A 98524-nucleotide genomic window follows, 5' to 3' on the forward strand; every position below is an offset into this window, starting at 1 on the left:
TTAGTTTATTGTAATTGAGTTGAAAATTTCAGATGAATATGAAATAAAAAATCATAGTAACACTTATTCTTAATAAGAATTTTTAGCATTTTGATTAACTTAAAATAATTTAGTTTTGATAAAGATTGAAAAATTATGGAAATTACTAGTTGTAATACTTTTTTATAGCTGTCAAACAGAAAAAGTTTCCAAAACTTACAATATTGTTTTAAATGAAAAAAATGGACAGGATGCTATAATTTCTAAAGCGTATCCTACAAATAATTATGGAGATCATAAAGTGTTACATTTAATCTCTAGAATTAAAAATGACAGTTTAAAAGATGATAACAGGTTTGTATTGGGCTTTGATATGCCTGAAATTAGTAGAGCGGCTGAAATAGATTCAGCTTTTATTTACTTATATAGGAATGATTTAAAAACGAATGGTGATGTTAATTTTTACGTTCAAAGGATAACTTATCCTTGGGTAGAAAATAGAATTACGTGGGATGGTCAGCCATCAATAAGTAGAGAAAACGAGGTTATTGTTGATTCTTCTAGAGGAAAGCGAGAAAAGTACAAGATAGATATTTCTAATTTTATTAAGGGCTTTGCAAGGAAAGAATATAGAAATTTAGGTTTTATGTTTAGATTAGTAAATGAGAATTCAAAAAATAATATGATAAGTTTTTACTCAAGTAATTCAGATGATTTAGCTAAGAGACCAAAAGTAGAAATTAGGTACAAAGATAAGAAATAAATAACTTACAGTTTTATATAGTACTGACCTAAACCAATATAAATGAGAAAACTTCACCTTATTTCAGCAATGTATTCAACAAAGGGACATGGTTTTGAGTATGTCCGTAATTTTTGTGATAATTTAAAGAGTGAATTCAATATAATTCTACATTTAGCCTCAGATACAGAGATAGACACTCCGCCTAATATAAAAGTTAATTACACTGGAGTAAATTATGTAAAAACAGACGCTAAGAATTTTGTTAAATACGGTAAGTTTGCACCATATTTTAGGGCAATTATGAAGCAATATGTTTCTTATTGTTACTATAAAAAAATAGTAAAGTCTGGTATTATTCAAAAGAATGATTTGGTATACATTATGGATTATGATGTTATTCCATTGTTAACCTTAATTAAAAAGTTAAATAAAAAAGGGGTAATAAAAACTTTTTTATGGATTCATAGTGCAAAGTTTCAGTCTAAGGATATAATTTACTCTTTATACAAAAGTGTTTTTAAATATATTTTTAATAATAAAATCTTAAATAACATTCAAGGTATAGTAGTAAATGGTAAATATATAAAGTCTGAAATTTCTAAATTTTTAAAAATTCAGGATCATAAAATACATATTATTCAATACCCTAGTTCTATCCCATTTAAAAAGGTTTCAAAACCCTTAGCTCGAAAAGAATTAGGGTTAAAACAAAATGATAATGTTATTCTTTTCTTTGGTATGCTGCGTAAAGATAAGAATATTGAGTTTACAATAGAAAATGTTTCTAAGTCTAATAAGGAACCAAAATTAATTATTGCTGGATCTGAAGCGTCGGTCACTAAAGAGGATATTGATAAGTGGATTACAAAGCATAATATGAAAAATTATATGCTTGATATAGATTATATTTCAGAAGAAAAAATGGCTTTATATTATAGTTGCAGTGATTTATTAATACTGACTTATGAGTTGGAGTCAGGTTCTCAAAGTGGTCCATTATCATTAGCTAGAGAATTTGAGTTACCGGCTTTAGTAACTAATACAGGAGAAATTGGGAAGTATGTAATAGATAATAATGTTGGGCTTACTGCTGATGTTGTTGGAGAAAATTCATTTGTTAAAAAAATAGATTATTTTTTTAACATGAGTAATGATGAACAAGAGGGCTTAAAGAAAAGTTTGATAACGGCCAAGGATAAATTTTCTTGGAAAGAAGCTAAAAAGAAATACCTTATTTTGTTTGATGTCTAATATAAGTGACTTTTTTAAATCAACAAAGAGTTTAGGGAGAGATGTTTTAATTCTTTCGGTTGGGATTTTGTTAGCTCAAGTCATTCCATTATTACTGCAACCCTTTTTAAAAAGAACATTTTCACCTGAGGATTTTGGAACATACGATGTATTCCTTAAGTCATTTTCTATTTTAGTAGCACTTTCATCCTTAAAATATGAAAATGCCATTCTGCTTCCAAAAAAAGACACTGACTCTAAACATGTACTTTACTTAAGTGTGATTATTAGTACAATTATTTGCTTGTTGTTATTTATCATAATATTAATTTTTAAAAATAGAGTACATTACTACTTTAAGGAATTTTCTTTTTTAGCGATGTGCCTTTTACCAATTAGTGTTTATAGTTATTCAATTTTTAATACATTTAATATGTATTTAATCAGAAAGCAAAGGTTTTTGTTGTCTTCCTCGAGTAAAGTATCTAGACGTTTTTCAGAGGGCTTAATACAGTTTCTTTTTGGATATTTTAAAAATCCTAATGGTTTATTAATTGGTGATACAATAGGTAACACAGTTCAAGGCGCTTTTTCTTTTTGGAAAGTAAGATCAATGACTTCGTTAAAAAACATTAGCCTTATCAGGATTAAGAAAGTAATGTATGAGTATAGAGAGTTGCCAGTATTTACTTTAATTCCTAATATTTTAAATACATTTGTATTAGGGTCGTTAACTTTCTTAATACTAAGTAAGTTTGATATAAAAGAAGTGGGTTATCTGGAGTTTACCCAAAAAATATTAGCTATTCCGTCTGTATTTATATCTATTGCGATATCTCAAGTTGTTTTCCAGCGAGTTAGTCAACTAATTAACAAGAAAGAAAAAATTTTACCACTCTTATTGTCTGTGATTCTTATGTTATTATCATTTTCTACCTTGTTTATATTGTTAATACAATTTTATGGAGAAGAAATATTTGTTTTCATAGGGGGAGAAGGCTGGGAAAATTCTGGGAAATATGCCAAAATATTAGTTTATGGGTCAGCAATAATGCTTATATTTTCACCTTTAGGAAAAGTACTAATTGCTTTGAAAAAATTTAAAATTAATTCACTATGGGAGATAAGTAAGTTTGCTGTAGTATTATTTTTGTTTTATGCAGATGGTCTATCATTAATAATGTATTTAAAGCTCTATACTTGGATTATTCTATTGTTTTATTTAATTTATGGGGTTATTATAATATACATGTCTTACAAATATCAAATTGAGGAAATTAAAGCTAAGTAAAAGATTTTTTATAAATGCGCTTTTCACTATTTTTATTATTTCAGGAATAATAAAGTCAATATTTTTCTATATTGGAGTGCCTAGGTTCATAGATGTTACAGCTATTTCTGCTTTAATGATATTGTGTGATATTGTCTATGTTACAATAAAAAAGAAAGGAAAAATACTGATTAACAATAAGCAACTTGTCTATACATTTTTAATAATTTTTTTTCAATGTGTTGTTTTTATAAGTTTATTTTACACTGCATCTACTGGTTTTGGTTACTATAAAAGTTTATTACTGATATTAAATATTATTGCTTTTATATATCCGATTTTTAGAAAAGAAATTACCATAGAATCCTTTTTTAGTCTCTTATATAATATTATAATTCCGTTTAGCGTATTTATTATTTTTTTGAATTTTGTAAGGTGGACTCCTTATAAAACGCTTATAAATATTGAAAGGGCAGATGAAATAAGAGGTCATTACTTAACAATTGGAATGTTCTTAGGACTTATTGCTTATTATAATATTTGTTTTAGAAATCAGCTTAAGTCTAACTTTGATCTTAAGGTTGTATTACCTATATTTTTATTGGTTATTTCTAGTGCACGGGGACCTCTTATTTTTTTTATTATTACAATGCTCTTATTTTTTCTATTTAAAATAAAAAGTCTAAAATTAAGAATACGCAACACGAATTTGGTTTTTGGAGGAATTATAGCTTTGGTAATTTTTGCCACCCCATTAAGAAACCTTTTTTTTAATCTTTTTCAAAGAACATTTAATAGATTTTACGTAATGTTTAATTCTGATAGTGGAGGAGCTTCAATTAGCGGAAGGTTAGATTTTTTATCATTTTCTTTTGATAGTATTACAGAAGGGCCAATACGTTTATTGTTTGGTTCAGGAATAGGTAGTTTTATGTTTTTGTATACAGGGAATGATGGTAGAGGGTATCCCCATAATATTTTAATAGAAAGTCTTTTTGAATTGGGTGTTTTGGGTTTTCTTATATTGTCAAGTTTTCTATTTTTCATATTTTTCTATAAAACAAAAAAAGTAACTTCTAAATTAATCTTAATATTTCTTATATTATGTTATTCAAAAACTGGAGGTTTAGAAGATATCCGAATTATATATGGAATGTATGCACTATACCTTAGTAGTCTATATTCACCTAAAGTAATAGAATTATAATCTTTATGGCAAAAACAATACTACAACTTTCAAATGATTTTCCTGATCAAAAAATATATGTTAACCTTGTTAATAGATTGTCAAATTTTGGATATAATCAAATAGTTTATGTTCCTGTTAAGTGGGAAGATAAAATAGATGGAAATAGAGATGAAAGTATTAAAAATGTTGAATATCACTATTCATATATTCTTAAAAGATCTCTTTTGTTTAGATTACAGTATCATAAGAAAATCAATATTATATTGCAAGATCTTGAGAGTAAAGTGGATTTAAGAGAGGTGGATTTAATTCATGGACATTTCTTATTTAGTGACGGAGGAGTAGCTTATAAAATTAAAAAAAAGTATAATATTCCTTATGTAGTTAGTGTAAGAGCATCTGATATATTTACTTTTTTTAAATGGATGTTTCATTTAAGAAAATTTGGAAATAAAATAATGAATGAAGCGGAAAGAGTAATTTTCATTAACCCATCATATGTTGAAATTTTTAAAGAAAAATATTTAAGTAAATTTCACTCAGATATTTTAAACAAAATCAGTGTCGTTCCTAACGCTATTGATGACAAGTGGTTTTCTAATTTAGTAGTGCAAAAAAGAATTGTTGAGCCCATACGACTTTTGTATGTTGGTCGTATTGTTAAAAGAAAAAAACTAGATGTTGTTATCAATGCTCTAAAAGAACTTAATAAAAAAAGTAAAAAAAAATATGTTCTGGAAGTTGTAGGAGATGGTAATTTTATACATACTGTTAAAAAGATGGCAGACAATAACGTTATTTTTCATGGGCATATTTATAATTTTTCTAAACTTTTAGAAATATATAAAAGGAGTCAAATATTTGTTATGCCATCTATTAAGGAAACTTTTGGTTTAGTATATGTAGAAGCTCTTAGTCAAGGTTTACCTATAGTATTTTGTAAAGGAGAGGGTGTTGATGGTTTTTTTAAAGAAAACGAGGTAGGAGTATCTGTAAGGAACGATAGTGTGAATGATGTAATACGAGCAGTGGATTATATTGAAAAAGAATATGAGCAGCTTACTCAAAATACGCTGCAGCAATCAGAAAAATTTAATTGGGATGAATGCACAAAATCATTTATTGAGATTTATGAAAGGTCTTTTTATTAAAACTGAAAATAACGTACAAATTAATCTTTTTTGGAATTTTATTCTCCTTGGTTTTGTTACATTACCTTTTGGAATACAGCCATCTAGTTTTTTATTTATTCTGTCAATGTTTTTTGGTGTTTCAAGTATTTTTATGATTAAAAAAACATATAGTTTAGACATTATTAATTGGTCCTTTCCATTACTTTTTTTCCTTATGACTATAAGTCTCTATTATAGTTATGATGTTAAAGAAGGTCTTAAACTTATAGAAAGATCGTTACCTTTAATCATATTTCCTATTATTTTTATGTTTATTAGAGCAAATAAGGAGATTATAGATAAAGTATCTAAGGCATTTATTTTTGGTATATTTATTACATTTATTTTTAATTTAATTAAAGCTTTTTACTCTTCTTTAACAATTAATGAAGAAGGAGTAAACTTCAATTCAGCAATAAAAGCAGGTCTAAATATTGAAGAATCAATTATTGATGGAGGAAATTACTTTTTTGGTGGATACTTCTCTACCTTTATGCATCCAAGCTATGTAGGTTTATATGTTTTAGTGGGTATTATTTACACTTTAAAAAGTTCGTTATCAAGAAAAATAAAACTTTTCTTATTAATAACTCTATCAGTATATATCTTTTTTTTATCTTCCAAATCAGCATTAGTTCTACTCTTGTTAATTGGTGTTATATTTTTAATCTATTACAAAAATTCTAGTCGAATAATTATTTTTAGTACTGTTGCTTTTTTGGGAATATTAGTTTTTATTAATCCAAGAATTAATCAAGGAATTAAAAGACTTAATGATTTTAATTTGAAAGAAAACCACAAGTATACTACATCTTCTCAATCAAGAATTTTATCTTGGAAAGTGGCACTAGATTTGATTGAGAAATCTCCTTTCCTAGGATATGGAGTTGGTGATGCAGATAAAGAATTACTAATTGGGTATTTAAAATCAGATTATATTACAAATGCAGAAAATGAATATAATGCTCATAATCAATTTCTTCAAACAACTCTTCAGGTTGGTGTTCTGGGTTTAATATTATTTTTATTACCATTTGCAGTAATAGGTTATAGAGTTTCAAATATATATAATCTAAGTATGCTTATTGTTTTAATAATATCATTAGTATTTGAATCTATGCTTGTTAGGTACAATGGAATTATTTTCTATTCTATTGTAGTGCCCATATTGTTGAATAAATTAGATGTAACATGCAACAGTAAAAATATTTAATATTGTACTTGAAAATCTTTTTCGAAAGGTTTGCTGTTCCAAGCTTTTTTAGAAGTCCAATCTTCATCTTTTCCAGACCAAAATTTATCTGTTTTGTTTAAACCAAGGGGTAAAAAACTTAGTGTAGTCATATATAAACTACCCCTTGATGTATAATAGTCTGCAAGTTCAGGTTGGTTGCCCCTAAACCCTAACTCTAACCATCCGTCTTTATCAAAAACGTCATCAATAAATAGATTTTTTTTAATGGCTGTTAGAGCACATCTCACTTGCGCGGGTTTAATTTTTGTTGGTAATTTTTTTAATAAAGAAACGTGAGATAAGGTTTGAAATGCTCCCGTTCTGTATGTTATAGATCTTCCTATAACGGGATATGTTCCTTCAGGAGAAATCATTCTTTCTAATTGTACAGCAAATCTAATCATTCTTTTTAAAGATAAATCATACTCTTCCTCTTTTGTTAAGCCTTTCTTTACTAAAACGTTTAGTGTATCTACTAGCATACTATGCATTACAAAGGAATTGTAATAATTAAAAGAAAACTTTACGCCATCCTTATACCAGCCGTCACCTATATACCAATCTTTATAATAATCAAGAGCTTCATCTACATATTTTTTTTCCCAATTTTCATCAATAGATAGTAAAAATATTTCTGTTATCGCTCTACAAAGTAACCAGTTGTTTTTATATGCTTTTCTTGTCCTTAATGCTTTTAACTCCTCTACAAATCTTTTTTTTGTAATTTCATCCAAAGGCTCCCAAAGTTGTTTTGGAGCTCTTAAGAATGCTTGTACAAGGTGTCCTGCATCTACTATTGGTTGTTTTTCTGTCCTGAAATTTAGATAATCCGGACTTGAAGGGTTGACCGCGTTTACCATTCCTTTCAAGAATACACTTCTTAATTTTTTCCTCATTTTACCCTCTTTACTTTCGTCGTCTGGTAAGGAAAGCCAAGGGGCAATTCCAGCAGCTGTTCTTGCAACTGCCTCTAAATAAGTGACATTTTTACGACCATCGTAAGTAGGAGATTTGGTTGCAGGCATATTTTTTGCTAATGTTTCATTTGCCAAATTTGAAAAAACAGGATAAGAAATTTTAAAAAGTAGGTTACACCAATATGCCCTATCTTTGTCTCCACTTTTAGCTTTGTGTTTATGAGATTTAGCAGATATACTTTGAGGTTTTATAAAGGTAATAATTCCAGATAAAGACATAGCTGTTATAAATTTTCTTCTAAGCATAATTTTTTAATTTCTTTGTAAATTATAAAAAAGTCTAAAACATTTTTATCTAATTTAATAAAAATAGCTCTAATTTTTTTAAATGAATAACAAAGTTTCTATAGTGACGCCTGTATATAATTCTGAGAAGTTTGTCTCAGACTGTATACAATCTGTTCAGGATCAAACATATGAAAATTGGGAGCACATCTTGGTAGATGATTGTTCTTCAGATCTAAGTGCTTCTATTATTAAGGAATTTGCTAAGACAGATTCAAGGGTTATCTATGTGAAATTAAAGAAAAATAGTGGTGCTGGTGTTTCTAGAAATAAGGCAATTGAATTAGCAAGCGGGAGTTATATTGCATTTTTAGATAGTGATGATATTTGGCATAAGGATAAATTAGGTAGACAAATTGAATTTATGGTAAAAAATAAACACAATTTTTCCTTTTCTTCCTATGACGTAATTGATGAAAAGGGAAATGTATTGTCAAAGAGTAAAAAGGTGTTAAATCACGTTAATTATAATAGGGCATTATTTAAGAACCCTATTGGGTGTTTGACGGTTATTTATAATTGTGATAGTCTAGGGAAGCATTATATGCCGTCAATTAGAAAGAGACAAGATTATGCATTATGGTTAAAGTTATTGAAGATTACCGATGCGTATGGATTAAATCTAAATTTAGCTTCTTATAGAATAGTGAATAACTCTATTTCCTCCAATAAACTAGATTTATTAAAATATGAATGGAAAATATATAGAGAAGAAGAAAAGCTTTCGTTTATTAAATCTTCTTTTTATTTATTTACAGCGGTTGTTTTAAAATTGAAATCTTATTTTTGTTAGAAATTAGAGTACATAATTAATGGCTAAACCTTCAATTTTAAATTCGGTCGAGAGAAAATTTATTCTTTTAATAGGTGACTTGTTAATTATTTTAGCGTCATTAAATTTACTTATTAATTTTGCTATAGATAAACAATTTGTATCATTAAATCTTAAGGTCTTAATTTTTGCAATAGGGTTGCTTTTTTACTTAATGCTTGCATATATTCTTGACTTTTATAATTTAGAAAAAGTCTCTAAAAAAAAGTATTTACTTTCTCAGTCTCTATATATATCGGGGATATATGTGTTATCAATTTTTGTTTTCACTGTTATATTTTTTGATGTTAGCTTTTGGAGAATTCCTTTATTGTGTTTTTTGCTTTTAACTCCAGTTCAAATTGGATTATGGCGTTTTTTTTACCGTAATGTATTTAATATAATTCCAGTAACAAAAAATGTTTTATACGTTTATGACGAAAAAAACAAAGATGAAATAAAGGATGAAATAGCTAAAATTAACGGAACTGATTTAGAAACCTTTTATAAAGTTAAGCTAACTCTTACTTCTAATCATAAGGAATTTACTAATAAGAAATCTATCTTAGAAGCCACAGATAAAATTGATACTTGGATAATAAATACAGATAGTTACAATAATTTTTCTAAAGAATTAGAAAAAGCTATTATAATGGCAATGTTAAAAGGAAAAGAAGTCATTTCTTTTACTTCTTTTTATGAAAATATGTATGAGGCTCTACCTATTAAATCTCATAACGATAGTTTTTATGAAATACTTCAGTTTAGAAATATTAAAATTAGATATTTATTAAGAATATTTAGTTTTTTGGTAAACTTTATGTTAGCGCTTTTTGTTGGACTATTTTTTGTGTTCACCATACCATTTGTTTTTATACTTAATTTGTTTTTCAACCGAGGTCCTTTGTTTTATTCACAGAAGAGAGTGGGTTTATATGGTAACGAATTTAAAATTTATAAATATAGATCAATGGTTACTGACGCTGAGAAATCTGGAGCAAAAATGGCTGTTAAAAACGATGCAAGAATAACACCTTTTGGAAGAATATTGAGGTTATTTAGAATTGATGAATTGCCTCAAATTATTTCGGTTATTAAAGGAGATATGCAGTTTATTGGTCCTAGGCCTGAACGAAAAGTTTTTGTTAAAGAACTAAATAAAATTGTTCCTTTTTATGATGTTAGACATTTGATTAGGCCTGGTATTACAGGTTGGGCACAGGTAAAATATAAGTATGGTGAAAATTTAGATGATTCTATTAGAAAATTAGAGTATGATATGTATTACATTAAAAATAGGTCTATTACTTTAGATTTAAGAATTATATTTAAAACGGTTACTACAGTTTTATTTTCAAGAGGAGTTTAAAATCATAGTACAAACCGTACTTAACGCTGTTTCTGGAGAAGAAAAGGCATATTAAAAAATAGAATGAAAAAAGTACTTATTACTGGAGCAGCAGGATTTTTAGGATCTCATTTATGCGACAGGTTCATAAAAGAGGGTTTCTACGTAATTGCAATGGACAATTTAATTACGGGAGACTTAAAAAATATTGAGCACCTTTTTCCATTAGAAAATTTTGAGTTTCAACATCATGATGTGTCTAAGTTTATTCATATTCCTGGTAAATTAGACTATATATTACATTTTGCATCACCAGCAAGTCCTATAGATTATTTAAAAATTCCTATCGAGACATTAAAGGTTGGTGCGTTAGGTACACATAATTTGCTTGGAGTAGCAAAAGAAAAAAATGCGACTATTTTGGTAGCTTCTACCTCAGAGGTGTACGGAGATCCATTAGTACACCCGCAAAACGAAGAATATTATGGTAATGTAAGTCCGGTTGGGCCACGTGGAGTTTACGACGAGGCTAAACGTTTTATGGAGTCTATTACTATGGCTTACCATCGTTTTCACGGACTAGATACGCGTATAGTTAGGATTTTTAATACCTACGGGCCTAGAATGCGACTAAACGATGGTCGTGTTGTACCAGCATTTATGGGTCAGGCTTTACGAGGAGAAGATTTAACGGTGTTTGGCGACGGAAAGCAAACAAGGTCTTTCTGTTATATAGATGATCAAGTAGAGGGCATTTATAGGCTTCTAATGAGCAACTATAGCTATCCTGTTAACATTGGTAATCCACACGAAACTACAATAGGCGAATTTGCAGAAGAAATAATAAAACTTACTGGTACAGAGCAAAAGGTAATTTACAAGCCTTTACCAACAGATGACCCAATGCAAAGACAACCAGATATTACTAAAGCAAAGGAACTGTTGGGTTGGGAACCTAGGGTTTCTAGGGAAGAAGGACTAAAAATTGTTTTCGACTACTTTAAGTCGTTATCCCCTGAAGAATTACAAGATAAAGAACATAGAGATTTTTCTAAATAGAGAGACATAGAGACTAGAGTATAGAAAATAGAGAATAGATTAAAATGAGTTGGTCTTGCATCTAGAATCTATCAGCGCAGCGATCTTGTATCTATTTACCTTAACAGTAAGTCTATATTCTTATTTTTAACAGCGAAGCTATCTATACTCTCACTTCTTTTTTTCTTTTTTTTAAAGGATATTAATTTGCCTTACTGTATTTTTGGGCAAACTTTTACATTATGAATATTCTTATCCTTGGATCTGGTGGTAGAGAACATACTATTGCCTGGAAACTAAATCAAAGTAAAAAGCTAAACAAACTATTTGTAGCACCTGGTAATGCTGGTACTGCTTCAATAGCAAAAAATATACCAATTGGTGTTAATGATTTTCAAGCTATAAAAGAAGTTGTTCTTGCAGAACAGATAAATATGGTTGTTGTTGGCCCAGAAGACCCTTTGGTTAATGGTGTACATGATTTCTTTTTAAACGACATCGATTTAAAAAATATTCCAGTAATTGGTCCGCAAAAAGCAGCCGCAACTTTAGAGGGTAGTAAAGATTTTGCTAAAGAATTTATGATGCGTCATAATATTCCTACTGCAGCATATAAAAGTTTTACAGCAGATACGTTGGCAGAAGGACAAGCGTTTTTAGAAACCTTAAAAGCTCCTTATGTTTTAAAAGCAGATGGTTTAGCAGCAGGTAAAGGTGTTTTAATTTTACAAGATTTACAGGAAGCTAAAAAAGAACTTGCTTCTATGTTGGTAGATTCTAAATTTGGAGATGCTAGTACAACAGTTGTAATAGAGGAGTTTTTAGACGGTATAGAGCTTAGTGTTTTTGTGCTTACAGATGGTAAAAACTTTAAAGTATTGCCAACAGCTAAAGATTACAAGCGTATTGGCGAGGGTGATACTGGTTTAAATACAGGCGGTATGGGTGCTATTTCTCCTGTTCCTTTTGCTAGTGATGAGTTTATGAGTAAAATACACAACCAAATTGTAAAACCAACGGTAGAAGGCCTTGCTAAAGATAATTTACCGTACAAAGGTTTTATTTTTATTGGGCTTATTAAAGTTGATAATGAACCAAAGGTTATAGAATACAATGTGCGCTTAGGAGATCCGGAAACTGAAGTTGTTTTACCACGTTTACAAAACGATTTAGTTGAGGTTTTTGAAGCTGTAGGCAACCAAACGTTAGATACCATTGATATTAAAATTGATGAGCGTACGGCAACTACAGTTATGACAGTATCTGGTGGTTACCCTGAAGCTTATGAAAAAGGTAAAGAGATAACAGGCTTAGACTTAGTAGAGGGTTCTATTGTATTTCATGCAGGCACTAAGTTAGATGGTGATAAAGTGGTTACTAGTGGTGGCCGTGTAATGGCAGTAACATCGTTTGGAGCTAATTTTAAAGAGGCTTTAGCACAGTCGTATAAAAACGTAGAAAAGCTACATTTTGATAAAATAAACTATAGAAAAGATCTAGGTTTCGATTTGTAAAACCAAAAAAAAACAATAAAATAAAAACCCAACTAGTAACTACATAAGTAGCTAGTTGGGTTTTCTTAGTGTATGAGTAAATCTAATTTAGCCGGTACAGCTAATAAAAGATATTTTTAGATCTTAATAAATGAGTGTGCGTTAGCGCTCTTGTCTTCCTCGCCATTAGCAGCGTGCTCTTTAAGTTGTAACATCCAATATACCATTGCTATTGCACCAATAATCATAAAAATCCAGTTAAGTGTATTTGCAGCCCACCAGTTTTCTAATTCTAATGCTCTTAATAAATCTAAAGGAGCAAAAAGTACATCAACAAATAAATCCTCTATTGCTTTAAAAAATGTTTTCATCTTATATGTATATTTACCGTGCAAAAATATAAAAACTCTAGATGATTTCAAGCTTTTTTGGAAAAACAAAACCTATAAATTACATAATTGTACTTACTTTATTGTTGGTGTTTTATGGTACGGTACGTTTTTTTGGAGAGAATACCTTGTTTACACTGGGGTTAGTAGCTTCTAATATTGGTATAGTTGCAGCACTATTTTTTACAATTTTCCTTGTAAATTTTATTGTTAAACGTAATAAAATCACAAAGGCAAACTCTTTTGCTGTACTTTTTTATGGTTTATTATGTGTTTTTTTTCCTGCTTCTTTAACAGATACTAACGGTATCTTTTGCAGTTTTTTTATTGTTTTGGCTACCCGAAAAATATTAAGTCTTAAATCATTAAAAGAAATTAAGTATAAAATTTTTGATGCATCTATGTGGATTATAGTAGCCAGCTTGTTTTATGATTGGGCTCTACTTTATCTTGTTTGGGTTTATATTGCTATTTATATTTATGAACCAAAAAATATTAGAAATTGGTTTTTACCATTATCTGCCTTGGTCACAGTTGCCTTAATTACATCTGCTGTTTTTGCAGTGCTTGGTAAGTTCAATTTTGTATTACAACACTATGTTTTTACATTAAATATTAACGCAGATATGTTTAGGGAGTGGAGCAAAAGCTCTGCAACTATAGTGTATTTAATTGTTGTAATTATTGTAGGTGTAGTAAGTAGTGTTAAACTTGGCAAAAGTGGTGTTGGTCGTTTGGCAAGTATGCGTTTAGTTGCTGTATCTTTTACCGTGGGTATTTTTATAACCTTATTTGAGACTTCTCTTGGTTATTTTCCAATAATGATTACTTTTTTTCCGGCAGCAGTCTTTTTAACCAATTACATAGAAATTTTACGTAAACCTCGTTTTAAAGAATTAAATCTTTTTATAGCTATTGTTGTACCAATAACGGTGTTTGTGTTTAAGGTTATACTAAAGTAAAATTGGTATATTTGCCTAAAATTTTACAGTATGTTCAGTGATTTTGCCTTTAAAATATTTAATCAAAGTATAGATAAATACCACGTTTTAGATAATGTATATCAATCTTTTGAAAACCCATATCCAAAAGACGAAATTGCCCATTTGTTGTATCGTAAAAACTGGATAGATACCGTACAATGGCATTATGAGGACATCATAAGAGATCCTAATATAGACCCTGTAGATGCATTAGATTTAAAACGTAAAATTGACGCAAGTAATCAAGATAGGACAGATTTGGTAGAGTATATAGATAGTTATTTTCTAAATAAATACCATACGGTACAAATTAAAGATAATGCTACAATAAATACAGAGAGTCCTGCTTGGGCAGTAGATAGATTGTCTATTTTGGCATTAAAGGTTTACCATATGCAGGAAGAAGCTACAAGAGCAGATGCTACTGAAGACCATAGGCAAAAGTGTAAAGCTAAATTAGATGTATTATTAGAGCAGAAAAAAGACTTATCTACCGCAATAGATCAGCTATTAGCAGATATTGAAGCTGGTAACAAATATATGAAAGTGTACAAGCAAATGAAAATGTACAATGATGACGAGCTAAACCCAGTGCTTCGTGCAAACTAAGCATCAAGAGCACATATTAATAATTCGGTTGTCTGCAATGGGAGACGTTGCAATGACTGTGCCCGTTGTAAAAGGGTTGTTAATCCAAAATCCAGATTTAAAAATTACCATTTTAACAAGACGGTTTTTTACCCCAATGTTTGCACAATTGCCTAACGTACAGGTTTATGAGGCAGACGTTAAGGGCAAACATAAAGGCGTAAACGGACTTTATAAATTGTTTAAAGAGCTAAAAGCGTTAAAAATAACTGCGGTAGCTGATATTCATAACGTTTTACGATCTAACATTCTAAAACAGTTTTTTAAATTATCTGGTATTCCTTTTATACAAATTGATAAAGGCAGAGCCGATAAAAAAGCGTTAACGGCCAGTAAAAATAAAGTTTTTAAGCAGCTGAAAACTACGCAACAACGGTACGTTTCTGTTTTTAGTAAGTTAGGATTTCCCATTAAGTTAGATGAATCTTGTGCTTTGACAAAAGAAAAACTGTCTGATACTGCTATTGCATTGCTGCCAAAAGAACCAAAAAAGTGGATAGGAATTGCACCATTTGCTGCTTTTGAGGGTAAAACGTACCCTTTAGAGCTTATGGAACAAGTAGTAAGCAGTTTAAATACAACCAATGCTTATACTGTTATCCTTTTTGGAGGAGGAGATAAAGAAAAAGAAGTTTTAGATAGCTGGGAACAAACGTATAGCAATTGTGTTTCGGTGGTTAAAAAACTAAGATTTACAGAAGAACTCTCTTTAATCTCAAACCTAGACGTTATGTTAGCTATGGATAGCGGTAACGCACACCTAAGCGCAATGTTTGCGGTGCCAACAATAACACTTTGGGGAGTTACACACCCATTTGCTGGTTTTTACCCATTTGCGCAACAAAGCACAAATGCATTGTTAGCAAACAGAGAAAATTACCCACTTATACCAACATCTGTGTATGGCAATAAATTTCCGCCTGGTTATGAAAAAGCAATGAAAACCATACTGCCAGACGATGTTGTACAAAAGGTTTTGGAGGTTGTTGGGTAATTCGAAATAGCATAAATGTTTTTAAATTTCTATTTTGAAAAACTTAAACATCGTTAAAAACGATAATTTAATCTCTACCGCTTAACAGCAATAGTTTTAAAGTAACTACGCAATTGCTGAATGTATTTGTAACGAAATAATTTTGCATTACCATTTATCATTAACACACGTACACCCATATAAGAAGACATTAAAAAGCTAGCAACAGCTTCACTATCTACGTGGCGGTCTATATAACCGTCAGTTTTTCCTTTTTGTAAATTGGTAATCAAATTTACTTCCCACACCTTAAACATCTCTTTAAGGAGCTTTACAATGGTTTCATTTTTGCCGCTAAACTCGGTCATAAAATTACTTAACACAAAGCCATTGTCTAATTGGTTGTGTTCTGCCGTTTCAAGAGCATTGTCAAAGCACTTGTCTAAAATTACAGCAGGGTTTTCTAGTCCTTCAAAAGGAGCAATTAATTCGCTATATACTTTTGGGAAAATAATATTCTGTAAAATACTTATAAAAAATTCTTCCTTAGATTTAAAATGATAATAGAACGCCCCTTTTGATAAAGACAATACTTTTAGTATATCATCTACACTGGTATCATAATATCCATTTTTATAAAATATTTCTAGACCAACAGACTGCATTCTTTGCATTGTGGCCATACGTTTTAAGTTCTTTTCCATTATAGCTTCTTTTTACAGTAAAAAGACTGGTTAGTTTGCTGCTTACTTTTTGTTTTGTAATCGCAACGTGTGTTTATAGGTGTAAATGGTATGGGGAACGACAAACTACACTATTTTTTAAATAAAAATATAGTTTACCCTAGTGTATAAACTACTTGGTTTGTTTTATTATTGTGCAAAAAAGGAAATAATTAACAAAAAATGTTTATTTAAAAGGAAATTTGTAGTAATTGTCTTATAATTAAAGATTGTTTATTATTTTCTGTATTATTTTTATAAAAGATTTTAAGGTTTTAGTTTTTTAACGACCAAGCAACCACAATGAAACTACACAATAACAAAACGGTTTTATTAGTTTTTTCTCTTTCCGCTAAATTAGAAGCAGAGAGGAAATCTGTATTCGGTGGTCATAAAAAAAGTGTTTCTAAGCAGTTTTTTAACCTCTTAATAAAAAATACGCTAAAGGTTGCAAATAATAGTGGTGTAGATGTTGTTTGGTTAGATGAAACACAACAAGAAGGATACACTTTTGCAGAGCGTTATACCAATGCTTACAAAAGCCTCTATGCTCAAGGTTACAACAATGTAATCTCTATAGGTAATGATACACCAAACCTTACTGCTAAACATATACAACAGGCCGTAGATGCCATGGCTACTAAAAAAGTAGTTTTTGGTCCGTCTAAAGATGGTGGTATTTACCTATTTGGTGTGCATAAAAGTATTTTTAATGAAGATGCTTTTAAAAACCTACCGTGGTTAACATCAAAATTATCTAAAAAAATACACTACTTGGCAATTGCTAATAATGTGTCATTTACAATTTTAGAAACATTACAAGATGTAGATACAACAAATGAAGCAATGCAATTTGCTTATTCAAACCCTAATTTGGTTTTAAGCAACTTTATAATTGCACATTTAAATTTTAAAGTAACACCCAAAGCTAATGCTGCTAGCGGTGTTATTACGTCTTTTTATTCAACTTCATTTTTACGTAGAGGTCCGCCTAATTTGTAAACTTTTTCATTCGGCATTTTTATAAGTAAGAACCAATTAAATTATAATTGGTGGTGACTGCTTATAAAATAATTTATCAACCTTATTACACTTAATTATGAAAATAGCTATAATGGCTGTAATGCAGCTGTTTGCCTTTACCGTATTTGCACAATCAAATACATATTCGTCTAAAATAGTAGACCAAGACAACCAACCTATACCTTTTGCTACGGTAAAAGAAATAGGCAAAGAAAATTACACAACCACAACCATAGATGGCGACTTTACATTGCAAACTAGCTCTACTAGTTTTGTGATACAGGTTTCTTCTATTGGGTTTACAAGCAAAGAAATTACTATTACTAACGGTAATTTTCCGGCAAGTATTACACTAATGTCTTCTGATGAACAGTTAAACGAAATTGTAGTAACTGCTTTGGGTATAGAAAGAGAAAAGCAATCCCTTGTTTCTGCTGTTACTAGGGTGTCATCAGATAAACTAACAGAAGTTACATTAACCAATGTGGTTAATAGTTTAGCAGGCCAAGTTGCAGGTGTGCAAATTACTAATGGATCATCTGGTGTGGGTTCTTCATCTAGAATTGTTATACGTGGAGAAAATTCTTTAAGCGGAAGCAATCAGCCATTGTTTGTGGTAGATGGTGTGCCAATTAGTAATGAACAAATTACGAGCGACTTAGTAAACAACGGAGCTTTGCAAGAAGTAGATTTTGGAAACGGTGGTTCTGAAATTTCTCCAGATGATATTGCATCAATCTCTATATTAAAAGGTGCTGGTTCTGCGGCACTTTATGGGGCAAGAGCGGCAAACGGTGTTGTGGTTATAACTACAAAACGTGGTAAAAATAAGAAAGGATTTGGGGTTACTACCAGCAATTCACTTACGGTAGAAACCTTATTAACGTTGCCAGATTACCAAAATGTGTATGGTGGTGGGTCTAACGGCCAATACTCTTTCCAGAACGGTAAAGGTGCTGGTATAAATGATGGTGGTTTAAGTAGCTACGGCCCAAGATTGGATCAGGGCTTATTGGTAAATCAGTTTGATAGTCCTTCTGTAGACATTAACGGGAACCCTGTGCGTGCTGGTGATGTTATTTCGCGTACAAATTCAGATGGTAGTTTTACACCTATAACTGCTACTCCTTGGGTATCTAACCCTAATAATGTGCGTAATTTTTTTGAAACGGGTATTACCAAACAAAACAACATCGCCATTAACTCTTCTGGTGAAAACGGAAGCAGTAGATTGTCTTATAGTAATTTAAGAAACGAGGGCATTGTACCAAATACCGATTTAGATCGTGATGGTATTTCGCTTAGTTTACATCAAAAATTAACAGAACAATTAAATGTAAACGCTTTTGTTAATTATATAAATACACGTAGTGGTAACAGGCCAAACCTTGGTTACGGTTATGAGAATCCTTTGTATGGTTTTAACTGGACAGGCAGGCAAGCAGATGTTTCTGCTTTAAAAAATTACTGGCAAGCAGGTCAGGAGGGAGTGCAGCATTATGATATTAATTACTTATGGCTTACAAACCCATATTTAACGGTTAATGAAAACACCAATAGTTTTAATAAAAATAGAGTTTTAGGTAATGTTTCTGCAGTTTATGATATTACAGATAAACTAAATGTTGCAGTACGCGCAGGCCTAGATACGTATGCAGACAAGCGCGAGTTTAGAAGAGCGGTGAGTACAAATGCAAATCCGCAAGGTTCTTTTAGAGAAGATAATATAAGTTTTAGAGAGTTAAATACAGATATTTTGGTGTCTTATAAAGATGCTATAAACAACGATTTAAAATATACTGTTTCTGTAGGTGCAAACCGTTTTGATCAAGAAATAGAGTACAGCTACGCTGAAGCTTCACAACTAGCATTACCAGGGATTTACACCTTGGCAAATTCTAGAACTCCGCTTAAAGGAGATAGCAGATTGTTTGAAAAACGAATTAACAGTGTTTACGGTACCGGTAATTTATCTTATAAAGATGCTTTGTATTTAGACCTTACCTATCGTAATGACTGGAGCAGTACATTGCCATCTAATAACAATTCGTTTGGGTATTATTCTGCAGGACTTAGTTTTGTGGCTAGTAGCTTTTTAAAATTACCAGAGCCAATATCTTACTTAAATTTTAGATTTAGTGCTGCAAGTGTTGGTAATGATACTAACCCGTACCAAAACACGCAAAACTTTTTATTTAATCAGAATTACGGATCTAATTTTAGGGTGACTAACGAGACGGTTTTAAAAAATGCAAATCTTAAACCAGAACGTCTTAATGCCTTTGAAGCAGGTATAGAGGCCTGGTTTTTTAATGGTAGATTGCAATTAGATGCTGCAGCGTACCAAAATACAAGTGTAGATCAAATTATATCTAGACCAATATCCGAATCTAGTGGTTTTGGTAGTTTTAACGTAAATGGTGGTAAAGTACAAACCACAGGTTTAGAGCTTTTACTTAGTGGTACCGTAATTAAAAATGCAGATTTTCAGTGGCAGAGTTCGGTAAACTTTTCTACGTTTAGAAGTAAGGTCAAGGAGTTGCCACAGGGTGTAGACCAGTTTGTAACTGGTACTGCCAATATATTTTCTGGCGGTGGCGGATCTAACTCTGTGTTTTATATAGCAAAAAAAGATGGCCGTGTTGGTGATATGTACGGTACAGGTTTTGTTGAGGTAGATGGGCAAATTGTACACGACTCTAACGGGTTTCCTGTTCAAGATCCCAACTTACGTTTACTAGGAAATTATAACCCAGATTTTACAATGGGTTTTAATAACAAGTTTTCATACAAAGGATTAGATTTTACTTTTTTATTTGATTGGCGTAAAGGTGGAACAATAGTTTCTAGAACAAAAGCACTAGGTAGTACGTCTGGCGTGTTAAAAGAAACATTAGAAGGTAGAGAATCTGGTATTATTGGTGCTGGCGTTATAAATACAGGTACAGCAGATAACCCGCAATACGCACCAAATACAACAGTAGTGCCAGCCCAAGCTTACAACAATGCATTTTTTGATCGTGGTAATGAGGCTAGTGCGCTTTACAGTGCTTCTTATGTAAAATTAAGACAAGTAAGTGTATACTATAATTTTCCTGCAAAAATTGTTGATGCCATAGGTTTTAATAAAATAAAAATAGGTTTGGTAGGTAGCAATTTATTGCTGTTTACAGAGAATCCGCATTTTGACCCAGAGTTAAATGCGTTGCAAGAGCAAAGCATTACTTATGGTGTAGAAGATTTTTCATACCCTTCTACCAGAAGCTTTGGAGTTAGTTTAAAAACCGAATTTTAAGAAGTAAAAAAAGATGAAAAAATATATAAAGCTATTTGTAGCAACCGCAGTAGCAAGCACTATTTTTACTGCTTGTACTAACGATTTTGAAGAAAAAAACACCAATCCTAATGCGCCAGAAAGTGTAGATCCGCAGTTTTTGTTAACCAATGTGGTTTCTGTATCATCAGACCTTAGCGCCTATCAACAAGGTTTTAGGCAAGCTAATTATTTGGCGCAATTTGCAGCAAGTATAGAGTTTGAGCGTATAGACCGTTATGAAATGGGATCTAATAGTGAGTACTGGAGTGCTATTTTTAGATTATTATCAGATATTAAATCGATGAAAGCCTCACCAGCGGCAAACGATGCTTACGTGGCTGTTGGTGATATTATGCAGAGTTACCTTTTTTCTCAGTTAACAGACCTTTGGGGTGATGTGCCTTACACAGAAGCAGTAGCAGCTTTAGATGGTACTTTTTCTCCAAAGTATGATACACAGGAAAGTATATATTCAGATGCCGAAACGGGAATATTGGCAGTGCTTAAAAAAGCAGTTAACACGCTTGAAAATACAAACAACGTAATTCAGGGTGATGTTATGTTTCAAGGAGATTTAGAGAAGTGGGTGCGTTTTGCAAACTCGCTTCAAGTACGTTACTTATTACGTATTAGTAAAAGAACAACAGATTTTACAGATTTACAAACTTTGGCAGATTCTGGTAAGTTAATGCAGTCTAATGCAGACAATGCCGTTGTGCCTTATTTGGCATCTGCTCCTAACCAGTTTCCTATGTTTAACGCAGCTTTAGGGTTGTACCAAGAGCATACAATGACAAAAACAGTAGAAACTATATTAACTGCTTGGGATGATCCTCGTATTGCTGTACTTTACAAGCCTACAGCGGCAAGTAAAAACTCTACCACACCAGAATACAAAGGATTGCAAAACGGACAATCTAGTAGCACCATAAATGCAAGTGGTATAGATTTAAACAACATATCTTTATTTGGCAGTATTTTTAGAGATGTTGCAGACGGTGTAGATGCGCAATTTATGCAGTATTCAGAAGTGCAATTTGCACTTGCCGAAGCGGCATCTAGAGGTTATATTACAGGAGATGCAAATACGTATTACCAAAATGCTGTTACAGCTAGTTTTGAGTATTACAATACACCAATCCCTGATGATTATTTTACTAGGCCAGCAATTTCTTTAGATGGCACTGCAAATGATTTAGAAAAAATATTAACTCAAAAGTGGTTAAGTTTAATTAATATTGGCCATGAAGCTTGGTTTAATGTACGTAGAACCGGGATTCCAAATTTAGAGGCTGGTCCCGATAATTTTAATAATGACAAATATCCCGTTCGGTATTTGTATCCAGAGTCAGAGCAAGCTACCAATAGCGCAAATTATAAAGAAGCTGTTGATCGTATTGGTGGGGATAATATAAACAGCAAAGGCTGGTGGGAAAAATAGAATGATAATTATGAAACAAAAAATTAAACTAATTGGTATTTTGCTTGTGTTTATGGTGTTTGCGGCTTGTAAAGAAGAGGCTAAGAACGTTACCGTAGAAGTAAAACAAGAGGCAAAAACAGAAGCTGCTGATGAAGCAAAGCCAAGCGGAATTGTAAACGGAGTAAAACAAGTTTGGATAGACGCAGATTTAGCTGTTGGAAAAAAGAATATAGAAAAACCTGGCTATTCTGATGTAGATGATGGCTATGCGGTTTTGCAATTATTACAGGCCAAAAACGTAAAAATTAACGGTTTAAGTACTGTTTTTGGTAACAACAGCGTAGAAAATGCTTTTGCTATTGGCAACTACATAAGTAAGGAGTTTGCAGCACAAAAAATTAAAGTTTATAAAGGTGCTGGTGCTGCAATTAATTTAGACAGTGTGGTAACTAATGATGCTGTAGAGGCAATGGCTGCAGCATTAAAAAAGCAGCCATTAACTATTTTGGCAATTGGCCCCGCCACTAATGTTGGTTTACTACTATTAAAATATCCAGAGTTACAATCTCAAATAGTTGAGGTTGTTTTAGTAGCTGGTCGTAGAACCCCTTTGGACTATTTTAAAATAGGAAACAAAGGTGTGTTGGCTAAGGATTTAAATTTTGATTTAGACAACACAGCATTTAGAATATTATTAGAAAATAATGTCCCGTTGGTTTTTTGTCCTTATGAAATTTCTAGTAAGGTTTGGATAAAACAAAACGACCTTGAAGCATTAAAATCTACAACACCTGCTATGAAATGGTTGGCAACCGCATCACAGCCTTGGATAGAGCAATGGAAAAATCAGGGAGCAGAAGGTTTTAATCCGTTTGATGTTTTGGCTAGCCATTATATCATTGCCCCAGAAGATATTATAACAGAACCTTTACAGGCCCGTTTGGAGATTAATTTAGATGATACTGTAAAAGAGAATAAGAATAGGGTCTACAAATCTTATTTATTGTGCACAAAAGAAGGTGGTGCAGCAGTAACTTATTGTTACGATGTAGTGCCTAATTACCATCAGAAATTAATGGAAACATTTAAAAAATAGTATCGTGATAAAATTAAACAACAATATAGAGGATTTAACCCTTTACTTAAAAAGTAAAGATTGGTTAACTAATAACGAGTCCATTGTTGCTGTAGAAAAGCCTGGAGATGGTAATATGAATTTTACGCTGCGTATTACTACAGAAACCAGATCTTTTATTATTAAACAAAGTAGAGAATATGTAGAAAAATATCCGCAGGTTGCCGCTCCAGAAGACCGGGTATTAATGGAGGCCAAATTTTATAAAATAATAGAAAAGGTTCCTAACTTAAAAGAAATGATGCCTACATTAATTGGCTTAGATAAAGCTAACAATGTTATGGTTATGAATGATCTTGGTAATGGGTCAGATTTTACATATTTGTATCAATTAGGAAAACAATTTTTAGAAGAGGATTTGTATGCTGTTGTAGATTTTGCAGCTACATTGCATACCAGTATTACAGTCCACACACAAGAGGACAGAATTACCAATACTAAAATGCGAGCTCTTAACCATGAACATATTTTTAATTACCCATATGTATTAAATAATGGTATTAATTTAGATGATATTTTACCAGGGTTGCAAAAAGAAGCAGAACGTTTTAAGACAGATGAACCTTTAAAAAAAGCTGTAAAAGAACTTGGAGATTTGTATTTACAAGATGGTAATACGTTGCTGCACGGAGATTATTTTCCTGGTAGTTGGTTGGCAACTGTACAAGGTTTAAAAGTTATAGATCCTGAGTTTTGTTTTTTTGGTAAGCCCGAATTTGAAATTGGCGTTTTACTAGCACATTTAAAAATGGCAAATCAGGCTAACACATTAATAGAAAAAGCTGTAGATAGATATAAGTCCTTAGCAGATTTAGATACGGTATTATGCTATAAATTTATGGGAATAGAAATACTGCGTAGAATTATTGGTTTAGCACAGTTACCATTAGAAATTAATTTAGAAAAAAGAGTGAAATTACTTAATGAGGCACGCAAAATTTTAGTGAATTAAGTACGTTTTTTAATTAATACACAAAAACATTAAAACCAACTGCGTAGTTGGTTTTTGTTTTTTATAAATGTATTAATCAATAACAAATGTCTATAAGCGTTGGCTTTTTTAGGTTGATTGCATCAAAATTTAATTATAGTGTCAAAAAAATATAAGCAACAAACCAATCAGTTTAAAAAAAGAAGTACTTTTTAATAGCATTTTGTAGTAAATTTGAAGAAAAATAGGCTAAATGAACGCTAAAATTACTACATCAAAATCTATTGGTCTTGTGCTTTCTGGAGGAGGTGTGCGTGGTATGGCGCACATTGGGTTAATAAAGGCAATGAATGAGTTTGAAATAGATGCTAAAGCTGTTTCTGGAAGTAGTGTAGGAGCCTTGGTGGGTGCTTTGTACGCTAATGGAAGTTCTATAGATGATATGCTTAGGTTTTTTAAAGAAACACCGCTTTTTCATTACCATTATTTAACCATTGCAAAAGCAGGTTTTTTAGATACAGAAAAATATGTTGCCTTATTTGCAAAATACTTTCCTGAGAATGCTTTTTCAGCATTAAAAAGAGAGTTGCATATTGTAGCAACCAACCTACAAGAGGGTGACGAAGAATTTTTTTCTGATGGAGAATTAATTAGGCCTATGTTGGCTTCGGCTGCTTTACCTCCTGTTTTTTCACCAATAGAAATTAATGGTAATTTATACGCAGATGGTGGTATAATGAACAATTTTCCGTTAGAGCCATTGCTAAATACATGCGATTATATTATTGGGAGCAATGTATCTATTGTTGCAAGGTTAGATAAAAAAGACCTTAAAAACTCATTACAGCTTACGGGTAGGGTAACCGGTTTAATGATATACGCATCTGCAAAAAAAAAGCTTAGTGCTTGTAATATGCTGTTGGAATCTAAAGAGGTAGACAAAATAGGTTTGTTAGACCGCAAGGGTATAGAAAAAGCATTTGTTATTGGTTATGATGCTGCCTGTAGAGCTTTAGAAGCTCAATTAAAGGAATAAAAAAAGTCGTTCTAGATATAGAACGACTTGGTATTTTTTTAGATGCTGTTTTTAAACATCATCAAAATCTACTTTTAATGTAGGTGTTGTTGCGTGTGCTTGGCACGTTAAAATTAATCCTTCTTCAATTTCACCATCCGTTAAAATCTGGTTTTTAACCATTTCTGCTTTACCATCTGTAACGCGAGCAATACAACTACTGCAAACACCACCTTGGCAAGAGTATGGTGCATCTATATTTTCTTTTAAAACAGCATCTAAAACAATTGTGCTTTTATCCATCTCAAAAGTAAATTCCTCATCATCTACAATAACAGTAACTGCCGTTTTTCCGCCTTCTTTAACAGGCATTTCGTCTTTAATTTCTGTAGTTGTAAAAAGTTCAAAATGTATTTTGTCTTCGCTAACTTCGTTTTCCTTTAAAGTATCAGAAACTGTATTAATCATAGCCTCTGGACCGCAAAGATAAAAATCATCAAAAGCAATATCTTTATGTTTGTTTTTAGTAATGTAGTTAACTGTAGACCTCTCTATTCTTCCAAAAATAGAGTTTTCATCCTGTTCTTGGCTATAAATAAAGTATACAAAAAATCGGTTATTATATTCTAGTTGAAGCTTGGCTAAGTCTGTGTGAAACATTGTTTCTTCAAAAGATTTGTTACCGTATGCTAAAACAAATTTGTTTTCTGGGTTGCTGTCTAATACAGACCTTGCAATACTAATAATAGGTGTTATACCACTACCAGCAGCAAAAGCGGCAACATTTTTAACGGCATCTGTAGGTTTAAAAACAAACCTACCTTCTGGAGGCATAACTTCTAGAACATCACCTTCTTTAAGTTTAGAATGTGCAAAGTCTGAGAAACCGCCATTATCTACTTTTTTAACACCAATGGTAATACAATCTTTTTTAGGAGAAGAACTAATAGAATACGCTCTACGCAATTCTTTGCCTTTAATTTCTTTTTTAATAGTGATGTATTGACCAGATATAAACTTAAAAGTCTGAATTAAGTCTTTAGGAATAGCAAATGTTATTGCTACAGAACTAGGTGTTAAAGCCTTTATATGTTGTACCGTTAACGGATGAAAATGATTCATAAAAAAATATTTTCTACAAAAATACACATTGCCCTTTTGATAAAAAACCTAGTTTGCTAAAATTTAATACATAGAATTCTTATGCATAAGAAAATTATGTATATATTCGTAATAACAATTTTACTGCTAAAAGTTGTTATAGAAATAGGAGATGTTTGTTTTAAAAGCAAAATAAGAGAACAGAAAAATGGGAAATTCTAAATTATACAAGGGTAGTTTAAATACTATTATTTTAAAGTTGCTTGAAGAAAAAGGCAAGATGTATGGGTATGAAATTACACAAAAAGTAAAAGAGTTAACCAAAGGAGAACTTAAAATTACGGAAGGTGCATTATACCCTGCCTTACATAAATTAGAAGCGGAAGGACTTTTAGATGTTGAGGTTGCAAAGGTTGATAATCGTTTGCGTAAATATTACAAGCTAACTGAAGCAGGTGAAAAAGAAACCGTTAACAGGTTAGCAGAGTTAGAGGAGTTTATACGTAGTATGCAAAATTTAGTAAACCCTAAATGGAGTATAGAGTAGAGGTATGAAATTAACTAAGGAAGAGATTCAATTTATAGACACCTATCTTAAAAATTCTGATATTATGTTTACAGATGTCAGAACAGAAATGGTAGACCATGTTGCTACTGCGGTATTAGAAAAAATGGAAGAAGAAAACCATACGTTTTATGACGCTTTTAAGGCGTATATGGTTGTGCATAAAAAAGATTTATTAAAGTACAATAAGCAGTTTAAAAAAACTACAGATAAAATAGTACTTAAATCGCTTTTTAAAAAGTTTACAGCACCATTAAATATCTGTATTATGGTAGCTAGCTCTTTTCTTTTAATACAGTTTTTTCCTTTGGGAGATAAGAAGTTTCTAAAATTTGTACTATTTGGTTTTTTAATAATTGCTATACTAGTATATTTCTTCATAGGGTTAAAACAGCGTGGGCAACGTTTATCTGGAATTGAAAGAACTGGACTTATACTTACTTTAAGTTTCCAACTATATAACGCTTTTCAAAACCCTTTTTTTAATGAAAAATCTGTAATTATAAACGACTACTATTTTACCTTGGTTTTTGTTTTATTACTGGGGCTGTCTACTGCGTTTATTGCGGTGATTCTAGATCTTCATAAAAAATATACCAATCATTATACTATTGTTTAATATGAAACTAACCAAAGAACAAATAGAATTTATAGATGATTATCTTATTAAAAATAAGGTGAAATATTGGGATGTTCGTATGGAGCTTTTAGACCATATTAGTAATGAGGTAGAAGCTCTAATGAAAGTAGGATCTAGTTTTACCAATGCAATGCAAGCAGTTCATATTAAATTTGGTAATGATTTAACTATAAAAAGACTTAACAAGGAAAATACCGGTTGGGATACTTTCCCTAGCTTGTATGCAGATTCGTCTGGTTATAAGGAGTTTATTGAAGAAAAAAGACAGGGGTTAACTAAGGGTTTTGGAAAGCTTCAAAGAAAAGCCTTAAGGCTGTTTTTCACCAATGCTAAGTCACTAATACTATACGCTTGTGTGCTCATAGTATTTTTATATACCAAAGAGTTTTTTACTGTAAAAACAATGCATAAGACTTTATTATTGCTATTAATGGTAATGGCATTAACTCCGTGTTTAGTTTCATTATTTAATCTAAAAAATACATTTAAGTCATTAACTATAAATACTGCTTTATTATCTAGTACTTCTGGAGTTAGTTTTGTTAATGGATTGTTGCTTGCGCCCAAAATATTATTAGAAGAAGGAGAGCAACTATCACCTATTTATATGTTTATAGTATTGGCGTTGTTGTTTCCTTTTTTCTATATATCTATTCAATTGTTTGTTAATCAACTTAAAAAATACAAATCAATTTATAAAAGATTAGTATGAAGCTAACCAAAGAACAAATAGAAGAATTGTACGCATTTACCCGAAAACATTATGTGGTGCATTATGATTTGCAGACCGAGCTAGTAGATCATTTAAGTAATGGTATAGAAGAACAATGGCAACAAAATCCAAATTTATCTTTTGATAATGCTTTAGGAGTTGAGTTTAAAAAATTTGGTGTTTTTGGTTTTATGGATGTTGTAGAAAAACGCCAAAAAGCTATGAACAAACGTTACAGAAAAATACTTTTTAGGTTTGTTAAAGAGTGGTTTCAGTTGCCAAAGCTGTTAACCACTATTGCAATTTTTATGGGCTTTTTTCTGGTGCTTCACTTAAAGCAAGCATCATATGTATTAATGGGTTCAATACTAATTTTAGTAGCTGTAGATTTTTATCATCAATTTAAAAGAAGAAAAAAAGAGAAAAAACAAAAGCAGAAAAAAGAAAAGCTGTTTATGTTAGAAGCTATGATTGGCGATACCAGAAATGGCTTTTCTGTAATAACATTTTCTAATGTTTTTAATATTGTAAATACTATGCGTTTTAATTTTAGTGACTTGCATAGTTACTGGTTGGCACTTATTGCCATAGCTGCTACTTTACTATGTTTAACTTTTTACATTACTTCTTATGTAATGCCTAGTAAAGCTAAAGAATTGTTAGAAGAAACGTACCCAGAATACAATTTAATTTAAAATAGTGTAACAAATTGGCATTTGTTGCCACTAACAAAATATAATTAATCAACCTAAAATTATGTTAAAACACTTTTTAAGCCTGCAATGGAAGTCCTTTTTTAGGTCGGCTTCTTTTAAAACTAACCTGGCACTAAAAATATTTATGGGCTTTTTTGCGCTGTACTTTATTGTGGTGTTCCTTTCAATGGGAGTTGGCTCTTTTTATCTTATAAAAAAGGCAGATATGGGAGATCCACTAGAGGTGGTAAACAAATACCTAATATACCTTTTTGTATTAGATTTGCTAATTAGGTATATGTTACAAAAAATGCCTGTAGCCAACATTAAGCCTTTATTGTATTTACCCTTTGAAAAAGCACAGGTTGTAAATTACTCTTTAGGAAAAACAATTGCTTCCTTTTTTAATTGGGGTTATGCATTTTTCTTTTTGCCATTTTCTATTGTATTGCTAATAGAGGGTTATAATCCGCTTGGTGTGGTAGCTTGGCACTTTGGTATTTTTGCACTTATTTATTGTAGTAATTTTATAAATATATTAGTTAACAATAAGGACAGTGTTTTTTACCCAGTAATAGCTGTTTTTGTAGCACTGGGAGCTTGCCATTACTTTGGTGTTTTTGATATTACTAACTACACTGCGCCATTTTTTAATGGATTATATAACGCTCCTTGGATGGTTATTTTTCCTTGGATAGCGGTTATTGGTTTGTATTACGCTGCATTTAATTACTTTATAAAAAATATGTATTTAGATGCTGGTTTGCAAACAAAGCACGCTATAGCAAAAACAGAAGATTTGTCATTCTTAGATAAATTTGGAAGTACAGGAACCTTTTTAAAGAACGATATTAAACTTATAAAAAGAAATAAAAGACCAAAAACAGCTGGTTTAATGAGTTTTCTATTCTTGTTTTATGGCTTATTATTTGGGTCGGGAGCTGTTGAGGTATATAATGGACCAGTTTGGCAAATATTTGGTGGAATATTTGTTTCGGGTGGTTTCTTATTCACATTTGGACAGTTTGTGCCAAGTTGGGATAGTGCGTATTACCAATTAATGATGAGTCAGAATATAAAGTACAGAGACTACATTACCTCTAAATGGTATTTGGTGGTAATTGCCACTTTAATTAGTACTGTTTTGGCTTCTTTTTATTTATTTTTTGGCATAAACGCATACCTAGCCGTATTGGTTGGTGCAATTTATAATATTGGTGTAAACTCACATTTAGTGTTATTGGGTGGTGCCTTTATAAAAATGCCTATAGATTTAACATCAAATAAAAAAGCCTTTGGAGATAAACAGGCTTTTAATATGAAAACAATGTTATTATCATTGCCTAAACTTTTACTGCCAATGATAATTTTTGCTGCCGGATATTACCTAGTAAACCCAACAACAGGCTATGTACTTGTTGCAGCGGCTGGTATATTAGGACTAGCATTTAGAAATATAGTTTTTAATAAGATTGAGAAAATCTACAAAAAAGAAAAGTATAAAACTATACACGCATACAAACAAAAAGCATAAATAAGTAGCTCTGTTAAGAGTATAACCATAAAAAACAAAAACCATGATAAAAGCACAGAACCTTACAAAAACATACGGCGCAGCTACGGTTTTAAATATAGAAAATTTAGAAATTCCAAAAGGACAATGTTTTGGTCTTGTAGGTAATAACGGAGCAGGAAAAACAACATTTTTTAGTTTGTTGTTAGATCTTATTCAGCCTTCTACAGGGCAAATAATAAATAACAATGTACAAGTAAATACCAGTGAAGATTGGAAACCATTTACTTCTGCATTTATAGATGAATCTTTTTTAATTGGCTACCTAACACCAGAAGAGTATTTTTATTTTATTGGTGAGTTAAGAGGACAAAACAAAGCAGATGTAGATGCACTTGTTAATAGTTTTGAAGATTTTTTTCACGGAGAGATATTAAATCAAAAAAAATATTTAAGAGATTTATCTAAGGGAAACCAAAAGAAAGCTGGTATTGTAGCTTCTTTTATTGGTAGTCCAGAGTTGGTAATTTTAGATGAACCTTTTGCAAATTTAGATCCAACAACGCAAATAAGACTAAAAGGTATAATTAAAAATTTGGCAGCAAATCAAAATACCACAGTTTTGGTTTCTAGCCATGATCTAAGTCATGTTACAGAGGTATGTGAGCGTATTGTAGTGTTGGATAAAGGTGAACTGGTTAAAGATATAAAAACATCTGCAGCAACTTTAAAAGAGTTAGAAATTTTCTTTTCAGGTGCAGAGGCTCCAGATGCAGCAGTTGCTGTTTTTGAAGATGAGGAATAAATAGTTGCTTTAATTAAAACAAGACTTTATAAAATTTAAAGGTCCATCAAATTGTATAAAATTTGATGGGCCTTTTTAGTTGTTGAGCTCATCAAACCAAATAAATAAAAATAAATAGTAAATTTATGCACCTTAAACATAATAATACCGCGGTTTTTTAGTTTTGTTTAGGTAAGAATAGATACAATTTTGAAGCTTCAAACTAAAATTATAGGAACAGTAGCGCTAGCAGCATTAGTCTTTAATGCCTGTTCTACTAAAAAGAACGCCTTTGTTAACAGAGAGTGGCACGCATTAAATACAAAATTTAATGTGCTCTATAACGGTAATATTGCTTTTGAAAAGGGCAGAGAAGAATTAAATGCCAATTACAAAGATAATTATTGGGATTTATTACCAATAGAGCGTTTAGAAGTTACAGATGATGTTAAACTAGATTCAGAAAATAACAATCCAAATTTTGTAATAGCAGAAGAAAAAGCAACAAAAGCCATACAAAAACATAGTATGGTTATTAAAGATAGGGAGCGTAACCCGCAAACAGATGAGGCTTACTTACTTTTAGGAAAAGCACGTTATTTTGATCAGCGTTTTATTCCGGCTCAAGAGGCTTTTAATTATGTGCTTAAAAATTACATACAGAGCGATAAGTTTAACGAGGCTCGTATTTGGAGAGAAAAAACCAATGTGCGTTTAGAGAATGATGAGCTTGCTATTAAAAACTTAAAAAAGCTTTTTAAATATGACGACTTATCTGACCAAGAATATGCAGACGCAAGAGCGGTTATGGCTCAGGCATATATTAATTTAAATGCTCCAGATACTGCAATTCAGCAATTAAAAAGAGCATCGGTCTACACAAAAAAACAAGAAGAAAAAGGAAGGTATTATTTTATAATTGGACAGTTGTACAATCAGCTTAACAAAAAAGATAGTGCCAATTATGCCTTTGATAAAATTATAGATTTAAACAGAAAATCTCCTCGTGTTTATTTTATTAATGCGCACTTGCAAAAAATAATGAACACAGCTGTTACTGCCAGTAACAAAGAGGAAATGTTAGAGTATTTAACAGATTTAGAAGAGAACAGAGAAAATAGGCCGTTTTTAGATAAAATATACAGGCAAAAAGCACAGTTTTTTTTAAATCAAGAACAAGATAGTTTGGCCTTGGTTTATTTTGATAAATCTTTGCGCGCTACCACAAACGATAATAAATTAAACGCACTTAATTATGAGAATTTAGGTGAGTATTATTTTGATAAAAATAACTACAAACAAGCTGGGGCGTATTTTGATAGTACACTTACCAATTTGGTAGAAACCAGTAAAAAGCACCGTTTAATTAAAAAGAAATTAGACAATTTAGAAGATGTTGTAAAGTATGAAGATATTGTGCAGTATACAGACAGTGTTGTAACTATTTACAATTTGCCTAAAGAGAAGCAAATAACTTATTTTCAAAAATTTATTGAAGATAAAAAAGCAAAGGAAGAGGCGGCTGCAAAAAAAGAAAAAGAGCGTCAAAACGCAGGTATAGCAGCTTTTGCTAATACCAAAGCAGGTAAACAAAATAAGGGCAAATTTTATTTTTACAATATTACAAGTTTAGGTTATGGTAAAACCGATTTTAAAACCGCTTGGGGTTCTCGTAAACTAGAGGATAATTGGCGTTGGTCTAACAAAAATGTGGTATTGCAAACTAATGATGATACTGCAGTTGCTGGTAACGCATCTAATGCTATTGTAGAAGAAGGACAAGAGTATAAGGTAGATTATTATATGGATAAATTACCAACTAGTGATGCGGTAATAGATAGCTTAAAAAAGGAGCGCAATTTTGCAAACTACCAATTAGGGTTAATTTATAAAGAAAAATTTAAAGAAAACCTTTTGGCAGCTGGTAAACTAGAGTCGGTTTTAAAGTCTAACCCAGAGGAGCGATTAATACTACCATCTAAGTATAATTTATATAAAATATATGAAGAATCTGGCAGTAATTTAGCCGCTGCAATGAAACAAGATATTATAGCAAACCACCAAGGTTCTAGATATGCAGAGGTGTTGTTAAATCCTAAAGCAATTTTAGAAGGGTCTGCAGACACTCCAAACGCTAGGTACACAAGATTGTATAAAATGTTTCAGAACCAAGAGTACTTAAAAGTTATTACTGGTGCAGAAGAAAACATTAACAGATATACAGGAGATGAAATTGCACCTAAGTTTGAGATGTTAAAAGCAATGGCAACCGGAAGAATAGAAGGTTTTGAAGCCTTTAAGGAGGCATTAAATTATGTAGCGCTTAATTATCCAAATAATCCAGAGGGTAAAAGAGCACAGGAAATGATTAAATATCAAATTCCACAATTAGAGAAATCAGATTTTGTAGATCAATCTACTAATGCAAAGGGTACCTGGAAAGTGGTTTTCCCTTTTAGTAGAAATAATGATGCAGCAGCTAATGAGTTGTACAAACTGCTAAATAAATCTGTAGAAGATTTAAAATATAAAAATAAAGTATCTAAAGATATTTACAATTTAGAGCAACAATTTGTAGTGGTACATGGGTTTGCCTCAGAAGAATTTGCATTGGGATATGCAGAATTATTAAAAAATAATAAAGATTACAAGGTTGGTCATCAGAATTTTGTAATTTTATCCAACAACTACAAAGTTGTGCAAGTACACAAAAAATTAAACGAGTATAAAAAAACACTATTAATCCCAAAACCGTAATAAAAATATGTTTTCAGACAAAAATAAACCTAGAGATGTTGTAGATATGGGCGGCCAGCCTAACAGAATTGGAAAAAACACCAAAATTAAAGGTGATATAGTTTCAGAAGCCGATTTTAGAATTGACGGTAAGTTAGATGGTAACGTAAAAACATCTGGTAAGGTAGTTATTGGCAAAGATGGCTACATTCACGGAAAGGTAGAGTGTGTAAATGCAGACATAGAAGGCGGTTTTAACGGTGAGTTATTAGTATCTGACTTATTATCATTAAAATCTTCAGCAGTAATAGAAGGTACGGTTTCTGTATCTAAGCTTGCTGTAGAGCCTGGTGCTACTTTTAATGCATCATGTGTTATGGGAGGTAAAAACGGAGCCTTATCTGGCGCTAAACAAGCTTCAGCTGGTGGAACTTCCAAAGCTTCCTAATAACAATAAGCCAAACCACTTAAAAAATGCCGCAATGCTATCTGGTATTGCTTTTCAAATGGGAGCTATAATATACTTAGCTCATAAAGTAGGTGTGTGGTTGGATGGCTATTATAACATCAAAAACGAAATTTTTACTATAATTGCTACACTTTCTGGTGTAGCAATTTCTATTTTTGCGGTAGTTACACAATTAAAAAAAATTAAATTCTAATGGCAAACCATAAGTTGCTTATCTATTTTTTTATCACAATTCTTATTTCTTTAGCGGTAGCTTTTGGTGTTCATCTATTGGTACTAGATGATATGCAAAAACCTTTATTTGGTAATAAAATTGTGCTTTCTTATGTTATTAATTTTGTGTTGGTAACTGCAATATTTACAATTATTTACCTGTTAAGAAACCAATTTAAAACACAATTAGGTATATTTTTTATAGTAGGCAGTGCCATAAAATTTCTTTTCTTTTTTATGCTTTTTTACCCATCTTTTAATGCAGATGACAATATTAACTTAACTGAATTTGCTTCTTTTTTTGTCCCGTACAGTATATGTTTGCTGATAGAGACATTTTTTATTGCTAAAGTGCTCAAAAACTTAGATTAACGTTTTAAAATGATGCGGTTTATGGTTGGTGTTAAAATAATCAAAAAAAGGTTTTTTTCTTTTTGACAGAAAAGCGTACATTTGCACCGATTTTTAGAGACCGATATTTTTTGAGCAATATGCGAAATACATTTTTTAGTAAAATTATTTTAGTCACGGCACTTGTGTTTAGTTTGGGTTCTTTTGCGAACGACAACAATGAGCCACAAGAAAATGATTCACAAGTAAATAGTAGCGAAGAGATTCAGGCTTACATTAGCCATCACTTAGCAGATTCACACGACTTCACTTTGTATTCTTATACAAATGATGAAGGGGAGCGTGAGCACTTTGGTTTTCCGTTGCCAGTTATTGTTTGGACAAGTCAAGGTCTTAAGACGTTTATGTCTTCAGAATTTCACCATAATGATGATGGTCATGTTATTGTTGATAAGGATGGTGTTAAGTTAACCAAAATTCACAGTAAAATATATGAGTTAGAAGAAGGGGCTACAGCAGTTTCTTTTGACGAGGAGCACCATGCTACAAATGCACATAAAGTTTGGGATTTTTCAATTACCAAAACAGTTGTAGGTATTTTGTTGGCAGGTTTGTTAATGCTTTGGGGCTTTAGCTCATTAGCTAGAGGGTATAAAAAGAGCCCAATCCCAACAGGTTTTGGTCGTGTTTTAGAGCCGCTAGTATTATACGTAAGAGATGAAATTGCAAGACCAAATATTGGTGAAAAGCACTACCGTAAGTTTATGGGCTTTTTGTTAACGGTATTCTTTTTTATCTGGATATTAAACTTGTTAGGTTTAACTCCAATAGGTTTTAATGTTACAGGACAAATAGCGGTAACAGTTTGTTTGGCTTTATTTACATTTTTTATTGTACAATTTAACGGTAATAAAGATTACTGGAAACATATTTTCTGGATGCCTGGTGTTCCAGTTTTAATGAAAATAGCTTTAATTCCAATAGAGGTGTTGGGTATGTTAACAAAGCCATTTTCTTTATTAATTCGTTTATTTGCTAACATTACTGCTGGTCACGCCGTAGTTATGGGCTTAGTAGCTGTAACATTTACAGCAAGAGAAGCTTTAGGTGTTGGTGGTAGTTTAGGTGTATCATTCTTTTTAACGTTATTCATTTCTTTAATAGAAATTTTAGTAGCGTTTTTACAGGCCTTTATTTTTACAATGTTGTCTTCATTGTTTATTGGTATGGCTGTAGAAGAGCATGATCACCATTAATTTTAGTTATAAATAAGAGTTTGTTTAATTTAATATAAATCAATTACTATGTACAATTTAATTGGAGCAGGATTAATCGTTATCGGAGGTGGTATCGGTTTAGGTCAAATCGGTGGTAAAGCAATGGAAGGTATTGCTCGTCAACCTGAGGCAGCTGGAAAAATCCAAACAGCAATGATTATTATCGGAGCATTATTAGAAGGTTTAGCTTTCGGTGCTTTGATCTTAGGAAAAGCTTAAGGACAAAAACAACAATCGCATTCCTGTAACGGTTGGTTACAGGATGTGTTTGTAATTAAACAAAAAACAAAAAGAATATAATTTATATTTTATAATGGATCAGTTATTAAACGATTTTTCGCCTGGGTTGTTTTTCATGTTACTAATAATTTTATTAGTACTTATCTTCTTAATGGTTAAGTTTGCATGGAAACCAATAATGAACGCTTTAAATGAAAGAGAAGACGGTATTAAAAGCGCTTTAGAAGAGGCAGAAAATGCACGTAAAGAAATGCAAAATCTGCAAGCAGATAACGAAAGGTTATTGCAAGAAGCACGTGCAGAACGTGATGCTATGTTAAAAGAAGCACGCGAAATAAAAGAAAAAATTGTTGCAGATGCAAAAGAGCAGTCTATTATAGAAGGCGATAAAATAATTGCACAAGCACAAGCTACTATAGAAAGCGAAAAGAAAGCAGCAGTAGCAGATATTAAAAACCAAGTAGCTAACTTATCTGTAGAAATTGCAGAAAAAGTTATTAAGGAGCAATTGTCTAATAATGACAAGCAACTTAAGTTGGTAGAAGATATGGTAGGCGATATTAAGCTAAACTAATAAGAAAAAATGAACGAGTCTAGAGCAGCTATTAGATACGCAAAAGCCATTTTAAACCAAGCGGTTGAAGGTAAGGCTACAGATGCAGTTGAAAAAGACATGCATTCTGTTGTGCAAACAATTTCTGACAGCAAGGAACTTCAAGATGTATTGGCTAGCCCAATAATTAAAGGAGATGTAAAAAAGAATGCTTTGCTAGCTGTTTTTACAGGAAGTCATACTATTACAGAAGGACTTATTTCTTTGCTTGTAGATAATAAGAGAGTATCACTTTTAAAAGATGTTGCTCAGCACTATATTGTTTTAAACGAAAAGCTTAAAGGAGAAGAAGCAGCAGTAGTAACAACTGCAGTTGCTTTAACTAAAGATTTAGAAGAAAAAGTTTTGGAGCAATTAACAAAATTAACTGGTAAAAAAGTAGCTATAACAAATGTTATAGATGAAAGTATTATTGGTGGTTTTGTATTAAGAATTGGCGATTTGCAATACAATGCAAGTGTAGCTAATAAATTAAATAGTTTAAAAAGAGAATTTTCAAACAGTCTATAGTCTTTGGTTTACACTACGGACTTTGTAAATATTAATTAAAACAACATGGCAGGAGTAAAAGCCGCTGAAGTATCAGCAATTTTAAAGCAACAGTTATCAGGATTTGACGCTAGCGCATCTTTAGATGAAGTAGGGTCAGTATTACAAGTAGGTGATGGTATTGTACGCGCTTACGGATTAGCTAACGCTCAATACGGAGAGTTAGTAGAATTTGAAGGTGGTTTAGAAGGTATAGTACTTAACTTAGAAGAAGATAACGTTGGTATTGTATTATTAGGTGGTTCTAAAGGAGTTAAAGAAGGCTCTACTGTAAAACGTACAAACCGTATTGCATCTGTAAAAGTAGGTGAAGGTATTGTTGGTCGTGTTGTAGATACTTTAGGTAACCCAATAGATGGTAAAGGACCAATTGCTGGAGAAACTTATGAGATGCCATTAGAGCGTAAAGCTCCGGGTGTTGTATATCGTGAGCCAGTAACTGAGCCATTACAAACAGGTATTAAAGCAATTGATGCTATGATTCCAGTTGGTAGAGGTCAGCGTGAGTTGGTAATTGGAGATAGACAAACGGGTAAAACTACTGTTTGTATTGATGCCATCTTAAATCAAAAAGAATTTTACGATGCAGGTAACCCTGTATATTGTATATATGTTGCTGTAGGTCAAAAGGCTTCTACAGTAGCTTTAATTGCTAAAACATTAGAAGAAAAAGGTGCTTTAGCTTACACAACAATAGTAGCTGCAAACGCATCAGATCCTGCTGCAATGCAAGTTTATGCTCCTTTTACAGGTGCTTCTATTGGAGAGTATTTTAGAGATACCGGTAGACCAGCTTTAATTGTTTTTGATGATTTATCTAAACAAGCTGTTGCTTACCGTGAGGTATCTTTATTATTACGTCGTCCTCCAGGACGTGAGGCATACCCTGGTGATGTATTTTACCTACACTCTAGATTATTAGAGCGTTCTGCAAGAGTTATTAATGATGATAGCATTGCTAAGGATATGAATGATTTACCAGAGTCTTTAAAGCCAATGGTAAAAGGTGGTGGTTCTTTAACTGCTTTACCAATTATTGAAACTCAGGCTGGTGACGTTTCTGCATATATCCCAACAAACGTAATTTCTATTACAGACGGACAAATTTTCTTAGATGGAGATTTATTTAACTCAGGTGTACGTCCGGCAATTAACGTAGGTATATCTGTATCTCGTGTTGGTGGTTCTGCACAAATTAAATCAATGAAAAAAGTATCTGGTACTTTAAAGCTAGATCAGGCTCAGTATCGTGAATTAGAAGCGTTTGCTAAGTTTGGATCAGATTTAGATGCATCTACTTTAAACGTTATTGAAAAAGGTAAGCGTAATGTGGAGATCTTAAAACAAGCTCAAAACGATCCTTACACTGTAGAAGATCAGGTAGCAGTAATTTATGCAGGTTCTAAAAACTTGTTAAGAGATGTGCCTGTAGAAAAAGTAAAAGAATTTGAAGCTGAATACGTAGAATTTTTAAATGCTAAGCATAGAGATGTTTTAGATACGTTAAAAGCAGGTAAATTAACTGACGAGGTTACAGATACTTTGGTAGCTGTGTGTAAAGATCTTTCAGCAAAATATAAAGCATAGTCCTTATCTTTTGTAAAAATACAATAAGAAAAGGGTATTTAAATTAGACTAATCAATCCCTCTCCTTTTGGAGAGGTTAGGAGAGGAAAATATGGCAAACTTAAAAGAAATACGTAACAGAATAGCATCAGTTTCTTCAACTATGCAGATTACCAGCGCAATGAAAATGGTGTCTGCTGCAAAGTTAAAGAAGGCGCAAGATGCAATTACTGCAATGAGGCCTTATTCTGATAAATTAACTGAGCTTTTACAAAGTTTAAGTGCTAATTTAGATGCGGATTCTGGTAGTAAGTTTTCTGAAGAGAGAGAGATTAATAAGGTTTTAATAGTTTCTATTACTTCTAACCGTGGTTTGTGTGGTGCATTTAATTCTAACATACTTAAGCAAAGTGTTTCTTTAGCAGAAAACACATATGCTGGTAAGGAAGTAGAGTTTCTTGCTATAGGAAAAAAATCTAACGATTTTCTTTCTAAAAATTACAATGTAATTGCTAATCATAGTGCTGTTTATGACGATTTAACTTTTGATAATGTTGCTGCAATAGCAGAGAATTTAATGGAGTTATTTGTTAATGGTGCTTATGATAAAATTGAGGTTGTTTATAATAAATTTAAAAACGCCGCAACGCAAATCGTAATTACTGAACAATTTTTGCCTATTGTAGCTGTAGCTTCAAATAAAGAGGTTTCTGCTAATAACACAGATTATATTTACGATCCTTCTGAAAAAGAAATTGTAGAACAATTAATACCAAAGTCTTTAAAAACACAATTATACAAAGGTGTAAGAGATTCTTTTGCTAGTGAGCATGGAGCACGTATGACGGCAATGCACAAAGCAACAGATAACGCAACAGAGCTTAGAGACCAGTTAAAGTTAACGTATAACAAAGCAAGGCAAGCGGCTATTACTAATGAAATATTAGAAATTGTTGGTGGTGCAGAAGCTTTAAATAACTAAAAATTAGTTTACTGTAAGCCATTTGTGATAAACTAAATTTATGGCTTAAGTCTGATTTATTACGTAACTAGACGAATAATATAACTTAAAACCTCACTTTTCGTGAGGTTTTTGTTTTTTTGAAATCTTTTAAAAAGAAATACTTGGCATTAAATTTGTCATTGTATCTTTATAAATATCTAAATACCCCCATTATGAAAAATTCAATTTTTAGTATACTTGTTGTTTTAGGAATGTTAAGTAGCTGTTCTTCACAAAAGAATTTAGTAGATTCTGCTCCGTTTGAAATTGGTAAAGCATATTGCCAAGATTGGTATGGTGGCAAAGAAGAATCTGGCGCAGGGGTAGAGTTAAAAGTTCCGGTTGCAAATCTAGATGGTTACAGGGTTAATTCTATTTACTTTAGAGGTCAACAGTCCTATGTAAAAGTTATAAACGAAGAAGGTCAGAAGTTTGTAGTTGCAACAATGACTGCAAAAACTATGGTTCCTCCTAAAGATATTATTATGCATTCAGACCCAAAACAGGAATTGGGCAACAAGCCAGCTGCCAAAAAACTGCAAAAAGATTTTCCTTTTGAGTTGGCTTACGATGAAGCTATTTTAAGTTATTACAAAGGCGATGTAATAAACTATGTTAAGATTAAGGACATAAAGCACAAGCAGGCTATTATTTATCCTTCTAGATCTAAGGAGTAAGACTTTGTTTGCTAGGGTATAAATAACTACTTTTAAACTCTAATTAAACGCTATTGAATCCTTTTAAAAAACTTTTTAAGCAAACCTTTGTGTATGGCTTGGCAACAGTGTTGCCCAGAATGCTGTCTTTCCTTTTGGTTCGTGTGTACACAGATGTTATGGATCCGGATCTTTATGGCCAGGTTTCCGTTATTTTTGCTTGGTTTGCAATTTTTAATGTGTTTTTAGCATATGGTATGGAAACAGCCTTTTTTAGGTTTTACCATAAGCATAATGATAAAGAAAAGGTGGTCTCTACCTCATTAATTTCTATAGCTGTTTCTACTCTAACTTTTTTTGTTGTAGCATTGGTATTAAAAAATCCTTTAGCAAGTTTTGCAGGTATTAGAGAGGAGTTTATTACCTACGCAATTTTTATACTGTCTTTAGATGCTTTGGTGATTATCCCTTTTGCATGGCTTAGAGCTACAGAAAAGCCAATGAAGTATGCAATTATTAAAATTGTTAATATTTGCATTAACCTTGGATTAAATCTATTCTTTTTACTGTTGTTACCTAAGCTTGTAGCTGGTACTACAAATTCTGTTTTTACATCAATCTATAAAGAAGATTTTCAAATTTCATATATATTTATATCAAACTTAATTGCAAGCGGAGTAACATTAGTTTTAATGTTGGGCTTATATCTTAAGAGTAAATATGTTTTTGATAAAGTATTGTGGCGTGCTATGATGAAATATGCAGGGCCTGTTTTATTGGCAGGTATTGCGTTTACAATTAATGAGGTTTTTGATAAAATTTTGCTAGAATGGCTTTTGCCAAATAACATAGCAGAGGCAGAAGTTGGTAAATATGCGGCTTGTTATAAATTGGCATTATTTATGACGCTGTTTGCCACTGCTTTTAGAATGGGAATAGAACCTTTCTTTTTTAGTCATTCTAACGCTAAAAACCCACAAAAAGCATATGCTCAAATTACCAATTATTTTGTAATACTAGGGAGTGTAATTTTGCTTGCTGTAGTGGTTTTTGCAGATGTTTTAAAACTTTTGTTTGTAGATAATTCTGAGTATTGGGAAGCTATGAAGATAGTTCCGTTAATTGTTTTGGCAAACTTCTTTTTGGGAATTTACCACAACTTATCTGTGTGGTATAAAGTAACTGATAAAACACGTTACGGTGCTTTTATATCTGTTATTGGTGCAGTTGTAACTATTGTAATTAATGTAGCACTTATTTCTACCTTAAGTTATATGGCATCTGCAATTGCAACGGTGTTAGCTTACGGTACAATGATGGTATTATCTTATTGGTTTGGAAAAAAAAATTACCCAATACCATATAACATGCGTAAAATAATATTCTATTTTACGTTATCTGTGGTGTTTTCAATTCTATCTTTTTATATTTTTAATAGAAATTTATGGGTTGGTTGTTCACTATTACTGGTGTTTTTAGGGTTAGTGTACAAAATGGAAAATGAAATATTACGAAAAATAATAAAGAAAAAATGACAATCAAAATAATTAATAGATCTGCACACGCAACTCCTAGTTATGAAACTTTGGCTTCAGCAGGAATGGACTTAAGAGCCAATATTATAGAACCTATTACGTTAAAACCTTTACAAAGGGCAATTATAAAAACCGGGCTTTTTATAGAGTTGCCTGTTGGTTATGAGGCTCAAGTACGACCACGAAGCGGATTAGCAGCTAAAAAAGGTGTTACGGTTTTAAATGCACCTGGTACTGTAGATGCAGATTACAGAGGGGAAATAGGTGTAATTTTAGTTAACCTTTCGGAGGAAGACTTTACTGTAGAAAACGGAGAGCGTATTGCACAACTAGTAATTGCTAAACACGAAAGAGCAGAATGGATAGAGGTTACAGAATTATCTGAAACAGCTAGAGGTGAAGGTGGTTTTGGTAGCACTGGTACAAAATAAATAATATAAACATAAACCATAATTAATATAAGCTTGCGTAAGTATGCTTAGATTTAAAAAAAGAAAAAAATGAAAATTATAGTTCCAATGGCGGGTAGAGGTTCCCGTCTTAGACCACATACATTAACAGTTCCTAAGCCATTAATTCCTATAGCCGGTAAGCCAATTGTGCACCGTTTAGTGAGTGATATAGCTAAAGTTTTAGATGAGCCAATTGAAGAAGTAGCTTTCATATTAGGAGACCCTGCATTTTTTGGAGATGATGTTATAGCTAGTTTAAAAGCTTTAGCAGAGAGTTTAGGTGCAAAAGCATCTATTTATAGGCAAGACCAACCTTTAGGCACAGGACACGCTATAATGTGTGCTAAAGACTCTTTAAGTGGGCCGGCTGTAATTGCTTATGCAGATACCCTTATTAGAGCGGATTTTGACTTAGATAAAACGGCAGATAGTGTTATTTGGGTAAAACAAGTAGAAAAACCTGAAGCTTTTGGGGTTGTTAAACTAAATGATAAAAACGAAATTGTAGAATTAGTAGAGAAACCAGAGGAATTTGTATCTGACCTAGCTGTTATTGGAATATACTACTTTAAAGATGTTGCTGTTTTAAAAAATGAATTGCAGCACGTTTTAGATAATAACATTATTAATGGTGGAGAGTACCAAATTAATGATGGTATTAAACAAATGATGCAAAAGGGTAAAAAGTTTGTTTCTGGTAAGGTTGATGAATGGATGGACTGCGGAAATAAAAATGTTACCGTAGAAACCAATATGCGTATGTTAGGCTTTTTAGAAAAAGATGGTGAGGCATTAGTTTCTAAATCTGTTACATTAGAAAATGCAAATATTATAGAGCCTTGTTACATAGGAGAAAACGTAGTGCTAAAAAACACCACTGTTGGCCCTTATGTATCTGTAGGGGATAATACGGTTATAGAAAACTCAACAATAAAAAATAGCTTAATACAAACCAATAGCAAAATTGAAAATGCAAATTTAGATAATGCAATGGTTGGTAACCACGTAAAATACAATGGCAATTATGAAACAATTAGCATTGGAGATTACTCGGTTTTAGAATAAAAACAAGTTGTAAAATGCATTTTAACCCCATAAAATTACCTTTTATGGGGTTTTTTTGTGTTTTTTACACATCAAAAAAGCTATAATTCACCTACAAAACTCCTGTTTTTCACAACAATACAGGTCTCAAATTGTTACAAATCAGTCATTTGTATGTTAATTTGCATATGAACATCAAATCATAAATGTTTAATTATGCACACTAACCCCCAAATACAACCTACCTATAAGCAAATTATTTGCTTTATTTTATGCTTATCATTTTTGCAAATAAATGCACAAAACTTAGTTAAAAATCCGAGTTTTGAGTATTCTAAAAAATGTAGTAAAAAGCCAGGAAACTTTCAAAAAGATGTGTTGGATTGGCGTACGCCATCTGACGGTAGTACAGATTATTACAGCGATTGTAGCCCAGAAATGAGTACTAACCATAATTTTATTGGTAGGCAACAAGTTTATGAAGGTAAAGCTTTTGCGGGCTTTTATATGCTTGGTCCAGACAATTACAGAGAATATATTACAGGTTCATTAGCTAAAACATTAGAAAAAGGAAAAAAATATAAAGTATCATTTATGGTTAGCCTTGCAGATAAGGCGGGTTTAGCTGTTGATGAATTTCAGATTTTATTTACTGAAAAATCTCCAAAGTGGAGTACTAAAAAAAGTATTGCTATAGATTATGTAAATAATTCTGAAGAAATACGATTGTTAAGAGTGAGATCTGCTAATGGATACACTAATAGCAGAACTTGGACAAATGTATCAATTACATTTATAGCCAATGGAACAGAAAGCTTTGTTACCTTAGGTAATTTTAAAAGAGATAAACGAACTAGGACAAAAGTGGTTAATGACAGGTTGCGTAAAGCTTCTTATTATTATATTGATAATGTTTCTGTTAGCGAGTATGAGGGCATTAATCTAGATGAAATATATGTAATTAAAGATTTAATGTTTACTACGGATAGTTATATCATAAATCCAGAAGCAAAAGGGCAATTAAGAGAGTTGGTTAGGCATTTAAAAAGAAACCCGCATTTAAATGTTACTATATTTGGGCACTCAGATAATGAAGGAGATGCAAAATACAACAAGCTACTGTCTTTAAACAGGGCAAAATCTGTTGGAGAATTTTTATTAGACAATGGTTTAACTTTTGATCGTATTAATTGGAAGGGTTACGGAGATCAAATTCCTTTAGCAAGTAATAACGACGAAAAAGGAAGGCTAATGAACAGGAGAGTGGAGTTTGTGGTATCTGAAAATAAATATGATACCTATGTTAATAATGGCTTTGAAGAAGATAAAGAGTAAAATTTTAAGTTATTCATAAAAAAAACCTCTTCGGTAATGAAGAGGTTTTTACTATTAAAACAAATTTTAATGCTACTTTGCTTGCATTAATTCTTCAATTTCATCTGCCTCTATAGGAATGTTTGCCATTAAGTTGAAGGGTTCCCCTTTTTCTTGTATTACTACATCATCTTCCAATCTTATGCCTAAATTTTCATTAGGAATGTAAATACCAGGCTCTACTGTAAATACCATATTTGCTTTCATTGGGGTTTTTAGTTCTCCATAATCATGGGTGTTTAAACCAATGTGGTGGCTGGTTCCGTGCATAAAATATTTTTTGTATGCAGGCCAGTTTTTATCTTCGTTTTGTACATCTGCTTTGTCTAGTAAGCCAAGTCCTAACAACTCACTGGTCATTAATTTACCTACTTCTTTGTGGTATTCTGCCCAAATAGTTCCTGGAACAAGCATTTTTGTAGCTTCATTTTTAACACGTAAAACTGCGTTGTAAACTTCTTTTTGTCTTTTAGTAAACTTACCACTTACAGGGATACTTCTACTTAAATCACTAGAGTAGTTTGCGTATTCTGCAGCAACATCCATAAGTATTACATCGCCATCCTTGCACTGTTGGTTGTTTTCTATGTAATGTAATACGTTTGCATTAGCACCAGAAGCAATAATTGGGGTGTATGCAAAGCCTTTAGAGCGGTTGCGTACAAACTCGTGTAGCAATTCCGCTTCAATTTCATATTCCCAAACACCTGGCTTTACAAAACTTAATAAACGTTTAAAACCTTTTTCTGTAATGTTACAGGCTTCTTGCATTAATGCTAATTCCTCAGGCTCTTTAACACCTCTAATATTTTGCATTATAGGGAAACTCTTTGCCCATTGGTGAGCAGGGTAATCAGCTTTACATTTTTTTATAAATCGGTCTTCCCTTGTTTCTGTTTCTACAGCTTGCCTGTAGTGTTCATTGGTGTCAAAGTAAACTGTTTCTGCCTCTGTCATTACATCAAAGAAAACTTTGTCAAAATCAGATAACCAATAAACTGTTTCTATTCCAGATACTTCTGTAGCGCGCTCTTTGGTAAGTTTTTCACCTTCCCATACCGCAATATGTTCATTTGTTTCCCGTACAAATAAAATTTCTTTATGTTTGGGGTTAAGTGCATCAGGAAAAAGAATCAAAATAGTTTCTTCTTGGTCGGCACCTGTTAGGTAAAAAATATTTCTATTTTGCTCAAAAGGCATTGTGCTATCTGCACCAATAGGGTATATGTCATTAGAATTAAAAACAGCAACACTCTTAGGCTTCATTTGCGCCATAAACTTTTTGCGGTTTTTCACGAATAATTTAGAATCGATTTGATTGTATTTCATTTCTTAATTTTTCTGTTGTTATATTGAAATTTTAGAGGCAAAATCGCATAAAATTTCAAGATGTATCCAAAAGTAATGAATATCTATTTTTGTGCATAAGAAAACATATCTTTTAGTGTCTTTTTAACGTATTTGGGGCATCAAATAACTAACAGATAAATATGTTTGTACAGGTAGCAAAAAATTATTTTGGCATAACACCCTTTATTTATAACTTCCGTAAATTATTTAATTAGACTAATTAAGAGAACAAAACCTAACGAACAAAACCAAAAAAATGAGAAAAAGTTTATCCTTGTGCATTTTATTTACCAGTGCATTAAGCTTTGCGCAGCCAACGGCAACTCCCCAAAACGTTGTAGAAAATGCGTTAATGCAAAAAAAGCAAATGGAAGAATCTTCTGTTGTAAAAAATATAACATTTACTAATATTGGGCCTACGGTAATGAGTGGCCGTATTGTAGATGTAGCCGTTAACCCTAATAAACCAACTGAGTTTTATGCGGCATATGCGTCTGGTGGTTTATGGTATACCAACAATAATGGCACAACTTTTACTCCGATTATGGACAATGCAAGCACGCAAAATATAGGAGATATTGCCGTAGACTGGCAATCTGGAACTATATGGATTGGTACAGGAGAAAATAATTCGTCTAGATCTTCTTATGCTGGTGTGGGATTATTAAAATCTACAGATAAAGGTAAAACTTGGCAGAATATGGGTTTGGTAGATGCGCACCATATTGGCCGTATTTTAATTAATCCAGAAAATACTAATGAGGTTGTTGTGGGTGCAACAGGGCATTTATACTCTGCTAATGAGGAGCGTGGTATTTATAAAACTACAGATGGTGGTAAAACTTGGAAAAAAACACTTTTTGTAAATGATGTTACTGGTATTATAGACGTTGCTATGGTGCCAACTAACTTTAATGTACAATATGCAGCTGCTTGGGAAAAAGACCGTAAAGCTTGGAATTTTTCTGGTAACGGCTCTAATTCTGCTATTTATAAAAGCACGGATGGTGGTAGTAGCTGGACCAAAATTACAACTAAGGAAAGTGGTTTTCCAACTGGAGAAGGTGTTGGTAGAATTGGTTTAGCCGTTTTTGATGAAAACACTGTTTACGCTGTACATGATAGCCAGTTTAGAAGACCTGCAGAAGAAAAGAAAAAAGATAAAACTACGGATTTGGTTAAGGACGATTTTAAAACAATGTCAACCAAAGAATTTTTGGCTTTGTCTGACTCTAAGCTTAATAATTTTTTAAAAACAAACGGTTTTCATGAAAAGCATAGAGCGCCAAATGTTAAGCAAATGGTACGTGTTGGTACTGTTAAACCAATAGATATTGCTAAGTATTTAGAAGATGCCAACTCTATGTTGTTTGATACGCCTGTTGTTGGAGCAGAAGTATATAGGAGTGATAATGCAGGGAAGACTTGGAAAAAAACAAACCAAGAGCATATAGATAATTTGTTTTATAGTTATGGTTATTACTTTGCACAAATAAGAGTACACCCTAAAAATAAAGATGAAATTTACTTAGCTGGTGTACCGCTAATAAAATCTAATGACGGTGGTAAAACTTTTAATAATATTGATGGTCCAAATGTACACTCGGACCATCACGCACTATGGATTAATCCAGATTTAAAAGGACATTTAATTAATGGTAATGACGGAGGAATAAATATATCTTACGATGATGGTAAGAATTGGATAAAAAATAATTCACCAGCTGTTGGTCAGTTTTATGCAATTAATGTAGATGATGAAAAACCATATAATGTGTATGGTGGTTTGCAAGATAACGGAGTTTGGGTTGGAGCCAATAATGCAAGAGAAAGTGTAAGATGGCACCAAACAGGTAAGTACCCTTGGCAAAGTTTAATGGGTGGTGATGGTATGCAAGTGCAGATAGATAGTAGAAATGCTAATATCGTTTATACAGGTTTTCAGTTTGGAAACTATTTTAGAATAGACAGAGAAAATGATTCTCAAAAATACATTCAGCCTAAACATAATTTAGGAGAGAGTCCTTATCGTTTTAATTGGCAAACACCAATATTATTATCCTCTCACAACCAAGATATTTTATATTTAGGAGGTAATAAATTACACCGTTCTTTTAATAAAGGAGATGATTGGGAAACTATTTCTGACGATTTAACAAATGGAGGTAAAAAAGGAAATGTAGCATATGGTACGTTAACAACAATATCAGAATCTCCTTTTACCTTTGGATTGCTCTACACAGGTAGTGATGACGGAGCCATACAACTTACTAAAAATGGCGGCGCTTCATGGGAAAAAATAAGTGATAACCTTAAAAACGAGGAGCTTTGGGTGTCTAGAGTAGTTGCGTCTGCCCATAAAAAAGAACGTGTTTATGTAACTTTAAATGGTTACAGATGGGATGATTATACACCATACGTATATGTAAGTGATGATTATGGTAAAAGCTGGAAAAATATTGGTGGTAACATACCTGCTTCTCCCGTAAATGTTATTATTGAAGATCCTGAAAATGAAAATTTATTATTTGTAGGTACAGATAACGGTTTGTATGTGTCTTTTAATAAGGGAAATACTTGGGAATTATTTACTAATGGTATGCCTGCTGTAGCCGTACATGATTTGGTAATACAAACTACAGCAAAAGATTTATTGGTTGGTACGCATGGTAGAAGCATTTATAAAACTAATATTGCCAAGCTTCAGGAAATGACACCTAAAATGTTGGCTAAAAAATTACACCTGTTTAAACCAGAAAGCATTAAACATTCTAGCAGATGGGGTAATGCTCAATCAACAAGGTTTAGACCAAATACGCCTGGAGTAGATATTAGTTTTTACGCAAATAAACAAGGCAGTTTTACCGCTCGTATTTTAACTATGAACAATACAGAAGTTAGCTCTGTAACCGTAGATGGTGAAAAAGGGTTTAATGTGTTATCTTATGATGTTGCTTTTTCTAAAACAGGAAAATCTAACTTTCTAAAAAAGAATAAAGTAAAGTTGCAACAAGCTAAAGACGGAAAAACATACTTGCCTAAAGGGGTGTATAAAATAGAGTTGTCTGGTAATGGGTCTAATACAACTACCAATTTTGAAATAAAATAAATATACCTATTGTTACATTTTAAAAGCCAAGATTAATTTCTTGGCTTTTTCTTATGTTAAAAAACCTATAAATACTAAAGTCTAATTTTTTAAAGCCTTAGTTTTGCATCCTTTTTATTTTTATTAATTTTTTATAATACTAAATGCGTATATTTTATATACTGCTCTTTATTTTAAGCGTAGTAGCATCTGCTTACGGACAAGAGAATCTGACTTTAAGTACAGATTCTAAAAAAGGCAAATTATACTTTTATTGGGGTTGGAATACCGCCCAGTACTCTTCATCTGATATTGAATTTAAAGGGGAGGACCATAATTTTGTATTAAAGAATGTAAAATCTCATGACCATGATTTAAGGTGGAAAGTTAGTGAGCATTTAAATCCTGGCCGTTTAACCATACCTCAATTTAATTTTAGAGTGGGTTATTTTTTAAATGATCACTGGGATATTTCTATTGGTACAGACCATATGAAATATGTAGTAAATGATTTGCAAACAGTAAAAATTTCTGGCTATATAAAGGGTACAGGTACTGTTTATGATGGTGTTTATGATAATGATGATATTGTAATTGATCAAGAAAGCTTTTTAGAGTTTGAACATACTGATGGATTAAACTATGTAAATGTTGGTCTTAGAAGAAATGATAAACTAGCTAGCTTAACTAGCTTTGCTGACCTTAATTTGCTGGTTGGTGTAAATGCGGGCGTATTAATACCTAAAACAAATTCAGATTTACTTAATAAAGGTAAAAATGATGAGTTTCATTTAGCAGGTTATGGTGTAGGCGCTACAGGAGGCTTAAACTTAACGCTATTTAAGGTCTTTTTTATTCAGACCGAATTAAAAAGTGGTTATATAAATTTGCCAAGTATTATTACCACACCTGTAGATACAGATAGAGGAAAACAAGATTTTCTGTTCTCTCAATGGAATGTAGTCTTTGGGGGATACATAAATCTGAACAAAAAACATAAAGCCAAAAACAAAAAATAGTTTTTGGCTTTACTTTTTAATTTAAATTGGCTACCGAATTATCGGTTAATGTTTGCATAAAAGCTATAATGTCTTTTTGTTCTTTTTCTGTGAGGTTTAATTCATCAAAAGGTAACGTTTGGTGATCTAAACTAAAGCCTAAACCAGCACCACCTCCTAAATTGTAAAAGTTAACAACCTCTTCTAAGGTGTTGTAAATGCCATTATGCATGTATGGCGCTGTTAAAGCAATGTTTCTAACAGTTGGTGTTTTAAACATTTTGTCGTGTAAGTCTTCTTCAAAAACCCAGTAAAAACCTCTGTCGCTATCTAATACTTTGTTTCTGCTTGTTTTTGGTACTCCAATAACTTCTTTTTCCGTTTCTTTAAAAAATGGAGGCACTGTACCATTAGTTAATGGTATAAAATGGCATGTTGCACAAAGTGCTTTGCCCATAAACAAATTGAAACCATTTTTTTCTTCAGCTGTAAAACTACTTGTTTCACCGCGCATATCTTTGTCAAATTTAGAATTAAAACCAATTAAGGTTGATACATAAACAGATATAGCTCTAACGGTTTCTCTATTACTATTAGGTACAACTCCAAATGTATTTTTAAATAATGTTATGTAACTAGTGTCTTTTAATATGTTCCCAGAAAACCTGTGTACATTAGTGTTAAACTCTTTATCGTTTTTAAAAACAGCGCTTATTTGGTCGTCTATGGTATTAGCCCTACCGTCCCAAAAAAAAGCTTTTTGGTAAATGCTATTAAGTAAAGTAGGAGTGTTTCTTTCTAATAAAGCTTTGCTATTATCTTTGCCTAAAGCTAGTCCGTCTGTATACCCTTTGTTGGGCAAGTGGCAGGTTGCGCAAGACATTGTGCCGTCACTAGAAAGTTTTTTATCAAAAAATAACTTTTTACCTAAGGCAATTTTCTCTTGAGAAGGGTTTCTGTCATTTACATCTAAAAAGTAATTTACGTTAAAACTATCTTCTTCAAAAAAAGTAGGTGCATTAAAATTATACGGATAGGCATTAGTTTTTCCATCCCAAAGTTGAGATGTTTGTCTTATTTCTACCCAGTTTTTTGTAATTGGGTTTAGGTAATCTCTTATAAAAGTATACCTATCAAATTTTATAAAATCAGAATTGTTATTAATAAATGTTACTGCCTTATTTATATTTTTAATAAAATCTTTATCTAACTTATTGTTTTTTTGCTGTATTAAGGGCTGTAATGTTAATTTGTATACTTGCTGTAAGCTTTGTAATGAAACTGTAGTTTCTTTTATGCTTTTACCTGTTACTGGAGTGTCAAAACCTGCCATAGCTAAGCTTGCAATGCGCATTAGTTGTTGGTGCGTGCCAATAAAAAAGCGTTTAGGGGTTAAGTCTCTTTTTTTAATATTTTCTTTTAAGTTGTTTACAAATCCTTTTTGGTAATATAATTCTCTTAAAAAATCCTTTTGGTTGCCATCTTCTGCAAAAAGTGTTTCTTCTATTTTTTGTAAACCAACAGGGGAAACTATTCTTCCACTGTCGTCATTATAAGTGGGTAAAGCTGGCCCGTTTGCTTTGTGTGTTACAGATGGGTTTAAAGCGCCTGCAAAAGGTTCTGCCTTTTTAAATGCAATACGTAACTCAAAAAATAGAGATTTTGCCAAACTGTCATTGTACTTTACAGTGTTTAGCGTGTCTATTAAATTGCCAGCTTTTGTAATGTGTTTTAGGTAATATTCTTGTGCGGCTTTCCATTTAACATCGTTTTCAGTAATAGTTTTTGTATAGCCTTGTTGTTTTTCTTTACATGCAGATAAAGCAAACAGAATAACAATTACTAGTTTATAAATTTTATTAGGCATTTGTAGCGGTATTTATATAGTAAAAAGTCCCTGTATCAGACGATACAGGGATCTTTTTAGTAAATATATGTTTTGTTTTATCTAGGTAAACCTTTAATTATTACAATTTGAGAACCTTCTAGGTAAGGAGAGTCTCCTAGCCAAGGGTGTTGTAAAGATTGTGTACCACCATCTACACCAGCAAAATCATTACTTTTCCAGTAGTGTGGTTGTAATGCCAACATAAAAGTATCTGGCTCTCCAATTTTATCAGATATATCTATTAATGAACCAAATTCTCCGCTTAAACCAGTGGTTTTGTTTATAGCCAAATCATTTCTAACAACTAATTCTAATACTTTTCTAGAGTTGTTGCCCTCTAAATCCGATTGATAAATATAAGCAGCATGACCTCTATTAAAAGAGTTAGGGTCTTCTTGTGTGTAAATGTAGTTTTCTGTTACGCAAATGTTGTCTGGGCTTTGTAGCATTGCTAAATTACCATCCATATTATTTGTGTCTGTGTTACCGCTTATTACTTGTGTTAGTTTACCTTCTAATGGGTTTGTAGCATCTAGTTCTAATTTATAAACAGTTCCCCAGTCGTTATAAGTACCTCTACCTGGTCCACGACCCGTTACTGCAAAGTAAACGTTTCTTGCATTATCGTCTCCTCCTTTTTGGTAATCTACATCTTCTACTCTCATAAATTGAGATGCAAAAACGTCATTACAAGCTGTTTCCATTTCTTCTACAGTTAAACTAGAACCGTTTACAATTTCTACAAACTCTATGTCATATGTTTCTTGAAAGTCTAAGTTGCCTTCGTTGTATTGCGTGTCTGCAGCTGCTGCCATTACCGCACCGGCGCCATCAGATACTTGCTTTAAGCGTAAAACATAAATTTTTCCACCAGTTAAATCAGCGTCACCAGCAGTAGAATGATACATAATAACTTGTCCTTCCGAACCAGATGAATCATCATCCCCACCAATAATTACTGTTTGCCCTGCATAAGTGCCTTGTGGTAAAGGAGTGGCATTTTCCCAAGCAAATTCACCCAATGCATCTAAACCAAAATCTGCAGTTGGCGTAGGAGTTTCTACCAAGGGATCTATTCCTTTTACATCAAAATTAAAAGCTTCAGAAGCAGATAAAAATAAATCTTTATCACCACCATGAATTTCTTTTTCCCACATAGTACCAGAACACTGGCGGGCATAATCTGCCACACTAGAGTTTAGTAAGTAAGTTGCATCAGTTATATTAAATTCTTTGTCTAATGACAATCTTGCTACAGCAAAATGATCTTCAAAATTTACTACATATTCGTAGCCATCTCCATTTTTAATTAATCCGGCACCATCTGCACCGCCACCAATTCTAAAGTCGCTACCGCCAAAGTTTAATACATCGCTAGAGCTTACTAAAGAATAAGCTTCTACAAAGTTAAATTGACCATCTACGGCAACTAAAGGTTTCATATTAGATTTATTTTCAAAAATAGTTGCAGGCGGTGTATAATCTTCACCGTCCTCACCATCTTGACCGTTAATGCCGTCAATACCATCTTTTCCGTTAGTGCCATCTAATCCATCTTCTGGATTACAACTCATAATGCTTGCTCCTATTAAAGAGAATACAAAAGTTTTAACTAATAATTTTTTATACATTTTTTTAGTGTTGTTGGTTATTATTTCTCGCAGAGCAAAAGTATTATTCAACAGCACCAATATTGTTAACTCACTATGGTGTTTGTATTAAGTAAATTTTGTGTTAATGTTACTATTTTAAGTTAAGGTTACTAATTGTAATTATTCTTAATAACAGATGTTAATAAACAAACCAAATAGTTTGTTATTATATTATCTTTTTTTTGATGAGTATCATCTACACACCATTAAATATTATTAAAGTACGATAAAATGCTTACTCGGTTAGATATTGACTGGGTAAATGGTAAGGTGCAAACTAATTGGTTTGTAAATTGAAGTTTAAATTTTTAATGTTTTGTATTTTAATTTGAAAAATTAACTCTTATTTGGCCAATTCTCCAATATGAAAAAGTGCTTCCCCTTGGTTAACTACTGCTTGATGGTTAATGCAAAAAACACAACCATTAAATGGAGCTTTAATTTCTTTATTTCGTTTAGAAAACGCATCTGTAACAATACCAATAACAGCCCCTTTTTTGATATCACTACCATTCTTAATTTTAGGCAAAAACATACCAGCGGTAGGAGCTCTTAACCATTTTCTGTTGGTTAAGTGTACTGTTTCTTCTTTTTCAGCTAATAGTGCCTCAGTTTTATTAATCATTTTAAAATGATGTAAAATGTTTAAAATTCCCTGTACTCCTTGTTCTATTGAATATTCATCAAAACGCATGCTTTCCCCAGCTTCGTACACAATGGTTGGTATGCCCTTGGTAAAAGCAGTTTTTCTAAAAGATTTAGGTATTAGGTCCGATGAAAAAGTAAAGGGAGCATTAAAAATAGTAGCAAGCTCTTCACTGTCTTTGTCTGTTGCTGTATAACGAGTTTGAGGATAATTAGATCTACTTCCGCCACCAGTATGTAAATCCACTCCAAAATCTATTTGAGGAAAAATTTCTTTTGTAAAGTGATATGCTATTCTACTTGCTAATGATCCAGATTTAGAACCAGGAAAGCTTCTATTAACGTCTTTTCCATCTGGTAATTCTCTAGAAAAATGTATAAATCCAAATATATTTAAAATGGGTACTGCTATAATGCATCCTTTTGTAACGTTAAAATACTTTTTGTCTAGCATTCTACGTACAATTTCAATGCCGTTTATTTCATCGCCATGTAAACCCGCTTGCACCAATAATGTTGGCCCAGGGTTTTTTGAGTTAAACACGTATATAGGTATATCTATAATAGTACCAGTAGGTAATCTATCAATTTTTATACTTACCAGTTTTTCTTGTCCTGGTTTTACACTTTCAGTACCAATGGTTATGGTTTTATTTTCGTCTTTTAAAAGCATTTTTTTCTACGTATTCAATAATTTTTTTGGCAACATTAACGCCTGTTGCACTTTCTATGCCTTCTAACCCTGGAGATGCATTAACCTCAATAAGTAAAGGACCGTTTTTAGATCGTATTAAATCTACACCAGCAACACCAAGGTCTAGTTGTTTTACTGCTCTAAGTGCTATTTTACATTCATAAGCAGTAGGTTCTATAGCTTGCACGGTTGCGCCTCTATGTACATTAGATCTAAATTCGCCAGCTTCACTGGTTCTTTTCATACTAGCAACAATTTTGTTGCCAACAATAAAAATTCTTATGTCTTCTCCGTTAGATTCTTTAATAAATTTTTGTATCAAGATACTTGTATCCATTTTGTAAAAAGTATCTATTATAGATTTTGCAGATTTTTCTGTTTCTGCTAGTATTACACCTAAACCTTGTGTGCCTTCTTGCAACTTAATAATTACTGGTGTTCCACCAAGCAGTGCTATTTGAGACTCTATGTTATTTGGGTTTATAGAAAATAAAGTTTCTGGAACAGGTACGCCACATCTTGCCATTATTTGTAATGTTTTTACCTTGTTTCTTGCTTTTAAAATACTTAAAGATTTTACAGTGGTAAAAACACCATTTAGTTCAAACTCCCTAACTACAGCTGCACCGTGCCTGGTTACTTTATTCCCTATTCTAGGAATAATAGCATCAAACTCATTGGTAATGTCTTCTTCGTTTAAATAAATTTTAGGAGTAGTTGCTCCTAACTTTACAGAGCATTTGGTGTGGTCTACGAGCTCTATATAATGCCCGCGCTTTTCTGCTTCTTGTGCAATTCTTCGTGTAGAGTACACGCCCATACTAACAGAAAGTAAGCCAATGTCCATTTTTTACTCTTAAATTTTCTATGAATATCGGTCAAAAATAGTAATTAACAGAATTGTTAATCAAAGTTTCTTTAAAATAATTCTAAATACGTTACATATTTTAAGCAAAGTTTGTTGATAACTTAATTGAGTCGTAAATTTGTAAAACAAAACTAACAACAAATGAGCGGATTTTTTAAATCTTCAATTGGTAGAAAGTATGCGATGGCGCTTTCTGCTTTATTTTTAATGTTTTTTCTACTTCAGCATTTTGCTATTAATGTTTTATCGGTGTTTAGTCCAAACGCGTTTAATGAGGCTTCTCATTTTATGGGTACTTTTTGGGCGGTACAGTATTTATTACAACCGATATTAATTTTTGGAGTAATGTACCATTTTATTATGGGCTTTATTTTAGAATTTAAAAATAGACAAGCAAGGGTTGTAAAGTATGCAAAAAACAATGGAGCGGCTAATTCTAGCTGGATGAGTAGAAACATGATTTATAGCGGTTTAGCTATCCTTGGTTTCTTAGTATTACATTTTATTGATTTCTGGTTACCAGAAATAAACACCAAATACATCCAAGGCGATATGTCTGGATTGTTAGCGGATGGTGAAGGTTTTCGTTATTACGAAGAGCTTACACACAAGTTTGTTAACCCAATAAGAGTTGGCGCTTATGTTTTGGCATTTGTGTTTTTATCTTTACACCTTATGCACGGATTTAGTTCTGCGTTTCAATCTTCTGGAGTTAGCTCTATGAGAAAACAAAAGCTTCAGGCTTTTGGTAAGGCTTATGCTATAATAATTCCTTTAGGATTTATTTTTATAGCCCTTTTTCATCATTTTAATCATTAATAATATAGTATCATATGTCTGTATTAGATTCTAAAGTACCTAAAGGCCCGCTTAAAACAAAGTGGACCGATTATAAAAACCACATAGATTTAGTTAACCCTGCTAACAAACGTAATATAGATGTTATAGTTGTTGGTACTGGTTTGGCTGGTGGTTCTGCTGCTGCTACGTTAGCGGAGTTGGGCTACAACGTTAAAACATTTTGCTACCAAGATTCTCCGCGTAGAGCGCACTCTATTGCTGCACAAGGTGGTATAAATGCAGCAAAAAATTATCAAGGAGATGGAGATTCTACCTACCGTTTATTTTATGATACAATTAAAGGTGGTGATTACCGTTCTCGCGAAGCAAACGTTTATCGTTTGGCTGAGGTATCAGCAAATATAATAGACCAGTGTGTTGCTCAAGGTGTTCCTTTTGCACGTGATTACGGTGGTTTGTTAGATAACCGTTCTTTTGGAGGCGTATTGGTTTCAAGAACTTTTTACGCTAAAGGACAAACAGGACAACAGTTATTATTGGGAGCATATTCTGCAATGAACAGACAAATTGCGCGTGGTAAAATTACTCCGTTCAATCGTCATGAAATGCTAGACGTTGTAAAAGTAGACGGTAAAGCTCGTGGTATTATTGCTCGTAACTTGGTTACTGGTGAAATAGAACGTCATTCTGCTCATGCAGTAGTAATTGCCTCTGGTGGTTATGGTAATGTTTATTTCTTATCTACCAATGCAATGGGTTCTAATGCAACAGCAGCCTGGAAAATACATAAAAAGGGGGCGTTTTTTGCAAACCCTTGCTATACGCAAATTCACCCAACTTGTATTCCTCGTTCAGGAGACTATCAGTCTAAATTAACTTTGATGTCTGAGTCTTTACGTAACGATGGACGTATTTGGGTGCCTAAAAATATTGAAGATGTTAAAGCAATTCGTGAGGGTAAGAAAAAGCCAACCGATTTGTCTGAAGATGAAAGAGATTATTACTTAGAAAGAAGATATCCTGCATTTGGTAACCTGGTACCACGTGATGTTGCATCTAGAGCGGCTAAAGAACGTTGTGATGCTGGTTACGGTGTAAATGCAACGGGTGAAGCTGTTTATTTAGATTTTGCATCAGCTATTGAGCGTTATGGTAAAGAGCAAGCAAAAATTCACAATATTCAAAATCCATCTAAACAAAAAGTTTACGATTTAGGTAAGGCTATAGTTGAGGCTAAATACGGTAACTTGTTCCAGATGTATGAGAAAATTGTAGATCAAGATCCATACAAAACGCCAATGATGATATATCCTGCAGTTCACTACACAATGGGTGGTGTATGGGTAGATTACAATTTAATGACTACTGTAGACGGTTTATACTGTATTGGTGAGGCTAACTTCTCTGATCACGGTGCAAACAGGCTTGGAGCTTCTGCTTTAATGCAAGGTTTAGCAGATGGTTATTTTGTGTTGCCTTACACAATTGGTGATTATTTATCTCACGAGATTAGAACAGGTAAAATACCTACTAACACACCAGAGTTTGATGCTGCTGAAAAAGAGGTTAAAGATAAAATTGATTTCTTTGTAAATAACAATGGTAAGCATTCTGTAGATTATTACCACAAGAAATTAGGTAACATAATGTGGGAGAAATGCGGTATGTCTCGTAACGCAGAAGGCTTAAAAGAAGCTATGGCAGAGATTAAGGCATTACGCGAAGATTTTTATAAAAACGTAAGTGTTCCTGGTAATGCAAATGAATTAAATGCCGAGTTAGAAAAAGCTGGACGTGTTGCAGACTTCTTAGAGCTAGGTGAGTTATTTGCTAAAGATGCACTTGTTAGAGAAGAATCATGTGGAGGACACTTTAGAGAAGAATCTGTAGAGTTAGATGGAGAACAAAAAGGAGAGGCAAAGCGTAATGATAAAGAGTTTGCATTTGTTTCTGCATGGGAATATAAGGGAGAACCTGGCGAGGCTGTACTTCATAAAGAGGAGCTAGAGTTTAATGAAATTGAATTAAAACAACGTTCATACAAATAAGATAGGCATTATGAATTTAACACTTAAAATTTGGCGTCAAAAAGACGCTCAGTCGAAAGGTAAGATGGTCGATTATAAAGTGACTGAGATCTCAGAACATATGTCTTTCTTGGAAATGATGGATGTTTTAAACGAGCAATTAATTAATTCTGGTGAAGAGCCAGTAGCTTTTGATCACGACTGTCGTGAGGGTATTTGTGGAATGTGCTCTATGTTTATAAATGGTGAAGCGCACGGTCCAGATAGAGGAGTTACTACTTGCCAGTTGCATATGCGTATGTTTAAAGATGGTGATACAATTACTATAGAGCCTTTTAGAGCAAAAGCTTTTCCTGTTTTAAAAGATTTAGTTGTAGATAGAGGTGCTTTTGACCGTATACAGCATGCAGGTGGTTATATATCTGTAAACACTTCTGGTAATACGCAAGATGCTAATGCTATTCCTATTTCTAAACACGCTGCAGATGAAGCTATGGATGCTGCAACTTGTATTGGTTGCGGTGCTTGTGTGGCAAGTTGCAAAAACTCTTCAGCTATGTTATTTGTTGGCGCTAAAGTATCTCAATATGCATTATTACCACAAGGACAAGTAGAGGCTGTAGACCGTGTTAAAAATATGGTTGCTCAGATGGATTTAGAAGGTTTTGGTAACTGTACCAATACTGGAGCTTGTGAAGTAGAATGTCCTAAAGGAATTTCTTTAGAAAACATTGCACGTATGAACCGTGAGTTTTTAGCTGCAAATATTAAAGGTTAAGCTATACGCTACTACTATAAAATTAAAAATCCCAAGTTGTTACAACTTGGGATTTTTTTATTCCTCTTAGTTCTATTTTGCGTAATTTGGAATATAAGTGTTTCCTGTTACAATAGCTTCTAAGTCTTTTTCTATGCTTATTATTGGGGATTCTACAATTCGGTTTACTTCCTTACCATTTTTGTACAAAATAAAAGTAGGCACACGTGTAATATTTAACCCTTTTTCTTCTCCTCCGGGACTTTTTTTATAGTTGTTCTTGGCGTTGTCTACCGCAACAATACTAAAATTTTCCATTGGAAAATTTGCGGCTTCTAGTACTTTGTAAAAAGGAGGTGTTTCTCTTTTGCTATCTCCGCACCAAGTGCCCATAAACGCAACAATTTTGTAATGTTTAAGTTCTTTTTCTATACGTTTAATGGTTTCTGTATCTACCTTATAATTATTGTAATTTGGTGTAAACCAATTTGCAAAGGTGTTTTTTGTTAAGTCTGATTTGCTAATTTTTCCTAATAGTCGCTCTTTGTTGTTGTGGTCTTTTGGTACTTGTGCAGATACAACCATTGTAAAAAATAACAATACTAAAATTTGTGTGGTGTGTTTAATGTTTTTCATTCTAATAATATTTAGTACGTAATTTACGTGCCTTTATCGAGCAAATCAAGCGTTTTAAGCCTATTTTAATATAATTTAATGTAAACTTATCTGTTAATTATATATTTTGTATTAAAGGGCTTTAGTTTTGTTTGCTGTTAGAATAAAAAAGGAGCTACATTTATTAAAATGTAGCTCCTTTTAATGTCTTCAGTTTAAACTCATTTATGAGAACATAAATAGTTTTTTCGTTAAGCTAATAACTCCAGAAAAGAAACTTTTCTTGTAAATTACTTTCTCTGATGTTGGGTAAATTTGGGTATTCATAATCTAGGTTGTTAAAAGTTTTAATTTGGGGTTAAACTTATTATACTTTGTAAATATATATTTGATAGTTATAATTTTAAAACAATTGTTGTATAACTAAACTTTTGTGTTGTATAACTACATTTTTTGCCTAAATATCCATCTCAGGAACTTCGCCATTTATAATTAATGTGCCTTTAGTTGCTTGTTTTATTTGGTCTACTGTTACGCCAGGAGCTCTTTCTAAAAGTAAGAATCCATCTTTTGTGACCTCTAAAACTGCTAAGTTTGTTACTATTTTTTTTACGCATCCCACACCAGTTAGGGGTAAGGTGCATTTATCTAGTAATTTAGATTCTCCTGCTCTGTTTGTATGCATCATTGCAACAATAATATTTTCTGCAGATGCAACTAGGTCCATTGCTCCTCCCATACCTTTTACCATCTTTCCAGGTATTTTCCAGTTTGCTATATCGCCATTTTCTGCAACTTCCATAGCACCTAAAATTGTAAGGTCTACATGTTGGCCTCTTATCATACCAAAACTTGTTGCAGAGTCAAAAAATGAAGCGCCTGGCAAAGTTGTTATAGTTTGCTTGCCAGCATTAATGATATCGGCATCTTCTTCGCCTTCAAAAGGAAAGGGCCCCATACCTAAAACTCCATTTTCACTCTGAAACTCAACACTTATATTGTTATTTACAAAATTGGCAACTAAAGTAGGTATGCCAATACCCAGATTTACATAAAATCCGTCTTGTACTTCCTTTGCTATTCGTTTAGCTATTCCGTTTTTATCTAGCATAATAGTTACTATAAAATTGAATATTTTTATTTTGATAAGCTACCTGCGTCTTATCATATATTTGTTAAAGGCGTTTGTAGCACTACTTTCTACAGTCATAAATATTATGGGAATACCTACTGCAACTGTTCCGATAGCGCCAAAAATAGACCATAAGATTATTGCAGTGACAAGGCCAATTACGGCGCCTATTACTATTAGTTTTTTGTCTTGTACTGCGGTAATTTTATTTATATGTACTTTTTCTTTAGAATTACAACTTGAGCAATTAGCATCAAAACTATCACCAATTTTCATATGTAAATCTCCTCTGGTTGCAATTACTGGTGTGTAGTAATTTGTTGCTTTGCAAGAAGGGCATCTATATGCTAATTTCATATGCTATGTTACTATTTGGTTCTTACAGTGCGTTGCTCTATTCTTTTTTGATAATCTTTTCCTTGAAAAATACGTTGTACAAATATTCCTGGAACGTGAATTTCGTTTGGGTCTAAGCTTCCGGCTGGTAGTAATTCTTCAACCTCTGCAACAGTTATTGTAGCTGCGCCACACATTACTGCATTAAAGTTACGTGCTGTTCCTTTAAATATAAGATTACCAGCTTCATCACCCTTCCAGGCTTTTACAAAAGCAAAATCTGCTTTAGCAGCTTCTTCTAAAACATACATTTTACCATTAAACTCCCTTGTTTCTTTACCTTCTGCTACCTCTGTGCCGTAACCTGCTGGTGTATAGAATGCTGGAAAACCAGATTGAGCTGCTCTACATTTTTCTGCTAAGGTACCTTGTGGTGTTAACTCTACTTCTAGTTCGCCACTCAACATTTGTCTCTCAAACTCATCATTTTCCCCTACGTATGAAGACACCATTTTTTTTACTTGTCTTTTTTGTAGTAGTAAACCAAGTCCAAAATCGTCTACACCTGCATTATTAGAGATACAGGTAATGCCTTTAACGTTTAGGTTTACTAGTTCTTGTATTGCATTTTCTGGTATGCCGCATAATCCAAAACCACCAACCATAAAAGTCATATTGTCTTTTACACCTTTTAATGCTTCTTTAACGTTTGTTACTGTTTTTCTAATCATTTTAAATAAGAATTAGTTAAAAATCAAGATCGTCTATATCGTCGTCCACACGTTGGTCTTGTTGCATTTCTTTTCTAACCTTGTCGCAATCTACATTTATAGATAAGTCTTTTGGTTTAGTAAATGCTTTGTCTGATATACCCAAATCTTTATTTGCGTAGTTTGCTTTCATATACATACCCCAAATTGGTAAAGCCATAGCTGCACCTTGGCCATAGGTTATACTTTTAAAATGTGTTGCTCTATCTTCGCCGCCAACCCAAACACCAGTAACTAGGTTTGGTACCATACCCATAAACCAACCATCACTTTGGTTTTGTGTAGTTCCTGTTTTACCAGCAATAGGATTGCTAAGTTCATAAGGGTAGCCAGTCATAACTTCTTTGTAGTCTCTTCTGTTCGCTTGATATTTATGTCTTAGCCTTGTTCCTGAGCCACCTTGGGTAACACCTTCCATTAAATTTACAACGGCATAAGCAACGTCTTTACTCATAACATCTCTTGTTTCTGGGGTGTACTCGTATAACACAGTGCCGTTTTTATCTTCAATTCTTGTAACCATTACAGGTTTTACATATACGCCTTGGTTTGCAAATGCGCCATATGCGCCAACCATTTCATACACACTCATATCTGCCGTACCTAAAGCAATAGAAGGTACTTCTGGTAATTCTTTAGAAATGCCTAATTTTTTTGCCATTTGTACTACTGGCGCAGGTCCAACTTCATCTATTAATTTTGCAGTAACAGAGTTTACGGAATTTGCTAATGCGTGTTTAAGCGTCATCATTTTTCCTGAATACTTGCCATCTGAGTTTTTAGGACACCAAGCGTCTGTATTACCGTGTTTTCCAGCTGCAATACAATGTTGAGTGTCCATAATAGAATCACATGGAGATAAACGCAATTGGTCTATAGCGGCAGCATACACAAACGGTTTAAATGTAGAACCAGCTTGTCTAGATCCGCTATACACATTGTCATACTGAAAATACTTATAGTTTATACCGCCAACCCAAGCTTTAACGTGTCCTGTTTGTGGTTCCATAGACATCATAGCTGTTCTTAAAAAAGATTTGTGATATCTAATAGAGTCCAAAGGAGACATTACGGTGTCTTTGTTTTTTGTTTTGGTTGTCCAGCTAAAAACCTTCATTGGAATTGGCTTTTTAAATGCAGCTCTTATTTCTTTTTCAGATTTTCCGTTTCTCTGCATAGATCTCCAGCGGTCTGAAGTTTTCATACCTCTTTCCAATATTCTATTTACCTCGTCTTTATTTAGGTCTAAAAATGGAGCAGTTTTATTACGTTCTGGTGTGTTTTGAACAAAAAACTCAGCCTGTAGCTTTGTCATGTGCTTTTCTACAGCTACTTCTGCGTTTTTCTGCATTCTAGAGTCAATAGTGGTGTAAATTTTTAAACCGTCTAAAAATAAGTTCCATTTGTCGCGTTCTCCTTTTAATGCAGGCTTAGGGTTTTTCTTTGCCCAATCGCTCATAAACCCTTGTAAGTACATTCTAAAATATGTTGCAAGACCTTCTTTATGGTTTTCTGGAGAAAAGTTAAGACTTAGCGGTGTTTTTTGTAATGAGTCTTTTTCCTTTTGAGTAATGTAGCCGTATTTAGCCATTTGTGCTAACACTACATTTCTACGATTTAAAGTTCCTTTTGGGTTTCTTTTAGGAGTAGGGTTGTACAAAGATGAGTTTTTAAACATACCTACAAGCATAGCAGATTCTTTAACGTCTAAATCTTTTGGCTCTTTACCAAAGTAAATACGAGAGGCAGAACGTATACCGTCTGCATTGTTACCAAAATCATAGATGTTAAAATACATTGCTATAATTTCTTCTTTAGTGTATTGGCGCTCTAAACGTGTTGCAATAACCCATTCTTTAATTTTTTGAGTGTAACGTTGCCATCCTCTTGCTGCTTGGCCAGTAAACAATTGCTTTGCTAACTGCTGAGAAATTGTACTAGCGCCTCCTTTTTTTCCTAAATAGAAAAATGCTCTTAAAGTACCACGAGCATCTATGCCAGAATGCTCAAAATAACGTGCATCTTCGGTGGCAACTAAAGCATCTACTAAATGTTTTGGTAATTGTTCGTATGCAACATCTGTTCTGTTGTCTTCATAATAGTACTTGCCTAATAACTCACCATCTGAGGAGATAATTTGACTAGCTAAATTTGTTTGAGGATTCTCTAAGCGTTCAAAATCTGGTAACTCGCCAAAAGCATTCATAGATGCTAACAAAAATATAAGCACTACAGATATAATACCTACAACAAATAATATCCAAAACCATTTAATAAACTTAAAAAACGGTTTACTTTCTTTTTTCTTTACAGCCTTTGCCATTGCTATTCTTTAATTTTTTCTATTTGATACCCAACATCAGTGATGCCTTCTAAATTTACTATGCCGTTTACATTACCATTTTTACGCATAGCTTGTGATATTTGTAATGTATATACGCCGTTTTCTGGGAAAACGATGTTTTCTTTAAGCCAGAGCTTATTTTCCTTTACGCTTCCATTGCCTTTGCCTAGCCACTCACCATTTGGTTTAGCCATTTGGTATTCTAGGGTGTCTTTTATAACGGTTCCGTTTGGGAAACTTAACTCTGATATTAAAAATAAGTTGCTGTAAGGAAATGTATTATCATTTCTTAGGTTGATAAATACATTATACCTGCTAATGGTATCTGGTGCATTAAATGAAAAACTCATTATTTCATCTTTATTCCAAACGCCATTTTTAGTTGCCTTGTATTTGGTTTCTACAATATTAGAGTTGCAGGCACCTAAGAGTGCAAGTAAAAAAATGATAAAACTATTTCTTAGCATTTTTTGAAGGTCTTTTTTTGTTAGGGTTGCTGTTGCTATTTTGGTTGTTATTTTTTTTGTTAGTAACAGGTCTTTTTTTAGCCGGACTTTTAGCGTTGTTGCTCTTGCTGTTAGGGTTAGGCTTTGGTTTATGTCTTTTGCTATTTGGATTGTTGTTGTTGTTGTTGTTGTTGTTGTTGTTGTTGTTGTTGTTGTTGTTGTTGTTGTTGTTGTTGTTGTTGTTGCGTTTTTTATTATTGTTGCGTCTCTTTTTGTTAGACTTTTTTGGTTTGTCAAAACGAGTTAAACTGTCTTGGCCAACAACATTTTCAAACACCATTGCTTTTTCTTCAACAATGTTTTCTAAGGCATAATCTTCTAAGCTAACAATTTTTTCTTTTTGCTTGTTAAGTGCAACAAGTTCATTTACTTGATCTTTGGTAAGCATATGCCAGTTTGCTGCATCGTCTTTGTAAGAGAACCATAACATCTCTTTAAAAATGTCTGTTTTTTGACAGTATGCAACACCTTTTTCAGTAAATATTTTAGTGTCTTGACTAGGAAAATCCTTTAAGGCATCTAAATACACATCTAACTCATAGTTTAAGCAACATTTTAGTTTGCCACATTGGCCAGCTAACTTTTGAGGATTAAGAGACAATTGTTGGTAGCGTGCTGCAGCGGTACTAACAGATCTAAAGTCTGTTAACCAAGTAGAACAGCATAACTCTCTGCCGCAAGACCCAATACCTCCTAAGCGTTGTGCTTCTTGTCTGTAGCCAATTTGGCGCATTTCTATACGTATAGAAAATGCTTTGGCCATATCTTTTATTAACTGTCTAAAATCTACCCTGTCTTCTGCTGTGTAATAAAATGTAGCTTTAGAGCCATCTCCTTGAAACTCAACATCAGATATTTTCATTTGCAAGTTAAGAGCAATTGCAATTTCCCGGGCTCGTTTTTTAATGGCTTCTTCTCTATCCCTGCAATTTTGCCACGTATCTACATCTTTTTGACTAGCTTTTCGGTATAGTTTTAAAATGTCATCACTGTCTATAGCAACTTTCTTCTTTTTCATTTGTACTCTTACAAGTTCCCCTGTAAGTGTTACCATACCAACGTCATAACCAGATTTTGCTTCGGTTACTACTAAGTCTCCAATTGCTAGAGATAATTTATCTGTGTTTCTAAAAAATTCTTTTCTACTATTTTTAAAGCGTACCTCTACGCAATTAAAAGGCTCTGCCCCGTTTGGCAACGACATGTTAGAGAGCCAATCAAAAACCGTTAATTTATTACAGCCATCTGTTCCGCAAGTACCATTGTTCTTACATCCTTTTGGTTGGCCGTCTTTACCAGTTGAACAACTGCTACAACCCATATTATATATATTGATTTGACTAAAAAAGTAAAGCTACTTCTTGTCAAAAAAGGTTCATATTAATTTACTTAACCGTAAAGATACTATTTTTAAGTTGAAATAAATAAGACAGTAGTTTATTGTAAAATGTTAATTATTTAAACTGAGTAAAATAGTTTTATGTTGGTAGTTATTTTGGTACAAAAAAGCTGCTAAAAACAAGTGTTTTAGCAGCTTTTTATTTTTGGCTTTATGTTTTTTAAAATCTATTTTTTGTACCTTAATACTTCAGATCTTCCTTTTTTGAAAATTTTATTACTTACTGTTTTGCCACGTCTAAGCTCTTTTTGTGTTTCATATGGTAATGCGTGTATGTCTTTACATTCTGTAGAGCAGCAATTGTTCATTTCTGTAGCGCATTTTTCACATTGTATAAACAGCAAATGGCAGGCCTCATTAGCACAGTTTACGTGCGTGTCACAAGGATCTCCGCATTGGTGGCAGTTTGCAATAACATCATCTGTAATGCGCTCACCGCGTCTATGATCAAAAACAAAGTTTTTACCAATAAACTTATTTTCTAGGTTTTTGTTGGTTACTTGTCTTGTATATTCAATAATACCGCCTTCTAGTTGGTAAACGTTTTTAAAGCCTTTATGTTTGTAGTAGGCACTTGCTTTTTCACAACGTATGCCGCCTGTACAATACATTACTAGTTTTTTATCTTCTTTGTGGTCTTTTAAATCATTTTCTATAATATCTAAAGAGTCTCTAAAAGTATCTACATCTGGAGTAATAGCGTTTTTAAAGTGACCAATTTCACTTTCGTAATGGTTACGCATATCTACCAAAACGGTATTTGGATCTTCAATAAGTTCGTTAAATTTTTCGGCATTAACGTGTACCCCTTTGTTTGTTACATCAAAAGCATTGTCGTTTAAACCATCTGCAACTATTTTATTGCGCACTTTTACCTTCAATTTTAAAAAAGACATATTGTCTTGTTCAATAGCAATATTTAAGCGTACATTTTCTAAAAATGTAATACTATCTAAATGTGCTTTAAAGGCATTAAAGTTTTCTGCAGGAACAGATAATTGAGCGTTTATGCCCTCTGTTGCTACATAAATACGACCAAGAACTTCTAATTGGTCCCAAGTTATAAATAGGTGATCTCTAAATAAAGAGGTGTTGCCAATGTGCGCATATTTATAGAAAGAAATGGTTAGGCGTTCCTTACCAGCCTCTTCAATTAGGGCTGCTCTTTCTTTGGCGCTTAATGTATTGTACAGTTGCATGCTATACTAATTTAATTAAGTTAAAGAATAGCGGCAAAGCTATAAAATATTGAGGTTTTGGGCAACAAAAAAGGGTTATAACACAAAGTTAAACCCTTTTTAGATGCTTTTTCCAACTTAACCAACAAAGCGGAAAAATAAACCTGCCTTAAAAATGTATAATTTTAGGGCGCCTTCGTTTTAAGATTGAAGGTGAACACACCTTGTAGATGCAGCTTTGGTAAAAAGGTTGCGTAGGCATTGTATTATGACAAAAGAAATGGTAATTTAGCGGTACAAACACTATTAGAAATGAGCAACGAAAAAGAAGCAAAATTAAAAGCGTTAAAATTAACTTTAGACAAGCTAGATAAGACTTACGGTAAGGGTTCTGTAATGAAAATGGGAGATAAAGTTGTAGAAGATGTAGCTGTTATATCTTCTGGATCTTTAGGGTTAGACATTGCCTTAGGCGTAGGAGGTTATCCTCGTGGTAGAGTTATAGAAATATATGGACCAGAATCTTCTGGTAAAACAACATTAACGTTGCATGCTATTGCAGAGGCTCAAAAAGCTGGTGGTATTGCTGCTTTTATAGATGCAGAGCACGCTTTTGATCGTTTTTATGCAGAAAAACTAGGAGTAGATATAGATAATTTAATTATTTCTCAGCCAGATCATGGTGAGCAGGCTTTAGAAATTGCAGATAATTTAATTAGGTCTGGTGCTATTGATATTGTTATTGTAGATTCTGTTGCTGCTTTAACACCTAAAAGTGAAATTGAAGGTGAAATGGGTGACTCTAAAATGGGCTTACATGCAAGACTAATGTCACAAGCATTGCGTAAACTAACAAGTTCTATTAGTAAAACAAATTGTACGGTAATTTTTATTAACCAGTTAAGAGAAAAAATTGGTGTTATGTTTGGTAACCCTGAGACTACTACTGGTGGTAATGCTTTAAAGTTTTATGCTTCTGTGCGTTTAGATATAAGAAGATCTACACAAATTAAAAATACAGATGGTGACGTGCAAGGTAACAAAACACGTGTAAAAGTTGTTAAAAACAAAGTTGCACCACCGTTTAGAACTACCGAATTTGATATCATGTATGGAGAAGGTGTTTCTAAGGTTGGAGAAATTTTAGACCTGGGTGTGCAATATGAAATTATAAAAAAGAGTGGTTCTTGGTTTAGTTATGGTGATACAAAACTTGGTCAGGGTAGGGATGCTGTTAAAAATATTTTAGCAGATAACCCAGAATTGCTTGAAGAGTTAGAGGTTAAAATTAAAGAAGCAATTAAGGCAGTTACAGCTTAATTTTTTATCTTAAAATATATCTTTATAAACCTTTAAAAAGGTTTAAGTATACAAAATCCCGATTTTTTCGGGATTTTGTCGTTTTTAACGCAACCCTACCAAATAATAATCATCTAGATAACAACAATATAATTAATTACATTATGAAAAAAAGTTTAAGTATTTTAATGCTTTTGGTAATAAGCTTTTCTTTTAACGCTTGTTCTTTAGATGATGATGATGATACTAATTTTAAATATGTAAATTTAAAGGTGCTTAGCGCAGAGGTACCAGAGTCTTTTGATTTTGGAGAGAGATATACCATTTATGTTACCTATGCTAAGCCTAATGCTTGTACTTATTTTGAGGGTTTTGACATTCATAAACATCAACTTACAGAAAGAGAAGTGTATCCTATTGGTACAGAATTAATAGGTAATGATAATTGCCAAGCAAGTACAGAAGAGGTAGAAGTAAATTTTGATTTTGAAGTAATTTACAAAGAAGATTATTTGTTTAAATTTTGGACAGGACAAAATGAAGACGGAGAAGACCAGTATATAGAGTTTACAGTACCAGTAAACCAATAAACTATTTTATAACCAACCATTTTATTTTTTTTGGACTTAAATGAAACTATACATAACTGTGTAAAAGGCAATAGAGCTGCACAAGAGCAACTTTACCGCCATTACGCACCTATGCTTTATGGTGTTTGTTTAAAATATTCAAAAAATAAAGAAGAGGCAGAAGACAATTTACATGATAGTTTTATGGTCATTTTTAATAAAATTGGTCAGTTTAAGTTTAATGGTTCTTTTGATGGATGGATAAAACGAATTACCGTTAATACTGTTTTACAGAAATACAGGAAGGAAACCTACGTAGCTATAAAAGAAGAAGAAAAAATAGAGGAGCCTGTAGTGGTTGAGGTAGAGGAAGACACACCTTCTTTGTCAATGCTATTAAGTTACATACAAGAGTTGCCGTACAAATACAGAACCACGTTTAATTTATATGTGCTAGATGGTTATACACATAAAGAAATAGGAGATTTGTTGGGTACAACGGCAGGCACATCTAAATCTAACTTAGCAAGAGCGCGACAAATTTTAAAGGATAAAATAGAAAAAACAAAGCTAAAAATAGTAGTTGCAATAGTGCTATTTTGTTGGTTGCAATTTTAATAGCAATTGGTATATAAATATTAAAATGAGTAAAGAAAATTTAGATAAGCTATTCCAGGATAAGTTTAAAGACTTTGGAGAAATGCCAGATGATAAAGTTTGGCAGCGGCTAAATGCGTCTTTAGACGATAAGAAAAAAGATAGGTTTGTAATTCCTATCTGGTGGAAACTTGGCGGAATAGCTGCTGTTTTTGCTTTGTTGTTTTTTGCGGTAAAGCCTTTTTTTATGGCTGATGATGCAATAGTGCCTGCAATTACAGATACAGAAAAGGTATTGCCTAATACAAATGCAGAAATTGTAGATAAGAATGCAAAAATAAATGGAGAGGACACTACTAGTAAGAACAATATTAATTTACCTATTAATGAAGGTTCTGTTGTAACTACTACAAATAAAGAACACGTTAATAATGCATCTGTAACCAATAAGAACAAAGCTAATACTTTTACAGCTACACAAAAACATAAAGTAACAAGAGAAAAAGCTACAACTTTATTAACTGTTAAAAACAGAGAGAATAGTGTTATTGCAGCTGCTTTAGTTAAAAATGCGGCAAAGCACAACAAAGAATTAGGTAAGGTAGATAGTGTTGAAACAAAATCAACACCAAACCTAAAAGAAGAAAAAGAACAATTTTTTTCTAAAGAAATAGAAGAAGCAGTTGTAAGTGCAGATACTATTGGTAAAAAATCTATTTATGATGCCATAAATGAGACCGAAGAAAAAGCTGTTGCGTCTGTAAAAAAAGACAAGTGGTCTGTAGGTGCTAATGTGGCGCCAGTATATTTTAATTCTTTAAAAGATGGTTCTCCTGTAGACCCTAGTTTTGTATCAAACTCAAAGTCTGGTAATGTAAATATGAGTTACGGTGTAACTGTAGCTTATACTGTAAATAAGAAATTAAGTATACGCTCTGGTGTACATAAGGTAGACTATGGCTACAATACCAATAATGTTTTTTTTAAGTCTGCTTTTGATCCTAAAAGTAATAGTATGGTTAATACAATAGATTACAGTTCAAATGCAGAAAGTATAGTTATACAAACAGATTCAGATGCACTTTTAGTACCGAGCAGTCCAAAATCAGAGGAATTTAGTTATGCAAATAAAAGTACTAGTAGAGAGGGTAAAATGGTACAGCAATTTGGGTATTTAGAGGTTCCTTTAGAGCTTAATTATGCGCTTACAGAGGGTAAATTTGGTGTAAACCTGATAGGCGGTGTAAGTTCTTTGTTTTTAGTAGATAATTCTATTTCCTTAGAATCTGATGATTTAGTAACTAAAATAGGAGAGTCTAATAATATTAATAGTCTTAATTTTAGTACTAATGTTGGTTTTGGACTTAATTACATGTTTACGCCTAAAATGCAGTTAAGCGTAGAGCCAATGTTTAAATACCAATTAAATACATTTTCTAATAGCTCTGGAGATTTTCAGCCTTTTTCTGTGGGCGTTTATAGTGGTCTTAGTTTTAAGTTTTAAAAAGATATACCAGTTGGTTTTTTGCTTTGTAGCTCTTTAAGTATAACGTTTCGTACGTCTTCTCTTAATGTTGCTTTGTGCTCTTCATCTAACTCCTTGGTTTCAAAAAAGGAATGAATTTTTACGCGCAATAAACCTGGGCTTCCGCTAAAAAAAGTAAATGAAAAACGTTTTTTGCAGTCTAAAAATGTCATAGGCACAATAGGTATTTTATGGGCAATAGCCATTTTAAAAGCACCATCTTTAAACTCATCTAAAATAACATCTTCCTCTGGCACACCACCTTCAGGAAAAATACAAATACTTAGTCCTTGTTTTAATCTTCTTTGTGCACGCATATATACGGCGGTTCTACTTTTGGTATTACTACGGTCTACCATAATACACACACGTTTGTAAAAGAAGCCAAAAAGCGGAATTTTAACCAACTCTTTTTTACCCACAAACACAAAGGGGTTTCTGCTAGCACGGAGCATTAGCATAATGTCTAACATACTGGTGTGGTTTGCAACTAACATGTAGCTTTTCCCTTTTTCTATTTTTTGTTCTCTTTTTATTTGCTGTGGGCAACCCATACCCAGTAATATTGGTCTTGCCCAACAATTACGTGCCATCCAAAAAAAGTAAGGATACCATTTTTCTTTTATACAAAAGATAAATAATAACGGAAAAAATAAGAGTATAGGCAGTGCTACAAGTATATAAAACCAAATTCTGTATAGTAAATGACCTGTGTTTTTTAAAAGAGTGAACATAGCTTCAAAAATAGCAATTAATTAAAACTATGGTTAAAAAAGTTTACTTTTTAAATTGTAGTAAATTCAAAAAAAGCAAAAACCAAAATGTTGGTCTATTCTTCTATTTGCACTACCTTTGATTTTTACAATTATTTTAAATAAAATGGCAAGAGTTTTAACAGGAGTACAGAGCACAGGAGTGCCACATTTGGGGAATATTTTAGGGGCAATTATGCCAGCTATAGAAATGGCAAACGACCCTAAAAACGAATCTTTTCTTTTTATTGCAGATATGCATTCACTAACGCAAATAAAAAACGGAGAAGAATTACGTAACAACACCTATGCTGTAGCTGCTACCTGGCTTGCTTTTGGATTAGATATTGAAAAAACTGTTTTTTATAGACAAAGTGATGTTCCGCAAACCACAGAATTATCATGGTATTTAAGCTGTTTTTTTCCGTACCAAAGATTAACCTTAGCACATTCTTTTAAAGATAAAGCAGATAGGTTGGAAGATGTTAATGCTGGGTTGTTTACCTACCCTATGCTTATGGCGGCAGATATATTGTTGTATGACGCTGAGATTGTGCCTGTGGGTAAAGATCAAATGCAACATTTAGAAATTACTAGGGATGTAGCCTCTAGGTTTCATGCGCAACTAGGAGAAACATTTGTTTTACCACAAGGAAAAGTACAAGAGGAGTCTAAGTTTATTCCGGGTACAGATGGCGATAAAATGAGTAAGAGTAAGGGAAACTTAATTAATTTGTTTCAGACAGATAAAAAGTTGCGAAAACAAATTATGGGCATACAGACAGATAGTACACCAATGGAAGACCCTAAAGAGCCAGAAGGTGATAATGTTTTTGAACTGTATAAAATATTAGCAACACCACAACAGGTTGAAGAAATGCGTGCTAAGTATAAAGGAGGTAATTATGGTTACGGACACGCCAAGCAAGAGTTGTTTGAACTTATTGTAGACAAGTTTGCAGATGCACGTGAAAAGTACAATTACTATATGGATAATTTGGATGAGGTAGATGCTGCTTTAGCAAAAGGAGCAGCAAAAGCATCTGCAGTTGCAAATGAGGTATTAAATAGAGTAAGAGCAAAAGTTGGTTACTAACTTCTGCTCTTAAGCTACTGATGGTTATATTATTTAATAGAAATTAATTCTACATCAAAAATTAAAGCGGCGTAAGGAGGTATTTGGCCTCCTGCTCCTCTCTCACCATACGCTAGTTCTTGAGGAATATAAATTCGATATTTAGAGCCTACAGGCATTAATTGTAGAGCTTCTGTCCATCCTTTTATAACTTGTGATACGCCAAAAACTATAGATTCTTCACGTTGTATAGAACTATCAAAAATAGTTCCGTCTATAAGTTTACCCTCATAATGTACTTCTACTTCATCATCAGCAGTTGGTTTTGCTCCATTTCCTGCAGTTAATATCTCGTATTGTAATCCGCTTTCGGTAGTTTTTACACTTTCTCTTTTAGCGTTTTCTGCTAAAAATAGCTCACCCTCTTTACGCTGTTTTTTAGCTTCCAGTTCTTTTAGCTCAGAAATGTTTTTACGAATTAAATCACTAGCATCTACTTTAGCTATTTTTTCGTTGCCATTTAAAGTTTCTTCAAAAGCAACTGCAAAAACATCATAATTAATAGACTTTATGCCTACCATTTTAAGGTTACTTCCTATTTCAACACCAAATGCGTAACTAAATTTGTGTATACTGTCGTTTAGGTTTACTTCTTTGGCTTTTTTAAGCTCATTTAACTCATTTTTTAGGATAGAAGCTTCAGATTTTAAAGCGGCTACTTCCTTTATTAAGTCTTTCTTTTTTTGAGCATAACTAACGGTGCATATACAAAGAGCTAATGCTGCTACTACTAATTTTTTCATTTTTGTTTTCTAAATTTTCACTCAAAAATAACCAAAATCTGTAGTATTTCTTCAAGTCTAATTTTCTATTTAATAATTTATTAAAACAAACTACTTGGTATGTTGTGTAAAATTTTACAACAATAACCATTATATTTTTTAGGATTATTAGATATATTTATTAGACCAACAACTTTATTTATGTACAGCAAGCTATTGTTTACTTGGGCAGCAAACTAACTAGTTTGTTTATTTTAGATGGGTTAGTGCAGTATTAATGCTTTTTTTATAGTGATTTTATATAGCTTCAAACAATTTTCCGGGTAAGGGTCTAATAGCTCCTTTCATTTCCATATTAAGTAATGTAGACGAGGTTTTAAATACAGGAATATTACAAGCTATAGCAATAGTGTCTAGTAATTGTTTGCCTTCAGTTTGTAAAAAAGAGTGTATTTGTTGTTCTATCTCGGTGAGCTCTACAAACAATTGTTGTTGTGTAATTTTTGGCTCTTGTTTGGGTTGCCAATCTAACAAATAAACAACATCTGCAGCAGAGGTTATCATTTGTGCTTTTTGTTGCTTAATTAAGTTGTTGCATCCTAAGCTATATTTATCTTGCGCTCTGCCAGGAACTGCAAAAACCTCTCTGTTATAACCGTGTGCCATATCTGCTGTTACCAAACTGCCACCTTTTTCTGCAGATTCTATTACCACTGTAGCCTCACTTAGTCCAGCAATAATTCTGTTCCGCTTTAAGAAATTTTCGCGTTCTGGTGTGCTGGTACTCCAGAATTCTGTTAAAAATCCACCATTTTTTTCTATGTCTGCTGTGTATTTGCTATGTACTTTTGGATAAATTTGGTTTAAGCCATGGGCCAAGCAGCCAATGGTTTGCAAACCGTGTTTAATAGCTTCTTTTTGTATGCAAATGTCTACTCCGTATGCAAAACCACTTACAATAACAGGATTTAAAGGCGCTATATCTGCTATAAATTTTTCACAAAATGCTGTGCCATAGCTTGTAATTTTACGCGTACCAACTACACTAATTATTTTTCGGTTTTTTAGGTTGATATTACCTCTTTTAAACAGTAAAATAGGGGCATCTATAGCGTGTTTTAGATAATCTGGATACTCTTCATCTTTAAAATAGAGGGTTTCAATATTGTTTTTCTCAATATATTGAAGTTCTTCTTCTGCAGCATCTAAATGAGCTGTATCAAAAATATTTTTCAGTTTTAGTGTTCCAATGCCATCAATTTTTAAAAGATCTGCTTTTGAACTGCTAAAAATTTGCGAAGCGCTACCACAATGTGCAATTAATTTTTTAGCGGTTACGCTTCCAATATTAGGAATGCTCTGTAGTCTTAAAGTTGCAATTAATTCTGTTGTAGTCATTTAGAGGTGTTCTGTAATTGGCTACAAAATACAACAATTAAAATGTTAATAAAAAGTTATGCCAAATGTTAAAAGAAAGATGAATTTTTACAATATTTGCCACAATGCGAACAGAACAATATATTGAAGAATTATTATATAGGTACAACTGTGTTGTAATACCTGAGTTTGGGGCTTTTTTAACGCAAAAAAAATCTGCTGAACTGGATGAGGCTAGTAATACCTTTACGCCACCTACTAAGATAGTTTCGTTTAACCAACAAGTAAATTCTAATGATGGCTTGTTAATAACATATATTGCAACGGCAGAAAAATCTACTTTTGAAGTAGTTTTACAAGCGTTGACAAAGGAAGTTGAGCATTGGAAGAGAATGTTAAAATTGGGACAAAGAATTAAGTTTGGTTCTGTTGGTGAGTTGTTTTTAAATGAAGACCAGAAAATTCAATTTTTACCAGCTAACCAAGTTAATTACTTAACAACCTCTTTTGGTTTGTCAGCAGTAGTAGCATCACCAATTACTAGAGAAGTGTTAAAAGAAGAAGTGGTTACTTTAGAAGAGGAAGTACCATTTATTATAACACCAGAGAAAAGAAAAACTAAAACATTTAGACCTTATTTAAAATATGCAGCAATTGCGTTATTGGCAATTTCTACTGGTTTAACTGGTTTACGTTACTACAATACAACTGTTGCAATACAAGAAATTGCACAGCAAGATGCACAAGAGCAAATATCTAGAACTATACAAGAGGCAACCTTTTTTGATACTACACCTTTAGAGTTACCCTCTCTATCTTTAGATATTATTGCCAAGCCAGCATCACAAGAGCATTATGTAATTGCTGGTGCATTTAGAGTGCAAACAAATGCAAATCGTAAAATAGAAGAGCTAAAAGAACAAGGTTACAATGCTTTGTATGTTGGCGTAAACAAATATGGTTTGCACCAAGTAGCTTATGCTAGTTTTAGCGATGCTAACGAAGGTTTAAAATTTTTGCAAAAAATTAAATCAAGTGTATCTTCAGATGCTTGGTTACTTTCAGTAAAATAAAATATTTTCTTTTTTAAACTAAAAGCGCAGTATCTTTGCGCAAAATTTAAAAAATAGAGAATGCACACACCTAAAGATAGTAGAACAGTTATGACAGATTTGGTACTCCCTAGTGAGACCAATCCTCTAAACAACTTGTTTGGTGGCGAACTGTTAGCACGTATGGACAGGGCTGCAAGTATAGCTGCACGTAGACATAGCAGACGTATAGTTGTAACTGCATCTGTAAACCACGTAGCTTTTAACAGATCTGTTCCTGTGGGAAGTGTTGTTACGGTAGAAGCAGCTGTATCTAGAGCTTTTAAAACCTCTATGGAGATTTTTATTGATGTTTGGATAGAAGATAGGTTTAGCGGTGAAAAAACCAAAGCAAATGAGGCTATTTACACTTTTGTTGCTGTAGATGATACAGGGAAACCAACTGAAGTACCAGCATTAATTCCTGAAACTGATTTAGAAATTGAGCGTTTTGATGCTGCTTTACGTAGAAAACAATTAAGTTTAGTGCTTGCAGGTAAACTAAAGCCTAAAGATGCAACTGAATTAAAAGCAATATTTATAGATAAATAACAAATGGTATATTTTATGGTAGCTGATTAATAGTGTTTTAGTTGTAAAATTAATACTAATTGGTATTATAAAAATGTTTTTGTTATTTGCTGTATCTGTTTTAAGCCGTCTGGGTCTAACGCAGTCTTCAATTTGGTAAACTCTTCTGCCCATTTTGATGTTCTTTTGCGCAATGGCGGATGTTCATTCTCTGCTATGCTGGCAATAACTGTGGCAACTTCTAAAGGAGTTTGGTATGTATTTTCTGCTTCTTCATTAGCTCTACGTTGATTTCCTTCTAAATATTTAGCAAAAATTGGTTCGTATTCTCCAGTTGCAAATTGTCCGTTTATAGCTGTATTACTTATTGCAGATTTCATAAATTCGGTAGAAATACCACCAGGTTCTACTACGGAGAATTTTATATTAAAAGATGGGCCCACATACGTAGCCAAAGCTTCTATAAAACCCTCTACTGCAAATTTAGCAGCACAGTATAGCTCATTAAACGGCTGACCAATTAAACCGCCCACAGATGATACAGTAATTATACGCCCGGCTTTTTGTTTTCTCATATATGGCAAAACAGCTTTTGTGGCATACACAACACCTAGGTAGTTAACATTGTTAACCCATTCTATTTCTTCAGTAGAAGCCTGTTCTAATGTTTTAGCAAATCCTGCGCCTGCATTATTTATCAGTATATCTATTTTTTTATCTTTAGTAATAATGTATTCTACAGTTTTAGAAATTGTTTCCTGTTTGGTTACATCCAGTTCTAGAATTTCAATATCTAGATTTTCTTCTTTAATTTTTTGTTTTAATGTATTGCTTTTGTCTAGGTTCCGCATAGTTGCATAAACTTTATACCCCTGTTTAGCAAATACTAGAGCGGTTTCTAAACCTACTCCTGTTGATGTTCCTGTAATTAATACGTTTTTTTTCATACTTATTTGTTTTAATTGGATTGAATGTTCATTCCAAATTTTGGTTAAATTTTTTTTACTCTTTTATTGCGTCCCAAACCAAATTAATCTGGTTTTTTAAAGATTTATTGTTATTACCAGGCATATTTATCCACCTTAAATACGATAATATAGAACCTCCTATAAATTGTAGTAGCTCATCATTATCTATGTTTTTAATAATATGTTCTTTTTTTCCTTTTATAAGGAGAGCTATTGCACCTTCAATGGCATTGTAACCTACAGTTTTACTCTCGTTAGTTATTATTGGTGAAGCTTGTAATTGATCCATAAATCCAAAATACAATTTGTTTTTAGTGAAAAATTCTATTACAATAGTATAGTATTTTTCAAACTGAATTTTAACTGGTAAATCATTATTAAACACAGTATCTAAAACTTTTTTTTCTTCTTCTTTAATAGCTACGTAAATAGTATTAATTAGTACTTCTTTACTTTCAAAATAATTGTAAATAGTTCCCATACCTGTATTAGCTTTTTTTGCTATTGCAGAAACAGGTGTAGCGTGTATACCGTTTTCTACTAATAACTCTAAAGCTGCTTGTACTATGGTTTCTTTTTTATTCATAGGGCAAAGGTATAATTTTTGGAATATATATTCCAAATACCTCAATTAAAAATTTTGTTAAAAGTGTAAAAGCCTCTTTTTTTTTAGAAAAATGACAAACTAATTCTTAAACATATCAATTGTTATTTAGCTCATTTGTAGAATGTATGTTAGTGAAAATAAAGAGATAAAAATCCATAGGCAAACAGCTAAAACAATAGGTTTTGGTCCTGTTGCTTTTAAGTCCTTTAGAGAAATGGTTGTTCCCACAATAAACAATGTAAGTACTAATAAACGTTTTGAATATAGTACAATGTTAGTGGTTGCAAAAGTGGGTAGTATATGGTAGCTATTAACTATAATAGCGACAATAAATAGTAAAATAAAATACGGAATTTTTATTTTTTCTCCTTTAGTTTTAAAAATAAACATAGATAAAATAGACAGAGGTATAATCCATAGTGTTCTAGATAATTTTACGGTTGTTGCTATTTTAAGAGCTTGGTCTCCATAATCTAAAGCAGCACCAACTACAGAGCTAGTATCGTGTATAGCAATAGCACACCAGAGCCCAAATTGTGACTGACTGAGCCCAAGCCAATTACCCACAGCAGGGAATAAAAATAGAGCAATTGAGTTAAGTAAAAATACCACACCTAATGCAATGCTTATTATTTTTCCGTTAGCCTTTATAACAGGAGCAATAGCAGCAATAGCGCTGCCGCCACATATAGCTGTTCCTGAGGTAATTAAATGCCCCAGTTTTAAATCCATTTTTAAAAGTCGGGCTAGTATTAACCCCAAACTTACGGTAAGCATTATAGATAAAAAAGTAAGACTTAAACCATCTTTACCTGTTTGTATAGTTTCTTTTATAAACATTCCAAAACCTAAACCAACAACAGATACTTTTAAAAAGTAGTGAATAGCTTTGTGGCTATACGTTTTAAAAGGATTTTTAAAAATTAGTGTAAAAACAAAACCTAATGTTAGTGCGGTTGCACTGTTTATTAATCCGCTTATTGTGGCTATAACTATACTAAAATAGAGAAGTTTTGTAATTAGTGTCTTCATATCAAACTATATTAATCTGATACAAAACTACTAGTAACATATAACTATTTTGCAAACATTTAAGCTATGTGTTATAACTAAAAGTTATAATTAGAGCGAATGTATTTTTCAAAGCTACTCATAGTAGCATTTTGGTAGCCTGTTCTAAATACAAAATAAAACCAGCGTTCCAAACTAAAGTTTTTAATGTCAATAATTTTTAGCTTGTTGTGTAGTAAATCTTCTGTAACTGCATTTATAGATAGTAATGCATAACTGTTAGAATAGTATAGATAGTTTTTAATAGCTTCCGTACTATTTAAGGTAACTACGGTATTTAATTTTTTTATATTGTTTTGGTGCAAAAATTGTTGAATTATTTTTTTGGTGCCAGAACCAATTTCGCGTTCTACAATTGGTAAGTTTTTTAACTCATTTAAATTAATTATTCCTTTTTTGTGGTTACTATTTTTACTGTTGGTTACCAGAACAATTTCATCTTTAATAAACTTAGTAAAATGTAACTTTGGATTTGTGTTTTTGCCTTCTGTAATTCCAAAATCTATTTGTTGATTTAAAATTAATTCTTCTATTTCATCAGAGTTTTCACTGTCAATTTTTACATTGGTGTTAGGAAACTGAGTTTTAAACTTAGCTATTACTTTTGGCAAAATATAATTAGCAATTGTAGTACTTGCACCAAAGCTAATTTCATCTGGGAATGTTTTTTCTTTATGTAAAAATTGCTGATCTATTTCTGCGTAAATATCTAAAATTCTGTTTACGTAAACCAAAAAGGCTTTACCATCTGCAGTAAGTTCTATAGAGTTTCTTTTTCTAATAAAAAATGCACATTTATAGTTGTTTTCTAAGTTACGAATAGCTTTAGATATTGCTGGTTGTGATATAAATAACTGCTCTGCTGCTTTGGTAAAACTAGCGTGCTGTGCAACGCTTTTAAATATGTGAAGTTTATTTTTCATAGATAAAAATTTAGCAACCTAGGATTACAAAATTACTGATAACTTTTTTTAAACTCTAGTGGAGTTAAATTGGTTTTAGATTTAAATACTTTTGAAAAATAGGCATAATCTTTAAAGCCTAAATTTTCAGAGATTGATGACATTGTGTTTTTGGAGTGCACCAATAACCTTTTAGATTCTAAAACTACACGTTCTGTAATTAACTCTGTTGTTGTTTTGTTTATTGTTGCTTTGCAAATACGATTTAAATGTTTTGCGGTAATGTGTAAACGGTCTGCATAAAATTGCGCAGATTTCTCTGTTTTATAATGTGCTTCTATCTCTTTTTCTAAGGCTCGTAATGTTTCTATATATGCAACAGAGTTTGTTTCTGTTGTAATAGTTTCTGTGTTGTATAATCTAGCTAAGTCTATGTATACGGTATGAATTAAACTTGCTATTTTTTGTTTTTTATAGGGCAAGTTATCATAATACTCATTGTTTATAGATTTGTAAATGGGAGCTAATTGTGCAAGCTTATGCCTATTTATATTTAAAGATGGAGTGTTTTTGTGAGAGTAGTAAAAAGGAAATTGTTCTAGTTTACTGGTTGAAAAATGCATCTCATAAAAATCCTGAGTATGAAAAAAAATGTAACCCTCAGGATCACTTGTAAATTTCCAATGGTGTGTTTGTCCTGGTTTTAAGAAGAAAACACTACCAGTATTAACCTCATAACTGTTAAAATCTATTTCATGAACACCTTTACCTTTGGTAAACAGAACGCATAGGTAAAAGTTGTGACTATGTGGTTTATTTACAACAGTGGCATTTTTTTGTAAATGTGTGACTAAATCATTGCTGTAAAAGTCGCTTAAAGGAACCTTGTGTTCAAACTGTTCAATATTTAGTACAGGAATAATTTTCATATAGTGTTTAAAATGTCCTAAAAGTACAAATAATGGAGAAATTTGTACTACCTTTTTTAGTAGGATAGAAATTACCTTTGTAAAAAAAATAAATTATGGCATCATTAGTATCATCGCTTTTAAAAGGAAAATGTCCGCAGTGTAAAAAAAGAAATATTTTTAATGCGGCACAAGGGTTGTTTTTACTATCTATTCCGGAGATGGATGCTGTGTGTAAAAATTGCAATTTTAAGTTTGAGAAAGAACCTGGCTTTTTCTTTGGAGCAATGTTTGTTAGTTATGCGTTGGCTGTGGCAGAATTTATAGCATTTTCTATTCTTTTTTATTTTATTTTGAAAATGCCAATTCTGTATACTTTTTTTGGTGTACTGTTTTTTGCTCTTATTTTAAGTACTTTTAACTACAGGTATTCTAGAATTATTTGGATTTATCTTTTTTATAAAGAAAAGAAAGCCTAATTGCTATTTAGCAGGCTCAATTAAATCCCACTTATTACCGTACAAATCTTTAAAAATTGCAACTGTACCATAGGGTTGTTTTGTGGGTTTTTGTAAAAATTGAACGCCGTTTTTACTAAAAGTTACGTAATCTCTATTACTATCATTTGTCTGCATAAAAAATGCAACACCATCACCAGCTTGTTTGCCTACAGTTGCTTTTTGTAAGTCTGTATTTGCAAGTGTTACTACCAATGCAAAATTAGGTTGGTCTTTTGCTTGTATTGTAACCCACCTTTTACCATCACCAAGTTGTACATCTTCAACCAGAATAAAATTTAGTTTTTGTGTGTAAAACGCAATGGTATCATCATAATTAAGAACTAATAAAGTGGCGTTTTTAATGTGGTTCATCTTATTATTTTGTTTCGTATGTGTGTTTTTCTTTTAAATATTTTGCAAGTTCTTCGTCATTCATTTTAAAAAGTATTTTGCAGTAGGTTGTGTAATTTACAGCATCTTTTCCTTTTAAAAAATTTGTAATACCATATTGCGTAAAAGGGTAGTGTAGGTCTACTGTATTAAATTTGGAAAATCGGTCTTTAGACTTTGGGTGTTTTTTTCTTAGTATTTTGTAAGACTTGTGTAGTGAGTGTGCTAAATACAAGCATAAATCAGACAATATACTTTTTGGTATTTTATCGTCAACTATTGGTTTGTAATGGTTTTCAATAGTTTTATAAAAACTCTTTTTAGATTCAAGTTTATTTGGTTTTTTTTCTAAAGGCATTTAGTGGTCATTAGATGGTAAATAGTATAAACCTGAAAAAAGTATTGCGCTATTATTTTTAGCGCAATACATTAGTTGTTTTTATGGATTGGTAGACCATAATGAAGCGTTTTTAAGCATAGCTCGCCTAGGTAATTTTAAACCAGCAACAATTAGCTCTGCAAAGTCTTCAGGCTGCAGTACACTATCTTTAGAGTCTTTATTTGCAATGCCTAAATCTATAGACATATCTGATGCAATTGTACTTGGTGTAAGGGTGTTTACTCTAATGTTATTTTTGCGTACTTCTTTCATCAATGACTCAGACATACCAATAACAGCAAATTTAGAAGCAGAATAAGCAGATGTGTTTGCATTACCATTTAAACCAGCTGTAGAAGACACATTAATTATATCTCCAGCGTTTTTCTCTATTAAATGCGGTAAAACTTCTTTAGTAACATAATAAACGCCCATGACGTTGGTTTGCATTATTTGTGCCCATTGGTTTACCTCCATATCATTAAAGGAACCAAAAGCAGCAATACCAGCGTTGTTAATTAAAATGTCTATGCTTTTAAAATTATTAAAAACAGACGCAATTCCTTTTTTTACTTCTTCTTGGTTACTAACATCAAAAACAGCATAAGTAGCATCTACCCCTAAAGCCTTAATTTCTGCCACGGTAGCTTCTAATGTTTCTTTATTTCTTCCTGTTATGGCAACAGATACACCCTCTTTTGCAAGTGCTAAAGCCGTAGCCTTACCAAGTCCTCTACTACCACCGGTAATTAGAGCTTTTTGTCCTTTTATTTGTTCCATTTTTTATATGTTTTGCTTTAATAAGTAAAGTGTAGTACTTTATATGGTTGTACAAAAATAAAGAACAATAAAGGTTTTTAATTCGTTATAAGTGTTGGTTTTTTGTTAAGATTTGATTTGTTATTATGTGTTAGGTAGTTACATTTATTATATGTTAAAGAAAGTGATTTGCATTCTAATACTCAATTTTGTTTAATTACATTTGCAAGTACTATAACCTACTTTTTTTAATGAAAATAATTCGTTTTTTTTCTAAAATTAAATACACCACATTAATACTTGTAATGGTTATAGTTACAGTGTTAAGTACTTTGGCTTTAAGCTATTTAATTACAGATGAAATTACTATTGTAAGTGAAGATATTGCCAAACGTAATTTTAGAGAAAAGTACGATGACGTTTACCAAGAGCTTACACGTTTAGAGGATTTTTTAGCAAGATTAGAAACTATTGTTAATGGCTCTAGCTCTGTAGATGAGTTACAGCAAAATTTTAATACATGGGTTTCTTTTCAGCCAAAACAATTAGACTCACTAATTTCATGGCAAAAAGTATCTTTTACGCAATCTACAGATACGCTAGCATCTATAGAAACCTTGCAAGACACTGTTTTATCTTTTAAAAACAAAGATAAATCTTTAGCAGTAGTAAAAAAGCAAAGTGTAATTGTGCCTACTTCTACTGGGTATGTTTGGCGTAATAAGCTTGCTGTAGTTACTGCTGCAAAAGACTCTCTATTTTTAGGGTATGATATTGCATTAAAAGATTTGCAACGTTATTTTGCAAACGTAGACTCTAAATCTATTAATTACGCTTATGTTTTTAATAAAGATGGTTTGGTTTTATTACATCCAGATGAAAATTTATTAGGTAAAAGTGTGTTTACATTTAGTTCTATATCTCCTAAGGATACCATAGAGTTAACAGTTAATAATCAGGTGCCAAGCGTTGTAAAGTCTGAGTATTTACAATTAGATGTTATACGTTACCTACAGCCCTTGCAATTAAAAGAAACCTCTTGGTATATTGCAGTAAGTTCTCCTAAAAATATTAGTGAAGAAAATGTTACTAAAATTAGGCAATACACTTTTCTAATCTATGGTATATCTACCATATTATTACTATTTGTATTTTATTTTTTTAATCAGCGTAATAAAAAACAATACAAAGAAAAGGAGCGTTTACTAAAGGAGAAAAATAATTTAATTGTACAAAAAGAAATTGCCGAAAAAGAGAGTTCTTTTTTGCAATTGCAACAATTAAAAGAGCAAATAAATCCACATTTTTTATTTAACGCTCTTAACTCTTTGTATATGTTAATAGATATAAATAAAGAAAAATCTAAAACCTTTGCTTTAAAGCTATCTAAGCTCTACCGTTATTTTATTACACCGCCAGCTAACAATATTACCCTAGTAAAAAATGAGCTAGAGTTACTTAAAGAGTATATTTACTTGCAGCAAACCCGTTTTGGTAAAAGTTTAGAAGTGATTATTTTGGGTGATGTTAATCTGGCAGAAAACAAATACATTCCTTTTTTAGCATTGCAAACCCTTGTAGAAAATGCTATTAAGCACAATACGGCAACTAAAAGTAATCCGCTCACTATAACAGTAACTATAAATAAAATAGGAGTAGAAGTGAAAAATAATTACCAACCAATAGCAACTCCTCAAAAAAGCAATCACTTTGGAATAGACTATCTAAAAAACATTTACGCTTATTATAATGTAAATAATTTTACAAATTACCAGAAAAATTCTCAGTATATATGTAATTTACCTTACATTATTATTAAATAGTTCATTCACTCCTTAATAATACCCACTCACTCTCCTTTTTTTGTGAGTATTTAGTAAAACACAGATTTTTAGGCAAAATTATAACCTCATTATGCGTAAAAATCAGTCTGCATTTATAGTTAAAATAGTGCTATTTATTCTTTTTTTAGGAAGTACAGTTGGTGTTTCTGCTCAAAAAGACAATAAAAAAGATAATGAACAATCTAAAGATAGCCTAAATAAAGGGTATAAAGATTATGCTAAACTTTTAAAAGATGCAACAGTAACTAAAGGCCTGTTTTCTGTTATAAAAACTGATACCGATTACTACTTTGAAATTTCTGATAGTCTTTTTACAAGGCAATTTTTAATAGTTAATAAAATATCTCAGGTTCCTTTAGCAATAAATGAGCACGGGTTAAATAAAGGAATGAATTATGAAAACAAATTAATTACGTTTCATAAAGATAGTTTGTCTAAAACAATTTGGGTTAAAACAAGTAACCCAATGGTTTCTTCTCCAAAAGATGATGCTATTACCTTGTCTGTAAAAGACAATTTTGCAGAATCTATTATAGAAAAGTTTGATATTGAAAGTTATAATCCTAAAACAAATGCACCATTAATAAAGGTTAATAAGGTTTTTAACGGTAAAGAAAAAAGTTTTAATGATGTGCTTAATAATGTTGGTTTAGGTGGCAGTGTTAAAAGTGACTTATCGTACATTCAAAAAGTTAAATCGTTCCCTAAAAATATTGTGGTAAAATCTTTATTAACTACAACAGTTAATGAAGGCGGACCTACTATGTACGTAACCTTAGGTGTAACTAGCAACATAGTATTGCTACCTAAAGTACCTATGCAAGCAAGGGAACTAGATAAGCGTGTTGGTTTTTTTACAGAAAAACACTGGTCTTTTAATGATAAACAACAGGCTATGAAAAAGCAAGAGTTTATTACTAGGTGGCGTTTAGAGCCTAAACCAGAAGATGTAGGTAAGTACTTAAGTGGTAAATTGGTAGAACCAAAAAAACCAATTGTTTACTATATAGATCCTGCAACACCTAAACAGTGGAGAAGTTATATAAAGCAAGGTGTAGTAGATTGGCAAGTTGCCTTTCAAAAAGCTGGTTTTAAAAATGCAATCATAGCAAAGGAACCAGATGCTAATGATACAGATTTTGATGTTGATGATGTGCGTTATTCTGTAATTACTTATGCAGCATCTCCGCAAGCAAATGCTATGGGACCATCTGTTGTAGATCCACGAAGCGGAGAGATTATAGAGGCAGATATTATTTGGTGGCATAACGTAATGACATCCTTGCAAAGTTGGATGCGTGTACAAACCGGACCTATAGACAGCAAGTCTAGAGCTAATGTATTTAATGATGCGCATATGGGAGAAGCAATTAGGTTTGTGTCTTCTCATGAAGTAGGCCATACTTTTGGATTAAAGCACAATATGGGTGCTTCCCATAGTTTCCCGGTAGATTCCCTTCGCTCTAAAACATTTACAGATAAAATGGGCGGTACTGCGCCTTCAATAATGGATTATGCTCGTTACAATTATGTTGCGCAACCAGAAGATAACGTTACGGCTATTACACCAAAAATAGGCTTGTATGATACTTATGCTATACAATGGGGCTACCAATGGTTTAGATCACGCTTAGAAGAAAAACAACAATTAAAAGCATTGGTAGATAGCCACGCTAATAATCCACTTTATTTTTATGGAGAACAACAACCGCATTTAAACACTGTAGATCCTAGGTCACAATCTGAAGATTTAGGAGATAACGCAATGTTGGCAAGTACATACGGACTAAAAAACTTAAAACGTGTTGCCAATAATTTAGAGGAATGGACATACCAAGAAGGTGATGATTATTACAACACGGGTAAATTATATATGGACATTATTGGGCAATGGAGTATGTATAATGACCATGTTACTAACAACGTTGGTGGTATTTACCTTAACTCTACACAGCATAAAGATGGCAAGTTAACATACCAACCAGTACCTTACCAATTACAAAAAGATGCTGTAGCATACCTAAATAAAAATGTATTAACCATACCAGAGTGGTTGTTTTTTAATCCGGTTTTAAAGTACACATATGCAATTAAGGATTCGCCATTAGGACCTTTTGAGCAAGCACCTTATACCTTGTCTAGATCTTTACAATACAATACGTTGTATAAGTTACTTAATAATGAGCGCTTACTGCGTATGGTAGAGGCTAACTTATATAATCCACAACAACAAGCCCGCTATACTGTACAAGAGTTATTTACAGACTTACGTTCACATATTTTTAAAAGAACTGAAAAAGGAGCGTCTTTAACATTAGTAGAGCGTATGACACAAAAAAACTATGTAGATGTTTTGCTAATAGACACACAAAAAATTTTAGAAAAAACAACAGTTGACAAACTTAGTACTGCAAGCTTTTTTAAACCAACTACTTTTTGTGCAGTTGCATTAGCAGAAGAAAAGCAAGCACGTAACATAAATTTTACTTCTATGACGCGCACGTCAGAAATAGCGTCATACAAGCGCCAAGAGTTGCAAAATGTATTGCAATTGTTACTAAAAAAGAAGCGTAAAGGCGATGCAAATACGCAAGCGCATTATAATGATTTGATTTATCGTATTAAAAACACATTAAAATTCTAATTTTAACCCCTAAATACCAATTTTTATGAATAAATTCCTTTTTACGTTATTCTTTGTGGCTGTTACGGCAGCGTGGGCACAGGATACGAGAACAATTACCGGAGAGGTAATAGGAGCAGAAGACGGTATGCCTTTGCCGGGAGCATCGGTATATGTCTCTAAAAATATGATTGCCAATGAAACCGGCGTTGCTGGTGTAATAGAAAATACATCTATTGGTGTTGTTGTAGACTTTAATGGTAAGTTTTCTTTAAAAATACCAGTTGCAATAACACAAATAACAGTTTCTTATTTAGGTTATCAAACTAAAACCATAAACTTAACTGCTGCTAATAACTATATTATTTCTTTAAAAGAAAATGTAGATAGTTTAGATGAGGTTATTTTAACAGGATACCAAAAGGTAGAAAAAAGAAAATTAACTTCTTCCGTTGCTAAGGTTAAGATGGACGACATTGAACAAATTGGTGTTGCTAGTGTAGATCAATTATTACAAGGCCAGGTAGCCGGTGTAGTTGCTACCACACAAACAGGAGCACCAGGAGCACCTGCTAAAATTAGAATTAGAGGAACAGCATCTTTATCTGGCCCACAAGATCCGTTATGGGTTGTAGATGGGTTGCCTTTAGAGGGTAATGATGTGCCAGATTTTAGTGATAAAGACAATATAGATCAATTGCGTAACTACGCTATTGCTGGTTTAAACCCTAGTGATATAGAAGATATTACCATTTTAAAAGATGCTGCTGCCACTGCTATTTATGGTGCAAGAGCAGCTAATGGTGTAATTGTAGTTACTACAAGAAGAGGAAAAAGCGGAAAAATGAGAGTTAACTTTTCTGCAAACACGTTTTTTTCTACAAAGCCTAATTTTGATGAGTTAAACCTAATGAACTCTCAGCAAAAAGTAGATTTTGAACTTGGTTTAGCAGCACGTACAGATTTAGATTTTAGAACTAATAAAGGTGAGGTTGCACGTATTTTAAATAATTCTGGCGAATTAGGAACGTACCAAACTAATGGTTTTTCTTCATTAAGTTCTGCAACTCAATCTCAAATTAATGCATTAAAAAATAACAATGCCAACTGGGGAGATTTACTTTATCAAACTAGTGTAAACACACAGTATAGTTTAGGTATTTCTGGTGGTACAGATACATCAGACTATTACTTTTCTTTAGGCTATTATGATGAAGAAGGTACAACTATTGGTACAGGTTTAGAGCGTTACAACATCACCTTAAAAAATAATTTTGATATTAGTGATCGCTTAAGTGCTGGTGCTTCTATTTTTCTTTCTCAATCTAAAAAAGAGTCGTACTTAACGGGTACAGATGCATTTACTAACCCAGCAAATTACAGCAGAAATGTAAATCCTTATTTTATGCCTTATGCAGCAGATGGATCTTACAATTACGACCAAGATATTGAGGGTACAGACGGTAGATATGTGCCATTTAACTTTTTAGAGGAAAGAGAAAACACGGCATACGATTTAAAAAACCAAGCCGTAAAAGCAATTTTTGATGGTGCTTATAAAATTACAAGCAATCTTACATTATCTACACAATTAGGTTTACAGTTTGATAAAACTAGCACTGAAAAATATGCAGCAGGAGAAACGTATTTCTCTAGAAAAGAACGCGAAAAAAGTAGACGTTATGATTCTAGTATAAGTGATTATTACTACTTTTTACCAGAAGGCGGAATTATACAAAACTGGAATGAAGACTTTTTTCAGTACAACTGGAAGTCTTTACTAACGTATGATGCTAGCTTTGGTAAACATGAAGTAGAAGGTTTGTTGGGGTCTGAGTTTAGACGCTCTAAGTATACTAATATTATGAGTCGTGGTTTTGGGTATAATAAAAATACATTAACTACTACACCTATAATTTTCCCTAATGAAGATACAGCTAATGAAAGTTCTTATCAAACTTATGATAAAACAACGGCAGAAAATGCATACGCATCTTTTTACGCTACAGGTTCTTATACTTATGACCGTAAATATACATTTTTTGGTAGCGTACGTTATGATGGGTCTAACTTATTTGGAGTAGATCCTAAATATAAATATCTACCATTATGGTCTGTTTCTGGATCTTGGTTGGCTAGTGAAGAAGACTTTTTAAAAACAAGTGATGTTATATCTAACCTACGTTTTAGAGGATCTTATGGTTTGCAAGGTAATATAGACCGTAATACTTCTCCGTTTGTAATTGGTGAGTATGACACTACTAGTATTTTACCAGGTACATCAGAAGAAACAATTGTAGTTACATCACCACCAAATGCTAAGTTACGCTGGGAAAAAACAACCAATACCAATGTAGGTATGGATTTAGGTTTGTTTAATGGTAGAATTAATATTGCTGCAGATGTGTACAAGCGTAACAGTACAGATTTAATTGGTTTGCGTTCTGTACCATTAGAAAATGGGTTTGAGTTTACCAACCTAAATTGGGCAGAGTTAACTAATAAAGGGTATGAGATTAGCTTGTCTACAAGAAACATTGTAACTAAAGATTTTTCTTGGACTACAAACATTAATATATCTCACAACAAAAGTAACGTAGATAAAATACAGGTTAGAGATAATAGCTTTTTACCATCTAGAGAAGGTTTTCCTGTTAATGCTGTATTTGCTTTAAAAACGGCTGGTATAGATGAAAGTGGTTACCCGTTATTTAAACGTGGAGATGAGGTTGTTTCTGCAGTAGACTTTTTTAAGTTAAAAGATCCTTGGGCAGATTTTTTCCCAGGCTTTTTAACAGAGTCAGAGTTAACTAATGAAGAATTTAGAAACCTGTTTACTTATGTAGGAGACCAGGACCCTAAATATAGTGGCGGTATTATAAACACTTTTAAATTTAAAAATTTAGATTTTACTGTTGCTGCTAACTTTAACTTAAAACAGACAGTTGTAGAGCGCCAACCTTATAATGGTACACAATTAGATCGTGGACAAAACTATTCTGCTAGAGTTTTAGATGCTTGGTCTGCAACAAACACAACTAGCAATTTGCCAGCTATTGTTGGTGAAACATCTGGCGCAGGAGATTCTTGGATGGCTTACAAATGGTTTGGAGGCTTAAACCCTATAGAAACAATGCCTTTGTTAGATACTTGGGTTAAAGAAATGAGCTATGTAAGAATTAATAGTATGCGTGTTGGGTACAGTTTTCCTAAAAGCTTAACTACTAAGCTAAATATTAATAGCTTCCGCTTAAGTCTAGAGGGTAAAAACTTGTTGGTATTTGGGTCTGATTATAACGGTTATTTTGATCCTGAAACATACGGAAATATATACGCGCAGCCTATAGCAAAAACAATTGCAATAGGGTTAAATGTAACTTTTTAAAATAGTAAATAATGAAACAAAAATATATATACCTAGTAGCATTAGTAGCATTTTTTGCTGTAAGCTGCGATGATTATTTAGAAATAGAACCAGAAGGAAAAGTTATTCCAGAAAGTTTAGAAGAGTTTAGAGCTGTTTTAACTAAAGGATATGATATTTTTCCGGAGCAAAAATCTAGAGTTGTATACAGAACAGATGAACTTATTTTAGATGAAAATAGTTTTGATTTTCCTTCTTACAAAGATGTGTTTACCTGGAAAGATTCTAACCCAGATCCTCAAACGGCACCTTACCCTTATATACAAGTGTATAACTCTATTTTTTACACTAATCATGTTATACAAGATGGAGCAGAAAAAATTGAAGAATCACAAGAAAAAAATCAATTATTGGGAGAGGCGTATGCATTACGTGCTTATGCACATTTTGATTTGGTAAACCTTTACGGCGTGCCTTATAATGCAACTACTGCAGCTACAGACATTGGCGTGCCATTAGCACTAGAGATAGATTTAGAGCAGGTTTTTGTGCCTGCCTCTGTACAAGAAGTTTATACTCAAGTTTTAAAAGATATAGAAAAAGCTAAATCGCTTTTAAACGTTACAAAATTTGAAGCAGGTTTAAATTACAGATTTACAAAAACAGCAGTTTTAGCCCTAGAGGCTCGTGTGCATACATATATGAATAATAGTGAAGCCGCTTTAACGGCTGCAAATGCTGCTTTAGCTTTAAATAAAGAGCTAGTTAATTTAAATGACACGCCACAATTTCCAAATTTATACACATCTGTAGAGTCTATTATGGCTTTAGAAGATGTGCTTGACTCTAGTGTAAGAAATAGTTCTTTTATATCTAATGACTTATTGGCTGTTTATGATACTACAAACGATTTAAGGTTTGCATTGTATTTTACAGAAGACAATGGTAATTATAAAGCAGCAAAAGGCGGGGAGCAAGAGTTTAATTGTTCATTTAGAGTGTCTGAGTTGATGTTAATAAAGGCAGAAGCACAGGCCAAATTAGGAGCTTTAGAGGATGCAAAAGCTACCTTGTTAGCATTTATGCAAAACCGTTACCAAAGTGCACATATGGCTAATTTAACAACGGCTATTAACCCAATGTCTGCTAATGAGTTTATGCAAGAGTTATATACAGAACGTTGGAGAGAATTGGCGCTAGAAGGTCACCGTTGGTTTGATTTAAGAAGAAGTAACCAAAAAGCTATTACGCATAGTTTAAGCGGAGAAGATTTTCAGTTAGGTGAAAATGACCCAAGGTATACCTTGCCTTTCCCTGCAGATGCAAGATTAAATAACCCGGAATTATAATATTACGAGTTAGTCAGCGAGCAATTATTGTTCAACTAAACCCGATAATTTTATCGGGTTTTTTTATTTTTATACAAAAAATAATATGCTTGTAGTTGTAGTAGAAGATGAAGATTTGGCAGCAGATTATTTAATTGGTTTGCTAAAAGCGCAAAGTGTTGTGCCTGTAACTAAAATAATACATTTGGGTTCTGTGCAAGAAATGGTGTCTTTTTTTAATGATGCCAAGCCAGATTTAATTTTTATGGACATTCACTTAGGTGATGGTAAAAGTTTAGAGGCCTTTACACAAACAAATATTACTGCTCCTATAGTTTTTACTACTGCTTATGATGATTATGCTATACGTGTATTTAAACACTTTACAATAGACTATTTACTAAAGCCTTTTGAAGCTAAAGATGTGTATAAGGCATTGCAAAAGTATACGCAGATAAAAGAAAATTTTTCATTTTACAACACGGCAAAATCTCTAGAGGCTTTAGATAGTAAAACGCTACAAGATCGTTTTTTAGTACAATCTGGTCATCAGCTAAAATCTATAGAAAGTGCTGAGGTTGCCTTTTTTTATAGCGAAGGAAAAAATCTTTTTTTATTTACAACCACATCTGAAAATTACTTGTATAAAGACACGTTACGAGATATATCAGAAAAACTAAACCCAGAAGTCTTTTTTAAAGTAAACAGAAATTATATTATACACATAAATGCAATAAAAGAGATTGTAAAACATAATCCGCAAAAAATAGAATTACACCTAAAAGTGGCACACGCAAGTGCAAAACCTATTTTAGTAAGCAAGTTTGAGGTTAAAAATTTTAAAATTTGGTTAGATAAGTAGCTGCTTGGTGTTTATAGTTTTTTACTAAACAACAACCTTGCTCCACGTTCTTTAGATGTAAATTGGCGTACCATTTGCAAATCTAACTTTTCTAAAACTCTCCTAGATGCGTGGTTTTCTGGGCTAGCGGTAGCTAAAATTTCAGTTAAATTAAGTTCGTTTTTAGCGTAGTCTATCCAAAACTTACCTATTTCTGTAGCAATGCCTTTGCCCCAAAATTTATCATCTAATATAAAGCCAAACTCATAACTTTCTTTGCCAAGGTAATTGCACTTTAATAAGCCAGATACACCAATAAAGGCATTATCTTCTTTTTTTGTTAGGCACCAGAAACCAACAGTTTCATCTGTTGTGGTAATAAAATCATCTTCAATTATTTTTTGTAGTTCATTAGCAGTTAAAACACGACCTTTTAAAGTGTTTTGCATAACCAACGGATTTTTGCAAAACAGGTCTTCTAGTGGTTTTCTGTACGTTGTACTTAAGGGTGTAAATTGTATTCTTTGACTTTGTAACATTCTAGTAAAATACAATTTTATTTTTAAACTGTAATGCTAGATTATAAAGGTTGTTTTAATTTTTTTGTTCTTGTTACTCATTTAAAAACGGATTGTACATCATAATAGCATTGTTAGTAACTAGTAATTTTTCAGTTTGCTCTCCGTTTAAATCTTCAATTTGTATAATTTGATTATGACGAGAATAACCTCCCCAATATTGCTGTTTAATAATATGGTTACGCTCCTCAACCGTATAAAGAGCGTTAACTTTATTTTTAGAAGTTAGTGTGCCATTTAAGTGAGTTTTATCTAACCATAAGTTTACCTGAAAGCTGTTTTTAGTTTTATTTTTTACCTGCAAATCTATGTAATTATAAGATAATGTTGCGCCGGCTCCAAAGGGTACTTTGCGGTTAATATCCGGGAAAACATCAAAACCGTGTCTATACCTTTCTGTAACTGTTAATGGTGAGTGTGCAAATATCCAAAATAGTAAATTACCAAGTTGGCACAGACCACCTCCTGTGTCTTTAGCAATTTGTCCTTGACTTAGAATTAAACCTTCTAAATATCCTTTGCGCTTTGTGGGTCTGCCCACTAGTTTCCAAATAGAAAATGTTTCGTTTGGTTTAATAATAACAGTATTTATTTGGCTAATTGCAATTTCTAAATTCTTTCTCTTGTTTTCTTGTAAATACATATCTACATCTTTTAACGGACGTAAAATCATTGAGCTGTGTTCAAAAACCAAATTTTTAAAATCGCTATTACCTTTGGTCGTTGCCCATTTTTTGCCTGACGATAACCAATGGTATTTACGTTTTAATATAAAATATTCCTTACCAACAAGTTGCCGTATTCTACTTCTGTTTATTGGTTTTTTTATCTCGTTCATTATAAGCGTAATAAAACTATAATTTAAATTCTGTTTGGTTTTTGGCAGTGTCAAAAATATGCGGATAATGTTCTTTAGCATTTTTAATCATAAATGCTACTGGCACATCATCAAAATGTCCGTAATCTTCTAAATATTCCATAAAAGTATTCCCTTCTCTATTAAATTCTTGTAAAACGGAATCATTTTCTCCATCAAACTCTAAAGGATCAACATTAAACATTTTACATAGTGATGCGTTAAAAGCAGGAGACATTTTAAGCCATTTGTCATTTATAAAAGCATTAACCATACCGTGGTTAGTTAATTCATTGCTTCCAAATTTTTCAATAAGGCGTTCTGCTCCTATGTGGTTTTTAACTTTGGCTAAGTGTAGCCTAGCAGGTATATTAAGCGCTCTTAAGCAGGTAATTAATAAAATAGATTTGTCTATGCAATGTCCGCTATCTCTTTTAGCAATTGTACTTGCTTTATAGTTTTCTTTAGAAAAACTAAGGTTATAAGGGTTGTACCTCCAAGAATCTCTTATTTTTAAATATACAAGTTTGCATTGCTCTTTGGGTGTAAGCGTCGGCTTTTTATATGCTGCTATAAGGTTTTGAATTTCTTTTGTTTCATAATCAAAAAAATAGGTAGGAGATAGGTAGTCCATAATAATTATTGTGTTTTTTGATTTAGTTTAAATATAGCAAAAAGAATATTATCTATATTTTTCTACTTTCAGTTTTAAATAATTTATCCCATAAAATAGTATAAAAACCATAGTTTTTAGAAAATAGCTTATGATGATTTTTATGGAAATAATTGGTTGTAAATATTAAAAAGTATGGGTTACTTACTTTGGTGTTTAAATGTGTAACAACACCGTAAAACCAATTAAATACAAGAAAAGCTATAAAACCATATATGTTTAAAGAAAACACTAATACAATTACAGTTAGCAACAAACCAAATAGTATAGATTCCCAAGGAGACATATAGTATAGGCTAACTATATTAAAACGTTCTGTATGTTCATGGTGTTGCAAATGAATTGGTTTTAAAAAACCAATATTGTGTGATGCCCAATGTAAAGCATACATTAAAAAATCTAGTAATAGAAATAGAATTAAAAAAGTTAGCCAAGGGTTTTGATTATTAAATATGATGAAGCCTTTAACCCACAAAATATATCCCGGAATTGCTATTAAGATGTTAATTAACAGAGTTATTAAGGATGACAAGACTTCTTTCTTTATAATGGCATTTTGGTGTTTGTACACTTTGTTCCACACCATACTAATACCTATGTTTAAGAGGTAACCAGCAATATTTAAGCCAATTAATAAAGAAAAAAATGTTGTAAAATCTTGAAGGTTCATTACGCGGTTTAATGAGCTATAAACCTATTAAAAGACTGCCAATACTTGTCCTTATATATGTCTGTGTTTATTTCTATTTGTGGGGTATATTCTTTTGTTATCTTATGAAATATTTTAGCAGGTTGTCTAAAGTCCGTACAGGCATAATATACTTCTCTTACAGATTCTGCTGTTTGTCTGCCTACATTTAAATAACCATCAGAATCTTTAAGTTCTGCAGTTACTTTTTCTTCAATTTGGTTTAACAATTCGTAGGTTTTGCTATCTGGCATTCCATTGTTATTTTCACCATTATATTTAATTTCCATTACGGCAATCCAAGGATGAGAGGCTTTACTGTCCCAAGCAAGTAAATCAGTATTTACAACTGCAATTAATGGTAATCCGTTATTTAAAGTTGCCTCTAACCCAGAGTATTTATCGTTTTCGGTATTGTGCCTTAGCCCTTTGTATTTTTCTACAAACTCTTTTTCTCTCCATATTAAAAAGTCTTTTAGTTTTTTAAAAGGCACTAGTTCTGATGTGGCATTCTGTGGAGCAATAATGCTAACGTTATCTATTTTTGTTACGGAATTTAACTCTCCTAAAGAATGGTCTAGAGCAAGGTAAACACCGTTGGTCATTATGGCCTTATTATCTTCGGTATAATCTTCATGAGTAATAGTGATATCAATTTCATCTGGCATAGATGAGTGTTCTGTTGCATAAAATTGCATTTTACTTTCATTAAAGGTATAGCCATCCATTTCTATTCCAAATTTTCCTAGATCAGATGGTTGTTTAAGAGCTGTTATTTTCCAATTTTTTATCTCAGGTGCTGCAGCTACAAACTCTTCTACAAATACAATGTTTTTTATTACTCCGTCTGGAGTTAAAATAAGTTCGGCAGTAGTGTCATTAAACATACCTGCTAAAAACCAAATTCCGTCTTTAAGTTGATCTAATTTGGGTGATAGCTTTTCAAAAAATTCTTTGTTAACATTGCCTTTGTCCTTAATTACAGTGTAAAATGTTTGTTGGTTTTTAGAAAACCATTTCCAAAAATCTTCGTAAGAGTTTATAGGCTCTTCTTTTGATTTAAATAGTGATTTTAAAAAGCTCATATATTTTAATAGTTTATTGCTTATAGTAAATATAGGAATTTTAAATAGGAGGTTATTTTCTGAAAATTTTGTTGTAAAATAAATGAGCTATTCATAT

Annotated in this window: 91 protein-coding genes; 58 read left to right on the top strand and 33 right to left on the bottom strand. The window is 32.4% G+C overall.

What is annotated here, in order from left to right; all coding sequences use genetic code 11:
• The first annotated feature begins 115 nt into the window (after nt 1-115).
• From BFJ87_RS09310 to BFJ87_RS09335, 6 genes are read left to right on the top strand one after another with little or no spacing between them, the layout of a single operon-like run.
• The gene (locus BFJ87_RS09310; RefSeq protein WP_077403238.1) at nt 116-742 is read left to right on the top strand and encodes a DNRLRE domain-containing protein; all 627 of its coding nucleotides are present in this window, start codon (nt 116-118) and stop codon (nt 740-742) included.
• Between the two features lie 42 nt (nt 743-784).
• Nucleotides 785-1975: a glycosyltransferase family 4 protein gene (locus BFJ87_RS09315; protein WP_077403241.1), complete on the top strand. Its 1191-nt coding sequence runs from the start codon at nt 785-787 to the stop codon at nt 1973-1975.
• On the top strand, nt 1968-3245 hold the full coding sequence (locus BFJ87_RS09320) for a lipopolysaccharide biosynthesis protein (protein ID WP_077403244.1): 1278 nt from the start codon (nt 1968-1970) through the stop codon (nt 3243-3245). The genes BFJ87_RS09315 and BFJ87_RS09320 overlap by 8 nt, the downstream gene beginning before the upstream one ends.
• Nucleotides 3223-4431 carry an O-antigen ligase family protein gene (locus BFJ87_RS09325; protein WP_077403247.1) on the top strand — a complete coding sequence of 403 codons (1209 nt, stop codon included), beginning with the start codon at nt 3223-3225 and terminating at the stop codon, nt 4429-4431. The genes BFJ87_RS09320 and BFJ87_RS09325 overlap by 23 nt, the downstream gene beginning before the upstream one ends.
• 5 nt (nt 4432-4436) lie before the next feature.
• The gene (locus BFJ87_RS09330; RefSeq protein WP_077403250.1) at nt 4437-5564 is read left to right on the top strand and encodes a glycosyltransferase family 4 protein; all 1128 of its coding nucleotides are present in this window, start codon (nt 4437-4439) and stop codon (nt 5562-5564) included.
• The gene (locus BFJ87_RS09335; protein WP_171974495.1) at nt 5515-6798 is read left to right on the top strand and encodes an O-antigen ligase family protein; all 1284 of its coding nucleotides are present in this window, start codon (nt 5515-5517) and stop codon (nt 6796-6798) included. The genes BFJ87_RS09330 and BFJ87_RS09335 overlap by 50 nt, the downstream gene beginning before the upstream one ends.
• On the opposite strand, the gene BFJ87_RS09340 is transcribed toward BFJ87_RS09335, so the two are convergent.
• On the bottom strand, nt 6795-8042 hold the full coding sequence (locus BFJ87_RS09340; RefSeq protein WP_077403256.1) for a DUF2264 domain-containing protein: 1248 nt from the start codon (nt 8040-8042) through the stop codon (nt 6795-6797). The genes BFJ87_RS09335 and BFJ87_RS09340 overlap by 4 nt on opposite strands.
• An 82-nt stretch (nt 8043-8124) precedes the next feature.
• On the opposite strand from BFJ87_RS09340, the gene BFJ87_RS09345 reads away from it, so the two are divergent.
• The 4 genes from BFJ87_RS09345 (at nt 8125) to purD (ending at nt 12792) form a co-directional block, all read left to right on the top strand.
• A complete protein-coding gene (locus BFJ87_RS09345) occupies nt 8125-8874 on the top strand; it encodes a glycosyltransferase family 2 protein (RefSeq protein WP_077403259.1) in 750 nt (249 codons plus the stop codon).
• A 19-nt stretch (nt 8875-8893) separates the two neighbouring features.
• Nucleotides 8894-10261 carry a sugar transferase gene (locus BFJ87_RS09350; protein WP_077403262.1) on the top strand — a complete coding sequence of 456 codons (1368 nt, stop codon included), beginning with the start codon at nt 8894-8896 and terminating at the stop codon, nt 10259-10261.
• 63 nt (nt 10262-10324) lie between these two features.
• Nucleotides 10325-11299 carry a UDP-glucuronic acid decarboxylase family protein gene (locus BFJ87_RS09355; protein ID WP_077403264.1) on the top strand — a complete coding sequence of 325 codons (975 nt, stop codon included), beginning with the start codon at nt 10325-10327 and terminating at the stop codon, nt 11297-11299.
• Nucleotides 11300-11520: 221 nt separating this feature from the next.
• Nucleotides 11521-12792: a phosphoribosylamine--glycine ligase gene (gene purD, locus BFJ87_RS09360; RefSeq protein WP_077403267.1), complete on the top strand. Its 1272-nt coding sequence runs from the start codon at nt 11521-11523 to the stop codon at nt 12790-12792.
• Between the two features lie 116 nt (nt 12793-12908).
• Here the strand turns inward: purD and BFJ87_RS09365 are convergent, their stop codons facing one another.
• The gene (locus BFJ87_RS09365) at nt 12909-13142 is read right to left on the bottom strand and encodes a DUF6341 family protein (RefSeq protein ID WP_077403270.1); all 234 of its coding nucleotides are present in this window, start codon (nt 13140-13142) and stop codon (nt 12909-12911) included.
• Nucleotides 13143-13183: 41 nt separating this feature from the next.
• On the opposite strand from BFJ87_RS09365, the gene BFJ87_RS09370 reads away from it, so the two are divergent.
• From BFJ87_RS09370 to BFJ87_RS09380, 3 genes are read left to right on the top strand one after another with little or no spacing between them, the layout of a single operon-like run.
• Complete coding sequence (locus BFJ87_RS09370; RefSeq protein WP_077403273.1) at nt 13184-14122, top strand: hypothetical protein; 939 nt, start codon at nt 13184-13186, stop codon at nt 14120-14122.
• A gap of 30 nt (nt 14123-14152) precedes the next feature.
• Nucleotides 14153-14752 carry a DUF4254 domain-containing protein gene (locus tag BFJ87_RS09375; RefSeq protein WP_077403276.1) on the top strand — a complete coding sequence of 200 codons (600 nt, stop codon included), beginning with the start codon at nt 14153-14155 and terminating at the stop codon, nt 14750-14752.
• Nucleotides 14753-14789: 37 nt separating this feature from the next.
• Nucleotides 14790-15785: a glycosyltransferase family 9 protein gene (locus tag BFJ87_RS09380; protein ID WP_077403279.1), complete on the top strand. Its 996-nt coding sequence runs from the start codon at nt 14790-14792 to the stop codon at nt 15783-15785.
• A gap of 74 nt (nt 15786-15859) precedes the next feature.
• Here the strand turns inward: BFJ87_RS09380 and BFJ87_RS09385 are convergent, their stop codons facing one another.
• Nucleotides 15860-16468 carry a TetR/AcrR family transcriptional regulator gene (locus tag BFJ87_RS09385; protein ID WP_077403282.1) on the bottom strand — a complete coding sequence of 203 codons (609 nt, stop codon included), beginning with the start codon at nt 16466-16468 and terminating at the stop codon, nt 15860-15862.
• Nucleotides 16469-16789: 321 nt separating this feature from the next.
• On the opposite strand from BFJ87_RS09385, the gene BFJ87_RS09390 reads away from it, so the two are divergent.
• From BFJ87_RS09390 to BFJ87_RS09415, 6 genes are all read left to right on the top strand, one after another.
• Nucleotides 16790-17488, top strand: a complete 699-nt coding sequence (locus BFJ87_RS09390) for a TIGR04282 family arsenosugar biosynthesis glycosyltransferase (protein WP_077403285.1) — start codon at nt 16790-16792, stop codon at nt 17486-17488.
• 97 nt (nt 17489-17585) lie between these two features.
• The gene (locus tag BFJ87_RS09395; RefSeq protein WP_077403288.1) at nt 17586-20804 is read left to right on the top strand and encodes a SusC/RagA family TonB-linked outer membrane protein; all 3219 of its coding nucleotides are present in this window, start codon (nt 17586-17588) and stop codon (nt 20802-20804) included.
• A 13-nt stretch (nt 20805-20817) separates the two neighbouring features.
• A complete protein-coding gene (locus BFJ87_RS09400) occupies nt 20818-22266 on the top strand; it encodes a SusD/RagB family nutrient-binding outer membrane lipoprotein (protein ID WP_077403291.1) in 1449 nt (482 codons plus the stop codon).
• A 10-nt stretch (nt 22267-22276) separates the two neighbouring features.
• Entirely contained in the window at nt 22277-23344 is a 1068-nt protein-coding gene (locus BFJ87_RS09405; RefSeq protein WP_171974496.1) for a nucleoside hydrolase, read from the top strand.
• A 4-nt stretch (nt 23345-23348) separates the two neighbouring features.
• Nucleotides 23349-24335: a phosphotransferase gene (locus BFJ87_RS09410; RefSeq protein WP_077403295.1), complete on the top strand. Its 987-nt coding sequence runs from the start codon at nt 23349-23351 to the stop codon at nt 24333-24335.
• A 232-nt stretch (nt 24336-24567) separates the two neighbouring features.
• Entirely contained in the window at nt 24568-25350 is a 783-nt protein-coding gene (locus BFJ87_RS09415) for a patatin-like phospholipase family protein (RefSeq protein ID WP_077403298.1), read from the top strand.
• A gap of 51 nt (nt 25351-25401) precedes the next feature.
• Here the strand turns inward: BFJ87_RS09415 and BFJ87_RS09420 are convergent, their stop codons facing one another.
• Nucleotides 25402-26451 carry a ferredoxin--NADP reductase gene (locus BFJ87_RS09420; protein WP_077403301.1) on the bottom strand — a complete coding sequence of 350 codons (1050 nt, stop codon included), beginning with the start codon at nt 26449-26451 and terminating at the stop codon, nt 25402-25404.
• Between the two features lie 187 nt (nt 26452-26638).
• Here BFJ87_RS09420 and BFJ87_RS09425 point away from each other — a divergent pair, with 187 nt between their 5' ends.
• The 21 genes from BFJ87_RS09425 to BFJ87_RS09525 all read left to right on the top strand — a co-directional run bounded on the left by BFJ87_RS09425 (nt 26639) and on the right by BFJ87_RS09525 (nt 45378).
• Nucleotides 26639-26977, top strand: coding sequence for a PadR family transcriptional regulator (locus tag BFJ87_RS09425; protein WP_038505492.1), 339 nt, complete (start codon nt 26639-26641; stop codon nt 26975-26977).
• A gap of 4 nt (nt 26978-26981) precedes the next feature.
• Nucleotides 26982-27614: a hypothetical protein gene (locus BFJ87_RS09430; RefSeq protein ID WP_077403304.1), complete on the top strand. Its 633-nt coding sequence runs from the start codon at nt 26982-26984 to the stop codon at nt 27612-27614.
• Nucleotide 27615: 1 nt separating this feature from the next.
• Entirely contained in the window at nt 27616-28347 is a 732-nt protein-coding gene (locus tag BFJ87_RS09435; protein ID WP_077403307.1) for a hypothetical protein, read from the top strand.
• Entirely contained in the window at nt 28344-29042 is a 699-nt protein-coding gene (locus tag BFJ87_RS09440; RefSeq protein ID WP_077403310.1) for a hypothetical protein, read from the top strand. Before BFJ87_RS09435 ends, BFJ87_RS09440 begins: the two co-directional genes overlap by 4 nt.
• A 61-nt stretch (nt 29043-29103) precedes the next feature.
• Nucleotides 29104-30576, top strand: a complete 1473-nt coding sequence (locus BFJ87_RS09445; RefSeq protein ID WP_077403313.1) for a DUF5687 family protein — start codon at nt 29104-29106, stop codon at nt 30574-30576.
• A 43-nt stretch (nt 30577-30619) separates the two neighbouring features.
• Nucleotides 30620-31360: an ABC transporter ATP-binding protein gene (locus BFJ87_RS09450; protein WP_077403316.1), complete on the top strand. Its 741-nt coding sequence runs from the start codon at nt 30620-30622 to the stop codon at nt 31358-31360.
• A gap of 189 nt (nt 31361-31549) precedes the next feature.
• Nucleotides 31550-34096 (top strand): type IX secretion system periplasmic lipoprotein PorW/SprE, encoded by a 2547-nt coding sequence (gene porW / locus BFJ87_RS09455; protein ID WP_077403319.1) that lies wholly within the window; start codon nt 31550-31552, stop codon nt 34094-34096.
• A gap of 7 nt (nt 34097-34103) precedes the next feature.
• A complete protein-coding gene (locus BFJ87_RS09460) occupies nt 34104-34523 on the top strand; it encodes a bactofilin family protein (RefSeq protein ID WP_013620957.1) in 420 nt (139 codons plus the stop codon).
• The gene (locus BFJ87_RS09465) at nt 34501-34737 is read left to right on the top strand and encodes an AtpZ/AtpI family protein (protein WP_245799617.1); all 237 of its coding nucleotides are present in this window, start codon (nt 34501-34503) and stop codon (nt 34735-34737) included. The genes BFJ87_RS09460 and BFJ87_RS09465 overlap by 23 nt, the downstream gene beginning before the upstream one ends.
• On the top strand, nt 34737-35129 hold the full coding sequence (locus BFJ87_RS09470; RefSeq protein WP_077403322.1) for a DUF6168 family protein: 393 nt from the start codon (nt 34737-34739) through the stop codon (nt 35127-35129). Before BFJ87_RS09465 ends, BFJ87_RS09470 begins: the two co-directional genes overlap by 1 nt.
• Nucleotides 35130-35248: 119 nt before the next feature.
• The gene (gene atpB, locus BFJ87_RS09475; RefSeq protein WP_077403325.1) at nt 35249-36364 is read left to right on the top strand and encodes a F0F1 ATP synthase subunit A; all 1116 of its coding nucleotides are present in this window, start codon (nt 35249-35251) and stop codon (nt 36362-36364) included.
• Nucleotides 36365-36412: 48 nt separating this feature from the next.
• Complete coding sequence (gene atpE / locus BFJ87_RS09480; protein WP_013620961.1) at nt 36413-36604, top strand: ATP synthase F0 subunit C; 192 nt, start codon at nt 36413-36415, stop codon at nt 36602-36604.
• Nucleotides 36605-36698: 94 nt separating this feature from the next.
• Nucleotides 36699-37199: a F0F1 ATP synthase subunit B gene (locus BFJ87_RS09485; RefSeq protein ID WP_077403328.1), complete on the top strand. Its 501-nt coding sequence runs from the start codon at nt 36699-36701 to the stop codon at nt 37197-37199.
• 9 nt (nt 37200-37208) lie between these two features.
• Nucleotides 37209-37748, top strand: coding sequence for an ATP synthase F1 subunit delta (atpH, locus tag BFJ87_RS09490; RefSeq protein ID WP_077403331.1), 540 nt, complete (start codon nt 37209-37211; stop codon nt 37746-37748).
• 45 nt (nt 37749-37793) lie between these two features.
• The gene (gene atpA, locus BFJ87_RS09495; protein WP_077403334.1) at nt 37794-39374 is read left to right on the top strand and encodes a F0F1 ATP synthase subunit alpha; all 1581 of its coding nucleotides are present in this window, start codon (nt 37794-37796) and stop codon (nt 39372-39374) included.
• Nucleotides 39375-39465: 91 nt separating this feature from the next.
• Complete coding sequence (gene atpG, locus BFJ87_RS09500) at nt 39466-40335, top strand: ATP synthase F1 subunit gamma (RefSeq protein ID WP_077403492.1); 870 nt, start codon at nt 39466-39468, stop codon at nt 40333-40335.
• A 194-nt stretch (nt 40336-40529) separates the two neighbouring features.
• The gene (locus tag BFJ87_RS09505) at nt 40530-41033 is read left to right on the top strand and encodes a hypothetical protein (protein WP_077403337.1); all 504 of its coding nucleotides are present in this window, start codon (nt 40530-40532) and stop codon (nt 41031-41033) included.
• Nucleotides 41034-41086: 53 nt separating this feature from the next.
• The gene (locus BFJ87_RS09510; RefSeq protein ID WP_077403340.1) at nt 41087-42547 is read left to right on the top strand and encodes an oligosaccharide flippase family protein; all 1461 of its coding nucleotides are present in this window, start codon (nt 41087-41089) and stop codon (nt 42545-42547) included.
• Entirely contained in the window at nt 42544-42978 is a 435-nt protein-coding gene (dut, locus tag BFJ87_RS09515; protein ID WP_077403343.1) for a dUTP diphosphatase, read from the top strand. The genes BFJ87_RS09510 and dut overlap by 4 nt, the downstream gene beginning before the upstream one ends.
• A gap of 69 nt (nt 42979-43047) precedes the next feature.
• Nucleotides 43048-44064, top strand: a complete 1017-nt coding sequence (locus tag BFJ87_RS09520) for a sugar phosphate nucleotidyltransferase (RefSeq protein WP_077403346.1) — start codon at nt 43048-43050, stop codon at nt 44062-44064.
• 195 nt (nt 44065-44259) lie between these two features.
• A complete protein-coding gene (locus BFJ87_RS09525) occupies nt 44260-45378 on the top strand; it encodes an OmpA family protein (protein ID WP_077403349.1) in 1119 nt (372 codons plus the stop codon).
• Nucleotides 45379-45450: 72 nt separating this feature from the next.
• Here the strand turns inward: BFJ87_RS09525 and BFJ87_RS09530 are convergent, their stop codons facing one another.
• Nucleotides 45451-46746, bottom strand: a complete 1296-nt coding sequence (locus BFJ87_RS09530) for an aminopeptidase P family protein (protein ID WP_077403352.1) — start codon at nt 46744-46746, stop codon at nt 45451-45453.
• A 277-nt stretch (nt 46747-47023) separates the two neighbouring features.
• On the opposite strand from BFJ87_RS09530, the gene BFJ87_RS09535 reads away from it, so the two are divergent.
• Together BFJ87_RS09535 and BFJ87_RS09540 are read left to right on the top strand one after the other, a co-directional pair.
• Entirely contained in the window at nt 47024-49876 is a 2853-nt protein-coding gene (locus tag BFJ87_RS09535; protein WP_077403355.1) for a sialidase family protein, read from the top strand.
• A 143-nt stretch (nt 49877-50019) separates the two neighbouring features.
• On the top strand, nt 50020-50874 hold the full coding sequence (locus BFJ87_RS09540) for a hypothetical protein (RefSeq protein ID WP_077403357.1): 855 nt from the start codon (nt 50020-50022) through the stop codon (nt 50872-50874).
• Nucleotides 50875-50890: 16 nt separating this feature from the next.
• Here BFJ87_RS09540 and BFJ87_RS09545 read toward each other — a convergent pair whose 3' ends face one another.
• The 4 genes from BFJ87_RS09545 to BFJ87_RS09560 all read right to left on the bottom strand — a co-directional run bounded on the left by BFJ87_RS09545 (nt 50891) and on the right by BFJ87_RS09560 (nt 56579).
• On the bottom strand, nt 50891-52720 hold the full coding sequence (locus tag BFJ87_RS09545; protein WP_077403360.1) for a cytochrome-c peroxidase: 1830 nt from the start codon (nt 52718-52720) through the stop codon (nt 50891-50893).
• Between the two features lie 77 nt (nt 52721-52797).
• Nucleotides 52798-54372: a hypothetical protein gene (locus BFJ87_RS09550; RefSeq protein ID WP_077403495.1), complete on the bottom strand. Its 1575-nt coding sequence runs from the start codon at nt 54370-54372 to the stop codon at nt 52798-52800.
• A 364-nt stretch (nt 54373-54736) separates the two neighbouring features.
• A complete protein-coding gene (locus BFJ87_RS09555) occupies nt 54737-55711 on the bottom strand; it encodes a succinylglutamate desuccinylase/aspartoacylase family protein (RefSeq protein WP_077403364.1) in 975 nt (324 codons plus the stop codon).
• Nucleotides 55689-56579, bottom strand: coding sequence for an ATP-grasp domain-containing protein (locus BFJ87_RS09560; RefSeq protein WP_077403367.1), 891 nt, complete (start codon nt 56577-56579; stop codon nt 55689-55691). The genes BFJ87_RS09555 and BFJ87_RS09560 overlap by 23 nt, the downstream gene beginning before the upstream one ends.
• A gap of 162 nt (nt 56580-56741) precedes the next feature.
• Here BFJ87_RS09560 and BFJ87_RS09565 point away from each other — a divergent pair, with 162 nt between their 5' ends.
• The 3 genes from BFJ87_RS09565 to BFJ87_RS09575 are packed head-to-tail and all read left to right on the top strand — an operon-like array spanning nt 56742 to nt 60206.
• Nucleotides 56742-57419 (top strand): succinate dehydrogenase cytochrome b subunit, encoded by a 678-nt coding sequence (locus tag BFJ87_RS09565; RefSeq protein WP_077403370.1) that lies wholly within the window; start codon nt 56742-56744, stop codon nt 57417-57419.
• Nucleotides 57420-57433: 14 nt separating this feature from the next.
• A complete protein-coding gene (locus tag BFJ87_RS09570) occupies nt 57434-59449 on the top strand; it encodes a fumarate reductase/succinate dehydrogenase flavoprotein subunit (RefSeq protein ID WP_077403372.1) in 2016 nt (671 codons plus the stop codon).
• A 10-nt stretch (nt 59450-59459) separates the two neighbouring features.
• Nucleotides 59460-60206, top strand: coding sequence for a succinate dehydrogenase/fumarate reductase iron-sulfur subunit (locus BFJ87_RS09575; protein WP_077403375.1), 747 nt, complete (start codon nt 59460-59462; stop codon nt 60204-60206).
• 72 nt (nt 60207-60278) lie between these two features.
• Here the strand turns inward: BFJ87_RS09575 and BFJ87_RS09580 are convergent, their stop codons facing one another.
• The 8 genes from BFJ87_RS09580 to trhO form a co-directional block, all read right to left on the bottom strand.
• Entirely contained in the window at nt 60279-60821 is a 543-nt protein-coding gene (locus BFJ87_RS09580; protein WP_077403378.1) for a thioredoxin family protein, read from the bottom strand.
• A gap of 436 nt (nt 60822-61257) precedes the next feature.
• A complete protein-coding gene (locus BFJ87_RS09585) occupies nt 61258-61911 on the bottom strand; it encodes a 3-oxoacid CoA-transferase subunit B (RefSeq protein WP_077403381.1) in 654 nt (217 codons plus the stop codon).
• A 39-nt stretch (nt 61912-61950) separates the two neighbouring features.
• The gene (locus BFJ87_RS09590; RefSeq protein WP_077403384.1) at nt 61951-62289 is read right to left on the bottom strand and encodes a hypothetical protein; all 339 of its coding nucleotides are present in this window, start codon (nt 62287-62289) and stop codon (nt 61951-61953) included.
• Between the two features lie 11 nt (nt 62290-62300).
• Entirely contained in the window at nt 62301-62999 is a 699-nt protein-coding gene (locus BFJ87_RS09595; protein WP_077403387.1) for a CoA transferase subunit A, read from the bottom strand.
• 16 nt (nt 63000-63015) lie between these two features.
• Entirely contained in the window at nt 63016-65361 is a 2346-nt protein-coding gene (locus tag BFJ87_RS09600; RefSeq protein ID WP_077403390.1) for a penicillin-binding protein 1A, read from the bottom strand.
• A gap of 2 nt (nt 65362-65363) precedes the next feature.
• A complete protein-coding gene (locus BFJ87_RS09605) occupies nt 65364-65849 on the bottom strand; it encodes a gliding motility lipoprotein GldH (protein WP_077403393.1) in 486 nt (161 codons plus the stop codon).
• Nucleotides 65836-67209: a PSP1 domain-containing protein gene (locus BFJ87_RS09610; RefSeq protein WP_077403396.1), complete on the bottom strand. Its 1374-nt coding sequence runs from the start codon at nt 67207-67209 to the stop codon at nt 65836-65838. Before BFJ87_RS09610 ends, BFJ87_RS09605 begins: the two co-directional genes overlap by 14 nt.
• 245 nt (nt 67210-67454) lie before the next feature.
• Nucleotides 67455-68486, bottom strand: a complete 1032-nt coding sequence (gene trhO, locus BFJ87_RS09615) for an oxygen-dependent tRNA uridine(34) hydroxylase TrhO (RefSeq protein WP_077403399.1) — start codon at nt 68484-68486, stop codon at nt 67455-67457.
• A gap of 291 nt (nt 68487-68777) precedes the next feature.
• On the opposite strand from trhO, the gene recA reads away from it, so the two are divergent.
• The 4 genes from recA (at nt 68778) to BFJ87_RS09635 (ending at nt 72434) form a co-directional block, all read left to right on the top strand.
• Nucleotides 68778-69785, top strand: a complete 1008-nt coding sequence (recA, locus tag BFJ87_RS09620; protein WP_077403498.1) for a recombinase RecA — start codon at nt 68778-68780, stop codon at nt 69783-69785.
• Between the two features lie 143 nt (nt 69786-69928).
• Nucleotides 69929-70354, top strand: coding sequence for a hypothetical protein (locus BFJ87_RS09625; protein WP_077403402.1), 426 nt, complete (start codon nt 69929-69931; stop codon nt 70352-70354).
• Between the two features lie 30 nt (nt 70355-70384).
• Nucleotides 70385-70951: an RNA polymerase sigma factor gene (locus tag BFJ87_RS09630; RefSeq protein ID WP_077403405.1), complete on the top strand. Its 567-nt coding sequence runs from the start codon at nt 70385-70387 to the stop codon at nt 70949-70951.
• A 25-nt stretch (nt 70952-70976) separates the two neighbouring features.
• Nucleotides 70977-72434 carry an outer membrane beta-barrel protein gene (locus BFJ87_RS09635; RefSeq protein WP_077403408.1) on the top strand — a complete coding sequence of 486 codons (1458 nt, stop codon included), beginning with the start codon at nt 70977-70979 and terminating at the stop codon, nt 72432-72434.
• On the opposite strand, the gene BFJ87_RS09640 is transcribed toward BFJ87_RS09635, so the two are convergent.
• Nucleotides 72431-73189: a lysophospholipid acyltransferase family protein gene (locus BFJ87_RS09640; protein ID WP_077403411.1), complete on the bottom strand. Its 759-nt coding sequence runs from the start codon at nt 73187-73189 to the stop codon at nt 72431-72433. The genes BFJ87_RS09635 and BFJ87_RS09640 overlap by 4 nt on opposite strands.
• Nucleotides 73190-73334: 145 nt before the next feature.
• Between BFJ87_RS09640 and trpS the strand changes: the two genes are divergently transcribed.
• A complete protein-coding gene (trpS, locus tag BFJ87_RS09645) occupies nt 73335-74303 on the top strand; it encodes a tryptophan--tRNA ligase (RefSeq protein ID WP_077403414.1) in 969 nt (322 codons plus the stop codon).
• 29 nt (nt 74304-74332) lie between these two features.
• Here trpS and BFJ87_RS09650 read toward each other — a convergent pair whose 3' ends face one another.
• Together BFJ87_RS09650 and dprA are read right to left on the bottom strand one after the other, a co-directional pair.
• The gene (locus BFJ87_RS09650) at nt 74333-75085 is read right to left on the bottom strand and encodes a BamJ family beta-barrel-assembly machinery protein (RefSeq protein ID WP_077403417.1); all 753 of its coding nucleotides are present in this window, start codon (nt 75083-75085) and stop codon (nt 74333-74335) included.
• A 276-nt stretch (nt 75086-75361) separates the two neighbouring features.
• A complete protein-coding gene (gene dprA / locus BFJ87_RS09655) occupies nt 75362-76462 on the bottom strand; it encodes a DNA-processing protein DprA (protein ID WP_077403420.1) in 1101 nt (366 codons plus the stop codon).
• Nucleotides 76463-76566: 104 nt separating this feature from the next.
• Between dprA and BFJ87_RS09660 the strand changes: the two genes are divergently transcribed.
• Nucleotides 76567-77514 carry an HU domain-containing protein gene (locus tag BFJ87_RS09660; RefSeq protein ID WP_077403423.1) on the top strand — a complete coding sequence of 316 codons (948 nt, stop codon included), beginning with the start codon at nt 76567-76569 and terminating at the stop codon, nt 77512-77514.
• 60 nt (nt 77515-77574) lie between these two features.
• A complete protein-coding gene (locus BFJ87_RS09665) occupies nt 77575-78084 on the top strand; it encodes an acyl-CoA thioesterase (protein ID WP_077403426.1) in 510 nt (169 codons plus the stop codon).
• Nucleotides 78085-78149: 65 nt separating this feature from the next.
• On the opposite strand, the gene BFJ87_RS09670 is transcribed toward BFJ87_RS09665, so the two are convergent.
• From BFJ87_RS09670 to BFJ87_RS09690, 5 genes are all read right to left on the bottom strand, one after another.
• A complete protein-coding gene (locus tag BFJ87_RS09670) occupies nt 78150-79010 on the bottom strand; it encodes an SDR family oxidoreductase (RefSeq protein ID WP_077403429.1) in 861 nt (286 codons plus the stop codon).
• 55 nt (nt 79011-79065) lie between these two features.
• Entirely contained in the window at nt 79066-79617 is a 552-nt protein-coding gene (locus BFJ87_RS09675) for a TetR/AcrR family transcriptional regulator (RefSeq protein WP_077403432.1), read from the bottom strand.
• Nucleotides 79618-79743: 126 nt separating this feature from the next.
• Complete coding sequence (locus BFJ87_RS09680; protein ID WP_077403435.1) at nt 79744-80670, bottom strand: YeiH family protein; 927 nt, start codon at nt 80668-80670, stop codon at nt 79744-79746.
• A gap of 77 nt (nt 80671-80747) precedes the next feature.
• On the bottom strand, nt 80748-81632 hold the full coding sequence (locus BFJ87_RS09685; protein ID WP_077403438.1) for a LysR substrate-binding domain-containing protein: 885 nt from the start codon (nt 81630-81632) through the stop codon (nt 80748-80750).
• Nucleotides 81633-81664: 32 nt separating this feature from the next.
• Nucleotides 81665-82540 (bottom strand): helix-turn-helix domain-containing protein, encoded by an 876-nt coding sequence (locus BFJ87_RS09690; protein ID WP_077403441.1) that lies wholly within the window; start codon nt 82538-82540, stop codon nt 81665-81667.
• A gap of 95 nt (nt 82541-82635) precedes the next feature.
• Between BFJ87_RS09690 and BFJ87_RS09695 the strand changes: the two genes are divergently transcribed.
• The gene (locus tag BFJ87_RS09695; protein ID WP_077403444.1) at nt 82636-82998 is read left to right on the top strand and encodes a DUF983 domain-containing protein; all 363 of its coding nucleotides are present in this window, start codon (nt 82636-82638) and stop codon (nt 82996-82998) included.
• Nucleotides 82999-83001: 3 nt separating this feature from the next.
• On the opposite strand, the gene BFJ87_RS09700 is transcribed toward BFJ87_RS09695, so the two are convergent.
• From BFJ87_RS09700 to BFJ87_RS09710, 3 genes are all read right to left on the bottom strand, one after another.
• On the bottom strand, nt 83002-83391 hold the full coding sequence (locus BFJ87_RS09700; protein WP_077403447.1) for a VOC family protein: 390 nt from the start codon (nt 83389-83391) through the stop codon (nt 83002-83004).
• A gap of 4 nt (nt 83392-83395) precedes the next feature.
• The gene (locus BFJ87_RS09705; RefSeq protein WP_077403450.1) at nt 83396-83767 is read right to left on the bottom strand and encodes a hypothetical protein; all 372 of its coding nucleotides are present in this window, start codon (nt 83765-83767) and stop codon (nt 83396-83398) included.
• A gap of 81 nt (nt 83768-83848) precedes the next feature.
• Entirely contained in the window at nt 83849-84568 is a 720-nt protein-coding gene (locus BFJ87_RS09710; protein WP_077403453.1) for a 3-ketoacyl-ACP reductase, read from the bottom strand.
• A 230-nt stretch (nt 84569-84798) separates the two neighbouring features.
• On the opposite strand from BFJ87_RS09710, the gene BFJ87_RS09715 reads away from it, so the two are divergent.
• The 5 genes from BFJ87_RS09715 (at nt 84799) to BFJ87_RS09735 (ending at nt 94568) form a co-directional block, all read left to right on the top strand.
• A complete protein-coding gene (locus tag BFJ87_RS09715) occupies nt 84799-86370 on the top strand; it encodes a histidine kinase (protein WP_077403456.1) in 1572 nt (523 codons plus the stop codon).
• A 91-nt stretch (nt 86371-86461) separates the two neighbouring features.
• The gene (locus tag BFJ87_RS09720; protein ID WP_077403459.1) at nt 86462-89035 is read left to right on the top strand and encodes a zinc-dependent metalloprotease; all 2574 of its coding nucleotides are present in this window, start codon (nt 86462-86464) and stop codon (nt 89033-89035) included.
• Nucleotides 89036-89060: 25 nt separating this feature from the next.
• Nucleotides 89061-92399, top strand: coding sequence for a SusC/RagA family TonB-linked outer membrane protein (locus BFJ87_RS09725; protein WP_077403462.1), 3339 nt, complete (start codon nt 89061-89063; stop codon nt 92397-92399).
• Between the two features lie 11 nt (nt 92400-92410).
• Entirely contained in the window at nt 92411-93727 is a 1317-nt protein-coding gene (locus BFJ87_RS09730; protein ID WP_077403465.1) for a RagB/SusD family nutrient uptake outer membrane protein, read from the top strand.
• Nucleotides 93728-93812: 85 nt separating this feature from the next.
• A complete protein-coding gene (locus BFJ87_RS09735; protein ID WP_077403468.1) occupies nt 93813-94568 on the top strand; it encodes a LytR/AlgR family response regulator transcription factor in 756 nt (251 codons plus the stop codon).
• A gap of 11 nt (nt 94569-94579) precedes the next feature.
• Here the strand turns inward: BFJ87_RS09735 and BFJ87_RS09740 are convergent, their stop codons facing one another.
• The 5 genes from BFJ87_RS09740 to BFJ87_RS09760 all read right to left on the bottom strand — a co-directional run bounded on the left by BFJ87_RS09740 (nt 94580) and on the right by BFJ87_RS09760 (nt 98427).
• Nucleotides 94580-95086 carry a GNAT family N-acetyltransferase gene (locus tag BFJ87_RS09740; RefSeq protein WP_077403471.1) on the bottom strand — a complete coding sequence of 169 codons (507 nt, stop codon included), beginning with the start codon at nt 95084-95086 and terminating at the stop codon, nt 94580-94582.
• A gap of 73 nt (nt 95087-95159) precedes the next feature.
• Complete coding sequence (locus BFJ87_RS09745) at nt 95160-95963, bottom strand: VanW family protein (RefSeq protein ID WP_077403474.1); 804 nt, start codon at nt 95961-95963, stop codon at nt 95160-95162.
• A gap of 16 nt (nt 95964-95979) precedes the next feature.
• Nucleotides 95980-96615, bottom strand: coding sequence for a transglutaminase-like domain-containing protein (locus tag BFJ87_RS09750; RefSeq protein WP_077403477.1), 636 nt, complete (start codon nt 96613-96615; stop codon nt 95980-95982).
• A gap of 52 nt (nt 96616-96667) precedes the next feature.
• Nucleotides 96668-97324: a sterol desaturase family protein gene (locus BFJ87_RS09755; protein ID WP_077403480.1), complete on the bottom strand. Its 657-nt coding sequence runs from the start codon at nt 97322-97324 to the stop codon at nt 96668-96670.
• A gap of 8 nt (nt 97325-97332) precedes the next feature.
• Nucleotides 97333-98427: a DUF695 domain-containing protein gene (locus BFJ87_RS09760; RefSeq protein WP_077403483.1), complete on the bottom strand. Its 1095-nt coding sequence runs from the start codon at nt 98425-98427 to the stop codon at nt 97333-97335.
• Between the last annotated feature and the right edge of the window lie 97 nt (nt 98428-98524).

The organism is Cellulophaga omnivescoria, assembly GCF_001999725.1.
Taxonomy (GTDB): domain Bacteria; phylum Bacteroidota; class Bacteroidia; order Flavobacteriales; family Flavobacteriaceae; genus Cellulophaga; species Cellulophaga omnivescoria.

Coding starts and splice junctions, on each gene's coding strand:
- BFJ87_RS09315 (WP_077403241.1), top strand. CDS start 785: ATGAGAAAACTTCACCTTATTTCAGCAATGTATTCAACAAAGGGACAT.
- BFJ87_RS09320 (WP_077403244.1), top strand. CDS start 1,968: ATGTCTAATATAAGTGACTTTTTTAAATCAACAAAGAGTTTAGGGAGA.
- BFJ87_RS09330 (WP_077403250.1), top strand. CDS start 4,437: ATGGCAAAAACAATACTACAACTTTCAAATGATTTTCCTGATCAAAAA.
- BFJ87_RS09335 (WP_171974495.1), top strand. CDS start 5,515: ATGAATGCACAAAATCATTTATTGAGATTTATGAAAGGTCTTTTTATT.
- BFJ87_RS09340 (WP_077403256.1), bottom strand. CDS start 8,042: ATGCTTAGAAGAAAATTTATAACAGCTATGTCTTTATCTGGAATTATT.
- BFJ87_RS09345 (WP_077403259.1), top strand. CDS start 8,125: ATGAATAACAAAGTTTCTATAGTGACGCCTGTATATAATTCTGAGAAG.
- BFJ87_RS09350 (WP_077403262.1), top strand. CDS start 8,894: ATGGCTAAACCTTCAATTTTAAATTCGGTCGAGAGAAAATTTATTCTT.
- BFJ87_RS09355 (WP_077403264.1), top strand. CDS start 10,325: ATGAAAAAAGTACTTATTACTGGAGCAGCAGGATTTTTAGGATCTCAT.
- purD (WP_077403267.1), top strand. CDS start 11,521: ATGAATATTCTTATCCTTGGATCTGGTGGTAGAGAACATACTATTGCC.
- BFJ87_RS09365 (WP_077403270.1), bottom strand. CDS start 13,142: ATGAAAACATTTTTTAAAGCAATAGAGGATTTATTTGTTGATGTACTT.
- BFJ87_RS09370 (WP_077403273.1), top strand. CDS start 13,184: ATGATTTCAAGCTTTTTTGGAAAAACAAAACCTATAAATTACATAATT.
- BFJ87_RS09375 (WP_077403276.1), top strand. CDS start 14,153: ATGTTCAGTGATTTTGCCTTTAAAATATTTAATCAAAGTATAGATAAA.
- BFJ87_RS09380 (WP_077403279.1), top strand. CDS start 14,790: ATGGGAGACGTTGCAATGACTGTGCCCGTTGTAAAAGGGTTGTTAATC.
- BFJ87_RS09385 (WP_077403282.1), bottom strand. CDS start 16,468: ATGGAAAAGAACTTAAAACGTATGGCCACAATGCAAAGAATGCAGTCT.
- BFJ87_RS09390 (WP_077403285.1), top strand. CDS start 16,790: ATGAAACTACACAATAACAAAACGGTTTTATTAGTTTTTTCTCTTTCC.
- BFJ87_RS09395 (WP_077403288.1), top strand. CDS start 17,586: ATGAAAATAGCTATAATGGCTGTAATGCAGCTGTTTGCCTTTACCGTA.
- BFJ87_RS09400 (WP_077403291.1), top strand. CDS start 20,818: ATGAAAAAATATATAAAGCTATTTGTAGCAACCGCAGTAGCAAGCACT.
- BFJ87_RS09405 (WP_171974496.1), top strand. CDS start 22,277: ATGAAACAAAAAATTAAACTAATTGGTATTTTGCTTGTGTTTATGGTG.
- BFJ87_RS09415 (WP_077403298.1), top strand. CDS start 24,568: ATGAACGCTAAAATTACTACATCAAAATCTATTGGTCTTGTGCTTTCT.
- BFJ87_RS09420 (WP_077403301.1), bottom strand. CDS start 26,451: ATGAATCATTTTCATCCGTTAACGGTACAACATATAAAGGCTTTAACA.
- BFJ87_RS09425 (WP_038505492.1), top strand. CDS start 26,639: ATGGGAAATTCTAAATTATACAAGGGTAGTTTAAATACTATTATTTTA.
- BFJ87_RS09430 (WP_077403304.1), top strand. CDS start 26,982: ATGAAATTAACTAAGGAAGAGATTCAATTTATAGACACCTATCTTAAA.
- BFJ87_RS09435 (WP_077403307.1), top strand. CDS start 27,616: ATGAAACTAACCAAAGAACAAATAGAATTTATAGATGATTATCTTATT.
- BFJ87_RS09440 (WP_077403310.1), top strand. CDS start 28,344: ATGAAGCTAACCAAAGAACAAATAGAAGAATTGTACGCATTTACCCGA.
- BFJ87_RS09445 (WP_077403313.1), top strand. CDS start 29,104: ATGTTAAAACACTTTTTAAGCCTGCAATGGAAGTCCTTTTTTAGGTCG.
- BFJ87_RS09450 (WP_077403316.1), top strand. CDS start 30,620: ATGATAAAAGCACAGAACCTTACAAAAACATACGGCGCAGCTACGGTT.
- BFJ87_RS09460 (WP_013620957.1), top strand. CDS start 34,104: ATGTTTTCAGACAAAAATAAACCTAGAGATGTTGTAGATATGGGCGGC.
- BFJ87_RS09470 (WP_077403322.1), top strand. CDS start 34,737: ATGGCAAACCATAAGTTGCTTATCTATTTTTTTATCACAATTCTTATT.
- atpB (WP_077403325.1), top strand. CDS start 35,249: ATGCGAAATACATTTTTTAGTAAAATTATTTTAGTCACGGCACTTGTG.
- atpE (WP_013620961.1), top strand. CDS start 36,413: ATGTACAATTTAATTGGAGCAGGATTAATCGTTATCGGAGGTGGTATC.
- BFJ87_RS09485 (WP_077403328.1), top strand. CDS start 36,699: ATGGATCAGTTATTAAACGATTTTTCGCCTGGGTTGTTTTTCATGTTA.
- atpH (WP_077403331.1), top strand. CDS start 37,209: ATGAACGAGTCTAGAGCAGCTATTAGATACGCAAAAGCCATTTTAAAC.
- atpA (WP_077403334.1), top strand. CDS start 37,794: ATGGCAGGAGTAAAAGCCGCTGAAGTATCAGCAATTTTAAAGCAACAG.
- atpG (WP_077403492.1), top strand. CDS start 39,466: ATGGCAAACTTAAAAGAAATACGTAACAGAATAGCATCAGTTTCTTCA.
- BFJ87_RS09505 (WP_077403337.1), top strand. CDS start 40,530: ATGAAAAATTCAATTTTTAGTATACTTGTTGTTTTAGGAATGTTAAGT.
- dut (WP_077403343.1), top strand. CDS start 42,544: ATGACAATCAAAATAATTAATAGATCTGCACACGCAACTCCTAGTTAT.
- BFJ87_RS09520 (WP_077403346.1), top strand. CDS start 43,048: ATGAAAATTATAGTTCCAATGGCGGGTAGAGGTTCCCGTCTTAGACCA.
- BFJ87_RS09525 (WP_077403349.1), top strand. CDS start 44,260: ATGCACACTAACCCCCAAATACAACCTACCTATAAGCAAATTATTTGC.
- BFJ87_RS09530 (WP_077403352.1), bottom strand. CDS start 46,746: ATGAAATACAATCAAATCGATTCTAAATTATTCGTGAAAAACCGCAAA.
- BFJ87_RS09535 (WP_077403355.1), top strand. CDS start 47,024: ATGAGAAAAAGTTTATCCTTGTGCATTTTATTTACCAGTGCATTAAGC.
- BFJ87_RS09540 (WP_077403357.1), top strand. CDS start 50,020: ATGCGTATATTTTATATACTGCTCTTTATTTTAAGCGTAGTAGCATCT.
- BFJ87_RS09545 (WP_077403360.1), bottom strand. CDS start 52,720: ATGCCTAATAAAATTTATAAACTAGTAATTGTTATTCTGTTTGCTTTA.
- BFJ87_RS09550 (WP_077403495.1), bottom strand. CDS start 54,372: ATGTATAAAAAATTATTAGTTAAAACTTTTGTATTCTCTTTAATAGGA.
- BFJ87_RS09555 (WP_077403364.1), bottom strand. CDS start 55,711: ATGCTTTTAAAAGACGAAAATAAAACCATAACCATTGGTACTGAAAGT.
- BFJ87_RS09560 (WP_077403367.1), bottom strand. CDS start 56,579: ATGGACATTGGCTTACTTTCTGTTAGTATGGGCGTGTACTCTACACGA.
- BFJ87_RS09565 (WP_077403370.1), top strand. CDS start 56,742: ATGAGCGGATTTTTTAAATCTTCAATTGGTAGAAAGTATGCGATGGCG.
- BFJ87_RS09570 (WP_077403372.1), top strand. CDS start 57,434: ATGTCTGTATTAGATTCTAAAGTACCTAAAGGCCCGCTTAAAACAAAG.
- BFJ87_RS09575 (WP_077403375.1), top strand. CDS start 59,460: ATGAATTTAACACTTAAAATTTGGCGTCAAAAAGACGCTCAGTCGAAA.
- BFJ87_RS09580 (WP_077403378.1), bottom strand. CDS start 60,821: ATGAAAAACATTAAACACACCACACAAATTTTAGTATTGTTATTTTTT.
- BFJ87_RS09585 (WP_077403381.1), bottom strand. CDS start 61,911: ATGCTAGATAAAAACGGAATAGCTAAACGAATAGCAAAGGAAGTACAA.
- BFJ87_RS09590 (WP_077403384.1), bottom strand. CDS start 62,289: ATGAAATTAGCATATAGATGCCCTTCTTGCAAAGCAACAAATTACTAC.
- BFJ87_RS09595 (WP_077403387.1), bottom strand. CDS start 62,999: ATGATTAGAAAAACAGTAACAAACGTTAAAGAAGCATTAAAAGGTGTA.
- BFJ87_RS09600 (WP_077403390.1), bottom strand. CDS start 65,361: ATGGCAAAGGCTGTAAAGAAAAAAGAAAGTAAACCGTTTTTTAAGTTT.
- BFJ87_RS09605 (WP_077403393.1), bottom strand. CDS start 65,849: ATGCTAAGAAATAGTTTTATCATTTTTTTACTTGCACTCTTAGGTGCC.
- BFJ87_RS09610 (WP_077403396.1), bottom strand. CDS start 67,209: ATGGGTTGTAGCAGTTGTTCAACTGGTAAAGACGGCCAACCAAAAGGA.
- trhO (WP_077403399.1), bottom strand. CDS start 68,486: ATGCAACTGTACAATACATTAAGCGCCAAAGAAAGAGCAGCCCTAATT.
- recA (WP_077403498.1), top strand. CDS start 68,778: ATGAGCAACGAAAAAGAAGCAAAATTAAAAGCGTTAAAATTAACTTTA.
- BFJ87_RS09625 (WP_077403402.1), top strand. CDS start 69,929: ATGAAAAAAAGTTTAAGTATTTTAATGCTTTTGGTAATAAGCTTTTCT.
- BFJ87_RS09635 (WP_077403408.1), top strand. CDS start 70,977: ATGAGTAAAGAAAATTTAGATAAGCTATTCCAGGATAAGTTTAAAGAC.
- BFJ87_RS09640 (WP_077403411.1), bottom strand. CDS start 73,189: ATGTTCACTCTTTTAAAAAACACAGGTCATTTACTATACAGAATTTGG.
- trpS (WP_077403414.1), top strand. CDS start 73,335: ATGGCAAGAGTTTTAACAGGAGTACAGAGCACAGGAGTGCCACATTTG.
- BFJ87_RS09650 (WP_077403417.1), bottom strand. CDS start 75,085: ATGAAAAAATTAGTAGTAGCAGCATTAGCTCTTTGTATATGCACCGTT.
- dprA (WP_077403420.1), bottom strand. CDS start 76,462: ATGACTACAACAGAATTAATTGCAACTTTAAGACTACAGAGCATTCCT.
- BFJ87_RS09660 (WP_077403423.1), top strand. CDS start 76,567: ATGCGAACAGAACAATATATTGAAGAATTATTATATAGGTACAACTGT.
- BFJ87_RS09665 (WP_077403426.1), top strand. CDS start 77,575: ATGCACACACCTAAAGATAGTAGAACAGTTATGACAGATTTGGTACTC.
- BFJ87_RS09670 (WP_077403429.1), bottom strand. CDS start 79,010: ATGAAAAAAAACGTATTAATTACAGGAACATCAACAGGAGTAGGTTTA.
- BFJ87_RS09675 (WP_077403432.1), bottom strand. CDS start 79,617: ATGAATAAAAAAGAAACCATAGTACAAGCAGCTTTAGAGTTATTAGTA.
- BFJ87_RS09680 (WP_077403435.1), bottom strand. CDS start 80,670: ATGAAGACACTAATTACAAAACTTCTCTATTTTAGTATAGTTATAGCC.
- BFJ87_RS09685 (WP_077403438.1), bottom strand. CDS start 81,632: ATGAAAAATAAACTTCACATATTTAAAAGCGTTGCACAGCACGCTAGT.
- BFJ87_RS09690 (WP_077403441.1), bottom strand. CDS start 82,540: ATGAAAATTATTCCTGTACTAAATATTGAACAGTTTGAACACAAGGTT.
- BFJ87_RS09695 (WP_077403444.1), top strand. CDS start 82,636: ATGGCATCATTAGTATCATCGCTTTTAAAAGGAAAATGTCCGCAGTGT.
- BFJ87_RS09700 (WP_077403447.1), bottom strand. CDS start 83,391: ATGAACCACATTAAAAACGCCACTTTATTAGTTCTTAATTATGATGAT.
- BFJ87_RS09705 (WP_077403450.1), bottom strand. CDS start 83,767: ATGCCTTTAGAAAAAAAACCAAATAAACTTGAATCTAAAAAGAGTTTT.
- BFJ87_RS09710 (WP_077403453.1), bottom strand. CDS start 84,568: ATGGAACAAATAAAAGGACAAAAAGCTCTAATTACCGGTGGTAGTAGA.
- BFJ87_RS09715 (WP_077403456.1), top strand. CDS start 84,799: ATGAAAATAATTCGTTTTTTTTCTAAAATTAAATACACCACATTAATA.
- BFJ87_RS09720 (WP_077403459.1), top strand. CDS start 86,462: ATGCGTAAAAATCAGTCTGCATTTATAGTTAAAATAGTGCTATTTATT.
- BFJ87_RS09725 (WP_077403462.1), top strand. CDS start 89,061: ATGAATAAATTCCTTTTTACGTTATTCTTTGTGGCTGTTACGGCAGCG.
- BFJ87_RS09730 (WP_077403465.1), top strand. CDS start 92,411: ATGAAACAAAAATATATATACCTAGTAGCATTAGTAGCATTTTTTGCT.
- BFJ87_RS09735 (WP_077403468.1), top strand. CDS start 93,813: ATGCTTGTAGTTGTAGTAGAAGATGAAGATTTGGCAGCAGATTATTTA.
- BFJ87_RS09740 (WP_077403471.1), bottom strand. CDS start 95,086: ATGTTACAAAGTCAAAGAATACAATTTACACCCTTAAGTACAACGTAC.
- BFJ87_RS09745 (WP_077403474.1), bottom strand. CDS start 95,963: ATGAACGAGATAAAAAAACCAATAAACAGAAGTAGAATACGGCAACTT.
- BFJ87_RS09750 (WP_077403477.1), bottom strand. CDS start 96,615: ATGGACTACCTATCTCCTACCTATTTTTTTGATTATGAAACAAAAGAA.
- BFJ87_RS09755 (WP_077403480.1), bottom strand. CDS start 97,324: ATGAACCTTCAAGATTTTACAACATTTTTTTCTTTATTAATTGGCTTA.
- BFJ87_RS09760 (WP_077403483.1), bottom strand. CDS start 98,427: ATGAGCTTTTTAAAATCACTATTTAAATCAAAAGAAGAGCCTATAAAC.